The sequence below is a fragment of the Agrobacterium sp. 22-221-1 genome, from assembly GCF_053522445.1.
The window spans coordinates 112722-225188 of sequence record NZ_JBNWCL010000001.1 but is presented as its reverse complement, the minus strand read 5'-3'; the positions used below and the strand labels follow the sequence as shown (position 1 = coordinate 225188).

Genomic DNA, 112467 nt, shown 5'->3' with positions numbered 1-112467 from the left:
TCGCGGCGGGCGCGGCGGCCTGTTCGCTGCCGTTTCTGCCTTTCCTGCCATTTCCCGCGCCGGTCGCCATTCCTTTCCTGATCGCTTCGGCCGTTCTGCAATTCGCCTATTTCCGGCTTGTCGCCGCCGCCTATACGATCGGCGACATCGGTCTTGTTTATCCCGTCATGCGCGGCGTGGCGCCCCTGATCGTCGCGGCGACGAGCAGCCTGTTCCTCAGCGAGATTTTAAGCCCGCTGGCCCTTGCCGGCATCGCCGTCATCTCCGGCGGCATCCTAACGCTCGCTTTCGAGGCGCGGCGCGGTGGCGGAAAGGCGATCATGGTCGCCCTGCTCAACGCCTTCGTGATCGCATCCTACACCTTCGTCGACGGTGTCGGCGCAAGGCTTTCCGGCAACGCCATCTCCTATACACTGTGGATGTCGCTTCTGCCGCCCGTGCTGCTTTTCGGCTTCGCCTTCTACCAGCGCGGTGTGGGCCCGGTCGCGGACCATGTCCGGCGCAACTGGTGGCGCGGCCTGATCGGCGGCGGCGGCTCCATTCTCTCCTATGGGCTGGCGCTCTACGCCATGACCAAGGCACCCGTCGCCGTCGTCGCGGCACTCCGGGAAACCTCCATTCTCTTTGCGCTGGTGATCTCCGTTGTGATCCTGAAAGAACGCGCCAGCATCTGGCGTTATCTTGCCGGAGGCATCATTGCAGCGGGCGTTCTCGTGATGCGACTGGGGTAAAACAGGGTTCCTCGATGAGGTAAAATAATACCCCATTATCAAGCCATTGTTTTTACTATATTATTTTTACGACCTCCAGAATCCGTCATATTGACGCTTTCGCTCGCGCACCGTATAAGCGCGCCAGATCGGATTCCAGCCGGAATAGGGTCATTTGCGGTTGCCTTTGACGGCAACCAAACCAAGCAACAAGAAACGCCCGTATGCTCTTATTTAAAAGAGGATGACGGGTCCACGTTAGAAAGTGAAATCCATGTCTACTTTCGTTCAGAAGCCTGCTGAGGTGGAGAAGAAGTGGGTCATCATCGACGCCGAAGGCCTCGTTGTTGGTCGCCTCGCCACCATCGTTGCAACCCGCCTGCGCGGCAAGCACAAGGCTACCTACACCCCCCACGTTGATGATGGCGACAACGTCATCGTCATCAACGCGGAAAAGGTTGCCTTCACCGGCAACAAGTACTCCGACAAGAAGTACTACTGGCACACCGGTCACCCGGGTGGCATCAAGGAGCGTACGGCTCGCCAGATCATCGAAGGCCGCTTCCCGGAGCGCGTCGTTGAAAAGGCCATCGAGCGCATGATCCCGCGCGGCCCGCTCGGCCGTCGCCAGATGAAGAACCTGCGCGTTTACGCCGGCTCGAACCATCCGCACGAAGCACAGCAGCCCACCGTTCTCGACGTGGCCGCGCTTAACAAGAAGAACGTAAGGAGCGCCTGATAATGGCCGATCTTTCCTCTCTGAAAGACCTCGCCCCGGCATCGGAAGCTTCGGCTCCCGTGCATGTCCGCAAGGTTGACACCCTCGGCCGCTCCTACGCGACCGGCAAGCGCAAGAACGCCGTAGCCCGCGTATGGGTCAAGGCCGGTTCTGGCAAGATCATTATCAACGGCCGCGATTTCACCACGTATTTCGCACGTCCGGTTCTGCAGATGATCCTTCAGCAGCCGATCGTCGCCGCTGCCCGCACGGGTCAGTTCGACATCATCGCCACCGTTGCAGGTGGTGGTCTGTCCGGTCAGGCCGGTGCCGTTCGTCACGGTCTGTCCAAGGCCCTCACCTACTTCGAACCGGGCCTGCGCTCCGTTCTGAAGAAGGGTGGCTTCCTGACCCGCGACAGCCGCGTTGTCGAGCGTAAGAAGTACGGTAAGGCCAAGGCCCGCCGTTCGTTCCAGTTCTCGAAGCGCTAATCGCTTCTCAGAACGGTTCGTTCAGAACTTCGAAAGGCGGGGCTTCGGCTCCGCCTTTTTTTCATGGTTTCCTCCCTTGTTTTTTCAGCAGGAAGACAGCAACCTCTGCGCAAATCGCAATGGGGTGACCAATGCCGTCAAAAACCATCGACCATGCCTTCACCGCAACGACGCTGACATCGGCCGCCACCGATCCGACCCATGCGGGTGTGCTCTCCTTCATGCGGCGCAAATATACCAAGAGCCTCAAGGGCGTATCCACGGCCATCTGGGGTATTCCCTTCGATGCGGCCACCTCCAACCGGCCGGGCGCCCGTTTCGGGCCGCAGGCGATCCGCCGCGCCTCGGCGATCTTCGACAACGATCCGCAATATCCTTTCGCGCGTGATCTCTTCGCCCATATGCCGACCATCGACTATGGCGACTGTCTGCTGGACTATGGCAACCACTGGAAAACGCCTGATACGATCGAAAAGGAAGCGCGCCGGATCATTTCCAAGACGGATTACCTGCTGACGCTCGGCGGCGATCACTTCATTACCTGGCCGCTTTTGAAGGCGCATGTGGCCAAGCATGGGCCGCTGGCGCTGGTGCAGTTCGATGCGCATCAGGACACCTGGTTCGACGACGGCAAGCGCATCGACCACGGCTCCTTCGTGGCGCGCGCCGTGCGCGATGGCCTGATCGACCCCGACCGCTCCATCCAGATCGGCATCCGCACCCACGCGCCTGACGATTTCGGCATTCGCATTCTCCACGGTTACGAAGTTGAGGAAATGCGGGCGGGCGACATCGCCTCGCTCATCGTCAAGCACACGGCCGGCATGCCCACCTATCTGACCTTCGATATCGATTGCCTCGATCCCGCCTTCGCGCCAGGAACGGGCACGCCGGTGGCCGGCGGGCCGACCAGTGCTAAAATTCTCTCCGTTCTGCGCGGGCTTGGCCAGCTCGATATTCGCGGCTCGGACGTGGTGGAGGTCGCGCCCGCATATGACCATGCCGACATTACCGCCATTGCCGGAGCCACCGTTGCAATGTATATGCTTGGCCTGCGTGCCGAACGGCTGGCCAAGGCCGGCTGACAACACGGCCACAACTTAGAAAACTGATTCCGATTACCCTCGCAACCCTTTGAAAAGTCAGGACAAGGACATGACAGCGAAGATCTTCATCGATGGCGAACACGGCACCACGGGTCTGCAGATCCGCACGCGCCTTGCCGGTCGCCGCGATATCGAGCTGCTGTCCATACCCGAGGCCGAGCGCCGCAATGCCGCGATGCGCGAGGATATGCTCAACAATGCCGACATTTCGATCCTCTGCCTGCCGGACGATGCTTCCCGGGAAGCGGTCTCGATGGTGGCCGGCAATAACAATGTCCGTATCATCGATACCTCGACCGCCTATCGCGTCCATCAGGACTGGGCCTATGGCTTTGCCGAAATGAATAAGGAACAGGGCGAGAAGGTTCGTTCCGCCCGTCTCGTCGCCAATCCGGGCTGCTACCCGACCGGCGCGATCGCGCTTCTGCGCCCGCTGCGCGCCGCAGGCTTATTGCCGGACGGTTATCCGGTCAGCGTCAATGCGGTTTCCGGCTACACCGGCGGCGGCAAGCAGATGATCGCCCAGATGGAAGACCAGAGCCGCGATGACGCGATCAGCGCCAATAATTTCCTTTATGGCCTGACGCTCAAGCACAAGCATGTGCCGGAAATGACCATTCATGGCCAGCTCGACCGCGCACCGCTGTTTTCGCCTTCCGTCGGTCGTTTCCCGCAGGGCATGATCGTGCAGGTGCCGCTGTTTGCCGCCGACCTCAAGGAAGGCGCGACCGTCGAAGCGATCCATGCGGCGCTGACCGCCCACTATGCGGGACAGGACATCGTCAATGTGGTGCCGCTTGCCGAAAGCAAGGGGCTCGCGCGCATCGACGCCGAGGAATTGGCGGGCAAGGACACGATGAAGCTCTTCGTCTTCGGTACGCCGGGCGGCGAACACATCAACCTCGTCGCGCTGCTCGACAATCTCGGTAAGGGCGCATCCGGTGCTGCTGTGCAGAACATGGAGCTGATGCTCTCCGCATGAGACTTTTCTCATGAAGATTGCCCCACCCTCTTTTCCGGCCTCGTGGAATATCGAGGCCGCGAAGCCTATTGCCGATACGCCGGCCGGGGTGGTTTACGAGCTTACGCGCGGCGACGGCTCCCTTGCCGTCGCCAAGGTTCTGAAAAAGAAAGTACTGAAAGACAGTCTTCGCGGCGCGGATTTCATTAAATGGCGCGCCGGCGTCGGCTGCGTGGAGCTGCTCGACCGCTCCGACGATATTCTGCTGATGGAACATGCCGGCACGGAAACCCTGCGCGACGTGCTGTTTCGCGACGGCAACGACGACGCCACCACGGAAATCGCCGCCGATGTCCTGCTCAAATATCATCAGCCATCGCCGCAGTCGCCGCCTTCAAGCCTGCTGACGCTGCCGCTCTATTTCGAGAGCCTGTTCCGCAAGGCCGAACAGGACCGTACCGACGGCGTGGACAGCCCCTATATCGAGGCGGCCACGCTGGCGCAGGCACTGATCGACCGGCAGCGGGATGTGAAGCCGCTGCACGGCGATCTGCATCATGAGAATATCATGCGCAGTGAACGCGGCTGGATCATCATCGATCCGGCCGGCCTGATCGGCGATGCGGCGCTCGATGTCGCCAACATGTTCTCCAATCCGCTTGACCGTTTCGATCTCACCCGCAGCGAGGCGCGCATCGCCTCCATGGCGGCGATCTTTGCGAAGGCGCTGCAACGGGACGAACGGCTGTTGCTGCAATATGCCTTTGCCTATGGCTGCCTTTCTGCCGCGTGGCATGAAGAGGACGGCAATGCGGAGGAACGCGACAACGAACTCGCCGTCGCGGCCACCATCAAAACGGTGCTTGGGCAGTTCTAAACCGCTTCAGTCCCTGACTTCGACCGCAACGGGCGCCGGATATTCGCCGATGAAACCGCGCCAGTGGGCGACGGCGAAACCGAGCACGATCAGCGCCATGCCCTGATGGGCGAGCGCGACGTGAATATCCACATGCATCAAAAGCGTGGTGATGCCGAGCGCCGCCTGAATGGAGACGAGCACGAAGAACAGCACCGCGCGGCGAGCGTGTGGTGTGCCGGGCAAGGCGCGCGCCATCGACACCATATGCCACAGCGTGGCGGCAAACAGCGTATAGGCGCCGAGGCGGTGGACGAATTGCACCGTCTTGGGATTCTCGAAGAGGTTGATCCACCAGGGCTGTTGCAGGAAGAGATCGCCCGGCACCAGCGAGCCATCCATCAGCGGCCAGGTATTATAGGAAAGGCCGGCATTCAGCCCCGCCACCAATGCGCCGAGATAAATCTGGAAGAGACAGAGCACCGTCAGCAGCGCGGCAAAACCCCTGCCCGTCTTTTCGTCGGCGGCCTCGGGGGAATGATGCGACAGTCCGCGCAAAATCCACATGCAGCCCGCAAAGATGAGGCAGGCGATGGTCAGATGCGTGGCAAGACGATATTGCGAGACATCCGTGCGGTTGACGAGGCCTGAGGATACCATCCACCAGCCGATGAAGCCCTGAAAGCCGCCAAGCGCCAGAAGACCTACCAGTGGCAGGCGCAGGCGCTTTTCGACGCGGCCGGTGAGCCAGAAGAAGGCGAGCGGCAAAGCAAAGATGACGCCGATGGTGCGGGCAAGCAGGCGATGCGCCCATTCCCACCAGAAAATCGTCTTGAACTCGTTGAGCGACATGCCCTTGTTGATTTCCTGATATTGGGGAATGCGCTTGTAAAGCTGGAACTCCTCTTCCCATTCCGCAACGGAAAGCGGCGGAATGGCGCCGTGGATCGGCTTCCATTCGGTAATCGACAGGCCGGATTCGGTAAGCCGCGTGGCGCCGCCGACGAGGACCAGACAGAAGAGCGTGAAGAGCACGACGCGCAGCCAGATGCGCAGCAGGCGGCGGTCCTTTTCCTGTTTCTGCAGGGCAGCCTCCACCACCATTTCCGCAGAACCATTTGCCATCGTCATGCCGCTCGAACGCATCTTTCAGGTCTCCATCATACAGTCATGTTGATTAGCCCCAACCGGCACCACAAAACAAGGCCTCAGGGTTTGCGGCATGCGGTCGCGGCGCTATAGTCCCGCGCAGATACTCAATGACGGAAGACTTCATGCACCCTCGCCTCAGATCGCTTATCGGCACCATCGTCATCATCTGCCTCGTCGTCGTTTACGCCGTGGTGGCGACGGCCATCGCATCGGCGGCGCTGGCGCAATCGCCCTGGTGGGTGCATCTCGCTTATTTCGTCCTGACCGGAATCCTGTGGGTTCTGCCGGCGATGCTGATCATCAAATGGATGGCCGGACCCAAAAAGCAGGGTTAAGCGCCGACCACTGCATGACACCCTGAGGTCGCAATTTTATAAACCGATTGTTTGCCGCTCAGCGATATAGTCCGACCGAAGCAACCGGAGAGAGTGGATGGCGGCTGAGGGGCCGGTCTTTATCAGTGATGAGCAAGCGCCGACCGCCGTGCAAAACGAGCGGCGGGGTGCTGATCGTCTGTTGATCGATCTGGTCGATGACGCCTCCACCATCCGTGCCGACTGGGAGCGGCTGGAAAACGACCCGCTCAATTCACTGCATCAGGGTTTCGGCTGGTGCTCCATCTGGGCGCAGACGCAGAATAGCGCGCTCCTGACGCTTCGCGGCCGGCAGGGCGGCAAGACGATCTTTCTGCTGCCGCTCGAAATCGTACTGGAAGGCGGCATCCGCAAAGCGCGTTTTCCCGGCGGCCGTTTCAACAATATCAATACGGGGCTTTTCGACCCCTCCTTTGCCGAACAGGCCGGACAGGAAATCGCAGCGGCGATTGCCCGCGAAGCGCGGAAGCTGCTGCATGGCCGAGCCGATATTCTGGCCTTGCAGAACATACCGCTGACGTGGCGCGACAGGACCAATCCCCTCTCGCATCTGGCTTCCGTCGAAAACCAGAATCCGGCCTTCCAGCTTCCCCTGTTCGAAAGTTTCGAGGCCACCCTTCGGCAGGTCAATGCCAAGAGGCGACGGAAGAAATTCCGCATCCAGAGCCGAAGGGCCGAGGAAATGGGCGGTTACAGCCATGTGATCGCACGGTCGCCACAGGAAAAATGCGAATTGTTGCAGGCATTTTTCCGCCAGAAGGCTGCCCGTTTCGCCTCGCAGGGCATTCCGGATGTGTTTCGGGATCAATCGGTGCGGGATTTCTTCTACGATCTGGCCAATTTTCCCGAGACGGGCACGGATAGTCTGCTGGAGCTGCATGCCATTCGCCTGCATGGCGAAAACGAGGGCGTCATCGCCGCGATAGCCGGCCTTTCTCGCAAGCAGGATCACATCATCTGCCAGTTCGGTTCGATCGATGAATCCGTTTCGGAACTCAGCCCCGGTGAATTGCTGTTCTGGCTGATGATCGAAAGGGCATGTCGCGAAAAGGCGGCGATCTTCGATTTCGGCGTCGGCGACCAGCTCTACAAACGCAGCTGGTGCCCGCTTTTCACCGTGCAGCACGATATATTCCTGCCGGTGACGTTGAAGGGTCGTGTTGCGGCCTCGGCCTATGTCGCCATCGCCCGGACGAAGAGCCTGATCAAATCCAATCCGGCGCTTTATGCGCTCATTCAGCGTTTTCGCGCCGGACGCTCGAAGATGGACACCGCCATCGACTGAGCAGGGTTTTGCCGCACCTCAGGCCGCGCTCAGATGGTCCGGCTTGCGCATGCCGGTCATCGGCAATGCCTGTTCATAGCCCTCAGCAACCAGTTCACCGAGCGTCTTTTCCAACAATTCGCTATCCTTGCCGGGAACCGAGACGATGATTTCCGCCGGCAGGTTGCGCAGCATTTTCCCGAGGCTCGAAATCTGCACCGCGCCGCATTCGACGAGGACGGTATCATAAGCGTCGGAGAGTGCGCCGAGGATCATCGTCAGACGGTCTATCGCGCGCATGGCCTCACGCGGCTGCGCATTGCCGCGCGGCACGATATGGGCGTCGGACAGGCGGTCGCCGTGAATGGTTTCACCGAAGGCGGCCGCGCCCGCCAGAAGGTCCATGACACCGGGAAGCCCGGCTTCCGGCGCCATCAACCGCGTCGGACAGGCTGACGCCGTCATGTCGACGAGAACGACCGAACGGCCCATTTCGGACAAAGCGCGCGCCAGCATGACGGACGTGGTCGAGCCGCTATCGCCGGCCGGAGACACGATTGCGGCGACCGGTTTGGCAAGGCGGGTGGCGAGGAAACCTGCAACGGCGTCGATGGAGAAATCGTCATCGGTGTCGACTTCCTCTTCCACTGCCTCCTCTTTCGCAGCCGCGACATCCTCCACCGGCAAGGCCGGCATAGCAGCAGCAGCGACGGCCGGTACATGCCGTTCTTCCTCTTCGGCAACGGGCTGGTATGCCGCGACCGGCATGGCCCGCGCAGCAGGCTGCGTGGTTTCATGGCGCGCGGCTACAGGCTGTTCCGGCACGTCCGTAGTCTTGTCCGGATCGGCTGGAGCACGCGAAGGAGAAGGCGGATCGGAGAGCGGCGGAACCTGATTCCTGCCCATCGGTTTCAAAGCCCGGCCGGTGAAAAGCTCCACCAGCATGACGACGATGCAGGACAGCAGAAACGCCGCCAGCGTCACGACGATGGTGATGGCGCCGGTCTTCGGGAAATAGGGTTCGCGCGGCTCCACCGCCGTTGAGATGACGCGTGCATCGGCCGGCGTGGAATCCACCGAGCCGGCGCGCGACGTCGCTTCGCGGTAACGGGCAAGATAGGTTTCCAGAAGCTGCCTTTGCGCCGAGGCTTCCCGCTCCAGATCGTTGAGACCGACCTGCTGTTCGCCCGCACGCACGCTTTCCGATTTCAGCATGTTTAGCTGCTGGACCAGTTGCCGTTCCCGCAGGCGCGAAACATTGGCCTCGTTTTCGAGACTTGCCAGCACCTTGCGGGTCTCTTCCTGAATCTGCCGCTGTATGCCGTCGAGCTGGTTGCGCAGCGCGCGGATACGCGGATGGCCTTCCAGCAGCGAGGACGAGAGATCGGAAATCTGGCTGCGGATCGTCGTTTCGTTTTCCTTCAGCCTCTGGATCGTCGGGGAACCGACGACATCGGGAAAAGTATCGAGCGGGCGGCCGCTTGCAAGCGCGCTGCGCACGCCTTCCGCCCGCGCCTCCGCATTGGCGCGCTCTCCGCGGATACGGCCGAGTTCGGTGGAGATATCGCCGAGCTGGCGGGTGGCGAGCGTTTCGCCCTGCCCCGCCGAGAGAAGATCGGAGGAGGCGCGGTAATCCGCGACCTTCCTGTCGGCCTCGCGCACCTTTTCGCGCAGATTGGCGATTTCCGGCTCCAGCCAGCGCGCCGCTTCCGTGCTTGTATCCAGCTTCGCGCCGCTTTGCAGGGCGATATAGGCCTTCATCATCTCATTGGGGATGGCGGCGGCAAGCTTGGGGTCCTGCGAGGAAAATTCGACCGTGATGACGCGCGAGCTTTCGACCTGATAGACCTGCAGCTTTTCCCGGAAGGCCTTCAGCACCCGCTCTTCGGGCAGTACCTGAAGCGGGTCCTTCTTGACGCCGACGGCGACCAGGAGCTGCGAGATGAGCGAAGGATGGGCCTCCGGATCGAACTCATCCAGCTCGTAGAGCTTCATGTCTTTGGCGACCTGCTTGATGAGGTCGACCGATTGCAGGATCTGCACCTGGCTGGAAACGGTCAATTCATCGAGCACGGGTTCGGCCGGCGCATTGGACTGCTGCGAGGCGCCGAAGGAGGCCGCGCGGGATTCGATCAGCACGCGCGCCTCGCCCTTGTAGGCGGGCGACATCATGCTTGAGATCACGAAGGCGGCGCCCCCGGCCAGAAGCGTGATCGCCGCGATCCGGCCCTTGCGCTGCCATATGGCCGCGACAAGCTGCGCAAGATCGATATCCACATCCCTGTCGTCAATGCGATCGCCGTTCATGCGGGCTCCGTAACCGAGACAAACCTCGGGCGCTCAAATATAGATGGTCAATTTTCGCGAAGTTTAAGTCTTGCCGGTAACACAACAGTTAATCCCGGCGAATCCGACGAAATAAAGCCGATATTACCACCGCTCGCGCTGCTCGTTTACCGCACATTAACCCTAACAGAACGATAAGAATGATCAAAGTTCGACTCGGAGCCAGATGAGATGCCGCTCGCCGGATCACGACATGTCACCGCACTGACGCTCGCCGTTCTGACGGCCCTTTCCGGCTGCGCGGCATATCAACCCGCTCCGAGGTCCTTCAACGAGGCCGCCCTGCAACCCTATCATGTCGATAGCGGCGACAGGCTGCGCATCAACGTGTTCGAGCAGACCGGGCTGACCAATACCTATACGGTCGATCAGGCCGGCTATGTCGCCTTCCCGCTCGTCGGCCAGGTTCCGGCACGCGGCAAGACCCTGCCGCAGCTCGAAGCCGCCATCGCCGCCAAACTGCGCCAGGGTTATCTTCGCGATCCGGACGTGACGATCGAGATCGACCGTTATCGCCCGGTCTTCATCATGGGCGAAGTCGGCCGTCCCGGCCAATATTCCTATGTGCCGGGCATGACCGTGCAAAACGCCATCGCTATTGCCGGCGGCTTCACCCCGCGCGCCAATCAGGCCGATGTCGACATCACCCGCAAGATCAATGCCGAGGTGATGACCGGCCGGATCGGGATCACCGCGCCCATTCTGGCCGGCGATACCGTCTATGTGCGTGAACGCTTCTTCTGAAAACGGAGTGGCGAACGTGTCGGATGACGGCCCTCCCCTGCGCATCATTCACTGCTTCCGCTCCCCGGTGGGCGGTGTCTTCCGCCATGTGCGCGACCTCATCGAAGAACATGTGAAACAGGGCCACAAGGTCGGCATCGTCTGCGACAGCTCCACCGGCGGCGCGCATGAGGAACGGCTTTTCGCACAGATCACGCCGATGCTGGAGCTTGGCCTCACCCGCCTGCCCATCCGGCGGTCCATCAGCCCCGGCGACCTCATGGCGCTGTGGAAATCCTACAAGCACATCAAAAGTTTGCGGCCGGACATTCTGCACGGGCACAGCGCCAAGGGTGGCGCTCTTGCCCGGCTGATCGGCTCACTCCTGCGGGCAAACAGGTATCGCGTAGCCCGCCTCTATTCACCGCATGGCGGCAGCCTGCATTACGCCAGAAACAGCCTCAAGGGGCAGCTTTTCCTGCGGCTGGAGCGGTTTCAGGAGCATTTCACCGATGCGCTCTGTTTCGTCTGCAATTTCGAGCAGGCGACTTACGAGGCCAAGGTTGGCAGGCCGCGCACTCGAACCGCGATGATCTATAACGGCGTGCAGGAAAGCGAGTTCGAAACCGTACCCGCCCGCGAAGATGCGGCCCGTTTTCTCTATATCGGCATGTTGCGCGACCTCAAGGGACCGGATGTCTTCATCAGGGCATTTGCAAAAATGGAACGCAGCATCGGCCAGCCGATGACCGGTGTGATCGTCGGCGACGGACCGGACAGGGACAAATATGCGGCGATGATCGACAAGGCTGGGCTTTCCCGACGGATTTCTATGCATGCGGCAATGCCCGCCAGGCAGGCCTTCGAATTGGCAACGACAGTGGTGGTGCCGTCGCGCGCCGAAGCCATGCCCTATATCGTGCTCGAAGCGCTTGCGGCGGGAAAAACGGTCATTGCCTCGCATGTCGGCGGCATTCCCGAAGTCCTTGGAGAAGACAGCGAGGCGCTCGTACCGGCTGGCGACGCCGATGCGCTGGCGCGGATCATGGTCAAGGATGCCGAGGATGCCGGCTGGGCGCAGCGGATCATGCCTCGCCCGGACAGCTTCAAGGCGAAATTTTCAACCCCGGTCATGGCGGATGAGATGATGAAACTCTATCGCGACCTGTTATCGACCTAATAGCCATTTCAAAAACACGATTTTTAATTGTATATTCCGGCCGTCCTGTAGAAACTCATCATAAACGTTTCTTAGCATGTTTCGGCTAGTTTTCTGCTCGTAGAGCGCGCGTGTCCATTCGGATGCACAAAGGGCGCTCTACCACTTTGAGGTTGCGCATCGTTCCGGTCGAAAATCCAATGCGATTTTAAGGCCGATGCGCTGGAGGGTGCGGACCAAGGCAATGACCAAGACTGACAAGGACAGGCTGCAATTCGATCTGGCGTCATTGCGCAAGAAACTCTCCGACCATGAAGCCGGCGGGGCTTCGGCCTCCGAAACCGTCGTTCTCAATCCGCTTGCACGGCAGATCGCCAACCAGCTTCGCGCCGGCAACCATTCACCCAACATGGTGATCGGGCAATTGCGGCTTCTGGAATTCACGATGCTCGTCGTCATCGCCGCCATCGTCAACGGCATCGCAGCCGATCGCGGTCTCGAAACCTTTCTGTCGGTTTTCGGCGGCGGCGTGCTGGGGGCGGCGCTCTGCGTGTTTCTGTTGCAGGCCGGTGATTGCTATCAGCTTCCGACGCTGCGCACGCCGCTGAAGATGTTCGCCCGCATTCAGGGCGCAGTGTGCCTTTCCTTCGTGGGAATTGCCTGTTTCCTTCTCCTCTTCTTTCCCGATGCGCTGCATTCCTGGCAGGCCTTCGGCATCTGGTATGCAACGGGTGCGGTCGCAATCTTCGCCGGGCGGCTGATCCTCGGCTTCGCCATTCGCCACTGGGGCCGCAACGGCGTCATGGAACGCCGTGCCGTCATCGTCGGCGGCGGCGATACCGCCAAGGACCTTATCCGCTCGCTGGAGCAGCAGTCCGATAACGATATCCGCATCTGCGGTATCTTCGATGACCGGAAAAGCGCCCGTTCTCCCGAGGTTGTCGCCGGCTATCCCAAGCTCGGAACCTTTGCGGAGCTGGTGGAATTTGCCCGGCTGACGAAGCTGGACATGCTGATCATCGCCCTGCCGCTCAGCGCCGAGGCGCGCATTCTCCAGCTTCTGCGCAAGCTGTGGGTGCTGCCGGTCGATATCCGCATCGCGGCGCATGCCAATAAATTGCGTTTCCGCCCCCGCGCCTATTCCCATGTCGGCAAGGTGCCGATGCTCGATGTGTTCGACAAGCCGATCCGCGACTGGGATTCGGTGGCGAAACGGGTGTTCGACATCACCTTCAGCCTCATCGGCATCGCCCTTTTATGGCCGGTGATGGTGGGCGCGGGAATTGCCGTGAAAACAACCTCGAAAGGCCCGGTCCTTTTCAAGCAGAAGCGCCACGGCTTCAACAATGAGACGATCAACGTCTGGAAGTTCCGATCCATGTATACGGAACTCAGCGATCCGACCGCGAAAAAGGCCGTGACGAAGAACGACCCGCGCGTCACGCCCGTCGGCCGCTTCCTGCGCAAATCCTCGATGGACGAGCTGCCGCAGCTTTTCAACGTTCTTTACGGCGACCTTTCGCTCGTCGGACCGCGCCCGCATGCCGTTCATGCCCAGACGGGCGACCTGAAATATACCGAGGTGGTGGAGCACTATTTCGCGCGCCACAAGGTCAAGCCCGGTGTTACCGGCTGGGCGCAGATCAACGGCTGGCGCGGCGAGATCGACCATGGCGACAAGATCAAGTTCCGCACCGAATACGATCTCTATTACATCGAGAACTGGTCGTTGTTCCTCGATCTGAAAATCCTGTTCCTCACGCCGATACGGCTGCTGAAATCGGAAAACGCCTATTGACCCACACCGGCTACCAGCACGCACCGGATTTCGACGCGCCGCTGGCCGCCATGCGGCTCGTCGGTTCGTTCTTCATCGCATTCGGCGTGTTCCTTTCCGGTTTCGTCATTTCCGAGCCGGCGCCCTATGAGCTGATGATGGTGGGACAGGTGGCCCTGTGGTTCCTGCTCGGCCTTCGCCTTTCGCGCACCGTCATCCTGCTTCTGTGCCTGCTGCTTGCCTTCAATGTCGGCGGTTATCTTTCGCTCACCACCATGGCCGATCTGGATGAGGGACCGCTTTATCTCGCCGTCTCGACCTTTCTGGCGCTGACCTCGGTTTTCTATGCAGCGATCATAGAGGACAAATACCAGCGGCTGCTTTTGATTTTCCGGGCCTGGCTTGCGGCGGCGCTGATCACCGCCCTGCTCGGCATCATCGGATATTTCCACGCCATTCCGGGTTTCGAGGTCTTCACCCTTTACGACCGCGCCAAGGGCGCCTTTCAGGACCCGAACGTTTTCGGTCCCTTTCTGGTGACGCCCTCGCTCTACCTCATTTACGGCCTTCTCACCGGCAAGGCGATGCATGCACCCTGGCGGATCGCCGGGCTGCTCATCCTGTCGCTTGCTGTGTTCCTGTCGTTCTCGCGCGCGGCCTGGGGCCTGTTTCTGTTCGCCACCATCCTCCTCGTCTTCGTGATGCTGCTGAAGGAGCGGACGGCCGCGTTTCGCCTGAAAATCCTCGTGCTGTTTCTCGTCGCCGCCGGGCTGATGGTCGCGGCGGTCATCATCGCGCTGCAGTTCAAGCAGGTGGCGGATCTGTTCTCCAGCCGCGCTTCGGCGGTACAATCTTATGACGGCGGCCATCTCGGACGTTTTGCCCGCCACTATCTCGGCTTCCTGCTCGCCATGGAACACCCGCTCGGTATCGGCCCCATGGTGTTCGACAATATCTTTCCCGCCGCCGAACATAATATCTGGCTGAAGAGCCTGACGACGCATGGCTGGTTCGGTTTCGTGATCTATCTGGTTCTGATCTGCTGGACCATTGCCGCCGGGTTCAGGTACCTGCTGCGGCCACGGCCCTGGCAGCCGTTCCTCATCATTTCCTGGGTAACTTTCGTGGGACATGTGATGATCGGCGCCGTCATCGATACCGACCACTGGCGACACTTCTTCCTGCTGCTCGGCATATTGTGGGGATGCATGGCGCTTGAAAAACGCGAAAGCCTGCGCCGCCGCACGCGTGCCGCCTAAAACGCTTGCCCTTACGGAACCTTACGCCATTTCATGCGTTTAGCCCCGGATTCTGATTGTCAAACGGGGAGACATCTTAATGACGCAGACCAATAATCTCTATCTCATCATCGGCGCGCTCATCGTGGTCATCGCAGGCCTCGGCATCTATGTCTGGCACGAGGAAAGCAAGCCGAAGGGGATCGAGATGAATATCGGCCCGAACGGCGTCTCCGTTCAGGAGAACTGATCCGCAAGCGTCGCGCAAAGTCCGACCATTAAGACCGGGTGCATCCCAAGCCGAACACGGCAGGGATTCGCCCGGTCTTCTTATGAGAGGAGACGAAAGGCGGGATCGATGCCCGCCGAGCCGGTTCGGTACGAATGATGCGTATCGCCCGATCAAGGAAACAGCTAGCGCAATGGTCTTCTCCATCGACCTGTCCACACGCCTCACCGCCACCAGACTGGCCCTCAAGGCCATCAAGGAGCAGGAAGACAATTCCGCCGCCACATCCTCCTCCTCGACGCGGACGTCTCTCCTCGATTCCTACGGGCTGGACACCTCCTCCTCGTCTTCCACCAACACGCGGCTCACGCAGCTTCTGGCGCAATATGCCCAGACCTCGAACGAGGATGCGCAGACCGACGACACGGACACCCAGCTTTCTTCCGGCGATATTACCAAGGCCGATTTCATGAAGGAGCTGAAGGAGACGCTGGAAGAACTGACCGCGGATCCGGACAAGGCTTCGCAGGCCAAGGCCATGCTGGAGGCTTTGACGGCCGGCACGCTGACCGTCTCCGATCCCGCCGAGGGTGCGCAAATCAAGGCCTGGGATGTGGCCTCCGATACAGAAACCACCTCCAGACCGGCCACGGATATCGCCATGACGGGGTGGAGCGACTTTCTAAAAGACCATCTCAAGCGCGACGGCTCGGCCTATGCGAGAAGCGAAACCGGCGCCTATGTCGATACCGTTTCCGGCGACAACGCGTTTTTCGGCAGCGTCGGCAGCCGCTATTATTATCTCACCTGGCCGCAGGCGAAAAACGGCACTTTGACCGTATAAGCCGAATTCCCCGATGCCCGAACGGATGGCTGCGACATGGAACCTGCCGCAGCCTCACTTTCATCGTCTGCTCAGACGGCAGGCGCGGCAGCCGGTTCGGCTCCGCCGGAAAGCGCCTTTTGCAACTGCGCTTCCTGCGCCGGCGACAGCGACGTCTTGATGACCCGCCCGCGCAGGCCTTCGAATTCCGCCAGCACCTTTTCCGGCTGCACCTTACGGATCAGCACGAACAGCGCCGAAGAACCGTTGGGGATGGTCTCGCCGAGCGATTTGATGAAATCGTCATCGATACCGAAATCCGTCAGCGAGCCCGCAAGAGCGCCCGTGCCGGCACCGATGGCGCCGCCGATGGCAAATCCCGCCAGCGGATTGAGGAACAGCAGGCCGACGAGGCCGCCCCAGAGACCGCCGGACAGGAAACCGGAGCTTGCGCCGATCGCCGTCAGATTGACGCTCTGTTTCAGATGCACCTTGCCATCTTCATCGCAAATGACAATTGAACACTTATTAAGAAATAATTCCAATGGTTTAGATCAAAATATATTTCATATACCCCGTTGCGTACCCCGCAGTATCGACCCATTATGTGCGCATGATGAAAGGCGCGCACGATGTCGATACCTGCACCACCTCCCCCTCCGCCGATCCCCTTGGCACTCAAAAGGGCCTTGCGTGGATTCACGGCTGAGCAAGTCAAGGAGGCTCGGGCAACATTGACGACGCTGGCGAAGTCCTGCCCTGACTACAGAACTCGCAAGGAGGCTGCGGAGTATATTGACAAGGCCGCACGCGTGGACGACGCCGAGCTATTCAGCGGTGATCCTGATGCTCTCAAGCAGTTGGCAGAACTCCCGCTTGAGCAACAGACGGCAGCGGGAATGCAGCTTTACGCGCAGCAGCTAATCACGCGGCCCGACCTCGATATGGTTCTTAAGGCTGTCGCGGCGGATCAATCGGCGAAACTTCTCGACATGGAACGCGCCCGCATCGCCCTTGAGCGCGAGAACAAGGACCTTGTTCACCAGTTACAGCATGGGCGGAGAATTGATGGGGCAGTCAACACATGAACGTTGCCGATGCCGTCATTGATCGAATCCAACAGCGCCGTACAAAGCTCGAACGTGCTGGCATCTTCACGCCGGATGCTAAGGTCGCAACAAACTCAGCGCTGAGTATTTGGCAGATTGGCGAGTACGGTGACGCCTTCCGGTGTTTCGATACACCCCCTGTGGAACAGGCATCCCAAACCGTTCTCGTCATACCGGCAGCCAAATTCCTCCCGGAAAGACCTGACTGGATCGAACAAATTCCGGACGACATGTGGATTGCAGGTTTCGCGCATCTGGACGTCCTGCCTGAACAACAACCGCGCATTCCCGTGCTGGTCGATGCGCCCGCGAACCCTGAGCAGCCCACCCGCGAGAACGCAGACACTGCAAGTATCACAGGGGTCACACACGTTGATGCCCCTGCCCCGAAGGCTACGCGTCCCGATGAAATAGACAGGAACGCCGTTCTAGTCGATCTCCAGAAATACAAGGAAGCGAACCGTGACAGGACACGGGCGCGTAAAGCCGAAATTGCAGCGGAGCTTAATGCAGAAATAGACGAGATTCTTGCCTCTCTGCGTGACGACAAAAAACCGAACATTGCACGGCCGATAGGCCTTTCAGCCGCAGGAAGAGAACATGCGAGCGATATTACGACCAGTTAAGCCCGGAGAACGTACCTATGCAGATGCCATGCACGAGAACGCGCTAAGGCGCATTGCGCAGCGTGAGATGTCGCGTCGGGATCGCGTCATTGCGGATGCCGAATATGAGCGGGCGCTCCGACGCCGTACCAACATAGTACGAGATGCCTCCCCTTACGAGCAGGCCGCACAGGGTATCCGGCAACGCGTGTGGTACGGGCATGAGGGTTTGCTTTCCCGCGTCAAGAACTGGTTCGTAAAGGTGGCATAACATGCGACAGGAACAGGCAATAAAACCGAATGGTATCGAGCGACGCGGAAACAAGACACTCATAACGCTCGATGGCGACACCATGACAGCAACCGAATGGGCTGTGGAGTTGGATATCCCAGTGTCCCTTATATATGCCCGCCGCAGCGCAGGCGTCACGAATGTATACGATCTACTCAGCCGGCATCGATTAAATAATAGACAAATATAATCGCAAAAGCATCGATTAACTAAAAGTATAGTTGTGAACATTTTCAACAAAATAACATCGTTCCAAAAGTAATACTTGACAATACTTCACATTTCCGCGCATCGTTGCATCAAACGAGGCAAAATCTCTTGCAGATTCATGTGCTTTTCCGGATGGCTCATGTAGCCTTAGTATAGTCCGACTCGCACGCCTCTCCCACCATGCGGAGAGTGAGACATGAAACAATCCGAACTTGAAAAGCTGCTGATTAGCCGGGACTATGTAAAGTCCCGCAACGACGCCAACGCGGTCAGCAACATCATCAAACACGCAGCGACTCCGGACGGCGCGATCAGCATGCTGAAGCGCGCAGGCTATGCGAACGCCGAAACACTCGTGCGCGCATCGGCCACATACGACGGCTGGTTGCACAAGCGCGTCGTCAAGTGGGACGGCACGGGCGAGAAGGTGCGGCCCCCTGTGGCACTTGAGGACAACCACGACCCTTTTGACGTTGCCGCGACCATTGCGAAGGTTTCCTTGATGGCAAAGGTTGCGGCGCTCGAATGCCACGCAATTTCCCTGTCCACCGAAACCATCGGCTCGCTTGTCAAATCGTTCGCAATGTCAAGTGCCGGTGCAGTGTTCAAGTTCGCACCGTCCGAGACAGGCGCTATCAAGGGCTATGCATCAACTCCCGCGATGGACCTGTCCCGCCACGTCGTCATGAATGGCGCTTTTACGGAGTCCATCAAGAAGCGTGGCCTGACCGGTCCGGAAGGCATTAAGCTCCTGCTCGATCACGATGCCAGCAAGCCGGCGGGCGCCATCACGTCACTGCGATACGATGCAACTGGTCTCGCAATCGGCGCGCAACTGGCTCTGGACATTGGTTACGTCACGGATCGGTACGCGGCGATCCTCGCAGCAGGGGGGCTATCCTTTAGTGTCGGGTTCTTCCTACAGGACTCCGAATGGAAGGAGGACGCGAATAAGCGCGAATATCTCCAGATCAACAGGGGTGACCTTTTCGAGGTGTCAGTTGTGACCTTCCCGGCCAATCCCGCGGCACAGATGAGGTAATCATGTCAGCGAAGATGACAGAGACCGGCAACAAGTGGGTTGCTGAGACGCGTGCGAATTTCGCAAAGGTTGCCAATGGGCAGTACCTGTCGCGCACGACCAACAAACCAACGCAGACGGTTGCCGTGCCCCCCATACAGCCCTCGGAAGGTGACGACAAATGAGTTGCCTCTATATCATGCTGCGAGTGCTCGCCATGATGAGCAATCTTCAAACCCCTCGCGGCGTCAATACACTCTCCGCGCTACGGACTATCCTACTTACCCTCGCAGACAGTGGTAGCTTTTGCTCAAGAAGCAACTGGCGAGTTCCGGGCACTCGACCTGCCACAAGGGGTGTCAACTGATGGCGCAGATTGTGCTTCACATTTACCCGACCGGCAATGAGTGGACATTGGACGCGAACACCATTGCAGCATGCCGGGAATACCGGACAATCATTGCACAGCGCAAGAAGTATCTTATTGACCTTGATGAGCAAAAAGCCGCTGACAGGCTGGTTGTTCCTGAGGATGAGCTTCGCCGTGCTATCGTGTACTTGTTCAGCGTTGCCTGCCAATGCATGAGCCAACACCACACCCGCGTTATGGAGACACCTGACGAGGTGCGCGCCTTGATTTCCGCGGCAAACCTTGCACATGACGCATGTGTTACCGCCGCACGCAATGCCGCTATCAGTGCCATCAATGAGATTCACGCGGCAGTTTTTCCTGCGAGCCCCGAAGAGCAGGCACTCTACGTTAACGCACTAGCCGACATCGAACGGACTTACACACAGGCTTTAAGTGCAGGCACAGCTTGCGCGGGGGACGTGACCTGCACCACCGCGACGGAATCCTTTACGCAGCGCGTTGACAAATACGAGGAGGACGTGGCGCACCTTCCCGCGCCCCTAAGCATGGTCTATCGGACGGACTACTGGGGTGGTTATGCGAGCTTCATGACTTTCCCTACCGGCACTCTGGAAGGCGATCTCGCGGTCATAGTCAATCACGTCTACAACCAAACTGGAAATGCTGCCGCCGTCGCAGTACCGGATGGCTGGAATCTCGCGATGTCCGGAAGCTCCGCTGATCTTCGTTATGCCGTTCAGATGGTCTACAAGGTTCTTACAGCGCAGGACATTGTGACCAATCGTGTTCCGCTTAGTGTCGGACAAACGACCGCAAATGGTTGCATGATCTTCAGACCGTCTCGCGCTATCAAGGCGGTGGTAATTGCCGACTCAGGTTTCGGCGTTGCCGGTCCTAACACCGAACCCCCGGCTTTCACGCTCGACGCCCCTGTGGCATCCACAAGCTCAGTAGCAATGCCCGTGTTGAGCACATTCTGCGCAGGTGAGGCTTATCCGTATACGGTAACGGAACCGAACATCTTTAATAACAGCACCCCAACCAGCGAGTATGCGTGGGACTACTATTACCATGGCCGTTACGATAACGCTGAGTTTGACATCGTGGTTATAAACAATCGGGTAGCTATGTCCTTCTCGGTCAGGAACAGCGGTGAGGACGGGATTTTGTCAGCACTCCCCAATGGGAATGCCAGCCTTGGGGCTTGCCTCGTCGTCAGTTGACCAACTCAACCCTGGCAACTGGGTGGCAGGGTGAGCGATATTTCCAGAACATGAACGCCAACCAATACATAGAGGTCTAGTTGTCATGCACAGAGGACCGCAGAATGCGCAAAATGATAAGAGGGTAATCAACGTGCGACACAAAGCAGTTGCCGCGTCACTGACGAAATATGCAGGGATTTTGACGTGTTTGGTTGCAGTCACGTACCTGACGACAATGAAGGCAGCATCCAATGCTGTTGATAGCGCCATGGCAGACCATAGGCAGCAGATAATCGCCGCCGTGGACAAACCGATTAGCCAACTCGAAGCCAAGCTGGCACAGCTCGAAAGCAGGCTGAATAACATGCATGCGCGGGATCTGGCAGCCTCCCGCTAAACGAATAGCCCCGCGACAGTTTGACTATCGCAGGGCTTTCCTTGTGTTTCTGCTCACTACCGAAGGATTAGCGCCGGAACATCGCGCCAGTCGGATCATTCGGTCCCGAGTAAACGGATTCACCTTCCCCGGATACGGCGTTGATGCGAGCCATCCGTTCCTGAATAGTGCGAGGCTCTGCCGCGAGGACCACAGGGGGGCTTACCAGAACTTCGTCGTCATCGTGAGAGTTGTAGACGTCGCCAACACCCTCAATGGGGATATCCGGCTGTTTGTGGATAATGAGCGCCAAGGAATCGTCACCGGCTACATATCTTACGTTTCCATCAAAGGCGCGGGCGACGATGGCTTCTAGATGATCCGCAGGAATCCCGGAACCGGTGCTTTCCGCGTACTTCGCGAGACGCGCCGCGCCGATACCTGTCACCTCGGCAAGGCTGATGACCTCGAATGCCGACATCGAATTGAGTTTCGCAACAACCTGCTTCCTGCCCTCACCGGGGATGGTATGCACTGCCATTTTTCATTTCCTTTCTGATTGATGGGTGGGGCTACACATCACGGAGAAAGCGACGCGTAGCCCCTACAGCATGGCACCCTGCTGCGCATGCTGATTGTGTTCAGTGATGCCAGTCGGGCAGTTCTCGCCTCTTGAGGCCGAGCGATCTGTCGGCATCGACAAATACCGGCGTGCTGTGTCCACGCTCGTAGTCATCGGGATGTTCAATTCGCATCCGCTCGTAGAAGTCATTCTGATGCCGTGACGAAATGTCATTGAACTGAAGCAGCGTTTGCATGTGCACCCGCAGCTTGCGCTCAACAGCCACGCCGATGGTTCCTTCCTCGTTGAGAATGATTTGGGGGAGCACATGCACCCGCGATTCCCACTCATGCGCAAGGAACTGAACGATGTCGGATTGCAATCCGCGAACCTGCTTGCCATCTTGTCGTAGAATTTGAAAGGCATGCCGTGCTTACATTCGATGTACTGGACGTGGTACTCGAACGGATGGTGATAAAGGTTCTCCTTGGTGACGCGTTCGAGCGCGTACTGCCAGAGACGTTGCAGGAACCAGAGTTCCGGCGGGAGCGGATAGAACGGGCCTTCCAGCGTGATGCCGTGACGCTTCACCATGACGTCTTGAAGGGGAATGGTCCCATGCACGAAGCATGCCATTGCAATTTCCCTTGGCATGCGGATAGGGCCAAAATGGATACCGATATGCGTGCCGTCCCATTCACGTTCCTGACCGAGTTTGGTTCTCATCGTGCACCCCCTGTGGTGTATGCCGCGAACATCGCAATTATCCTCGCTCAGAGCTTGACCAGCTTGACGTCGACTGCGTCATTGGCTGATGCGACATGCTGCACCGTCTCGTGTGCCACGACTGACACCTTGATGCCGAAGTGATCACAGAGCTTTTGCAGCGTCTCAATCGACGGCATGCGCCTATCAGCAATGATTGCGTACAGGGTCGGCACGGAAACGTCCGCGTCCACCGCGAGCTTCTCGAAGCCCTTGCGCGGTGCTGCCTTGATCTTGCGCTTTACACCCTCGACAAGCATGTAGAGGTTCATCGGGATAGCTGTACCTTCCGGTGTAAGTTCAGACACAGTATTGATTTCTCCATTATTCGTTATTTACAATGTAATAATGAATTATCATTTCCGTAAATAGAATTATCGTTTCCGATAACAAATATACTGACGCCAAACAATAAACCCTCCGAATCTACACTCGGAGGGCACCAATATTATTACAGGTAGATTCTCAGGGTATTTTTCTTTTGTCGTTCTTCAGACGAAAAATTCCAGTATCAAGGAAGGTTATTGATTGCGCTACGCATAATTTTTCAACCTCTGCTGCAACCCACGCTTCCGAGTTAAGACTACCCATAACAACATCGAAAGACGCGGCCACACTTTCATACCCATGCTCGTATAGCGCAGTCTCCTGCTTAGTCCTCGCTTGAGATATTTCATAATCCCACTCTGCGTACTTCTCGCCCATCTCAATCAAGGTCGAACAGTGATCGTATATCGCCTGAATTACACCCATTTCCACATGTTTTGATGCGGTTAGTTTTTCGGCCTGTGCAGGGGTTGCGGAAATAATTGCTGCAAGGGCGACCGCGAAGATTCTCATTTCTTGCTCCATGTTTTGTCAAAGATTCGTGCGAGCTTTTCAGCCCGAGATTCACGGCCTTCCGGCACCTGTGATTGTGTGGTTACAGGAGAGCTGCGGATCATGCGGTAGGCCGTGGATGCTGGACACCCCACTTTCCGAAGCTCCTTGATAAGATAATAGACGGCGCTGTTGTAGGCACGACATCCGGGCTCGACAGGGGTACTGAGGAACTTGTGAAAGATCATGCCAACATTGGCTGTCGCCAGATTGTAGGCCTCCTCATAAGTCATGTTCGGATCGAGGCACACACCCTGTGGAAGTCCCTCCGTCCGCCTGTCGATACCTTCGGAAACGAGAAGTTTGTGAACGACCTCCGTAATGTCGAGTAGCGGCAGATCGCGGCAAACGTCACCTGTCACTGTGACGAAGCCGTGATTGCAGAACAGATCAACGCAGCCCCGCAAATCGACACCGTTACCGATGCGATCTTCGATCTCGTCACCGAGGTCACCGTGATATGTCCCCATGATGTGACATCCCCTGCCCGATGGCGATGTTTCCGCATACGTGTGCGTAGAATTGTAGATGTCGAGCATCCAGCCGAACCGTGGGTCTTTCGGCCCACCAACCTTTTTCGCGTCAATGTCTATGGTCAGGACATTCGTTTTACGCGAATGGACGAACCCGACACCCCGCACGAGTGATTTAGGGTCATACCCCGGGGTTACCTTGCGTTCCGCGTCAGCGAGGGTGACCACGCGTGCGGCGCATTGGGGGTACGTTGACCACGTTTGATCGTCATCGGTCTTTGCCCAGCGCCCGTTAGGTTGAAGAGGTCGTTTCCGCGTGTCCGCGAACTCCCAATTAACCCACGTCCGGTGCTCGAATAGTGGTGACAGCGCCACAGGGGTCGTGTGCGTCATGATTGAGATGTCCACGCCGTGAATCTAAGAACCATAGTATTTCCCTTCGCGTTTCATGTGACAACACGATAATATGCAATGAAATAGATTTTCAATACAGTAAAAAATAAATAAAAAATCGTATAAACTCAAAAGTAATTTACGATACGATGTGTTATCGTCTCATAGTCTTATGCATTTACTTGAAAGGAAATGGAAGTGAAGCCTTCGGAATTCATTAACGCTATTCGCGTCCGGGCAAATGATGAGAGGTCCCTTGCGGCTATTTCGCGGGAACTCGATGTCGATTACCAGATATTTCAACGCTTCGTGGCAGGTAGCAAGCACTACTCTCGGGTATCCGACATCCTCGACAAGTTGGCCGCGCGTTATGGTTTCGAGATTTGCGAAGATGCGACGAAAGATCATAATGCGCCTTCCGCGCTGTAACGTGCGTGCGTCACATATTGAGGCAACCTTGTGCCTCCCGGTTGATCAAACCCGAAATGGTCCAAAAAAAACCCTCCGAGGGCGTAACTCGAAGGGTTTAAATGATCAACTACAATGCAAGGATTCCTTGTATTGCACAATATTGCAGTTAATGCAAGGAGTATTATTATGACAGACTTCAAACTAACCTTTAACGCAGAGAGCTATACTGCAAATGTAGTTCCGCTTGCACCACCTGTTACGCCTACTCCGGTAAGCCCAGAGTATGATACGACTCCAAGATTCGTCACAACGTTTCCTCCTGGGCCTGTCGGGGAACTCGCTCGCGAATATCTGGAAATGATGCCGTACCCCAATGAAACCATGGCAATCGGATGGGCGCTCACCGCCATCGCAGGTCTCACTCAGCGCTCGTACCACGCGAACGGTCTTGCCACGACGATCCATTTAATGACCCTCGCCGAGACTGGATCGGGTAAAGACATGACAACGAAAGGTCAGGCCACATTCATAGATCAAATTGGCATCGCAATTCAGCTTCCGGCACTAAGTGAAACCCTGATCGGCCCTGCCAATTTTGCGAGTGGCCCGGCAATCAAAAAACACATGGCAACGCATCCTCGTCAGTGGTCAGTGTTCAACGAGGCATCATTTCTGTTTCAAGAGATGCAAAATGACCGCGACACCCATGGGGCGAGCAAGAAGGCGGCACTGCTCGATATCAGATTTAAAAGCGACCTCGGCAAGCGGCAGGACGCGTATATCAACGCGTCCAAAGGGGACTCGGCAGTCAACGTATGTTACAGTCCGAGCCTGACTCTTCTGTGCGAGGGACAAGCTGACAGGTTCTACGCTTCGATTGACGAACAGTCTGCACGTGACGGCCTGATAAACAGATTCACAATCCTCGACTGCACTCGCAATCATCGCGGACTGCGGAACAAGCGGATGCGTCATGAATTCTCCGCCCCTGTGATAATGAAGTTTCTTCCTCTCGGTTCTAAGGTTGCGCGGGTCGTGGATGCGAACATTCGCCCGGACATGATCGAAGTCATGCTAGACCGGCACGCGGAAGCCTTATTGAACCAATATGAAGGGACAGTTGTTGATAAGCTGTCCCACGAGCGCGACCGCATAGAGTACGAAATTTTCAACCGATCACTTGCGCAGGCATGGTCAATCGCTGCCAGCCTCGCCATCCCGAATAATCCTGATGCCCCAGTAATTACCTATGCCGAGATGAACTGGGCTTTGGAATTCACGTATCGTGAACGCAAATGGATTCTCGACAAATACCGCGCGAATGAGACAGGTACGGGTGCCATTCAAAGAGTCGCCGCCTTGCGGAAGTGCCTGCTAGAATCCTTTCCGCGAAGCCAAAGTTCTCGCCTGTCCACGATTGCAAAGAAAAACGGCATTGTTCCTTACGCATGGATTCTCGATACTCTCGGAGGTTACGCAGCATTCAGAGCTATCGGAACAAAGGAACCTACTGATCTTTTGCGCGAGGCTATCGCAACACTCCTTGCCACAGGGGCATTAACCGATGTCGCACAGGAGAGCGCAAAGGAGCACGGGTTGTCTGGAAAATGCTACCAGATCGATTGGGATTTGTGCAAAAACAAGAAGTAAATCCATAGTCATCAAAAGAAGGTTGTTGGGTAAAAAGGGTGAAAAGGGGAGTCCACCCACCCTCACAAACAACCATAAAACCACTTGTATATTAGTAATCAATAGGATTAGACACACTACATTGAATTAACATACACAATCCCCAATAATTATTTTAATATGTTGTTTTTATTTAATTTTATCGTAGGGTAATGTGGCACCTAAAATAACCCTTGTCGCCCAACGCCCTGATCTAGACGCAGTTCGCGCCTTCTTGCGCTATTGTGAACACTCCAAAGCCACGCATTTTCGTTAGGAATACCATCCATGCGCTGTGTAGCTAACTTCGAAGTTGCTTCTGATCTATCGGTGGTAGCTGATGGTCAGGTGCTGAATATCAGTGACCCTCGCAGTGCCTTCAAAGCGCGTATCAGGAATATCCCACGTACAGAGTACACAACACCGTTCTTACTTTCGGTCCATATCTATTTTGACGCCGAGGCATTGGGTAAGGCCGCTGACGTGGCAGGAGACCATTTGGCCACCTGTCTCAATATGCTTGCATTTACGACTGGCTCTAGTTTCCGAAAGCACAGGATACGGCAAATTGTCGATGCCGAACCATCGCTTAAAGGCGCAATGAGAGATGTCCGCATGTGGGGCGATCGGATCGAATACGATGATCCGCAACCGTTCCTAGATCATGCGCACGCTAAGACAATCGAACGTCTGCTGGAGTTTGACATTCCGCCGGCTATCAGACGTGCTCTGCGATGGTATCGATTGGGAGTAGACTCCTCTGCGCCAGACGACCAATTCACCTACTTCTGGTTTGCACTAGAGATCGTGGCCGAGTTTCAGAAGCCAACTACGAAGGTGAATGACAAATGCCCACACTGTCATTCCGCCCTCTATTGCGAAAAGTGCGAAACCCATCCGCAGCATAAGCCTTATGCAAAACAGGCTATCCGTGCCTTGCTGATGGATGCGGATGAGGATTGCGACGACGCAACGGTGGCTCTTCTCGACAAGACCCGCAACAGCCTCATGCATGGCGCAACGCTCAAGGAAATAGAAGGTTCGCTGCCCGATCCGCATGAAAGTGTGGTCGACACGCTCGGGCGACTATTGTGGAAGGCCCTAGTCAGGCAGTTCCTCAAAGAAATGTCCGATGATTCCTTGGTGATGGGGGTACCGTCTACGTATGTGCACTACAAGGCCACACCAGTAGCTCACATCCAAACTATTGTCCCGGTAGACTCTGACGGTCATTTCGACCTTAATTTCTCAGGCACGGCTGTAAAGATGGAACCGTTTGGGCCGCCACAAAGTGCCTTACCGTCTGCGGTGAGAATAACGAGCGAGCAATTAGAACAACTTCGTAAGCTCAGCTATCAAAATGGCGATCAGCAGAAAATGCTGGAACGTATTCGGCAACAAGTAAAAGAAAAGGGTGGTCACATCTATGCGCTGATCCTTTCCACGGACATGGCAACGATCCACAAAGCAATGGAAAGGGGTGAGGTGGGCGAGTGGCAGGACCTGTTCCGCCAGTTCATTGATACCGCACAGATTGTTTACTGAGCGCATCCGCCATCCATCGAGCGGCGCGTCTCTCGCGTAAGGGCTGACAGGCTAGACGCCTATTCAAGCTCCCGCAGATGTGCCGAATTCTTCATGCGTTCCGCAAGACCATTTGCCTCATGCCATTCCGCGACCGTGATATGCTCAAACCCCGGAGCGACTTTGAAACCCGCATCGATCGCCAGTTGCTTTTTGGGATCAGGCTTCGGATCAACAGCGGGTTCAACCTGCACCCCCTGTGGCACGGCAAGCGCCAGAACATCCTCGCGCCGATACAGTGGCCTTGTATCACGGGACCAAGGAACGCGTTCGAGCTTGAACTCCTTCCGAAGTTGCCAGAATCTTGTACGCCCCACCCCGAGTAATTCCGCGGCTGCGGTTGCTGACAGGAGGGCAGATTGCGGGGTATTTCGTGGGGTACGTTTAATCCTGCTCATGCTGCATTACCCTCAACAACCTGCAATGCAGGGGTTTCATCATCCGTGTTGACGTTTTTGTTCGAAACGCCGTCAAGAAAATCGTTCCAATATTGAAGGGCTGCGAGTCGCTTCGCAATACCCGACGCACGCCGGTAAGCCTTTGCCGTCGAGTCACCGACCTTGTGGCCAAGAACCTCCTCAGCGGTGTTCCACGACACAGATGTTTCATCCCCCAGGAACTCGCGAAGAGATGATCTGAACCCGTGCACGGTAGCGCCTTTGGTTTCAAGATGATCGAAAGCGCTACTCGATATCGTTTGATACCGATTATCAGCCCAAACATGGGCAGGGATCGACGCAGGGTCTCGGACACTCGCGTTTGCCCCTGTAGGCGCCTGATTGTATATCGCGGTCACTATCGCGTGTTGTTCCCTCAATATCTCAAGCACTCTGTGCGTCAGTGGGACAACGTGTTCACGGCGTTGCTTGGTGCGTTCCTCAGGTATCGTCCATATGCCCTTGGCGAAGTCGATCTCATCCCACCTCGCGTCTGTCGCCTCACCTTTGCGAACACCGGTGCGGATGATCAACTCAAGGCACCGCGCTGCGCGGCTTCCATGACCTTGTAGTGACTTAACGAAGGCCGGGACCTCGGTATACGGCATTGCTGCGTTATGCCCCTTCTGCCAGTCAAGCGACGTCAGGCGCGATATGCGGGCAGGTATTGCGGGGTTGTCGATACGAATCTCTGCCGCGACAGCCGTGTCCATCGTGCGCTTGATGATGGACAGCACGACGGCTTTCCTCGCAGGTCGGTCATCGTACACGGACAGTGCATTCGCAACGTCAACGGAACGGATGTCCTTAGCGAGCATCTTCACGAGCTTGGGTAGCTCCTTTATGGCGCGGTCCCACGAGTTAGCGACAGACTCCGATGTCCAACGCTTGCTCAGGACGGCACGAGTATCTTTCGCAAGATCGCCAAACGTCACAGATGCACGTCGGGCCTCCGCGGAAACAACGTCGCGCTCAATCAGTGGGTCCTTTCCGTCAGCAATGAGTGCTCGACATTCCGATGCCCGATCCCGCGCAAAAGCGAGCGTTACTCCCCCTGTGGTGTAAGAACCAAAACCCATCTCGCGACGTTTCGAGGTGACAGGTGAGGTGTATCCGAACAACCAGCGAGCACCGAAGCGATCGATGACAAGGGACAGGCCCCCACCATCGCGGAGAACACCATTATCTCCCGCCTTCAATGCGGCATCAATTCCTCGTGCTGTTAGCTTATGCAGTTGTCGCGCCATTCGGGCGTCTCCTAATTGTGTCGTGATCGTATCCCAACCGTACCCCCATTCTACCCCACATTTGCAAACCGCACATGCGCGAAGGAATGTGAACACTCACGAACACATTAGGAAAATAATTCTTTAGAATCAATATCCTTTGCGAACACAGGTAAACGGTACAAAACGCAGAAAAACACTAATTGTTATTGTCATCGCGAACGACAACCACGGCATCTTCCAGATCGACCAGATATTCCTTTTTAAGGCCTGCAAGCTTCAGAAGCACCCTGTCGGCCACTTCCGTTCCGTCAAAACCAACAACGACGAGTTCGGACATAGTTCGTCTCCCTGAGTTTCAATTCCGCTGCGATTGAACGCCGAAGCGGGCGGCTTGTTCCGGCAATGATGGAAAGAGGATGTGTCATGCGTTTGACGGCCGCCCATCCGGTGTAAGCATCGGGCTGCTTAGTCCCCTTCTGCGCCATCCACACCCTTTGCTCCTTTTTTTATGAAAAGACCATTTTCCGCTTGCGCCCTAACAGGCTTATATATAAACGGCTTTCAGGTTCGGAGCGTAGCGCAGCCCGGTAGCGCACTTGACTGGGGGTCAAGGGGTCGTGGGTTCGAATCCCGCCGCTCCGACCATTAAAATCAGATAGATAGCCAGTTCCCCCAGAGCTGGCTATATTTGTTTCAGCTATCTGGTAACCCGCGCCATGCGCGAATTTAAAAGACCGGATTCGGCTATACGTTTGTCCAGGCCTGAGAATGAGGTGTGCCGAGATGGCCAAAAAAACGAAAATAGAACACTCAGAATTCTCGGGCGAGTTTGAAGACGACGGCATCACGGTTCTGGTTGATATCTACCGGCCCGCTGGCACCCAGCAGGATTGGACGCTCGAGGTCATCAGCGAGCATGACGATGTCACCACCTGGGACGAACCCTTCGCAACCGACAAAGACGCCTGGGAAGAATTCCTGGCCACGTGTGAGAAGGACGGGATTCGCAGCTTTCTGGATGGCGAGGATCCGTCGGTCCATTAACGTTCAATTCCGCAGTACCGGACTGTAAAGGGCGACGCCCATTGCCTTGTTGACTCTCTGCTAAAATTAGAACATTTAGTGAACAAAAGAGAGGTCATCCACTATGTCCGACGCTGAAAAAATCACCCCCATACGGCCTGAAGACATAGCCGGATATGTCATCCAGTGTCATGACGGCGATGCGAAGGCGGCTGTCGAAGCCCTTCTCGGCGAAATCGAGCATCTGCAGGAACAGCTTTCCCTGGCGGTCGCCATCATGGGAAAGGGATATACGCGTGGATGGACGCCGGATATCGGACGCGATTGAGCCGACGGCCTCCACTCCACAAGCCGTGTTCGATGCAGCTTGTGGAGCGTAAGAAAACCGGCGCAGCAATCAGCCCTTGTCCGCCAGCTGACCGATTTCGCGGTCGATCAGGTAAAGCGCATTGGGGCCGTCGCCGATCAACTCGATCTTGCCGAGTATGGTGCGGCAAAGGCTGTCTTCCTCATGCTGCTCATCCACGAACCATTGCAGGAATGAGGTTGTGGCGTGGTCTTTTTCCACGTGGGCAAGATCGACTGCCGCGTTGATGGCGGCGGTGACGCGGGACTCGTGCTCCGTCACGATGGTGAACAGCCCCTTGATGTCGTTTGCCGTGACCTGCGGCGCCGGCAGTTCGGAAAAGGTGACGCGTGCGCCAAGATCGTTCAGAAAGCCGAAGATGCGGTGCATGTGCTCCAGCTCTTCCGCCGCGTGGCCGAGCAGGAATTTATAGCAACCGTCGAGATTGCGTTCCGCCGCCCATGCGGCCGCCTGAAGATAGGCGTGATGGGCGCGCAGCTCGCCATTGAGGAGATCGTTCAACGTCGTTTCGATCACTTTGTTTGCCATGGTTTCATCCTTGGTTTCGGGGTTGAAGAAGCGGGTTTGCGGTGCGGATTGGCGCGGCCTGAAAGGCGGGGCGTTATTGTGCGGGCGTCACCTGCCCCAGCGCCGCCTCCAGCCTTTCGCCCTTCATGACGAGCTTGGGCCGCAGCTTCTCGGCCTTTTGTCTGACGGCTTCGAGATTGACGGGCTTGCCGACCTGAATGACGCCGATCATCGCCATCATCAGATGCGGCGGGCAATAATAGAGATAGACGCCCTCCTTCTCGACGGTGACGGTGAAAGCCTCATCGAGCTTGCTTTTCCACGGGCTAACGCCGTCCGGAACAGCATAGGACTGCACATAGTGGCTGGAATTTTGCGGCACGAAGGTAATGGTGTCGCCCGGCTCCGCCTTCACATAGGCAGGCTCGAACACCATGCCGCCATCCCTGCCGTAATTGAGCATCAGGATCTTGTGTTCGGCGGAAAGGGATGGCGTGACGGGCAGGATTACGGCCAAAGCCGTGGCAAGCGTCATCAAAAATCGTTTCATGCAATTATTCCTTCAAGGGTTTTGAAATGTTCGAGCGGCGGGCCACCCGCCGGCTGGATGACCGGATTGCCGCGCCGGTCGCGCAACACCTCCACGGCAACGCCATAGGTCTCGGAAATGAGCTTCGGCGTGACGATATCGCCCGGTGCGCCGGTCGCCTTCAGCGCGCCATCCGAAATCACCAGCAGGTTGTCGGCATATTGGCAGGCGAGGTTGAGATCATGCAGCACAACAAGCGTCACCCGGCCATTAGCGCGGGTTTCCTGCCGCACCAGATTGAGAAGCGCCACCTGATGCTTGAGGTCCAGCGCGCTGACCGGCTCATCGAGCAGCATCGCCTGCGGCTCCCGCATCAGAACCTGCGCAAAAAGCGCCATCTGCCGTTGCCCGCCGCTGAGCGAGGCGATCTCCCTGCCCGCCAGATGGGCTATTCCGGCCTGATGCAGGCGTGTCATGGCCAGATCGAGCGTTTCGTCGTCGATATGAAGCGAAAGCCGGCCGAAGCGGCCGAGCGCCACCACCTCCAGCACGCTGAGCGCAATATCGGCGGCCGTATCCTGCGGCATATAGGCGAAGCGATCCCGCCAGTCCCTTGTGTGCCGCCCTGCCCTCTCGCCAGCCTGAAGGCGACGATCGCCGAGGCTGATCGCGCCGGCGGCGAGCGGCAGGTCACCGAAGATCGCTCTGAGAAGCGTCGTCTTGCCTGTGCCGTTGGGGCCGATGACGGCATGGATGTATCCGGGTTCCAGACGTGCCGAGAGGTCTCTCACAACGGTCTGCCCGCCCCGTTCGACGGAAATATTATCCAGAACCATCATCGGCCGCGCCTCTTCGGAGCGAAAATCAGCCACAGGAGAAACGGCACGCCGACAATGGCGGTGACGATGCCGACCGGAAACAGAGCGCCGGGAATGATCGATTTGGAGAGAATCGAGGCTGCCGAAAGCATCAGCGCGCCGCTCAGTACCGACATCGGCAAAAAGAAGCGCTGATCCTCGCCCACCGTCATGCGGGCGATATGCGGCGCGACCAGCCCGATGAAACCGATGACCCCGACAAAACTCGTGGCCGTCGCTGTCATGATGGCGACGATGATGAGAACCTTCATGCGCAGCCGGCGCACATTGATGCCGAGGCTCGCCGCCCGCATTTCCCCCATTCTGAGCGCCGTCAGTTTCCAGCAATCCGCCATAAGCAGGGCGCAGCAGAAGGCGGTGACGGCGGCCGTCAGGCCGAGCGTTGGCCAGGTCGCCTTGGTCAGGCTGCCGAACAGCCAGAAAAGAATCTGCTGCGACAGTTCCGGCGAGGACAGGAACTGAATGAGCGACAGCAGCGACTGAAACAGGAAAAGAAGCGCGATGCCGCCGAGAATGATGGTTTCGGCTGTCGTTTGCCGCATGGAGGCCAGCATGAAAAGGAAAAGCGCGGCGAGCATTGAAAAGACGAAAGCGCCGAGCGGAACGGCAATCATCGCATCCAGCCCGAGACCGCCGAGCGCAAGCACCAGCGCGGCGCCAAAGCCCGCCGCAGCCGCCATGCCGAGCGTATAGGGGCTTGCCATGGGATTATTAAGCAAGGTCTGCATCTGCGCGCCGCCGGCGCCGAGCGCCGCCCCGACGGCGAGCGCCATCAGCGCCATGGGCAGGCGAAGGCCGCGCACGATGGAATCGGTCATCGCCGCCCGTTCGCCAAGGCCGGTCAGCGACTTCACCACTTCGGCGGGCGACAGCAGCGAGGGACCGGTGGCGATATCGAGAACGAGGCTTACCGCCATCAGCACGAAAAAGACCAAGACGACGCGCCAGCGACGACGTTCACGCAGCCGGTGCGCACCGATGGCTTCGGCATTGCGGGCGGCAATTGTCATGGAAAACCTGTTTGAAAAAGACGCTGAAAAGCGGACGCCGTGCAGTGGCGTCCGCAGAATTTAACCTTCAGCGGCAAGCAAATGTGCTTTTCCGCCGCCGGCAACAGAACCATCAATCCTTGATGGCGATGGCAAAGGTGCCTTCAGGCGTGACCGGCAGGTACTTCCTGTAATAGCCGAGATAGTTGGCGATCGGGTCGACATCCTTGAACTGCTCGGGATAAAGCTGCTTGGCGATATATTGCACCATGGCGAAATCGGAGAGCGTGCGCGAAGCGCCCTGATAGACACCGAACAGCTGCCCGTTCTTGATGGCCGGCAATTCGCTCCAGCCCTGACGGGTTTCGAAGGCCTTGAGCTTTTCGCGGGCATCCGCGGCCTTCACCGCCTGCCCCATCGGCAGCGCCGCGGGGTTCTTGTTGTTTTCACGGCCGGAAATGAAGATGGCGTCGGGCTTCGAAGCCAGAACCTGCTCGGGATTGATCGGTCCCCACCACTCGACGAAGGGTGCTGCGATATTGTCGCCGCCAGCGGCGGTGGACATGGCGCCCCACATGTTCTTGCCATAGGTGAAGGAATATTCGGCCGGTCCCTTATTGCCGAATTCGACATAGACCTTCGGTTTCGGCTGACCGGATTTCGCCACCCGTTCGGCGACGTCCTTCAACGAACCGGCGTAGAATTCGGCAATTTCCTTGCCGCGCTGTTGCTGGCCGGTGAGTTCGCCGAAAAGCCGGGTGGAGGCGACGTGGCGCTCGACCGTCTGGGCGTTGTAGTCGACGACAACGACGGGAATGCCCTCTTCTTCCAGACGGTCGGCATCGAGACCGAGCGCCTTGTATTGCCAATCCGCCAAAATCACCAGATCGGGATTGAGGCTCAGCACTTTTTCGACCGAGAAGGTCTGGGCTTCGACTTCGCCGACATCGGCAATATCTGCAAGCGAAGCGCGGTGAGCGAGATGCATTTTCCAGTTGGCGGGAACCCAGCCTTCCCACGCTTCGCGGGAAATGCCGACGACGGAATCATAGGCCTTTTCGCCACCGACCGCCATGTAGTCCTCGAAATAGAAACCGAGAACGACGCGTTTTGCAGGAAGATCAACCTTCACCTCGCGTCCGATGACGTCGGTGATGGTCTTCTCTGCGGCGGTGGCGAAAGGTGCGATAAAGAAAACGGATAAGAACGATGCGGCAAGGCCGCCGATAAATGTTTTGCGGGTCATGATGCGATCCAGAAGTTGAAACAATGCCGCTGTATAAAAGGTGAAACCGTTAGTCAACTTAAATCGCAAGATCACATAAGTTACTAATATAAAAATGAAAATTGTCATTTCCGGTAAAATGCGCACCGGGAAATATCCCGCTGGGCGGCGGCGATAGATGCTGCGCCGCCGCGCCCTCAGCCGGCCGCGAACTGTGGGTTGCGCCCGTCCCGATAACCTCCGTCATCGAGACAGGACGCAAGATCCCGTTCAGATCATTGAAGTGTGCCCTGTGGGAAATGCGCCCAAGCCGACTTCAGAACTCGTTGGAGGCGATGGCGAAATCGTCGACGACGGGCATCTTTTCCGCGTTTTCCCAGGTCCGGTCCATGGCGTAGGTTTCTGAGAGATAGGGAATGCCGATATGGCCGAAGCGGAAGGAAAGCTGGCTTTCCGCCTGTTCCTCATCAAGCTTTGCCACGCGGCTGAGATAGAGCGCGGTGGCGAGGCCTGTCCTGTCCGCACCGGCCTTGCAATGAATGAGAATGGGCTTCGGCGCATCGCGCATGATGGCGACAAGTTCGTTGACCCTGTTCATGTCAAGCTCCTGGCTTGCCGACATGCCGAAATCGATATGATTAAGTCCCAGCTCGCGGGCGGTTTCGACCTCATCGCGATACCAGGCCTTGGATTCGTTCGCGCCGCGCAGATTGATGACCGTCCTGATACCGTGGTCTTTGGTATAGCGGACGAGCTGCTCATCGCTCGGCTGGTTGGAGCGATAGAGCTGCCCCGCGACAACCTCGTGAAAATTGCCCAGGAGCTGAATGGCGTAGAGATAACCGCCTGCGGCAAGCACAGCAATACCCATGCCCCCAAAGGAGCACTTCCAGAATCTTCGCATAATAAAACGGTTCCCTCATTCGACGAGAGAACCGATACAGGCGGATTCTGACAGTAAGCTGAAAGTTATGCGACAGTATTGTAAGAGTAGAAAATTTGCGCTTGATCAACGCACGAAAACGTAAACCGCATAGACCGCGATGAGTGCGGCGGCCGCCGCCGCGGTGATGGCGCCGAGGCGTTTTTCGATGAAATGGCGCACCGATTCCCCGTATTTCTGCAGCAATCCGGCAAGGATGAAAAAGCGTGCGCCGCGCGTGACGACCGCCGAAAGAATGAACAGGCCAAGGCTGATATTGGCCGCGCCGGAAAGGATAGTCACGACCTTGATCGGCGGCAGATGCGCGAGCCCCGATGTCACCAGCAGGAGAACGATGGTTTCGTAGTCAACCGAGTTCTTCAGATGCTCGAAGCTGTCGAGCTTGCCGTAAAATTCGAGAATGGGTCGAGCGATGCTTTCAAAGGCATAATGACCGAGGAACCAGCCGGCGATGCCGCCGAGAACCGAGGCGACAGTTGCCACGAGCGCATAAAACATCGCCTTTTTCGGCCTGGCCAGCACCATGGGCAGGAAAAGCACATCGGCAGGCACGACGAAGATGGAGCTTTCCACGAAAGCCACGATTGCCAGCCACCACACGGCGGTTTTGCGCGCGGCGAGCGCCATCGTCCAGGCATAGATGTTTTTCAGCATGTCGTGTCCCCGGGGAAGAGTGTTGCGGAGTGAAGGCAGGCGGGAGCCAAGGCATATCGGCGGTGATTCATGCGGTTGCCGGCGGGCCGGAGAGACCGGCCCCGAATGAGGATTAGAGACAACGCAAGAGAATGGCAAATGTTGGAAAATTTATTTTTGCATCGCAAAAAATCATAAAGACGAGCATTTCCAGCCCTCACCGCAGATTGGTTGTTGCAATGCGAAATTTCACCCTGCGGTAGATGAGCTCGCCTTTTTGCTGTAGAATAAGAGGTGGAGGAATGAGGAGGAAGTTATCATGGACTATGTAAACTTCGTTACATCGATCAATCCGGTCATACTTGTCATTCTGCTGGTGGTTCTTCTTGCAGGCGCCTACAGCAACTGGGTTTCGCACTGATCCAGACGAACCGCCCGACCGAATGTGATGAGGCCCTTTTCTATCGGCGATAGGCATCGGGCCGGATGGATGTTATCAATCCCGGAGTTAAACAACTTCCGGGAAGCCGCATGACGAACGAATTCGCATTCACTGATACGTCTGAAAAGCTCAGCACGACGCTTGAGAAGCTGATAGGAAAGCTGCAGGGCCAGACGATCACGTTGCGCGAGTTGATGGAAGCGATCGGCGAACAGGGCCTTTTGCTTATCTGCGCAATCGCCTCCCTGCCCTTTCTCATCCCGGTTTCCATTCCCGGCGTCAGCACGGTCTTCGGTGCGGCGATCATCCTTGTCAGCCTGGCAATCACCCTCAACCGCCTGCCATGGCTGCCGGCAAAAATCCTCGACCGGCAGATGGAGACGGCAAAGCTCGTTCCAGCCCTTCAAAAAGGCGTCGCCATCGTCTCCAAGCTCGACGGTTTCATTCGCCCGCGCATTCCCGCGCTGACGACCGGCATCATCGCCAACCGCATAAACGGGCTTGCGCTGATGACGGCGGGCGTATTGCTGATGATGCCGCTGGGTTTCATTCCCTTCTCCAACACCCTTCCAGGCGTTGCGATCCTGCTTTTTTCAGCCGGGATGATTCAGAGGGATGGTGTCACCGTGCTCGGCGGCTACCTGTTTCTGGGGCTGACGGCGATTTATTTCGCAGCGCTCGCCTATGCGGCCTTCTGGGCCGGCCAGGGCATCAGCAGTTCCATCGGCGCATAAGACCTATTGCCGGCCGCCATTGCGGGTATCGCGGCGGTTCTGCCGCGATGCCCACCAGACCGCCAGCCGTCGCCGCTGGCGGCGAACCGCCGGCAGATCGTGGGAAAGCACGACGAGACCGAGCGGAATCATCCAGAAGCCGAGCACGGGCAGGAAACCCAGCGTTCCGCCCACCACGAGCGCCGAGCCGGTCGCAATCCTGCCGACGCGCGAACGCGGCATGGCAAAGCTCCATTTTCCGACATGGAGGCGGTGCGTTCTGTGGTCGATACCGAATTTCATTCCATCCTGCCCTTTTGCATCTGACCTGTGGATAATTTTTTCACCGGCGATAAGCCCGGAAAATCGGGACTCTGGAGGGATAAAACAAGAGGAATGCGTTTTTTTTGAAAAAACCGCTTGGCAAATCGGAAAAGCATTTGTATTACCCCGCTCACACCGCGCCAAGCGGTGGACGTTCCCTGGTAGCTCAGCGGTAGAGCATTCGACTGTTAATCGACAGGTCGCCGGTTCGAATCCGGCCCGGGGAGCCATTTTTTTCGCAGCCGCTTGCGTTAAAAGAAAGCTCTACATCTTTGATGTTTTCCATACATTCCGATGTGGGCGTGATATTCTCTTGTTGATAACTCAGTTCTATCAACTGCATCGTGTCTTCTATCGTTCCCTTAGCTTATAATGCCTCAAGTCTCTTGAGCGCGATGGTGGAATGAAACCGGATAAATTCCAGAATATTTTACGCGAGATGGACGCGCGATTGCGCCGAAGTGAAAGCGAACTGCAATCAGCGTCGTCGCACACGGAAAGTATTCGTGGGATGATCGCTCGGTTTTCTCACCTTAAAGCGAATATCCGAAGGCTCTCTTCCAAACCCGATTCCATAAATTTTGATGAAGTGCAGGCACTAGATCTACAAATTGATCAGCTGTCTGATGCAGCGGCTCGCGCGCGAGTGAATTTTCTCACGACGCACCCGTTGCACACGGTGCTCGGTAATATCGCTGATGACAGTGCTGGCCTGTCGCGGCTTACGTCGGGTATGAAAATCGGCCTCAGTCAAGTCACGCCAGAGAACGTATTGGAATCAACGCCGGGCCAAAAAACTGCGGCATTTCAGTTTGAGTATCAGAATGACGTCTTAGTGGTAGTCGATAGGCCGCTGCAATCGAGTGAACGCGAACGAAATTTTGCTGAAGCTGCAATCTCATCAGCGGCGGATCACGGTGCCTATGTGCTGACTGACTTAGAAGGCACTAACGTTTCACCCAGACTTCGAGACGCGTTTAAATCGCTTCAGACGACCTTAGGATCACACAACAATATCGTGCAAATAGGCCAGAAAGCGCAACTTTGTGCGCGGATGGTGAACTCAGAAATCGACGAACTCTCATCAACCTTGGCAGCGCTATTGCTTGGCCACATTGAAATGGTGTCGGACGCCCTCTCACAATTCGAAGACTGGCGCATATATTGCGAAAATGCTGCGGCGTTGAAAGTGGCGCAGGGAACGGTGGACGCGATGATCGATGGCGCCCGTGAGCTAGTTGTAGGATTGCGAGACAATCAAGCAGTCGCGCCGGAGGTTGGCGACGCTTTGAAGACAGTATCGTTTTGGGCAGACGGCCAAAATCCAGATAAACGTGACGTCCTTTCGCTCGCTAGGACAATTGAGAATTTTTTCTCTGCCGTGGTGCGATCCTCCCTACGCTTCGTAAAGGACGTAGGCACCGACGTAAGAAAGCAGGCAGTCGCCGGGGTAGCGTTTCTTATTGTAAGCACCGTGACTGTTAGTCTTGTACCAGCCCTGTCTAAAATACCCGGCGCAGAATGGGTACAACCAGCCGTTAGTTATCTCAAGTCACTCACAACGAACGCACCAGCTCCGTAAACGGATAAAAGGCCTGTCGACGACTGAGGTAAGGAGCCTCCACGCCCTAGCCGCGAAAAGATAAAACTCCCTCTAAGTCGCTGAATTTATAAAAACACACCCCATAGGAAAGTTTATTTTTCTCAAATCTCTCCGGCCCGGGGAGCCATTTCTCTCAAAACATATGATGAAGAGCGTAAGACGGCTTTCTTCCCGGCCGGATTGACGTATCGCGCTTTCTGCGCCTGAAGGCTTCAGGCTTTCTTCGGTGCGCGTTTCGTTGCCCGTGTTGTATTGGTGAGCGCCGGTGGATCGCTTGCGGGGAAACTTTCTTCAAGGCTCTCGGTCAAATCGTCATCCTTCTCGGGATGAGATGCCTTCTGCTCTTTCTGAAGCGATTTTACGGCTGGTGACTTCGGTTTTTTGGCCGGTGCTTTGGTCGCAGGGGATTTTTTTGTGCCGCTTTTGCTGGCCGATTTCGTCTTGCCTGCGTTACTGGAGACTTCCTGCTCCGCTTCCATCCAGTGCCGTTCGTGGTGTCCCTCCGGTCTTCCTTCCTTCTCCCATATTGCGCGGGCTCTTTCCCGGATTTTGGCTTCGCGATCGTGGTCCATAACGGCCTCCCTCTATTCGTGGCACCGGCTTTATTCTGCCCATGGAAAACCCGAAAAAGCCAGAGTTTGTTCCGCCTTCGACAGCCGTAAATGCGGATTTCGCGAGGAGCGAAGGAACCGCCCCTGCCGGCCGATCGTTTGCTCCCCGACAACAGCAGGAGAATTCCGATGACCGGCACCAGGCACAGAAGTCCCGAACCTCTCGATATTCAACAAAAAGACGTGACGGATTTTGAAACCGACAGCGCGCTGAAGTCCAAAGACAGTGAAATCTATCCGGATGAATCGATCAGCCTTCGTGCCCGCAGGCAAGCGGCGCGGCAGCATGAGGATGCCTTTATCGTGGCAACCGATCTGGAAGACGACGATCAGCGCGACGCAGCGCCCGGCACCAGAGAGCAGCCCTAGGCCCGAAAATGGAAAAGGCGGGTCAAAGCCCGCCTTTATCGAAAAATGCCGTCAAAAATGTCAGGAGATTTATCGGCGGACCGAAACGATGGCCTTGCGGTTGAAGTTCGACACCTGCACCCGGCCGGACTGGTTGCCGCCGAGGATTTGGGCGGTCTTGCCGCTCATGCTCTTCAAAATGCCGGCATGGTAACCACGGCCGTTGCGAATGACGACGACATCGCCGGGCTTCGCCTGACTGACGGGCACGGCATAACCGAAGGATGTCCAGGACTTCGCAAATCCATAGGATTTGGGAGATTGCCGGCCGGCCTTGCTGGCGACCGCATGCAGGAAAAGGCCGCACCATGGGGTGCTGCGGGGATTTGCGCCAAGAATGTTCTTGAGGCTCTTGTTGTTCTTGGACTCGTGCAGCCCGGTGTATTTTTCTGCCTGGTTCAGCATGCCGGCGGAGGCCGATGCAACGACTGTAAAAGACAAGGCAACCGATAGAATTAACGCGGATACTCTCAAACGTCTCGCCCTTATGTTAGAGGGCGCCCGTGTATTGTGACAATTTAGCGACAATTTGACGAGAAATGGGCAGAAATCAGACGCCTATTCATGTGCGCTGATCTGTCATTGCTTCAAAACAGGCTGCCCTGCGCCTCGTCAGTGCGGCTGCGGCCGGCATTTTCGAGATCCAGCATACGCAATTTGGTGGTGGTTCCGCCCGGTGCGGAGAAGCCGCCAAGCCTGCCGCCGGCGGCGAGAACCCGGTGGCAGGGAATGATCAACGGCACCGGATTTTTCGCCATGGCCTGACCGACATCGCGGGCCTTTTCCATGCCGAGACCAAGCGTTTTTACGATGCCGCCATAGGTCGTCGTATCGCCCCAGCCGATCTGCCGCGCAACGGCGTAAACATCGAGGAAAAAGCGCTCCTGTCCGGCGAGATCGAGTTCGACGGCGGTAAAGTCGATCTCCTCGCCGCCGAAATAACGGGTGATCATCGCAATCACCTCACGCGTGCGTGTTTCGGGAACGGCGATTGAGGCGGATGGCAGGCGCTTCTGGAGGAGTTTTTCGGTCTCGCCGGCATCAGAGCCGGGCAACTGCAAACGCACGATGCCCCGCCCCGCCCATGCGAGACCGCAATGGCCGAGGGCTGTGGGAAAAACAATATAGCCGTAGTGGTTGCTCATTGCCGTCGCTCATCTGCTTTTTCGCATGCACGATGCCATATCCCGCATTCGAAACAACCCGTTTCCTGCTCCTCAACAAACAAGGCCACCCGTTTTTGACGGGTGGCCTTATACGCATCAGTTCCGAAAATCCGTTCAGGACGCGATTTTGCCCGGCTCTTCCACAAGGCACTGCGCCTGCCGGCTGGCGGCAACGAAGGCCGTGCGGGCAATTTCCCCCGCCACGTCGCCCATCAGCGAGGCGCGGCACAGACGCAGCGCCTGTTCATGCACCTTGTCGCCACGCTCAGGCCATTCGTGCTGGAGAAAATCGAAGGCTTCGTAAACGCCATTGAAAATCCTGGGAGCACCGTTTTCAAGGGAGATGGTAACGGGCTTTTCCCACTTAACGTCATTCAGCAACATTGATTGCACTTCCATGCTCTATTAACCCGCGACAAACGCCGGCTCCTCCAGTTGGTTCCCTTTATCAGCGGTTTCAAGGGCGAAAAAATAACCCTCGAAAAACCATGCGCCTCCATCTTTCCATTCTAGCCGATTTGCGGAACAAAGCGTTTCAACACTCGTTCAAGCGGAAGTGAACCGGGTCCTTTCATGCCGACAACAGCCTCCCCCGCCATCGTCTGGTTCCGCAAGGACCTGCGCCTTTCGGACAACCTCGCCCTGCTTGCCGCCGTGGAGCATGGCGGCCCCGTCATCCCCGTCTATATCAGGGAAAAATCATGTGGCCCGCTGGGCGGCGCACAGGAATGGTGGCTTCATCACTCCCTAACGTCCCTCACCGCCGCACTGGAAAAAATCGGCAGTCGCCTCGTGCTTCTCAGCGGCGATGCCGGCAAGACATTGCGCCATCTAATATCCGAAACCGGTGCGGAGGCGGTATTCTGGAACCGCCGATACGATCCGGCCGGCATGGCGACGGACAAGGCGCTGAAACAGACGCTTCGGGATGACGGCCTGACCGTCCGCAGCTTTTCCGGCCATCTGCTGCATGAGCCATCGAGGCTGCAGACGAAATCCGGCGGTCCCTACCGGGTCTATACGCCCTTCTGGCGGGCGCTGGAGGGCGGCGAGGAGCCGCACGCGCCGGCGGATGCGCCGAAGGGTCTGAAGGCGCCGAAGACGTGGCCGAAATCGGAAAAGCCTGGCGATTGGAAACTGTTACCCACCAAGCCGGACTGGGCGAAACACTTCAGCGACATATGGTCTCCCGGCGAAAGCGGGGCGCGGGAGAAACTCGACGATTTCATCGATGGCGCTTTGAAGGGCTATGAAGAAGGCCGCGACTTTCCGGCAAAGGACGCCACCTCTCTGCTTTCGCCGCATCTGGCGTCCGGCGAAATATCGCCTTCTACCGTCTGGCATGCGACGAAGGGGCTTTCCCGCCACATCGCCTCAAACGATATCAGCCGTTTTCGCAAGGAAATCGTCTGGCGGGAATTCTGCTATCACCTGCTGTTTCATTTTCCCGAACTCGACGAAAAGAACTGGAACGACAGTTTCGACGCCTTCCGCTGGCGAGACGATGAAAAATCCTTCACGGCGTGGACGCGCGGCATGACAGGATACCCCATCATCGATGCCGGCATGCGGCAATTGTGGAAACACGGCACCATGCACAACCGGGTGCGCATGATCGTGGCCTCCTTCCTCATCAAACATCTGCTGATCGACTGGCGGAAGGGCGAGAAATGGTTCCGCGACACGCTTGTGGATGCGGACCCGGCCTCCAACGCCGCCAACTGGCAATGGGTGGCGGGTTCAGGCGCGGACGCCTCGCCGTTTTTCCGCATCTTCAACCCCATATTGCAGGGCGAAAAATTCGACGCCGATGGCGATTATGTGCGCCGTTTCGTGCCGGAGCTTGAAAAGCTCGAGCGAAAATACATCCACAAGCCGTTCGAAGCGCCGAAAGAGACGCTGAAGAAAGCGGGCATCGAACTTGGCAAGATCTATCCGCTGCCGATTGTCGAGCATGGAAAAGCGCGGGAAAGAGCGCTTGCGGCCTATGCCGACGTCAGGAAGAACGCATAAAATTGGGTATCGGCAAAATTTTGCGTGGCTAAGCCAAAGCCGGGAAGATAATTTCTTGCCTTGAGGCGGTTGTAACGGGACATAACGGCACCTAATTTCCGCTCAGACAAGAAGGCTCAATCATGACCATTCACTCCTCTGCGCTCAGTGCTATCGGCAACACGCCGCTCATCCGTCTGAAAGCCGCCTCTGAAGCGACGGGGTGCGAAATCCTCGGCAAGGCGGAATTCCTCAATCCCGGTCAATCGGTGAAGGATCGCGCGGCGCTCTATATCATCCGCGATGCCGAGCGGCGCGGTCAGTTGCGACCCGGCGGCACCATTGTGGAGGGTACTGCGGGCAATACCGGCATCGGTCTTTCGCTGGTCGCCAATGCGCTGGGCTACAAAACGGTCATCGTCATTCCCGAGACGCAGAGCCAGGAAAAGAAGGACGCGCTGAAGCTTCTCGGTGCCAAGCTGGTCGAGGTTCCGGCAGCCCCCTATTCCAACCCGAACAATTACGTGAAGGTCTCCGGCCGGCTGGCAAAACAGCTTGCAGCGACGGATGAGAACGGCGCGATCTGGGCCAACCAGTTCGACAATATCGCCAACCGTCAGGCCCATATCGAAACGACGGCCCCCGAAATCTGGGACCAGACGGACGGTAAGGTGGACGGCTTCATATGCTCGGTCGGTTCCGGCGGGACGCTTGCGGGCGTGGCCGACGGCCTGCGCGATTTCAACCCCGACATCAAGATCGGCCTTGCCGATCCCGAGGGTGCGGCTCTCTATGAATTTTACAAGCACGGCGTGCTGAAATCCGAAGGCTCGTCCATCACCGAGGGCATCGGACAGGGGCGCATCACCGCCAATCTGGAAGGTTTTACGCCTGACTTTTCCTACCGCGTTTCCGATGCGGAAGCGCTGCCGGTGCTGTTCGATCTGGTGACGAAGGAAGGGCTTTGCCTTGGCGGCTCCTCCGGCATCAACATTGCCGGCGCAATCCGCCTTGCCCGCGAGCTCGGTCCGGGGCATACAATCGTGACGATACTGTGCGACTACGGCAATCGTTATCAGTCAAAGCTTTTCAATCCGGATTTCCTGCGCTCCAAGGGACTTCCGATCCCGCAGTGGCTGGCGACGAAAAGCGAGATTGCGGTTCCGTACGAAACCGTTTGAGGACATGCCGAAATGCCTGTGAATGCCCTGTTCCGTGACGATTTTTATCTTTCCACCGCAGAAGCGATCGTCACGGCGGTGCATGAGGATGGCGGCATAGAACTAGACCAGACCTGCTTTTACGCCACCTCCGGCGGCCAGCCGGGCGATAGCGGCTTTCTCGAGCGGGCCGATGGTTCGCGCATCGAACTCGGCATCACCAAAAACGGTGCCGACAAGAGCGTGATCGTCCATGTGCCGCTCGAAGGCCAGCCTTCCCCCGATATCGGCGAAAAACTCACCCTGCATGTGGACTGGCCGCGTCGTTACAAGCTGATGCGGATGCACACCGCCTGCCATCTGCTCTCCGTCGTCTGCCAGTGGCCGATCACCGGAGCCGCCGTCGGCGAGGATGAATCGCGTGTCGATTTCGACATGTCGGAAACCATCGACAAGGACGAGGTGACGGCAAAGCTGATGGAGCTGGTGAAAGCCAACCATCCCGTCTTCCTGCAATGGATCACCGACGAGGAGCTGCAGGCCAATCCGGGCATCATCAAATCCAAGAATGTGCGCCCGCCAATGGGCCTTGGCCGCGTCAGCCTCGTCTGCATCGGCGAAAATTCCAGCATCGACAGCCAGCCCTGCGGCGGCACCCATGTTTCCGAAACGCAGGAAGTGGGCGATATTCACATTGCCAAGATAGAAAAGAAGGGCAAGGAGAACAGGCGGTTCCGCATTCGTTTCGGCGCGCCTGAAGCTGTTGCCTGAGATTGGGAGAAACATCGTGAGCACGGATAAGAGCCGTTTCGTCGTTTCGGCGGACTGGGTGGAAAAACAGCTCGGCACGGCCGGGTTTCGTGTCGTTGATGCCTCCTGGTATCTGCCGGCGCACAAGCGCAACGGTGCGGAAGAATATGCGGCCGGCCATCTGCCCGGCGCCGTGTTCTTCGATCAGGACAAAATCGCCGATCATACCACCGGCCTGCCGCATTCCCTGCCCTCGCCGGAATTCTTCGCGGAACAGGCCGGTGCGCTCGGCCTCAGCGACACCGATACGATCGTGGTTTATGACGGCCCCGGCTTCTTTTCCGCGCCGCGCGTGTGGTGGATGCTGCGGGTGATGGGCGTGCGCAAGGCCTATGTGCTGGATGGCGGCCTCGATGGCTGGAAACACGAAGGCCGGCCGCTTGAAACCGGCACGCCGGAAATCGAGCCGGCAACCTTTACGCCTGATTTCAACGAAAAGCGCGTAACCTCGCTTGGCGCCATGCGCGGCATCGTCGACAGCGGTGAAAAGCAGATTGCCGACGCCCGTGGCGCCGGACGCTTTACCGGCGACGAGGCCGAACCGCGTGCCGGCATGCGTTCCGGCCACATGCCCGGCGCGCGCAGCCTGCCCGCGACAGCCTTTTCCGAAAACGGCCACTTCAAGGACCTCACCGCCATCCGCAAGATGGTGACCGATGCCGGTATCGATCTTTCTAAGCCCGTCGTCACCAGTTGCGGCTCGGGCGTCACTGCCGCCGTCATTACGCTGGCGCTGGAATCGCTCGGTCACAAGGATAATTCGCTTTACGACGGCTCATGGTCGGAATGGGGCGGATTGCAGGATACGCCGGTGGTTACCGGTCCGGCGGATGCAATCCCCACATTGTCGCACGGACCGCTGAAGGCGCATGTGACGCAGCTGGAAATGACGGCGCCGCCGAAGGTCAGCCTGCCGATCCCCGTGAACATCCAGACGGCGCTGATGCGGGTCAACAATATTCCCCTGCATTTCTACCGCTATCTTTACTGGCGGGTGGGGAAACGCTGGCACTGGCAAAAGCGCATGCGCATGAGCGATGCAGAGCTTTCCGCCATTCTGCGCGATCCGAAAAACAGCGTTACGGTTCTTTATATGAACGGCGCGCCCGCCGGTTTCTTCGAACTGAACAAGGCGAGCGACGAGGTGACCGAGCTGTCCTATTTCGGGCTGCTCGAAGAAGCGATCGGCGCAGGCGTCGGCAAGTGGTTCCTGTTGCAGGCGCTTTACGCCGCCTGGCAGGACAATCCGCAACGGGTGACGGTGACCACCAACACGCTCGACCATCCGCGCGCGCTGCAGCTTTACCAGATGATGGGCTTTTCGCCCGTCGGCACCTATGAGGCCTGGGTGGAGCCGCTTGCCGATACCGAGCTTCTGGAGATATCGCTGCGCAACTGAGTAGCGCCATCGAGAGCAACGCGTGCCATTCTCCGATAAGGAGTGTCTGGTCCCCACTCCCTCATTCCTGTGCTCGTCACAGGAATCCAGTCAGCCCAAGTCCTTGGGCTGAAAAGGACTCTCGCCGATATTTTCGAAGCTCTTTTCGGAAAAATCCTCGTCCGTCCCGGTCGAGCCGCCTTACTTGCCGAACATGCGATGAAAGGTGCGGGTCTTGAAGGCCCATTGGTGCAGCTCTTCGCCGTTCACACCCAGCGGGTTCTGCAGGCTCTGGTCTGGCCCTGCGCCGTATCCGTCAAGCGAGATGGCGAAATTGCGAACGACAACCTTCGGCATGGCACTCTCCTCCCATATCGGGAAGCCAGATTGCCAGCGTCCGGCAATCCGGCCTCAGATTTCCCGTTCCAGATTAGCGGCGGCGGTCGGGATTTGCCCGCCGGCAGCGCCCTTGTCTTCCGTGACGGTGTTCAGCAGGTGATCGGCAATCAGTTCCGCCTGGAACTTGCCGAGTTCATAGCAATAGGTGATCTCGCGCTTTTCCGCCGACCAGTAGACATCGGGACGGCCGCAGGACTTGGCCGTCAACTTGACGTCCCCCTTCAGACCATAGCTGCTAAAACTGCGGCTGATGAGATCGAGAACCTTCGATTCCCTGATCATGATGGCGTAGGGCTCAAGGTCCGGGTCGCGCGGCGGCACGTAGCTGACGGAGAATCTGGAAGGCGTCTGGCTGCGGTGGGGCGCGAGAAAATTCTCCCAGGCCGAAGCGACGCCCGGATAGGCGGCCGCGCATTTGTCGAATTCGGCATTGTTGAGCCCCATCATGGCGGCCAGATCGCCATAACCGTCCTTGTCACGGCCGACCATCAGGCAGGCCATGTTGCGATCGCGGCTCCTGTCGGGCACCAGCGCGGAGAAGACCGGGGCTTCGTGCTCAGGCAAGGTCTCCGCCTCACGCGCCAGATACCAGCTGTCGGTGGCATTGACGAGCGCGGTGTCGAGCCATTCCTCGTTGGCCTGGAGGATGAGCGTGCCAGCCAGTTGATCGGCCGGCGCCTGCACACTTGCCGTCTCCGCCGTTCCGAAATCCGAGATCAGCATGCGCGCGCCCTCGTGATATAGCGAGAAGATCGCATTGCCGATGACGAAATTGACCGCCTGCTGAAGCTGTTCGTCGGACAGGCCATCGAGACCGGAGGCGACCTGCGCCTCGGCCTCAAGCGGAGCCGTCAACGAAACGAAAGCCAGCGGAACGGCGGCCAGAAAACGACGGAACATAAAATCAGACCTTCCGGGAACGAGGAGCGTCACTGATTCCCGAAGCTAACGAGTCACGCAATGGGCTGGTTGCATCGCCTGTCAAGAATCGGGTGGATAGTGATCCGTTTCGGGACCATAGCTGCAAAGAAGCAACGCCGATCCCAACCAAGGAGGTCTCCGCCATGACCGATCTCGTTTTCACTGCAATGCCGGCTAAGGAAGCCGAAGCCTACCGGTCTGGAGCCGCCGACGCCTATGGCAATCCGCCGGAGAAAGCCGTTTCTCCGGGCGGCATGCCCTGCCGCCACTGCCTTTCCCAGATCGGGGAAGGCGAAGGGATGTTGATCCTCGCCTACCGGCCCTTTCCCTCGCTGCAGCCCTATGCGGAAACGGGCCCGGTGTTTCTGCATGCCGACGCCTGTGAGCGCTACCCGCAGACGCAGGCCATTCCGCCGATGCTGGACAGCCCCGATTATATCGTGCGCGGTTATGGAGCCGATGACCGCATCGTCTACGGCACCGGCGCTGTGACGGCGACAGGCGAGATCGTTTCGCGCGCGCGGCACCTTCTGGAGCGCGCGGATGTCGCTTATGTGCATGTGCGCTCCGCCCGCAATAATTGCTATCAGTGCCGTATCGACACAGCATAATCGGCAATTACATGCAATTTTAAGAGAAGAACTAAACGGCTCTCAAGTTTTCCGCGCCATGATGCAGGTATCGGAAACAATTGATTTGAGCAGCAAAATGACAAACAACCTCAATATGGCGACCCGGACCGCGCCCCGCAGCAAGACCAGGATTTTTGCGACCGTGCATTATTTCAGCCAGTCTACCAGAGGGCGTGTGGTCGATCTTTCCGCCACCGGAATGGCGCTCGAGCTGGACGGGCCTTTCGCCGCCGCCAAGGGCAGCCGGGTCAAGGTGCAGAGTGAGGATCTGGGCTTCATCGAGGGCGTCGTGCAATGGCAGCACATGAACCGCCTCGGCCTGCAGCTCAAGCTTTCCACCAACACGCTGGCGCAGCTTTCCTCCTATTTCCGCTTCTTCCACGAAGAAGTGAAACCGACCCTCGCCCGCTGATCCTGAGCACGGCAATGCACAGAACGGAGGGTGCGCATTCTCCGGTGCGGCGACACCTGCGCCGCACTCCCGTGATAAAAAATTTATCAAACGGTTGAAAACCGGCCCATCTGTCACGGGCCTGTCATTTTGGTGATGGACTCCTCTGCGATTGCTTCTACCCTGTCATTTTCAAGACAGAGCAAGCTTCATCCGAAGGAGTTCCCATGTCGTCGCTTCTCGCTCTCCATCCCATTACCCGGCGTTCGCTTCTGGGCGGCATCGCAGCCTCCTCGGCGCTGGTGATGCTGCACCCTTTTGCTGCGCGTGCGGCGGCCAACCAGGCGCATCTGCGCATCATGGAAACGACCGATATCCATGTTCACGTCTTTCCCTATGATTATTATGCCGACAAGCCGAACGACACGATGGGACTGGCGCGCACCGCCTCGATCATAGACACCATCCGCGCCGAAGCCGGAAATTCGATGCTGGTGGACAATGGCGACTTCCTGCAGGGCAACCCGCTCGGCGACTATATCGCCTATGAGCGCGGCATGAAGGCCGGCGACAAGCACCCCGTGATCAACGCCATGAACGTGCTGGGTTACGATTGCGGCACGCTCGGCAACCACGAATTCAATTACGGTCTCGACTATATGTCGAACACGCTGGCGGGTGCGGGTTTCCCTTACGTCTGCGCCAATCTCACCAAGGGCCAGCTTGCTTCCGATCCGAAGAACGACGAGCTGTTCTTCAAGCCCTATGTCATTCTGGAAAAGCAGATCCGCGACGGCGGCGGCGTGACGAGCCCGGTCAAGGTCGGCATCATCGGCTTCGTGCCGCCGCAGATCATGATGTGGGATTCCAAGAACCTCGAGGGTAAGGCGCAGACGCGCGATATCGTCGAGGCGGCGAAAGCCTGGGTTCCGGTCATGAAGGAGGAAGGTGCGGATATCGTCATCGCCCTTTCCCATTCCGGTATCGACGGCAAGGGCCAGACCGAGCGCATGGAAAACGCCTCGCTTTATCTGGCGGGTGTGGAAGGCATCGACGCGATCTTCACCGGGCACCAGCATCTGGTCTTCCCCGGTCCGAAGGCCTGGGACGGCATCGAGGGTGCGGATGCCGTCAAGGGCACGCTGATGGGCAAGCCGGCGGTAATGGCCGGTTTCTGGGGCTCGCATATGGGCCTCATCGACCTGCTGCTCGAAAAGGACGGCAAGAGCTGGAAGATCGTCGACTTCACCTCCGAAGCCCGGCCGATCTACCACCGCGACGAAAACCGCAAGGTCGTCGCCGATTTCACAGACAAGGCGGAAGTCCTCGCCGCCGCCAAGACCGATCACGAGGCGGCCCTTGCCTATGTGCGCCGTCCCGTCGGCAAGACCTCCGCACCGCTCTATTCCTATTTCGCGCTGGTGGCCGACGACCCTTCCGTGCAGATCGTCTCCAATGCCCAGACCTGGTACATCAAGGACATGCTGAAGGAAGGGCAATATAAGGATCTGCCCGTGCTTTCGGCAGCAGCCCCCTTCAAGTCCGGCGGTCGCGGCGGTGCGGATTATTATACCGATGTCCCCGCCGGTGACATCGCCATCAAGAACGTCGCCGATCTTTACCTCTACCCCAACACGGTGCAGGCGGTGCTGATCAACGGCGCGCAGGTGAAGAACTGGCTGGAAATGTCGGCCGGCATGTTCAATACGGTCGAGGCCGGCGCCAAGGATGCGCCGCTGCTGAATGCGGACTTCCCGTCCTATAATTTCGATGTCATCGACGGCGTGACCTATCAGATCGACATTTCCAAACCGGCGAAATTCGACAAGGACGGCAAGGCGGTCAACCCGGACAGCAACCGCATCGTCAACCTGCAATTTGAAGGCAAGCCGATCGATCCCGAGCAGAAATTCGTGGTGGCGACCAATAATTACCGGGCGAGCGGCGGCGGCAAATTCCCCGATATCGCCGGCGACAAGGTGATCTTCGTGGCCCCCGATACCAACCGCGACGTGATCGTGCGCTATATCATCGATCAGGGCACCATCAACCCGTCTGCGGATGCCAACTGGTCCTTCGCGCCGGTGGCCGATACCACGGCGATCTTCGAGACCGGCCCCAAGGGCCGCCACTATGCGGCCGATATCAAGGGCGCAAAGATCGAGGATGCCGGCGACGGCGCGGAAGGTTTCGCGAAGTTCCGTCTGGTTCTTTGAGGGCTGCGGCCTTTCGGCTGTTGGCGGCAGGGTGAAGCTCTGCCGTCATCCTTGGGCTTGTCCCAAGGATCTAACCACGTCAACAAAATCAATTCGTAGCAGATCCTCGGGACGAGCCCGAGGATGACGTCGAGTTTGATGGAAACTATCGGCGATACCGAGGGCTATCACCTCAATCGCGCCCACCGAGCGCTCGCAGCAGAAGCGGCAGTTCCAATGGCGGTTTCTGCTCGATACGCCGATAATCGCTGCCGTCACGGTTACGGCGGATGAGCCTCAGGCCGACCATGTCGCGCCTCAGCATGGCCGCATCCCCGAACAGGTGCAGACTATCCAGAACGCTGCTGAATTCGCGCTCTGAAAAGCTCCGCCCGGCGGGAATTCTCGCCCATAGATACCAGAGGCACAGTTCCTGCTGGGAGCGGCGGGCCGGCCATTGCATCAGCCGGCCGGCGGCGTCGAAGACACGAACGGTCTTCAGCACCCTGCCCTCATTAGCTGCCGGCAGCATCTCTGGCCGGGATGGTCCGCTGTCATCGGATGGCTCGCGTGAGGCTCGCAGATGCTGGAAATTTCGGAACCCGGCAGCGCGGCTCAGAAGATTGAGCATCTCCACATGGCTTGGCTTTCGGTCCAGCCTGCCGATCTGTTCGCGGACGGATTTGGCGAAAGTCGAGAGGTCGGCGATATCAATGGAAAGAATCGAACGTGGCATGACTTACCCTCAAGTGCCATTCCGAAAAGGTGTCGCTGATCGCCGGCTTCCGACATGGCACGGGATAAGTGCTGTCAAACTTTAAAAATGCAGGTTTAGCTTCCCTTGCGGGACGGCGATGCCTCGGTGAACTGCTGACCGTGATTTAGGTATAGGCAGGCGACCCGCCCACGTCAATTGGCCTTGCTGGCATAGCGCCGAGGTTGCCGCGCGTTTCTTCTCCCCACCGGGGAGAAGGTGGCCACGCTCGGTCCAGATATAATTTGACAATGTCACTCAGCGGCGACAGAAATGCTCCTCTGCTTGTGCGCCGCAAGCATCCCGTTGAAATCCTTGTGGTTCGGGCAGGCAGAGAGGCGTTGCTGAAATGCTTCGGCAAGCCATTGGCCGGCAGGGCCAGCAGGTGAATCGACCCGCCGCAGCGCAAAGAGCGGATATTCGCCCTGTTCATAGGCCTCGAGTTCAAGCGCCTTGAGGCTGCCATTGGTGATGTCGTTACGAACGATCGATGCGGGCAGACCGCCCCAACCCAGACCGCCCTTGATGAGCTGGTATTTCGTGGCGATGTCGCTGACCCGCCATGTCTTGTAGGAAAGCACATTGAAATCGCGGCCCTTGGTCAGGCCGGATGCATCGGTGACGACAAGCTGAACCTCCTCCCGCACATCGGCAAGGCCCAGCGGCCGCTCGATCTGCGCCAGCGGGTGATCCGACGCAACGACCGGCAACATGAAGGAATGGCCGACCTTTTCGACGACGAGTTCATCGTCCTGGCGCAGCATCGCCCCGCCAATGCCGATACCTGCCTTGCGGGAGAGCACCATCTCCATGACCATGCCCAGCTCGCCGACATTGAGGCTGAGGGTGACGGTTGGGAACTGCTGGCGAAAATCCCGCAACACGGCCACCATGGCCTCCGCCGGCACCATGGTGCTGATGGCGACCGAGAGTTCCGCCTCAAGCCCCTGCTTCAGGCCCTTGGCGCGGGCGCGCATCTCCTGCAGGCCGGCGACGATGCGCCTTGCATCCTCCAGCATGGCGCGGCCTTCATCCGTCAGCTTCGGCTGGCGCACGCCGCTGCGCTCGAACAGCGTCACTTCAAGCTGCGCCTCGAGATTGGCGATGGTGTAGCTGACCACCGACTGGGCGCGATTGAGCGCCCGTGACGCGGCGGAAAAACTGCCGGTCTCGGCAACCGTCAAAAACACCTGCAATTGATCCAGTGTTGGGTTCGCGTCCATGTCCCATCCATTTCATCGATAGATTGCTTCCACATTATCACAGTTTTCTTGATGGCAGTAATTTTTCATATAGAGCGCAAAGGAAGGGCATCGTGCTCTCCCGCCCTCCCAAGGCGCCCGTCAATTCATCGCATATGCAAGGAAAGACCATGTCCAACATTCTTCTCATCACCTCCAGCCCGCGTGGCGACGAATCGGTTTCGAACAAGTTTGCCGGTGAACTCGCCAGCAAGCTGAAGGCCAAGTCGGCTTCCAACACCCTTGTCCACCGCGATCTCGCTGCTGACCCGATCCCGCATCTCGACACCGTCAAGACCGCCGCCATCCGCAAGGCGCCCGACCAGCGCACCGCCGAAGAAGCGGTTGCCGCCGATTATTCCGACAAGCTGGTAACCGAGCTTCTGGCCGCCGATACCGTCGTCATCGGCACCGGCCTCATCAATTTCAACATTTATTCCGGCCTGAAGTCGTGGATCGACAATGTCGCCCGCGCCGGCCAGACCTTCAAATACACCGAAACCGGCCCAGTCGGCCTCGCCACCGGCAAGAAGGTCTACATCGTTCTGGCCGCTGCCGGCGTTTACTCCGAAGGCCCAGCCGTATCGATGAACCATGCCGTTCCTTACCTGAAGACCGTTCTCGGCTTCATGGGCATGACCGATGTGGAAGTCATCTATGTCGAAGGCCTGGCATTCGGTCCGGAAGCCGTCGAAAAGGCTGTGGCCGCCGCTGAAGCCAAGGTTGCCGAGCTGGCGCAGGCCGCCTGAGGCACATCGAATGTCTGGGCGATGCCGGCCAGGATTGCCGGTATCAGCCGACCCACATTCCGTAACGGCCGTGGACCTGGTCCCGGCCGTTATTTTTTGCCGCATAGAGCCGCGCATCGGCCTCCGATAGGAGCGCGCGGAAAAGCTGTCCATCCTCGAAAGCGGTGGCGACGCCGATACTGACGGTCAGCGGCGAACCGTCCGGCCGCTGCAGGTCCGCAAGGATCGCGGCCCGGAGACTGTCCGAAAATGCCAGCGCCGTTTCATGCGTCATCGCCGGCAGGAGCGCCACGAATTCCTCGCCGCCGAAGCGGTAGAGATGCCCCAGCGGCTGCACGGCGCGCTTCAGGACGGCGGCGAATTCCCGCAAGATCTCATCGCCCTGCAGGTGCCCGAACGTATCGTTGACGGTCTTGAAATGATCGATATCGACAATCAGCACGCTCACCGGCCGCTTTTTCTCCAGGCATTCCACGACGACGGAGGGCGCATCGAGCTCCATGCGGGCGCGGTCCGACACGCCGGTCAGCATATCGCGTCCGGAGCGGGACAGAAGCTCCTCGTAACGTTCCCTGAAAGTGAGATCGTTGAAGACATCGGCAACGCTGCGGCGTGTCAGAAAGCGGCCCTTGGCCGATGTCAGCCAGAGATAGGTGGCAAACAGCAGCGAATAGATGCCGACTGCCGCCATCTTCGCCTTCCAACCATCGTAAAAGACATCGAGAGGTGCGTTGAACAGCAATCGCAGCGCCCCATAAAAACCCGCCTGATCGAAGCTCAGGATAACGACGCCGCAGATCGCGAAGCGCAGCACGATATGGCGCTGCAGATAACGCCCCAGCTTTTCGTAAAACAGGATGATGGCGATGGCGTCGATATAAAGCAGGCTGGTTCCCCAGACCATCAGCACGCCCATCTCATCCAGAAATGCGGTGCTGACCGACTGCCCGGGAACGATCGCCACCGTCTGGTGGAAACGGATGATCTGCGCCATGGCGACCGTCACTATATTGCCGAGAAACAGGCCGTAGATCGGCTGTCGAACGACCGCCGCGTCCTCCCGCATATAGAGCATGAGGATCATCATCAGCTTGCCGGCAAAAAGGATCGAGGAGCCGGGCGACGCCACACCGAAAGGCAGCTGCACGTAAAAGACGGCCGCCAGATAGGTCTCCAGAAAATGCATGACGCCCAGCGCGGTGAGAAAAACACCGATGCCGAGAATATGCCGGTAATGAAGGAATGCCGTCATTACCGAAAAATAGACGATGGCCTCCGTCAGAAAGAGGGCCAGATTTGCCCATTGCATCGGCACATGCCCTATCGATCCATATCGCGCGGGTTGATTGGCGCGACTCCATGCTCTCTAGAGACGATAGGCCGAAGCAAACAATGGAATCTTAATATCCGCGGCAAGAATGCGTCATCATTTTCCTGGGAAAAGCGATGCGCCGTTCTGGTCGATGATGAGCTTTGCCTTGCGGATCGTGAACTCAACCGCATCGTCCATGCTGGTGAAGACGTCGGCGCGCACGAATTCATGCACCAGCACTTCATCGCCGGCCTTTTTTTCGATGCGGCCCGCCAGGCGGAACTGGCCGCCTTCCTTGATCGGCGTCGCATAGATCAGATAGTCGCCATGCGCATGCGGCTCCGCCTGGGCCGTCTTCTGCGGCGCGTCGGAGGACGGCTGGCCGGAGCCGAAGGCCGAGAGGATTTTGGAAAAAAACGATGCCATGGCTTTCACTCCCTCAATCTATGTCACGTTTGAAGGGCGGAGGTGATCCGCCCTTCCCTGCCTCTTCCGATCAGATGATCAGGTTCGACAGGATGTCATTTTCGGTGATGTCCTCATAACCGAGACCGGCGGCTTCGAAGCGTTCCAGCAGGCCGGCGAAGTTCTCCTTCGCGCTGGTTTCGATGCCGATCAGGATCGAACCGAAATTGCGGGCCGATTTCTTCAGATATTCGAAACGGGCGATATCGTCATCCGGGCCGAGCAGGTTGAGGAAATCGCGCAGCGCGCCAGGGCGCTGCGGCAGGCGCAGAATGAAGTATTTCTTCACGCCCGTATAACGCATGGCGCGTTCCTTCACATCCGGAAGGCGCTCGAAATCGAAATTGCCGCCGGAAACCACGGCAATGACCGTCTTGCCTTCCAGCCTCTCGCGGCCGAGCTTCTCCAGCGCGGCAATCGCCAGCGCGCCGGCTGGCTCCAGCACCACGCCTTCGAGATTCAGCATCTCGATGATCGTCACGCAGATGGCATTTTCCGGGATGAGCATGACCTGCTCGGCCGGAAAATCCTTCAGGGCCTTGAAGTTCAGGTCGCCGATGCGGGCAACGGCGGCGCCGTCGACGAAATTGTCGACCTTGGTAAGCGTCACCGGTTCGCCGCGTTCGAGGCTTTTCTTCAAGCTCGGCGCCCCTTCCGGCTCGCAGAACACGAAGTTCTCCTTGCGGACCGTGCCGGCGAGAAAGCCCGAAAGACCGGCAGAAAGACCGCCGCCGCCAACCGGCATGACGACGATATCCAGCTTCGTGCCTTCCGGAAGCTGATCCATGATTTCGGCAGCGACGGTCGCCTGGCCTTCGATGATGTCCTCATGATCGAAGGGCGGCACCATGTAGCCGTCATTGTCCTCAACATATTTGCGGGCGGCGGCGTAACACTGGTCGAATATATCGCCCACCAGACGGATGCTGATGAATTCGCCGCCGAAGATGCGGGTCTTTTCGATCTTCTGCTGCGGTGTCGTCACCGGCATGAAAACAACGCCGTGAACACCGAAATGACGGCAGGCGAAAGCAAAGCCCTGCGCATGGTTGCCGGCCGAAGCACAGACGAAGACCTTGCCCTTGCCGGCCTTGGCCACCGCCTTGCGCAGGAAGTTGAATGCGCCTCTAATCTTGTAGGAACGAACCGGGGACAGATCCTCACGCTTCAGCCAAATCGACGCGCCATACCGACGGCTGAGATGTTCATTCAACTGCAACGGCGTTTCGGGGAATATTTCCCGCACTTCTCGCCGCGCTGCTTCCACAAGCTGCTTGTCCACAATAGTCAATCCATTGAAATTCATAATGGCACCCGCTATGCCATAGGAAGACGTCCGAGACAAAGACTCATTTCAGCGCGGCAACAAACTCCGGGTTTCATTTCTTGAACAGCAACCTTCTGCGCTCGGTCATATATGTGGCGTCCATCTTTGGGCTTTACATGGCGACGGCCATGTTTGTGCCGGCGCTCACCGATCTATATTACGGCAATGACGACTGGATGGTGTTTGCGCTGTCGGGTTTCATGTGCGGGGGCTTTGCGCTTGCCTGCGCGCTGGCGACGCGCGGGCCGATTGCGGCCTTCAACAAACGTTTCGGCTTTCTGCTCGTCAACCTGCTCTGGCTGGTGTTTTCCATTGTCGGCGCGGTTCCGCTTTACCTGTCCGAACTCAACCTGACGCTCGGCCAGGCGCTGTTCGAATCCGTTTCCGCCATTACGACGACGGGATCGACAGCCATTGCCGGTCTCGACAACGCGCCGCAGGGCATCCTTCTCTGGCGCTCTCTGCTGTGCTGGCTTGGCGGTATCGGTATCGTGGCGCTTGGCCTCTTCATCCTGCCGCTGCTGCGCGTCGGCGGCATGACCTTCTTCCGCATGGAATCTTCCGATACCGGCAACGACCGGCCTTTCGCGCGGCTGGCGAGCTTCACCCGGGCTTTCGTGGCCATTTACATCATCATGACGCTTGCCTGTACGATCGCTTACGATTTTGCCGGCATGTCGCATTTCGATGCGCTGAACCATGCCATGTCGACGGTCGCGACCGGCGGTTTTTCCACCCATGACGCGTCTTTCGCCTATTTCGACAATACGGCGCTCTTGTGGATCGCCACCATCTTCCTGATCTTCGGCAGCCTGCCCTTCTCGGTCATGATCCTGCTTGCGGTGCGCCGCCGGCTGGAAACGCTGCGCGACCCGCAAATCGCCGTCTTCCTCGGTTATCTCTGTGCGATCTCGATTGCGGTTGGCGTCTACCATCATTTTAGGAACGGCGTGCCGCTGGACGATGCGCTCAGCCACTCCTTCTTCAACATGACCTCGATCCTTTCGACCGGCGGCTTTGCCAGCGACGATTATACGCTCTGGGGGCCTTTCGTTGTCGTCGTCGCCTTTTTCGCCACCTTCATGGGCGGCTGTTCCGGCTCGACAGCGGGCGGTATCAAGGCCTATCGTTTTCTCATCATGTTCAACGTGGTGCGCGCCGGGCTGAAGAAGCTGATCTATCCGAACGCGGTCTATTCGGTGCGTTACGGCCAGCAGGTGGTCGATCCCGATACGATACGGACGATCTTCCTGTTCGTCAGCTGCTTCATCGCCCTGTGGATCGCCGGCAGCCTTGCCATGAGCCTGATGGGTTACGATTTCCTGACCGCCACCTCGGCCGTTGCGACCTCGCTCGCCAATGTCGGACCCGGCATCGGCCCGATCATCGGCCCGGCAGGCAATTTCTCCACCATCAGCGATCCCGCGCTTTATCTCCTCTCGGTCCTGATGCTGCTCGGACGTCTGGAAATCCTGACGGTCCTGGTGCTGCTGATGCCGATCTTCTGGCGCAGCTGATGTCGTGGCACACTTGTTGAGCGCCGGCGAATAAAGCGCTTGACCTTCCCACGTTGGAATAGTCCAGGCTGCTCCTGTTAGAATTCCAAACCATGGAGAACCGCCTATGTGCACCGCTCACCAGCATCACGCCGAAACCACCACGGCACCGGTTGATGCAGACCTTTCTTTTCACGTTGAAGACATGACCTGCGGTCACTGCGCCGGAGTGATCAAGGGCGCGATCGAAAAGACCGTTCCCGGCGCTGCCGTGCATGCCGATCCGGCAAGCCGCACGGTCGTGGTTGGCGGCGTCTCCGATGCGGCACGTATTGCCGAAATCATCACCGCTGCAGGCTATACGCCGGAAGCGCGCGCCTGATCCGAAGAGATACCGGCGGCGCTTCATCCCTGCAGCCGCCGGATCGCCCCACCTGCCCCGCTTCACGCTGCATTATGTGACGGGTTTTGGACGGCATCCGTCCCTCTTTCCTCCCCGATGGCGAATGCCCTCTCCCTTTCAATCAGGGATGACGGAGGAGATTTTTCCAGTTTAATAAAGCGAATCATCCACATGCCGTCACACCGGCCTTGTGAACCTGTCTGTTCCTCTCCTCCGTCATTCCGGCCTTGAGCCGGAATCCAGTCGACGTGCGTCTGTACGGCGGGAAGACTCCTTTAAGCCCAAGGACTTGGGCTGGCTGGATTCCGGCTCAAGGCCGGAATGACGGAGGAGAGGTTCAAGGGCCTCATCACAAAAAAGACCCGGCTCTTGCGAGCCGGGTCCCTCTCAATCAGCACCATCACACCAACTTACTTTGTCGCCAGATCCTTGGTCATGACAAAATAGTTCAGCGGATGCGGCTTGTAGTTTTCGAGCTTTGCCGAATAGGCGTCGAACACGGTCTCGTGGATGAGGAAGACGGAGACGGCTTCGTCATAAATCTTCTTCGCCGCTTCGCCGTAAATGGCGTAACGCTTGGCGGGTTCACCCGCCGAATAGGCGGATTTGATCAGCTTGTCCGTCTCCGCATTGCAATAATGCGAAATGTTGTAGCTGCCGCCGCAGGTGTAGTCGGCATTCAGGAAACCGGCCGGTTCGGCGACATCGGTGGCGTAACCGCGAGACAGCAGCGCCATGTCGAAGTTGCCGGCCAGCATATCGGGCTCGATGGCGCTGTAATCGGCAACGCGGACATCGACCTTGATGCCGATTTCCTGCAACTGCGCCTGGATGATCGCCGCGACGTCCTTGAGTTCGGTCTTTGCGGTATAGGCAAGGAGCGTTACCTTCAGGCTGCCGGGTGCAACGCCGGCCTCTTTCAGAAGGTCCTTGGCTTTTTCCACGTCATAAGCGGGTTTGGTTTCCTTTGCAGCCCATGGCTCGCCGGCCGCAAAAGGCATGGTCGCACCCTTGACCACGCCTTCATAGATACTCTCGGCGATACCACCCGTATCGATGGCGGCCTGGATCGCCTGGCGCACCTTGATATTGTTGAAAGGCGGCTTTGAATTGTTCAGCAGCAACTCGGTGATACGCGGCGACGGGATTGGCGCGACCTTGACGCCATCGGTCGATTCGATGGTCTTGACCGTCCATGGCGGCACGAGCCGCGAAACCTGCGCTTCCCCGGTTCGGACCTGGGTGGCGCGTGTGTCGGCATCGGGCACGAAATTGACACGGCCGCCGGAAAGTTTCGGCATGCCGCCCCAATAGTCGTGATTGGCCGTCAGAACCATATGCTGGCTGGGATCGACCTCGGTGATCTTGAAAGGCCCGGTGCAGGTTCCGATCGGATCGACCTTGCCGTCCTTATAGGCGGATGGAGCGAGAATGGAGGTGGCGGGGCTTGCCATCTGCGCCGGCAGCAGCACAGAGGGTTCGATCGTCGTGATCTTCACCACATCATCGCCGCCGGCTTCGACGGCGGCAATCAGCTTCGGAGAGAAGGCACGGGCGGGCACGGGTGCTTTTAAGAGATTGCTCAGTGCATTGACCGCTGCCTTGGCATCGAGCGGTTCGCCGTTCTGGAACTTGACTCCCTTGCGCAGCTTGAATTCCCACACCTTGGGATCAGTCTGCTTCCAGGACTCGGCAAGGCTTGGCTCCAGCTTCATGTCATAACCGACACGCACCAGGCTTTCGAAACAACCCGCACGCGAACCGAGATAGGCGTCGTCAGAAGCCATCTGCCAGCCGGTCTTCACACCGAAATTATCGTCATAGGTAATCGTGGCGGCCTCTGCCGCATGCGTTCCAAACGAAACCACAATGGCGCATGACGCCAAAAGTGCGTGCTTCATCATAGAATATTCCCCTTTTATTTTTGATGACAACGCTCACAATTCGTATATTTTCACGAAATTTCACTCAATCATTACAAAGGCAATAAGAATACCATATGGATATCTCTCGATTATCCATTCGAATATTATCTATTTTACTTTTTATACTCGGAATTTTATTCCGATATTAATCCGCAAACACACAATTCATCTGTTTTTACGGCAACAGAAAACTGTAACTGCGTTGTCCGTCAGCCCCATTCCCGCCAGCGATGGCAGCGCGCGAAATGCTCGCCGGAAACGCCTTCCAGAACGGGTTCCACCTCGCCGCATATCTCGGTCGCATATTTGCAGCGGGTATGGAATTTGCAGCCGTTGGGAGGATTGAGAGGGCTCGGCAGATCGCCGTCCAGAAGCATCTCCGGTGCATATAACCCCGTCTCGTCCAGCATCGACGATGCTATGAGAGCCTTGGTATAGGGGTGCTTCGGCGCCCGGAAAAGTTCCTCCCGGTCGGCGATTTCAACGACGCGTCCGAGATACATCACGGCGATGCGATCACAGAGATAACGCACCACGCGCAGATCGTGGGAAATCATCAGAACCGTCAAACCGTGACGGCGCTTCATGTCCATCAGAAGGTTCAGGATTTGCGTGCGCATCGAGGCGTCGAGCGCCGATGTCGGTTCGTCGCAGACAAGGAAGCTCGGATTGAGAAGCAGCGCGCGGCCGATGACGACGCGCTGCAACTGGCCGCCGGAACACTGGCTCGGATACCGATCGTAAAAAGAGCCGTCGAGGCCGACCTCTTCCAGCATCCGGAAAACCCGGGCCGTGCGCTCCTCGCGCGTGCCGATGCCATGCTGGGCAAGCGGCGCTTCCATGCTCTGGCCGATACGCATGCGCGGATCGAGCGCGGAATAAGGGTCCTGAAACACCAGTTGCACGACCCGGCGCATGCGCCGAAGCGCCTCGCCCTGCATGTGCAGCATATCGTTCTGCCCGATGCTGACCTCGCCTTTCGTTGCATGGGTCAGCCGCGTAATCAGCCCGGCAACCGTGCTTTTGCCGCATCCGGATTCACCGACGAGACCAAGCACTTCCCCCTCGCCGATGGTCAGGGAAACATCGTCGACGGATTTCACCACACGGTGACCGAAGCCCGATATGGGATAATATTTGCAGAGGTTCTTCGCGACCACGAAGGGCCGCTTGCCGTTTTCCGCCGATGGCGGGGTCTGTGTCGTCGCTGTCGCTAGCATCGTCGCCCTCCCTCAGCAGACCGTGTGGCTGGCATGATCGTGACCGGCATGATCATGGCTGGCATGGTCGTGGCCGACCGCCCAGCACCGCGCCTTGCGCCCTTCGGGCAAGGCATTCAGATCCGGTTCCGAGGCCATGCAGCGGCCGCTCATGCCTGCCGAATTGGCAAGTGCGCAGCGCGGATGAAACCGGCAGCCGCAGGACATGTCATGGGCCTGCGCACTGGAGCCGGGGATCGTCAGCAACTGTCCCTCGCTGTCGGTGGTCAACAGCGAACAGCTGATGAGCGCCTTGGTATAGGGGTGCTGCGGCGCCTTGAGGATCGCCTGGGTCGGCCCCTCCTCCACGATGCGGCCGGCATACATGACCGCGATCCGGTCCGCGAAGGCGGCGACGACCGAGAGATCGTGGGTGATGAGCAGCGTGGCAAGCCGGCGCTTGCGGCGCTCGTCGTCGAGCAGGCGCAGGATTTGTGCCTGGACGGTGACATCAAGCGCCGTCGTCGGTTCGTCGGCGATCAGAAGCTGCGGGTTGCCGGAGAGTGCGGCCGCAATCATCACACGTTGCGCCATGCCGCCGGAAAGCTCATGCGCGAAGCACTGAGCCCGCGCCGACGGATCGGGAATGCCGACATCCGACAGAAGGCCGACGACCCGGTTAAGCGCGGCGTGCCGGCTCATTTTACGGTGAATCCAGAGCGGCTCCGCCACCTGCGTCCTCACCCGGCTGGTCGGGTCGAGCATGGCCTGCGGCTGCTGGAACAGCATGCTGATATCGGCGCCGCGCAGCGCATCGAGTTCGGAAGATGAAAGAGCGAGAATATCGCGCCCGGCAAAGGAAATACGGCCGGAATTGATTTCCGCGCCCTGCGGCAAAAGCCGCATCAGCGACAGCGCCGTCATGCTCTTGCCCGACCCGGATTCGCCGACGAGAGCGACGACTTCTCCGGCGTTGACGGAAAGCGTCAGGCCCGAAATAACAAACTTGCGGCCATTTTGCGCCGGCACGGAAACGTGCAGGTCCTCTATCTCCAGAAGCGGTGCGCATTCAGGGGACATGGCCGTATTGGCAAGCGTTTGTCCTTCGATATTCATAAGAGTTCCCCTTATTTTTATTGAATCGGAGGCATTGCGTATTCTTCATGCGGCTTCAGACGATATTACTCTCCTTCCGGTTCCGTTGCGTCATCTATGTTTGACAATCGTCAAATCGACCCATTGCCCGTTGGCAGGCGTCAATGACCGTTGGTTTTCTTCGTTTCCAGGTTCAGGCCATGGCCGATCCACGTCACGCTCAGCGCCGCCAGGAAAATCGCCAGACCGGGTGCAATGACGAGAACGGGCATCCGTTCCGCGTAAGCCTGCGCATCGGCCAGCATCAGCGCCCAGTCGGCGGCCGGCGGCTGTACGCCAAGGCCCAGAAACGACAATCCGCCCACCGTGATCAGCTTGTGGCCAAAGCGCAGGAACGCCACGGCCGCGATGGGCCAGATCGTGTTGGGAATGATATGCCGGAAGATGATGAAGCGCCGTGTGCAGCCGAGCACCTCTGCCGCGCGGATATATTCGCGGGAATTGATCGAGAGCGTCAGCCCCCGCGCCAGCCGCGCAAAAGGTGTCCAGCCAACGATGGTCAGCGACGCGATCAGCGTGCCATATCCCGGACCGAAAATGGCGACGAGGAAAATCGCGATCACCACGTCCGGTATGGCGATGAGCAGGTCCACGATGCGCATCAGCACTTCGTCGAGGATGCCGCGGCTGCGGCCGCTGATGATGCCGATGAAGGTTCCGATCACCACCGACAGAATGACGGTGATGGCGGCAATCGTGACCGTGAAGCGGCCGCCGATCAACAACCGGCTCAAGACATCGCGCCCGAGATGGTCCGTCCCAAGCCAATAGGCGGCGCTCGGCGCATTCAGCCTGAGCCGAAGGCTCTGCTTTGCCGGATCATAGGGCGAAATCCACGGCGCGATCACTAGCAGCAGGATGATGACGAGAAAAATCGCCGATCCCGCATAGAAGGTCCAGTGCCGGCGGCGGATGAAATCCGTGAACCGGGCGAGGTTCGAAGGGCGCTTGGGCGTGGTCATCGGCATGGCGGCGGCAGGCGCGCTCGGGAAGTGGCTAATGGTCATGGTGAGCTCGCATTGCTGGATTGATCAGGACATAAAAGCTGTCGGCCAGGGTATTGATCAGGATGGAGAGCGCCACGATGCAGATGAAACCGCCCTGCAACATCGGAATGTCGCGATTGACCACGGCGTCGTAGAGAAGCCGGCCCATGCCGGGAATGGCGAAGATCACTTCCACGACCACCGATCCGCCAAGCAGGCCGGCAAGCCACAGGGCGAAGAAGGTGACCACCGGCAGCGAGCCGTTGCGGATGCCGTGGCGCATAACGGTGCCATGCATGCCGAGACCGCGGCTGCGGGCCGCCGTGATATAGGGCGCGCGCAGAACCTCGGCCATTGCGGCGCGCGTCACCTGGGTGAAATAGGCGAGCGGCCGCAGCGTCAGGGTAAGTGCGGGAAGCACCAGCGAACGCCAGCTATCCCATCCGGCCGAGGGTAACCAGCCGAGATAGAGCGCGAAGACCAGCGCCGACATGGGCGCAAACCAGTATTCAGGCGTTGCAACGAAGGTCTGGATCATCAGCGTCGCGAAATTGTCCAGCCGACCGCCGGGACGCATCGCCGCCAGGGTGCCGAGCGGCAGGGCGACGGCCACCGCGACCGCCAGCGCCGTCAGCGCCAGTGTCACCGACACCCAGAGCGACCGCAAAAGCTCGGCGGCGACCGGCTGGCTGCTGGTGAAGGAAAATCCGAGATCGCCCCGCAGCGCGCCCGACAACCATGCGAAATATTGCACATAGAGCGGGCGGTCCAGTCCGAGGCTGACCCTGAGCGCCTCGACCGCGTGAGGATCGAGCGCCGTATCGCGCATGCGCGACATGAGAATGGTGCGGGCCGGATCGCCGCCCGCCATATAGGGCAAAAGAAACGCGATGACGGACACGATCGCCAGCATCAGGCACAGAATAAGGAAGCGCTGTATTATCTGTATCCACATGGCTTGGTCTCCTTCACCACTATTGGCGTCTGCACTGCAATCCACGCCCGTTTCCCAAAGGAAAACGGGCGCTTATTTCACCGGGCGCTGTAGATCCATCACCGGACCGGAGGTGCCCTTCAGCATTCCGGTGCGCTTGGGCACGATGGCCACGGTCGTAAAATCGATATCCTCGGCATGGGCGAGATCATGGATGATCGGGCAATCCGGCTCACCGTTGTCAGGGCAATAGGTTGCGAGGTTTCGCAGCGTGTCGGCCATCTCGCGAAGCGTATGCATCTTCGCTTCCAGATCGACGACATGTTCCATGACGATGCGTTTGACATCGCAGGAGGCGCCGCCCGGATCGCGCCAGAGCGTCATCAGCTGCCTGATCTTTTCGATGGAGAAGCCGAGATCGCGTCCGCGCCGGATGAAACGCAGCGTTTCCAGATCATTGGCCGTATAGACCCTGTATCCCGACTCCGTGCGGTTTGCCGATTTGATCAGGCCGATTGTCTCGTAATGCCTGATCATCTTCGCAGAAACACCGGATGCGGTGGCGGCTGTGCCAATATTCATCGATCCTGCTCCTATCTTTCCGGGGTGAAAAACACGTCTGCATGAATGTCGGCGGTGCTCATGCCGCGCGCCAGAAGTTGCGGCACCGTCGCCTCGATCATGGCCGGCGGGCCTGCAATATAGGCTTTCCAGCCATCGAGATCGTCGAAATCATCCGCCACGGCCGCACCGACATAACCGCATCGGATATCGGCATGTTCCTCATGCGAGAGAACCGGAACGAAACTCAGATTGCCATGCCGCGCGGCAAGATCGCCGAAGCGGTCGAGCATATAGAGATCACGCTCGGCGCGCGCGCCGAAATAGACATGAACCGGTCGTTCGCGGCCCGTTGCGAGCGCCGCCTCGACAACCGCCTTGACGGGAGCGAGCCCCGAACCGCCGGCAATACCGAGGATCGGCCCGCAATGTTTTTCCCGCAGGAACGAAGAGCCGAAAGGCCCGACTATCGTGACGGGGTCACCCGCGCTTGCGAGCGAGAAGATGCGGCCGCTCGTCATGCCGCCGGGAACATGCCGGATGTGGAATTCAATCAGTTCCTCATCCACCCTGCTGGCAATGGAATAATCGCGCGGCGAACAGTCAGGATAAAGCAGGCGCACATATTGTCCGGGTTTGAAGGTAAACTGCCCGCGATCGTCAAGCCGGATGCGGATGAGCTTGATATCATGCGTCGCGTCCACCGCCTCCGCAACCACGCCTTCAAAGCGGCCGGTCGGAATATCGGCGATCTCATCCGCCCCGTCGAGCCAGCTGATCGTCATGTCGCTCAACGGCACGGCCCGGCAGGCAAGCGTCAGGCCATCGGCTTTTTCCTCTTCGGTCAAGGAGAAGGGCGTATGCTTGAGAAGATCGATTTCGCCGGAAATGAGATGCGACTTGCAGGCGCCGCAGCGGCCCATGCGACAGCCATGCGGATAAGTAACCCCTGCCGCCAGTGCGGCCTGAAGCACGGTCTCACCCTGCGCCGCCATGATGCTGCGTCCGATCTGCGGCAGATAGATTGTGTTGCCAGGCGTCATCATGTCCGCCTCCTATTCGGCCGCTGCGAGCTGCATGCCGGACGATCTGTCCACCAGCGGCGCGCGGAAGCTTTTCAGGCGTAGCGCGTTCGTCAATACGAAGACGCTGGAAAGCGCCATGGCTCCGGCGGCAAGGACAGGCGACAGCAGAACGCCGTTGACAGGATACAATATTCCGGCCGCCACGGGAACGAGAGCGGCATTGTAAGCGAAGGCCCAGAACAGATTCTGGCCGATATTGCGGATCGTGGCCTTGGAGAGCGCGATGGCGTTGGCCACACCGCGCAGATCGCCGGACATCAGCACCACATCGGCGCTTTCAATGGCGACATCCGTGCCCGTGCCGATGGCGAGGCCGACATCGGCCGCGGCCAGCGCCGGCGCATCGTTGATGCCATCGCCGACAAAGGCGACACGTCGCCCGCCGGCGGCAAGCCTCTTGACGGCCTCCACCTTGCCGTCGGGCAGGACTTCCGCCACCACCTCGTCAATGCCGAGGCGGCGGGCGATGGCTTCAGCGGTACGGCGATTGTCACCCGTGATCATCGTGACCTTGAGGCCGAGCGCATGCAGCGCCGCAATCGCCTCCGGGGTCGTCTGCTTGACCGGATCGGCAACCGCGACGATCGCGGCCAGCCTGCCATCGACGGCGGCATAAAGCGGCGACTGCCCTTCCCTGCCCAGCCGCTCGGCATCGTCTGCGAACATCGCGACATCGTAACCGAGCTTGGTCATGAACCGGTCCGCGCCCGCTTCCACCCTGCGGCCGTCGACCATGGCTGCAACACCAAAACCGGGGGTCGCCTCGAAGCCTTCCGCATCGGCAAGCGTCAGGCCGCCATGTTTCGCAGCCTCGACGATCGCTTCGGCAATCGGATGCTCGGAATGGTTCTCCAGCGAGGCGACGAGGCGCAACACCTCATCCGCATCGAAGCCCTCTGTCGTGGTAAAATGCACCAGTTTCGGTTTGCCGAGCGTCAGCGTGCCGGTCTTGTCGACGGCGATCACATCGGCATCGCGGAGCGTCTGGAGCGCATCGCCGCGGCGGAACAGCACGCCCATTTCGGCGGCGCGGCCGGTGCCGACCATGATCGAGGTCGGCGTGGCAAGGCCCATGGCGCAGGGACAGGCGATGATGAGCACCGCAACCGCATTGACGAGCGCGAAGGTCAAGGCCGGATCGGGCCCGAACATGAACCAGACGATGAAGGTGGCGAGCGCTGCCAGCATCACCGCCGGCACGAACCAGGTGGTCACCTTGTCCACCAGCGCCTGAATGGGCAGCTTGTCGGCCTGCGCCTCCTCGACCATGCGGATGATCTGGGCGATCAGCGTATCGGCGCCGACCTTGGTGGCGCGGAAGGTGAAGGAACCGTTGCGGTTGACCGTGCCGCCGACCACTTCGGAACCCGCCGCCTTGGTGACCGGCACCGGTTCGCCTGTGATCATCGATTCATCGACATAAGAAGAGCCGCTGAGAACCTGCCCATCGACCGGCACTTTCTCGCCGGGGCGAACGACGATCACATCGCCGGTGCGCACATCCTGCAACGGCACATCGATGGTTTCGCCATCGCGCAGCACGCGGGCGGACTTGGCCTGCAGGCCGACGAGCCGCTTTATCGCCTCGCTGGTGCGGCCTTTGGCGCGCGCTTCCAGAAAACGTCCGAGAAGGATGAGCGTGACGATGACCGCCGCCGCCTCGTAATAGACATTGGCCGTGCCGCTCGGCAGGATTTTGGGCATGAAGGTTGCGACAACCGAAAATCCCCAGGCGGCGGCGGTGCCCAGCACGACGAGCGAATTCATGTCCGGCGCCAGCCGCAGAAGTGCGGGTATGCCCTTTTTGAAGAAACGCAGGCCGGGGCCGAAGAGAACCAGTGTCGTCAGCGCAAATTGCAGATACCAGCTTTCCTGCATGCCGACCGTTTCCATCACGAAATCATGGATGGCGGGCACCAGATGCGACCCCATTTCCAGCACGAAAACCGGTAGCGTCAGAACAACGGCGACGGCGAGGCTGATTTTGAGGCTGCGCAGTTCCGCCTCGCGCTTGTCCTGCTCTCCATCCGTGGCTTTGTCGGCGACAACCTCGTTCGCCTTATAGCCCGCCCGTTTGATGGCATCCGAAAGGTTGGCCGCAGATGCGGCGTTGCCGGCGACGCGGACGGTGGCGCGCTCCGTCGCCAGATTGACGCTTGCACCGGAAACACCGGATACGGCCTTCAACGCCTTTTCGACACGTCCAACGCAGGAGGCGCAGGTCATGCCCTCAATATCGAGTTCGATGGTTTTCTCTTCGACGCTGTAACCGGCCTGCCGCACCGCCTCGATAACGGCCGGCACATCCGGCGGCCCGGAAAAGGAAATGTCGGCACGTTCCGTTGCCAGATTGACCGAAGCTTTCAGAACGCCCGGCACCTTGGCAATGGCCTTTTCCACGCGGCCGACACAGGAGGCGCATGTCATGCCATCGATCGCAATCTGATGACTCGCCCGGATCTCCATTTGTGACATGCGTATGACCCCTCTTTTCTTGTGTTAAAAAAAAGATAGGGCTTCCCATCGTGGCAAGGTCAATAGGTTCTTTTTGATGATTTTCAAGTGACGATGCCGTGCACGTGAACGGGCGTTTTACGCCGGCTCACAGACGATTAAGTCAGGGGAAGAAAGTGGTGCGGACGGCGGGACTTGAACCCGCAAGACCAATGGTCGGCAGATTTTAAGTCTGCTGCGTCTACCGATTTCGCCACGTCCGCATTGCCGCGCCGCGTACCGTTTTGGCCGCAGCGCTGCAAAAAATCGTCATGCTTCTGGCGCCCGGCATTGGTGCCGGTCCCAAACACGACTGAGCCTCATCTACACAGGCCGAACCGTTTCGGTCAACGGGGCCTCGGAGCATTTCCAGGAAAAGTCGGACCCGGTTTTCCGTCTGGAAATGCGGCAAACAAAGAGCTGGAGCGTTTTCGCGATTCGAAGAAAAGCGAGAACGCTCTAGCCACACCAGGACTGATTTTTTGCCGATGCCGGATGCGCGAGCCCTTCCCGCACGAGTTGATCGGCGAAGGATACGCCCGAACGTGAAAGCCGTTTGCGTTCCATGGATTGGCCGCCCGCAGCACCGGAGGACGCCACATCGAAGGCGCCGGCATTCAGCATGTCGCGAAGCCTGACCTTCGCGACGAAACCGCGCTGGCGCTCTTCCATGCAGCGCGCCCGGTCGATCTGCGGCACTTCTATGCCGGCAAGCTGCATTTTCACGCCCTTCATCCAGAAGGTGTTGCCATCGGCCACGCAATTGTTGAGGCCGGAACGACCGCAAAAGGCAAAAGTACCGCTTTTTTCACCGAGCGAGATTTTTTCGACCGAAGGGCGCGTTTCCGGCAGGATAGCGGCGACCTGGCTCGGCTGCGAGGCGGACGGCATGGCGATCGGGCGCGGCGGCACCGGGCCATTGCCGGGCAGAGCCGGCGATGCGGGGCGGATGGATGCCACTTTTTCCGGCGTGACGGAATCGCGTTTGGCCGCCGACGCGACTTTCGAAGAACTCGTGGCCGGAGATGTCGCCTTTGCAACATGCCGCTGCGGCAAAAGACTGTCGCGATGTTCGTAAGCCTGAATGCCGCCGGCAACGACGCCCAGCATCAGCACCCATGGCCAAACGCTGCCGCCACCCGATTTCTTCGCCGTGCGGCGTCGTGCTGTCGATTTTCGATTGCTCACGATCGGACTCCTTTTTACGGAGCCGCATTATCGGCCAAAGGAGTTTCCGAAAGGTTGGCATTGCCGGGCGTTTTCGTTTTTCAGAGAATCGGGAAAACGCCCTAACCTCTTGTTTTCTCGATTTCCCGAATGGAAAGCACGCAAATGAGCTGTGGATAAACCCTCAGCGAACCTGATCGAGAAGGCGCTTGCATTCGAGGAGATCGAACAGGGCTTCCTGCAAAAGCGCCTGATCGTCCTTGCCGATGCTCGACTTGCCTACCGATATTTCCGCATCGCCGCCGCCACCGCCGAAGCCGAAAAAACGGCCGCTTGGCTTGGCCTTCGGGCGACCGACGACCTCGTCCCCATCGGTATCGACGACACGCGGTTCGGCGACTTCCTTTTCACCGCTCGCCGCCATGATGGCTTCCATGGTCGCAAGATCACCGGAGGCGATGGCCGCTACAAAGCGATTGCCATTGGCTTTCAGCAGCTTCTGCACGCCCTTGATGGTATAGCCATGGTCATAAAGAAGGTGACGAATGCCCTTCAGGAGATCGATATCGTCAGGGCGGTAATAACGGCGGCCCCCGCCCCGTTTCATCGGCTTGATCTGCGGAAAGCGTGTTTCCCAGAAACGCAGCACATGCTGCGGCAGGTTCAGCTCATCCGCCACTTCACTGATCGTCCGAAACGCGTCGGGGCTTTTATCCAAATTTCCACTCCCATCCGAACCGGAGCGCCATGCATCCGGCCGGACACTGAACGAGAACGCTTTTCACCCGCCGGTCAAACATCGCGCAAAGTCGGTTACGACCCCGCGCCGACGCCATTGCGGCGAGATACAAATCACTAAAATTGATTATGATGTGAGTCGACCGGATTTCAACGGCTTGCACGTTGAAATTCAAGTATGTTCACAAGAAGAATGGGGAAAAAGGCTTGCGATACGGCAAAAAAGGCGTGTCGCTTAGACCTTGAGAGCGGGATTACGTCCCGGCCTTCTGGCCCTTCTGCTTGGCCTTGCGGGCCGTATGGGCCTTCAGAATGCGCTGCTTCAGCACGTTCGAGGCCTTGAAGGTCATGACGCGACGTGGGGAAATCGGAACTTCCTCACCCGTCTTCGGGTTGCGGCCGATACGCTCGTTCTTTTCCCGTATCTGGAATGTCGCGAAGGACGAAAGCTTGACGACTTCGCCACGCGTGATCGCGTTGCATATTTCGTCGATGATCGTTTCGACCAGCTCGGCGGATTCGGTGCGGGACAGCCCGACTTTACGAAACACAGATTCTGCAAGATCTGCGCGTGTCACTGTCTTCCCGGCCATTTTTCCCCGCAAACCGTGTCTGAACTCTTCTCTAGGAGCCGCCGAGATTATTTCCCTTGTGGCGACCGGTCAAGGGATTGTTCCAGATTCATTTGAGGCTTTCGGCAATCAGTGCAAGGGCTTAGAGCGAGTGATACGGTTTTGACACAGCCTCGGGCCGCTCCGGCGCTTCCGATCGGGGCGTGAGCGCAAAAATCACAACCGATTTCGCGCCATCGCCCCGGCAAACGCGGAAATCAGGCCTTTACCAGCGCAGCAGCACAGCGCCCCAGGTGAAGCCGCCGCCCATGGCCTCCAGCATGACCAGATCGCCCTTCTTGATGCGTCCGTCACCGGCGGCAACGGCGAGCGCCAGCGGAATGGAGGCGGCCGAGGTATTGCCGTGCTGATCGACGGTGATCACGACCTTTTCCGCGTCGATGTTGAGCTTCTTCGCGGAACCGTCGATGATGCGCTTGTTGGCCTGATGCGGAACGAGCCAGTCGAGATCGTCGGACGTCGTACCCGTCGCCTCGAAGGCCTGTTCGATGACGTCGGTGATCATGCCGACGGCGTGCTTGAACACTTCCCGGCCTTCCATGCGCAGATGGCCGACCGTGCCTGTGGTGGAAGGTCCGCCATCGACATAGAGCTTTTCCTTGTGCGAGCCGTCGGAGCGAAGCTGCGCCGTCAGAATGCCGCGATCGGCAGAAGTGCCCTCGCCTTCGCCGGCCTCCAGAACCAGCGCGCCGGCGCCGTCGCCGAAGAGAACGCAGGTGGTGCGGTCCTTCCAGTCGAGGATGCGCGAGAAGGTTTCGGAGCCGATCACCAGAACGCGCTTGGCCATGCCGCCGCGAATATAGAGATCGGCGGTCGATACGGCATAAACGAAACCGGAGCAGACGGCCTGCATGTCGAAGGCGAAACCATGGGTCATGCCAAGACGGTTCTGGATATTCACCGCCGTTGCCGGAAAGGTGTTATCCGGGGTCGAGGTGGCCAGAATGATGAGGTCGATATCGTCGGGCGTGAGACCGGCATTGTCGAGCGCGGCGCGCGCCGCCGCTTCGCCGAGCGACGCGGTGGTTTCACCTTCGCCGGCGATATAGCGCTGCTTGATGCCCGTGCGCTGCACGATCCATTCGTCGGAAGTCTCGACGACCCCTTCGATTTCGCTGTTGGTCATGACACGCTTCGGAAGCGCTGCCCCGAAACCACGGACTATAGAGCGGATCATTCCCTTATTCCTCGTCAGCCACGAGAGCTTCGGGCGCCGGGGGCGGAAGCCGTCTTGCGTGGTAAATCTTCAGATCATTTTCAATCTTGGCCGTCAGACCGTTGTGGACCATGTCGTAGCCGACATCGACGGCGGAGGCAAAACCGATGGCATCCGTGCCGCCATGGCTCTTGATGACAATGCCGTTCAGGCCGAGAAACACGCCGCCATTGACCTTGCGCGGGTCCATCTTTTCCCTGAGTACGTCAAAGGCGCTTTTCGCCAGGATATAACCGATCTTGGCGAAGAAGCTGCGGGAGATCGCCTCACGCAGCAGCGTGGTGATCTGGCGGGCGGTGCCTTCGGCGGCCTTGAGCGCAATGTTGCCGGTGAAACCTTCGGTCACCACCACATCCACCGTGCCCTTGCCGATATCGTCGCCTTCGACGAAACCGCGATAATCGATGGTGGCGAGATCGGCCTCGCGGATCAGACGTCCGGCCTCACGCACCTCTTCCTGACCCTTGACCTCCTCGACGCCGACATTGAGCAGGCCTACGGTCGGCCGGTCGATATCGAAAAGCGCACGCGCCATGGCGCCGCCCATCAGGGCGAAATCCAGCAGCTGCTGGGAATCGGCGCCGATGGTCGCGCCGATGTCGAGCACGATGCTTTCGCCCTTCAGCGTCGGCCAGATGCCGGCGATTGCCGGGCGTTCCACCCGCGCCATGGTGCGCAAACAGAATTTCGCCATGGCCATCAGCGCGCCGGTATTGCCGGCGGAAACGGCGACATCCGCCTCGCCGAGCTTCACGGCCTCGATGGCGCGCCACATGCTGGAGACGTAGCGGCCACGGCGCAGCGCCTGGCTCGGCTTCTCGTCCATGCTGACCGAGACTTCACAATCGTGAAAGACCGACTTTTCCCGAAGCGCGGGATATTGTGCCAGAATGGGGTCGCATTTGCTCTTCTGCCCGTAGAGCAGAAAAGTTACATCGTTGTGCCGTTCAAGCGCCTTGGCGGCACCGGGTATGGCAACATCTGGGCCGAAATCGCCACCCATGACGTCAATTGCAATTCTGATCACTCGTCCCTTATCCTTCTTCCCGCCAATCAGCGGTTTTGCGCGAAAATACCTTTTCCGGCCTTCGTTACAATAAAATTATTTCAGCCCAACGGGGCCATTCAGTCTTTTTTCCAATCTTTGAGCACGGCAAAGGGCGACGGGCGCTTTTCTTCTTCAGGCTCTTTTTCGGCCGCTTCGGCAAATTCCGCATCCGGTTTACGCGGATAGGGATCGATCGCGAGCGCCGCAAATTCGGCAACCACAGCGCCGACATCGATACTGTCGCCGGTGAACTGGTCGGGAATATCCGGGCCGTCGGGATCGAGCACGATCTCGCCTTCCTCATTGGTCACCATCCGCGCCAGTTTCGAACCTTCCGGAACGAAAATCTGCTCGACTGGCTCGTCGATCTTGCTCGAGATCGGCTCCAGCGTGACGACGCAGGATTGCGTTACCGCCGCATGCACTTCGCCCTTGATCTTCACGCCATCCTTCTTCCAGCGGGAAACCTGCAGCTCCGCCTTCAGATATTCGACGGAAACCACATTCCAGAATTTCGCCAGCGCCTTCAGTTCCTCGGCACTGGCTTCGAGACCAATCCTGACCGGATTGGCGGAAATATGGCCTACCTTTACGGGATAGGAAAAAGGCAGGTCGTCATTTGCAGGGTGTCGCGCGTTCATCGTGAACCTCATCGTCCAGGCAAGGGCAGCGTCAGGCTTCCGGTTGCTATTGTGTCTTCGGACTGGGTGGCAAGTTGCGTGGATGCGTCCATCATCCAGCCTGCCAGCCCCTCCATCTCGGGCGCCTTCTCATCTACCTGCGGATATATATTGCGCCGGAGCGCCGCGGCAAGGGCAACGCGGTCGGAAGCATCCAGCGCCGCCGCATAGGATTCGAGCCGCCCATAGAACATGCCGGCGAATTTCTTCATGCGCTTCGGCACGCCCTGATCGCCGATTCCCAGTTCGCGGATGGAATGATCGAGGTCCTGAAAAAAGGCGTCGACGATCTCCTGGGCAATTTCCTGCCCGCTGACATCGGAGGATTTGGTGCGGCGGAAATAGAGAATCATGATGACCGACAGCATCTCGAAGCGGCCCATGACCGTATCGGGAACACCGAGATCGAGATAGAAAGCGGGTGTGCGGGCAGCAGCGGTCAAAGTCGCATATTGCCGGTCGACAATGGCGCGATTGTTGTTTTTCTTCTTGAACAGCCCGAATATCATCGTTTTTTTTCCGAACGGGACGGGTGAATTCGCTTACCGCCCATCGCACTTGTTGCATGATCGTCAAAGCTGGTTTACCGAAGCATCCACGAATTGCAATGCTGTCGCGGTCACGTTCGTCTTTCGCCTGAAACAGTCGAAGAGAACCGGAGGAGTTCCAAAAGACCGGGAAAGCATTGAATTTGGGGAGTGACCGGGATTTTCCGTCCCCGGATTGACACAATCATGTGCACAGACACTGTGCACCACGCAATGCCGGAAGGTGCCATTCATGATCGCAGTCGGGGAAAAGCAGTTGAGCAAGCAGAAATCCGCAAGTCACGGCAATGTTCTGAGCAAGACCGCCATCGCAATCGTGCTCGCATCCGGCCTGCTTTCCGCCTGCAGCAGCACGACCGATGTGTTCCATAACGGCTACGTCATGGACGAGCAGTCGCTCCAGCTGATCCCGGAAGGTTCGAGCCGCGAGCAGGTTCTGCTGACCATGGGCACGCCCTCCACCACCGCGACCTTCGGCAACGAGGTTTTCTATTACATCTCGCAGAAGCGCGTGCGCCGCGCGGCCTTCATGAAGCCGGCGCTGGTCGAGCAGAACATTCTCGCGATCTATTTCAACAAGGACGGCGTGATCGAGCGCAAGGCCAACTATACGCTGCAGGACGGCAAGGTCTTCGACACGATTTCGCGCACCACGCCGACGGGCGGCAAGGACCTCACCTTCCTGCAGCAGCTGCTTTCCGGCGGCACCTCGGGCGCCAATATCGCCAAGAGCATTCTGGGTCAGGGCAACAACACCCCCTGACCGGAAGAAGAAACGGAAAATTCAAAGGCCCGGGGATCGCTCCCCGGGCCTTTTTCATTTGTCGGAACCCAAGCCCTCAGTGGGCAAGAACCGCAAGCAGCAAAAGCGCGACGATATTGGTGATCTTGATCGCCGGGTTGACGGCGGGACCGGCGGTATCCTTGTAAGGGTCGCCGACCGTATCGCCCGTCACCGACGCTTTGTGAGCGTCCGAACCCTTGACGTGGCGCACGCCGTCCTTGTCGATGAAACCGTCTTCGAAGCTCTTCTTGGCATTGTCCCATGCGCCGCCACCGGAGGTCATGGAAATCGCCACGAAGAGGCCGTTGATGATGACGCCGAGCAGCGATGCGCCAAGTGCCGCGAAAGCCGACGCCTTGGAGCCGGAAATGGCCAGCACGCCGAAATAAACGACAAGCGGCGCCAGAACCGGCAGGAGCGACGGGATGACCATTTCCTTGATCGCCGCCCGTGTCAGCAGGTCAACGGCCTTGCCGTAATCAGGCTTTTCCGTTCCAGCCATGATGCCCGGCTTCTCGCGGAACTGGCGGCGCACTTCCTCGACGATCGAGCTTGCCGCCTTGCCCACCGCAGTCATGGCGATGCCACCGAAGAGATAGGGGATGAGGCCGCCGAACAGCAGGCCGGCAACCACGTAAGGATTGGCGAGGCTGAAGGAAATCTCGCCAATGTCCTTGAAGTAGGGATAGGTATCGCCATTGGCGGCGAAATAGGAGAGGTCATTGGCATAGGCGGCGAACAGCACCAGCGCACCGAGACCGGCGGAGCCGATGGCATAACCCTTGGTGACGGCCTTGGTGGTGTTGCCGACAGCGTCCAGGGCATCGGTCGCCTTGCGCACGTCAGGATCGAGACCGGCCATTTCGGCGATACCGCCGGCATTGTCCGTGACCGGGCCGAAGGCGTCGAGCGCCACGATCATGCCGGCGAGGCCGAGCATGGCGGTGACCGCGATGCCGGTGCCGAACAGGCCGGCGAGCTGGTAGGTTCCGATGATGCCGCCGACGATGACGATGGCCGGCAGCGCCGTCGATTCCAGCGAGACCGCAAGGCCCTGGATGACGTTGGTGCCATGACCCGTGACCGAGGCCTGGGCGATGGAGTTGACCGGCCGCTTGTTGGTGCCGGTATAATATTCGGTGATGACGACGATCAGCGCCGTCACGACAAGACCGACCAATCCGCAGAAGAAGAGGTTGGTGCCGGTGATTTCCATGCCGGCCACCGTGCCTACCGTGCCCCAGCCGACCGTCGCATGAGTGGCGACCGCAAGACCGGCAACCGAGAAGACACCGGTGGCGATGAGGCCCTTGTAGAGCGCGCCCATGATGGAATTGTTGGTGCCGAGCTTCACGAAGAAGGTGCCGGCAATCGAGGTCAGGATGCAGGCGCCGCAGATCGCCAGCGGATAGACCATGGCGCTTTCCAGTATCGGCGTTCCGGCAAAGAATATCGCGGCGAGAACCATGGTCGCGACGACAGATACGGCATAGGTCTCGAAGAGGTCGGCGGCCATGCCGGCGCAATCGCCGACATTGTCGCCGACATTGTCTGCAATGGTTGCCGGGTTGCGCGGATCGTCCTCGGGAATGCCGGCCTCCACCTTGCCGACGAGATCGCCGCCGACATCCGCACCCTTGGTGAAGATGCCGCCGCCGAGGCGGGCGAAGATGGAGATCAGCGATGCGCCGAAGCCGAGCGACACCAGCGCATCGATCACCTCACGCGATCCGGCCGGATGGCCCATCACCGAGGTCAGGATAAAATAATAGATGGAGACGCCGAGCAGCGCGAGACCGGCCACCAGCATGCCGGTGATAGCGCCTGACTTGAAGGCGATATCGAGACCGGCGGAAAGGCTGTGCGAGGCGGCCTGCGCGGTGCGCAGGTTGGCGCGCACGGAGACATGCATGCCGACGAAGCCGGCGACGCCTGAAAGCACCGCGCCGACGAGGAAGCCGATGGCTGCCATGGATGACAGAAGATACCAGGCCAGAATGGCGACGATCAGTCCGACGATGGCGATGGTGAGATATTGACGGGTGAGATAAGCCTGCGCACCTTCACGGATAAAACCTGCTATTTCACGCATACGCTCGTTGCCCTGATCGGCATCGAGAACGCTTTTGGTGGCCCATACCGCGTAAACGACGGACAGGACACCGCATAAAATTACTATGGGTATTACGGTCATGCGCACTTACCTCCCAAAAGGCCGGGTCTCACTCCCTCCCCGGCGTGGCGAAACCTTGTGCAGGGAGATGCGGACGGCCTGTCCCAAATCCCGTCTTGGGCATTTGTTCCCCTCCCAAGGAAAAATGTCCTCGGAGCGGAGATTGCGTTGGCGCGAGGTGCCGCGTCAAGCCCACAAATTTGCCTGAAACTTGAAAGGAGTAGAGTGCGGCGCGCGACTCAGGCTGCTTTTTTGCGGCTTGTCAGGACGAGCGACAGGACAAGCAGGAGGCAAAGCCCGGCAACCGGCCAGATGACGAGGTTCATCACCGACCAGCCCCAGGCCGTAAACACCTTACCGGAAGAGAAGGATGACAGCGCCACGGTGCCAAACAGCACGATATCGTGGAAACCCTGCACCTTGTCCGCCTCATGCGGGCGGTAACTGGAGGTGATGATGGCGGTTGCGCCGATGAAGCCGAAATTCCAGCCTAGGCCGAGCAGGATGAGCGCCGCCCAGAAATTCCACAGCTCTATGCCCATATGGGCAACGATGGCGCAAGCCATCAGCACGATGAGGCCCGCCGCAACGATTTTTTCCGCACCGAATCGGGAAATCAGCATGCCGGTGAAGAAGCTCGGGCCGAACATGGCGAGAACGTGCCACTGGATGCCGAGCGTGGCGAGTTCGGTGGGGAAACCGCAGCCGACCACCATGGCGAGCGGTGCGCCGGTCATCATGAAGGTCATCAGGGCATAGGAACCGATGCCGCAGATCATGCCGGTGATGAAACGCTGCGTGCGGACGATTTCCGACAGCGGCCTTACCGATTCGACATGGGCGGCGGCGGCCTTGGGGTCGGGCAGTTTCAGAAATGCCAGAATGGCGATCGAGACGAGGCCGAGCGGAACGAGCGCCAGAAAAGCGCCGGCAAAGGTGACCGGCGCAAGCAAATCCTTGCCGAAGATGGCGAGTTGCGGCCCGACGATGGCCGAAATGATGCCGCCCGCCAGAATCCAGGAGATCGCCTTCGGCTTGTAAAAGGATGGAGAGGCGTCGGCTGCTGCGAAGCGGATTTTTTGCGTAAAGCCGCCGGAAATGCCGATCAGCAGGAGGCCGACGGCAAACAGCCAAAAATCCGAACGGAAGAGCGCCACGGCGGCAATGCCGCCGCCGATGGAGCACATCAGCGCGCCGACCATGAAGCCTGCCTTGCGGCCAAGGAAGCGGGATGCAGCCGCCACGCAGATCGCGCCGAGCGCAACGCCGATATTGAAACCGGTGAGAGGCGCGGTCGCCAGCGACTTATCCGCGCCGAGCAGCTGATAGCCGGCAAGAGCGCCGACCGAAAAGCTCAGGGGCGCAGCCGATCCCATGATCGCCTGCGCGATGGTGAGGAGAAAGACGTTGCGCTTCGCCTCGTCCAGTTGAACTTCAAGTCCGGGGACGGAAACGGCGCTCATGTCTTCCTCACCTAAGTTTTTTTAGCGTTTTGCCTCGCCGCGCACCTGCTTGGCAATGCGGTCAAGTACCGCATTCACCAGCTTCGGCTCGTCGTGTTCAAAGAAAGCACGGGCGATTTCGACATATTCCGTGACGATGACGGCGACCGGCACGTCCTTGCGCTCCAGAATCTCGAAAGTGCCTGCACGCAGGATGGCGCGCACGGTAGCATCGAGGCGCGACAGCGGCCAGTCTTCCAGAAGGGCGGAGCGAACCAGCGGGTCGATCTTCGTCTGATCGCGGACGACGCCGGAAACGATGGAACGGAACCAGGACGGGTCGGCCTTCAGATAGGTATCGCCGTCGACTTCCTGCCCGAGACGGTGCGCCTCGTATTCGGCCACGACTTCCATGACGCCGGTTCCGCCGACATCCATCTGGTAGAGCGCCTGCACGGCCGCAAGGCGGGCCGCGCCGCGCTGGTTGGCGGGCTTTACCGAAGGCTGGCGCGGTTCGCCGCCATTTTCAACATTCGACATGCGTTCAGCCACCCAGTTTTTTCTTGAGCTCGATCATCGTCAGCGCCGCACGCGCCGCGAAACCGCCCTTGTCCTTGTCGGAACGGCGCACGCGCGCCCATGCCTGCTCGTCATTCTCGACGGTGAGGATGCCGTTGCCGATCGGCAGCGATTCGCTGACGGCGAGATCCATCAGGGCGCGGGAGGATTCGTTGGAGACGATGTCGAAGTGATAGGTCTCACCGCGAATGACCATGCCGAGCGCGACGAAACCGTCATATTCCGTGCCTTCATTGTCAGCACCGTCAAGCGCCATGGCGATGGCGGCGGGGATTTCCAGCGCGCCGGGAACGGTGATGACGTCATAGGTGGCGCCGGCCTCATCGAGCGCGAATTTCGCGCCTTCGAGAAGGGCATCCGCCATATCGTCGTAAAAACGTGCTTCCACGATAAGAAGATGGGGTTTGGACATGATATTTTCCTGAAAAGCTTAATGCCGGATCATACCGGCTTTTGCGGCGGTCAAACCACGGCTGGCCATTTTTGGCAAGTAATTTCATGTGTCAGCGGCGCAAGAGGCCGCGTTTGCGGGGCATTTGGCCGGGTTTCACGCCTTCCGGCGCGGCTCCGCGACAATCAGGTTTTCTGGAAGGCGAGATGGACGCCAAGCCCCATCAGCACCGTCCCTGCCGCGCGCCGGGCGAGCACCTGCACCGCGCTGGAACGCTTCAAACGCCCAACCATGGCGCCTGCGAGAAGCACGCCGACAAGATCGGCCGAGGAAAAAATGAAATTGACGGCGATGCCGAGGATCAGCAATTGCAGCCAGACTGGAAAGGCCGCTGCAGGGTCCACGAACTGCGGCAGGAAGGCCAGAAAGAACAGCGCCGTCTTCGGATTGAGCACATCGACGATGATGCTGTCGATAAAGGCGCGGCGGGCCGATTTCGGCTCGATGGTCAAATTGACCGCCTCGCCTTCAAGCTTGCTGCGCAGCATCGAGAAGCCGAGCCAGATGAGATACAGCGCACCGCAGAGCTTCACCGCGAGATAAAGCCATGGAACGGCCTGAAACAGCACCGAAAGCCCTGCCGCAGAGGCAAAAATGTGGAAATAGCAGCCGACATGGATTCCAAACACCGCCATCAGCCCGGCAAACCGGCCGCGCGCCATGGTCTGCGCCGCCGCATAAAGCATGGCCGGACCGGGGATATAGGCGAACAAGGCGGTGGTTATGAAAAAGGCTGTCAGCAGTTCGAAGGACGGCATGATGTATTTCCCCTACCCCGTTTGGCTCGCGGTCGATATCAAACGGCCTAAAAAGTCTTATAGCGTTTCCAGCTTCATCGGAAGCGGGGTGCTTGAGAACAATTGCAATATGCCGCGATTTCAGGTGTTTGCCACTCCCCTTTTCCGTCATTCCGGCCTTGAGCCGGAATCCAGTCGACGCGCGTCTGCGCGGCGGGAAAAGTTCTTTCAGCCCAAAGACTTGGGCTGGCTTCCGGCTCAGGGCCGGAATGACGGAGGAGGCGTCGGTGCGTCCTCCTCTCCAAAGCATCGCCACATTACGCTGAGGGAAATTCCGCAAGCCTTGCGGCATAACGCGCCATGGTATCGACTTCGAAATTGACGAAATCGCCCGGCTGGCGTTCGCCCCAGGTGGTGACGGTGAGTGTGTGGCGGATCAACAACACGTCGAAGTCCGTGCCTTCGACGGCGTTGACGGTCAGCGAGGTGCCGTCGAGCGCCACGGAACCCTTGGGCGCCACGAATTTCGCCAGATGCTCCGGCGCGCGCAGGCGAATGCGCACCGCCTCACCTTCCGGCTCCACCGAAAGGATTTCCGCCCTGCCATCGACATGGCCGGAGACGATGTGGCCGCCAAGCTCATCGCCGATCTTCAGCGCCCGCTCCAGATTGACGTGGGTGCCCTTCTGCCAGCCGGCAATCGTCGTCAGGCGCAGCGCCTCTTCCCAGGCCTCGACCTCGTACCAGCGCTCATTGCTGCCGTCTTCCGGCAGTCTCGTCACCGTCAGGCAAACGCCGCCATGGGAGATCGATGCGCCCATATCGATGGTCTTGGGATCGTAATTGGTCGCCACCCGCAGACGCACACCTTCGGCCAGAGCTTCCAGCTCGGAGACGGTTCCGACGTCGGTGACAATTCCGGTAAACATCAAATCGGCCTTTCATAATCGAAGCAACGATCCCGCCCATAGGCGGTCTCGCTGACCAGAGCATAGTCGCCCGGAATATCGGCACGGTTGAGCGGCGTTTCAATGCCGCCCTCACCGATCACGACCGGGCTTTCGAACAGCATGATACGGTCCACCAGCCCGGCTTCAAGGAATGATTTTGCGGCAAAGGCGCCGCCTTCGACCAGAAGTTCCGACATGCCGCTTTCGGCGAGGATGTGGAGGAGGTTTTGCAGCGTTGAGGCTTCGAGGATTTGGACGCCGGCGTCGGTGAGGAGTTGGCGTCGGTGGTCGCGGTTACCCCCCTCTGCCCTGCCGGGCATCTCCCCCTCAAGGGGGGAGATCGATGGGGCGCTGCCTTGCCCGACCTTGAAGGTTGACGAATGAGAGGTGGAGTCGAAATTTGAGCGAGCGGCCAGCCCCTTGCCGATCTCCCCCCTTGAGGGGGAGATGCCTGGCAGGGCAGAGGGGGGTATCGCCGCAACGACCACCGGCACCTCCCGCGCTGTCTTCACCAGCTTCGATGTCAACGGCAACTCAAAATACCGGTCCAGCACGACGCGAACCGGTGAACGATCCTCGAGACCAGCTATTCGCACCGTCAGTTCGGGATCATCCGCAATGGCGGTCCTGATACCAACGAGAATGCAATCGCAACGCGCCCGAAGTTGATGCACGGCATGGCGCGCCTCGGGACCGGTAATCGCCACCTGCCCTTCGCCTTTCCTGCCGATCATGCCATCGGCGGAAACGGCAAGCTTCAGAATCACATGCGGGCGTTTTTTTACCTGACGCGTGAGGTAACCGGCCAGCGCCCTCTTACCCTCATCCCGCAACAGGCCGGTTTCCACGACAATACCGGCATCCCGTAAAATCGTATAGCCGCGGCCGGAAACGCGCTCGTCCGGATCATCCACCGCAACCACGACGCGGGCGACGCCGTATTCCACCAGGGCATTGGCGCAGGGCGGGGTCTTGCCCCAGTGGGAACAGGGTTCGAGCGTCACATAAGCGGTCGCGCCGCGCGCCGCCGCGCCGGCGATTTCCAGCGCCTGCCGTTCGGCATGCGGGCGGCCGCCAACGGCGGTCACGGCTTCGGCGATGATTTGTCCGTCTTTGACGAGAACACAGCCAACCGATGGGTTGGTGAGCGTCTGGCCCTGATGGCGAAGCGAAACCTCGATTGCCCGGGCCATGAATCTTTCGTCATCGGCGCGGGTGGTCACGGTTAGACTCCGGCGTCCGTATCGCGGGCGATCTTGGCGTTGATTTCGGCGATGACGTTTTCGAAATCCTCGGCATGGCTGAAATCGCGATAGACCGAGGCGTAACGCACGAAGGCTACGTCATCGAGGCTTTTCAGCGCTTCGAGAACCTGCAGGCCGATTTCTTCCGAGGGAATTTCCGTCTCGCCCGAACTTTCCAGGCGGCGAACGATGCCGGAGACGGCTCGCTCGATCCGGTCGCGATCGACCGGGCGCTTGCGCAGCGCGATTTCGAAGGATCGCACCAGCTTTTCCCGGTCGAAGGGCAGCTTGCGGCCGCTTTTCTTGATGACCATCAGTTCGCGCAGTTGCACGCGCTCATAGGTCGTGAAGCGGCCGCCGCAATCGGGGCAGATGCGCCGCCGGCGGATGGAGGTGTTGTCCTCCGCCGGACGCGAGTCCTTGACCTGCGTGTCTTCAGAACCGCAAAAAGGGCAGCGCATCTTCGTCCTTTCTCTTACATGTACGGATACATGGGGAAACGGTCCGTCAGGCCGACGACCTTTTCACGCACCGCAGCTTCGACGGCGGCGTTGCCCTCATCCGAATTGGCAACCTTCAGACCATCGAGAACCTCGACAATCAGCTTGCCGATTTCGCGGAATTCCGCTTCCTTGAAACCGCGCGTCGTGCCGGCCGGCGTGCCGAGACGGACACCGGAGGTGACGAAGGGCTTTTCCGGATCGAAAGGAATGCCGTTCTTGTTGCAGGTGATGTAGGCGCGGCCGAGCGCTGCTTCCGCACGCTTGCCGGTGGCGTTCTTCTTGCGAAGATCGACCAGCATCAGGTGGTTGTCGGTGCCGCCGGAGACGACATCCAGACCGCCTTCGACCAGCGTTTCGGCCAGCGCCTTGGCGTTCTTGACGACCTGTGCGGCATAGTCCTTGAACTCGGGCTTCAGCGCTTCGCCGAAGGCGACGGCCTTGGCGGCGATGACGTGCATCAGCGGGCCGCCCTGCAGGCCGGGGAAGACGGCCGAGTTGAACTTCTTGGCCAGATCCTCGTCATTGGTGAGGATCATGCCGCCGCGCGGGCCGCGCAGCGATTTGTGCGTGGTGGTGGTGGCGACATGGCAGTGCGGGAACGGTGACGGATGCTGGCCACCGGCGACGAGGCCAGCGATGTGGGCCATGTCGACCATGAGGTATGCGCCGACTTCATCGGCGATCTCGCGGAAGCGCTTCCAGTCCCAGACGCGCGAATAGGCGGTGCCGCCGGCGAGAATGAGCTTCGGCTTGTGTTCCTTGGCCTTGCGCTCCACCTCGTCCATGTCGAGCAGGTTGTCGCCTTCACGCACGCCGTAGGAGACGACGTTGAACCACTTGCCGGACATGTTGACCGGCGAACCATGCGTCAGGTGGCCTCCCGAGTTCAGATCGAGACCCATGAAGGTATCGCCCGGCTGCAGGAGCGCGAGGAACACGGCCTGGTTCATCTGCGAACCGGAGTTCGGCTGGACGTTCGCGAAGTTGACGCCGAACAGCTTCTTGGCGCGTTCGATGGCGAGTTCTTCAGCGATGTCAACGAACTGGCAGCCGCCGTAATAACGCTTGCCCGGATAACCTTCCGCATATTTGTTGGTCATGATCGAACCCTGCGCTTCGAGCACGGCGCGGGAAACGATGTTTTCCGAGGCGATCAGTTCGATCTCGTGGCGCTGGCGACCCAGTTCCTTCTCGATCGCGCCGAAAATTTCCGGATCGACATCGGCAAGCGGACGGGAGAAGAAAGCATCTGTGTTCGACATGGTGAAGGCTCCTGAAACAGTAATGCGATGGCGTCTTAGCGCCCTGCCCCGACAAGAGCAATACGGGCAGCGAGATTTGCCCGTCAAACTGCGACGTTGCGACAAAAAACGACAGTTGTTTTTTTTAAAGTAGCGGTGAGAGGAGAAAAAGCCGCACGCAGCGGGGAGGATCAGACTTGTGAGGAAGGCGACAAGCTTTCCTCCCGTCATGCCGGACTAAATCAGGCATCCAGCCACGGCGCGTCTGCGCCGTGAAAAGACTCTCTCGCGATCAAGAACTTTGATCGCACTGGAACGGCGTATGAGGGCTACGCCGCACCCGGCGAAGCGCGGCCTTCATTCGCGGTAAGAAACTGACAGCAAAGCTGGATCAGTTGCGCGGCAACAGATCGTCATCCACCGGGCCGGCGGGCTGTTCCATGCCGCTCGTGGTGTTGAGCGCCAGTTCGGCGTTGCCGTCCTTTTCATAGATATCGTCGCGGAACTGCACCACGCCGTCCTTCGCCGACCACGCGGTGATGTAGACGAAATAGACCGGGATTTCCTGCGCCAGCTTGATCGGCGTGTTGACGCGGGTGGCGATGACGCGCTCCATTTCCTGACGCGACCAGCCGGGCGTGTCGCGCAGCAGCCAGCTCGTAAGGTCGCGCACGTTCTGCACGCGCACGCAGCCGGAGGATTCGAAACGCATCAGCTTGTTGAACAGGCCCTGCTGCGGCGTGTCGTGCATATATTCGTTGTTCGGATTGTGGAAGTTGATCTTCGTCGACGACATGGCGTTGATCTTGCCGGGGTCCTGACGGAACATCAGGTTCGGCGCCTTCGGTGCAAACCAGTCGACTGCGGTCGGCGAAACTTCCTGTCCCTTGCCGTCGATGAGGCGGATGTTGTTCCGCTCCAGATAGGTCGGGTCCTTCTGCATCAGCGGCACGATGTCCTTTTCGACGATCGAGCGCGGCGCGGTCCAGTAAGGGTTGAGGATGACTTCGTAAATCTTGGAATTGATCACATGGGTCGGGCGGCTGGCGCGGCCGACGACGGCCGTGTTGCGCAGCACGACGCGTTCATTTTCAACGGCTTCGATGGCGGCGGCCGGGATATTCACCATCAGGTGACGCTGGCCGAGATCGCCGGACATGGACTGGATGCGAACGAGGTTGGTCTGCAGCTGCGCCAGACGGATCTGCGCGGAAACATTGAGCGCCTTCGTGGTGTATTCGCCGCTGACGCCATCGGCCGGAAGGCCATGACGGGCCTGAAAACGCTTCAGCGCGCCATCGACGTAACTATCGAAGGCGCTGGAAATGCCGGCTTCACGCGGCAGGTCGCCGGACACCATCAGTCGCTGGCGCAGCGCCTGTACGGAAGGATCGGAAACGCCGATCTGGAGACGCTGCTGGGACGCCGGCACTTCCGGCCAGCCGCCATTCTGCACGATCTGCTGATATTGCATGATCGCCTGCTGCATGTAGACCGGCGCTTCGCGTCCGAGAACCGGATTGTTGGAAACGACGCCCACGGCCGAGCGCGACGTATTGGCGTCGAACTGATCATCCCAGTTGCCGCGGCGCGAAGAGCCCATGAGATCGTTGAGCGCGTTCTGCGCAAAGGCCGGCGCGGCAAGCGCGGCGGCGCCAACGGAAACGGCCGAACGCAGAAGCGCGCGGCGCGATACGGAATCGGAAACGGATTTCTTTGTCATTCTACCTACCAGCCACTCTCTTCGGCATTCTCAACAATGCCTAAATCAATATGATTAACAAACACGTACAACGTGTCTGCCGGCTGGTAATACTCGACACCCATCCATTGGGCGTCATTGTCTGGCAGAACGGTCGGGACTTGCCGCGACAGCAGGAGAAACAGCCGGCTCCTTCACCCTTGCCGGTCCCATATCAATATGGCCGATTCGTGTCACGGGCCTCATCTCACGAAGCTTTGTTCGCCTGAGAAACAGGGCGAAGGCTCGAAGAAGGGCTAGGCTTGACACGCAAAAACGCCCGACGCGGAATCCACAAGCCGGGAGCAAAAGGATGCCCCCGGCTTAAACAGTGAAACCGTCGCGATATTACAGGCGGTAAGCGATCGAGTCGTTCCAGAAGCGATCGAGGCGCTGCAGCAGCTTGTTCATTTCGGAGAACTCGCCAGTGCCGATGCCGCCGACCTTTTCGATCGAGCCGACGTGGCGTTCATAAAGGCGGGCAACCGTTTCGGCGATTTCCTGGCCCTTTTCGGTCAGGCTGATGCGGACCGAGCGGCGGTCGACACGCGAGCGCTGGTGGTTGATGAGGCCGAGGTCGACCAGCTTCTTGACGTTGTAGGAGACGTTCGAGCCGAGGTAATAACCGCGGGAACGAAGCTCGCCGGCCGTCAGTTCGGAATTGCCGATGTTGAACAGCAGCAGGGCCTGAACGGCGTTGACGTCATCGCGACCCTGACGGTCGAACTCATCCTTGATGACATCGAGGAGGCGGCGGTGGAGACGTTCCACCAGGTGCAGCGATTCCATGTAGAGCGAGCGGATGGTATCTTCATGTGCATCGGCAACAACGGCCTGGGGCTTAACTTTGCTATTGATCATGACTGCCTCACTGTTTTGTTTGGCGGTGTGTTTGTTTGTCTCCCGCCTTGAGTGAGAACCTAATCAATGCGCATAAAATTCTACTTAAAAGCTACGATTAACAAATGGTTACCTGCATTTTCCCCGGAGGGCCCAACTTGTGGCGAAGCGGGAATGGTCCAAGGTCATCTATTACAAATCAATGACTTAGCCATTAAATACGGCCCAAAATCAGGCCGAATTGCTTTATTCTTATGGTAAATCAATTCTTGCGCGTTCTTCATTCTGGCGCTGATCCAGCCAGAAAGCGACCAGGAATAGTATATAAATGGTTGCCACAAGGCCGTGCATGACGGGCACCAGCGTGTTGGCGCCGAAGATATGCGGCCACACCTTATACATGGCGATCTGCGCACCCGCGCCCATGACCCACATGACCGCGCCCCAGGAGGCCCCGAGCCAGAGGCCGAGTGCTGCGACAGGGAAAATAACGGCCAGCGCGCTGCCCGCCACCCGCCAGGGCAGGTTCAGCATATCGAACCGCCCATGGCCCCCAAGCGAATAGCCCGTCAGCATCGCCCAATATTGCAGGCCGAACCAGAAACAGGAAACCGCGACCAGCCTCATGAAGACCAGAAAGAGGATTTCCGTAAGCGGGCGTTTCGGCAGAGGTTGAGAATCAGGTTCCATGGCCGGAAGATACGGTCTCGACGAACGGGCGACCAGCCCATATTGAATCCCGCCGCCTGCCTTGTCAAAGCATCATCGTCATCGCAGGACGCCGATGAGGGAAGATTGTCGCATTCGCATGGGCCAAGCTTCATGCTATGCAGCTTTCCAAATTTGATCGAAGGACATTCTTACATGCAGGATAAAACGCATCTGGTCGACGAGATCACCGGCCATCGTCGCATGCGGCGCAATCGCAAGGCGGATTGGACGCGCCGTCTGGTGCAGGAAAGCCGCCTCACCGTTGACGATCTCATCTGGCCGGTCTTTATCGTGCCGGGCAGCAATATTCTCGATCCCATTCCGGCGATGCCCGGCGTTAACCGGATGAGCGTCGACAAACTGGTCGAAGCCGCAAAAGAGGCCGCCGATCTCGGCATTCCGGCAATTGCTACCTTCCCGAACATCGAAATGGAGCTGCGCGACGAGACCGGTTCTAACGCGCTCGAGGCGAATAATCTCATCAATCAGGCAACCATCGCCGTCAAGAAAGCCGTTCCCAATATCGGCATGATCACCGACGTTGCGCTCGACCCCTTCACCAGCCACGGCCATGACGGCATTCTGCGCGGCGACGAGATCGTCAATGACGAGACCGTGGAACAGATTATCAAGGCGGCGATCCTGCAGGCGGAAGCGGGATCGGACATTATTTCTCCATCGGAGATGATGGATGGCCGGATCGGCGCCATCCGTCGCGGTCTCGATGCCGCCGGACACCAGAATGTCGGCATCATGTCCTATGCGACGAAATTCGCTTCCGGCTATTACGGTCCCTATCGCGAGGCCATCTCCACGGCCGGCCTGCTGAAGGGCGACAAGAACAGCTATTACATCAGCCCTGCCAACGGCATGGAGGCGATCCGCGATGCCGCCCTCGACGTGGAGGAAGGTGCGGATATGCTGATGGTCAAGCCCGGCCTGCCCTATCTCGACATCTGCTGGCGGCTGAAGGAGAATTTCGGCCTGCCGACCTTCGCCTATCAGGTGTCCGGCGAATATACCCAGATCAAGGCGGCCGCGATGAACGGCTGGATCGATGGCGATCGCGTGATGATGGAAACACTTCTCTGTTTCAAGCGTGCCGGTTGCGATGGCGTTCTCACCTATTTCGCCATCGAGGCCGCACGCAAACTGGCAAAGGGCTGAAGCTCGCACTTATTGTATTCGGTCGTTTTCTTCCCATATTGTCTGCTGACACGGCACTCATGCCGCGCTGTCATGCCTTCTCAGGAGAAAACGACCGATGAGCCTCGACCAGAACCCCACCTATGCCGCACCGGATGACTGGCGCGCCTATAGCGGCGTCCTGAGCCGGCGGGTCTTCGCGTTCCTGATCGATTATGCGATCGTTCTCCTGCTGTGCATTCCGGCCGCGGTCATCGTCTTCTTTCTCGGCGTGATTACCCTCGGCCTTGGCTTCTTCCTTTATCCGGCGCTGTTCGTCATCGTTGCGGTGCTTTATTTCGGCATGACGCTCGGCGGCCCCTCGCAGGCCACCCCCGGCATGCGGGCGATGGGGATCGCCATGGCGCGCATGGACGGACGGCGAATCGATTTCCTGCTGTCGACCGTTCACATCGTGCTTTTCTGGGTCATCAACTCGGTTTTGACGCCGCTGATCCTGCTTGCAGGCCTGTTTACGGAGCGCTCGCGCCTCGTTCACGACTTCCTGCTCGGCACCGTCATCGTCAGAACGCGCTGATATTGCGGAAAGCCACGCAAACGTGGCTTTCAAACCCCGCAAATGCCGCATCTCGCAGTTGACGTTTTCCGGCATTTTGCCATTCTGTGACATTATGCATGTCGCTTGAAGCGCCGCCGCCAACCCCGTGAAATCGCGGCGCGCTTTCATAACAGACGCAGGAGGCGATCACGGTTCGATGAACACGCAGGCGACGCCCTCTCCCCAATTCTATCTTACGGCGCCGGCCACCTGCCCCTATCTGCCGAACCAGATGGAGCGGAAGGTCTTCACCCATCTGGTCGGCCCGCGCGCTTCGGAAATGAACGATCTTCTGACGCAGGGCGGTTTCAGGCGCTCGCAGAACATCGCCTATCGCCCGGCCTGCGAAAACTGCCGCGCCTGCGTCTCCGTGCGTATCCTGACTGAACAGTTCCAGCCAACGAAATCGATGCGGCGCGTTCTTGCCGCCAACAGGGATGTCGTCGCCACCGTTCACGCCGCCGAGCCTTCCACCGAACAATTCGCCCTGTTTCGCCGCTATCTCGACCACCGCCACCAGTCGGGCGGCATGTCCGACATGTCGGCGCTGGACTATGCGATCATGGTGGAAGACACGCATGTGAACACCCGCATCATCGAATACCGTGTGCGCGAACCCGGCTCCGGCATCGATTCCAGCAAGCGCGGCGAACTGCTGGCCGTGGCGCTCAGCGATGTGATGAGCGACGGCCTGTCGATGGTCTATTCCTTCTTCAATCCCGATCTTGAAAAGCGCTCGCTCGGCACCTTCATGATCATCGATCACATCACCCGCACCCGCGCGCTTGGCCTGCCGCATGTCTATCTCGGCTACTGGGTCGATGGTTCGGAAAAGATGGGCTACAAGACCCGCTACCATCCGCAGGAGCATCTGACACCGCGCGGGTGGGAGGTTTATACGCCGGAAGAAAAATGAGCTGTCGTCGAAGCCTCAGCGAATGCTGAGCTCTTGTAAGTAAGGCAGGAAAGACATCCCGGCTTTGCCGCCGGGAACGTCATTCACATATTACCCGCCAAATTTCCCGCTGCGCGGAAAGCCCTTCGGCACGGTGCGGCCTGCCGTTGCGCGGTCGGCCAGCCATTCGCGCAGTTCTTCACCCACCTTGTTGAAGAGACGCCCGGCCGTGTCGGACCATGACAAGCCTTCGGCAAGCGCGAAACATTTAACGTCGACAACGCCGCCATCCTTGTAGCGCTGCAGGCGCACGCCCTTGCCGCGCGACATTTCCGGCACCTGCGCCAGCGGGAAGGCCAGGAGCTTGCGGTTTTCGCCGACGACGGCGACATGGTCGCCCGTGACCGGCACCGCGAGCTTGGCTTCATCGGGCATCGAGACATTCATGATCTGCTTGCCCTTGCGGGTATTCGCGACCATTTCGCTCTCGGGTACGATGAAACCGTTGCCGGCCGTGGAGACGAGCAGCAGCTTGCGCGATGGATCGTGCACGAAGGCGGTCAGGATGTCCTGATCGTTTTCCATGTCGACCATGATGCGGATCGGCTCGCCATGGCCACGACCGCCCGGCAGCTTGTCGGCGCCGAGCGTATAGGCCTTGCCGCCTGTCGTCAGCAGCAGCAGCTTGTCGGTCGTCTGCGCAGGGAAAGCGAGTTTCGGGCCGTCGCCTTCCTTGAAGGTGAGCGACGAGGTGTCGGACATGTGCCCCTTCAGCGCCCGGATCCAACCCTTCTGCGAGATGACGATGGTGACCGGTTCTTTCTCGATCATCGCCTGCTGGATGGCTTCGATATCGGCATCCGGCGCATCCGCGAACTGCGTGCGGCGGCGACCGATTTCGGTTGCCTTGGCATATTTCTTTTTGACCTCGCCGATTTCCCAGGCGACGGTCTGCCATTGCTTGTCATCGGAAGCGAGCAGCGCCTCGATCTCGGCCTTTTCGCTGCTGAGTTCATCGAACTCCTTGCGGATTTCAAATTCCTCGAGCTTGCGCAGGTTGCGCAGCCGCATGTTGAGGATGGCTTCGGCCTGATTGTCGGTGAGCGACCACTTGGCCATCATCACCTGTTTCGGCTCATCCTCCTCGCGGATGATGCGGATGACCTCATCGAGATTGAGATAGGCGACGAGCAGGCCGCCGAGAATCTCGAGCCTGCGGTCGATGGCCGCCAGACGGTGGCGGGAACGGCGGACCAGCACATCCTTGCGGTGCGCCAGCCACTCGCTCAGCACCTCGTTCAGCGCCATCACCTTCGGCACCTTGCCGAGCGACAGCACGTTCATGTTGAGCGGCAGGCGGCTTTCGAGGTCGGACAGGCGGAACAGCGATTCCATCAGCAGCGTCGCATCGACGGTACGGCTCTTCGGCACCAGCACGATGCGCACGTCTTCGGCCGATTCGTCGCGAATATCCTCGAGAAGCGGCAGCTTGCGGGCAATCAGCAGCTCGGCGATCTTCTCGATCAGGCGCGATTTCTGCACCTGGAAGGGAATTTCGGTGATGACGATCTGATAACCGCCGCGGCCGAGATCTTCCGTCTCCCATTTGGCGCGCACACGGAAACCGCCACGACCGGTCTTGTAGGCATCGAGAATATTCTCACGGCTCTCAACGATCACACCGCCGGTCGGCAGGTCGGGGCCGGGAATGAATTCCACCAGCTTTTCCACCGTCGCATCGGGATGCTTGATGAGATAAAGCGCCGCGTCGCAGAGTTCGTGGGCGTTGTGCGGCGGGATCGAGGTCGCCATGCCCACCGCGATGCCGGAGGCGCCGTTGGCGAGCAGATTGGGGAATGCGCCCGGCAGGACGACCGGTTCCTCGTCTTCCTCGTTATAGGTGGCGCGGAAATCCACCGCATCCTCGCCGATGCCCTCGAGCAGCAGCGCCGCAACCTCGGTCATGCGCGCTTCGGTGTAACGATAGGCGGCGGCGCCGTCGCCGTCGATGTTGCCGAAATTGCCCTGCCCGTCGACAATCGGATAACGCTGGGAGAAATCCTGCGCGAGACGCACCAGCGCATCATAGACAGACTGGTCGCCATGCGGGTGGAATTTACCGATCACGTCACCGACGATACGGGCGCATTTCTTGAAGGCCGAGTTGGGGCGAATGCCCATTTCGCTCATGGCGTGAATGATGCGGCGGTGAACCGGCTTCAGCCCGTCGCGCACATCCGGCAGCGCACGATGCATGATCGTGGACAAGGCGTAAGCGAGGTAGCGCTCTTCAAGCGCCGCCTTCAAATCGACCGGATGAATGTTATCGTCTCCGCCGGACGGAGGTACAAGATTTTTTCCCATGGTGCTTGACTAGCGGAAATGCCGATTCCCGGCAAGAAATTCGGGGGTCGCGCCTGTGGATGAACGCAACCCTTTCATGCGATTTTTTGTTAACCGCGTTGCAAATGCCGCAATGCCGCCGTCATGGGAATCGATCTAAATCCTATAGACCTTTGAATAATCGCGAATATAAGTATCAGCATTCGAATTCGAACACGGTACACAGCCGTACGTTGAGGGAAGAAACATCATGAGACTGAAATCCACCCGGCAGGTTCTTTTCGCGAGCGCCGCGCTTCTTACGCTTTCGGCGCCGGCTTTTGCGCTGGATGGCGGGGATGTGCTGAAGAAGATCAATGCGGCCTATGCCGCACAGGGCGGCGAGATCGCCGCCGGCTCCGTCGCCGTCAACGGCTCGACGGTGACCCTGAACAGCGTGACCTTCAACGCGGTCGCCGATCCGGCCAAGAAGATCCCGGTCGGTAATGTCACGCTCGAAGGCGTCGAGGAAAACAACGGCGGCTACAAGATCAAGAACGCCCGCTTCGACAATATCGACTACAAGCAGGAAAATGTGGAGATCAAGGCAAGCGACATCTACATGTCCGGTCTCGTCATTCCCGCAGACTCCACCACCGGCACCGTCGATGCGCTGATGTTCTACGACGAAGCACATAGCGGTCCGGTTTCCGTTTCCATCGACGGCAAGCCGGCTTTCTCGCTTGAGGAAACCAGCGCGACAATGTCGGTCAGCGATGACAAGAACTCTATCGGCTTCGAACTCGACGCTTCCGGTTTCAAGGCCGATCTCAGCGAAGTGACCGATCCTGCGACCAAGGACGCGATCGAAAAGCTGAAACTGCAGGCGCTCTCCGGCGACATGACCATGAGCGGCAGCTGGGAAGTGGCCTCCGGTACTATCGATGTTGAAGAATACGCCATCGACCTCGATGATGTCGGCCGCCTGAACATGTCGTTCGGTTTCTCCGGCTACACGCTCGCCTTCATCAAGTCGATGCAGGAGACGGTGAAGGCGCAGGCCGCCAATCCGAACAAGGAACAGGCGGACCAGGCGGCAAGCCTTGCCATGCTCGGCCTGATGCAGCAGCTCTCCTTCATCAACGCTGAAATCAGCTTCGAAGACGCCAGCATCACCAAGCGCGCCATCGACTATGCCGCAAGCCAGCAGGGCATGACGGGCGATCAGCTTGCCCAGACCATCAAGGGCATGGCCCCGATCATGATGGCCTCGCTCAACGTGCCGGAACTGCAGAACATGGTGTCGGCGGCCGTCAACGCCTATGTCGACAATCCGAAAAACTTCTCGATCACGGCGGAGCCGGAAAAGCCGGTTCCGTTCCCAATGATCATGGGCGCTGCGATGGGCGCGCCGAACACCCTGCCGAAAATGCTCGGCGTCACGGTGACGGCAAACGAATAAACAAAAAAGCCCCGGTTTTGCCGGGGCTTTTATTATTGATGCGGTCCATAACACCCTGTGTGTATGGCGAATATGTTTCGTCCGCACCCGTCACCCCGGACTTGATCCGGGGTCCAGCCAGCCCAAGTCCTTGGGCTGAATAGACTCTTCACACAGCGCAGACGCGCCGTGGCTGGATGCCGGATCTAGTCCGGCATGACGGAGGAAAGGTTTCCGTTTGTCAGTCGTTTAAAGCCCCGGTTACGTCGGGACTTTTCATTTATACTCAATGCAGCGGGGCTGCCGCCGCACCCTGTTTATCGTGCAGGGCGAAGCGGTCGATCATGTGGGCGCTCGCCTCATTGACGCCGATCACCTCGACCCGCCTGCCGGCCTTACGAAATTTCAGGACCACCTTGTCCAGAGCGCCGACCGCGGAAATGTCCCACAGATGCGCCTGGGTGACATCGATTGTCACCGCCTCAACCTCCTCGGCGAAATCGAAGGCGGCGATGAAGCTTTCCGTCGAGGCAAAGAAAATCTGGCCATCGACGCGATAGATCCGCTCCCGGCCATCGGCTGAAAGCTCCGGCCGGACATGGAAAAGTTTCGACACCTTGCCTGCGAAAAACACGCCGGAGAGAAGGACGCCGGCCAGCACGCCCTTTGCAAGATCGTGGGTCGCAAGCACCGTGCCGACCGTGACCAGCATGACGATGCTGGAGGATGGCGGGTTGCGGCGCAGATCGAGGATGGAGCGCCACGAGAATGTGCCGATGGAGACCATGATCATCACCGCCACCAGCGCGGCCATGGGAATGATGCGCACGAGATCATCCAGCACCAGTATGAGGAACAGCAGGAACGCGCCCGCGACGAAAGTGGACAAGCGGCCCCGACCGCCCGAACTGACATTGATGACGGACTGGCCGATCATGGCGCAGCCGCCCATGCCGCCGATGAGGGCGGAGGCGATGTTGCTCGTCCCCTGCCCGATGCATTCCCGGCTCTTGTTGCTGCCGGTATCCGTCATATCGTCGACGATCTGGGCCGTCAGCAGCGATTCCAAAAGACCGACGGCGGCGAGCGCGACGGAATAGGGAAAGATGATCTGCAGCGTCTCGAAGGTCAGCGGCACCTGCGGCAGGGCGAATATCGGCAGCGTCGAGGGCAACTCACCGAGATCGCCGACCGTGCGGATATCCATACCGGAGAAGACGGCGACACAGGTGAGAACGATGATGGCGACCAGCGGCGATGGCACGATCTTCGTGACCAGCGGGAAGAGATAAATGATCGCAAGACCGGCCACGATCATGACGTAGGTTTCGACCGGCACGCCGATCAGCTCGGGCAATTGCGCCATGAAGATCAGGATCGCCAGCGCATTGACGAAGCCGGTCATGACCGAACGCGAGACGAAGCGCATCACCCGGCCGAGTTTCACAAGGCCCGCCAGAATTTGCAGCACGCCCATGAGAATGGTGGCGGCGAAGAGATATTGCAGCCCGTGTTCCTTGACGAGCGTGACCATCAGGACGGCGGTGGCGGCGGTGGCCGCCGAGATCATGCCCGGTCTGCCACCGGTAAAGGCGGAAACGCAGGCGATGGCGAAGGAGGCGAACAATCCTACCTTCGGATCGACCCCGGCGATGACGGAAAAGCCGATGGCTTCGGGAATGAGGGCGAGCGCCACGACGATGCCGGAAAGGAGATCGCCGCGAATATTGGAAAACCACTCACGTCTGTAAGTTTGAAATCTGTTCATTTGATTTTTTCGCAAAGAATGACGCACCGGCCGGAGCCGTGTCCGGTAGATTGAAATGAAATGTCGGTGCTTTGCGTTGTCTGGCGGATCGGCGGCCAGAAGAGCCACCCGGAATTTCACCGGGTCCGTGGTGAGTAACTCACCTATAAACAGCAAAAAAGCGGGCCGCAAGTTGCGCGCCCGCTTTCGATGTCTGCGATCGTATGCCTCAGGCCGCTTGGCGCCCGCCATACTCCCGCATTTCTGCATCGCCCAGACGGAACTGATGGACCAGTTGCTTGAGACGCGCCGTCTCGCCCGCCAGCATGGCGCTGGCGGCATTGTTTTCCTCGACCATGGCGGCGTTCTGCTGCGTGCCCTGATCCAGATGGTTGACCGCGGTGTTGATCTCGGAGAGCCCCAGCGACTGCTCTTTCGTCGCGGCGGCGATGGCTTCGATATGGTCGTTGATCGTCTTCACCGAGCCGCCAATGCGCGACAGGGCCGCGCCGGTTTCCCGCACGAAGCGCGCGCCGTCCTTCACCTCTGTACCGGAGGCATGGATAAGCAGCTTGATTTCGGCGGCGGCCTTCGCGGAGCGCTGCGCCAGTTCCCTGACCTCCTGGGCGACGACGGCAAAACCGCGCCCCGCCTCGCCTGCGCGCGCCGCCTCAACGCCGGCATTGAGCGCAAGAAGGTTGGTCTGGAAGGCAATCTCGTCGATGACGCCGATGATATTGCCGATCCGGCCTGACGATTGCTCGATCTTCTCCATAGCCATGATCGTATCGACAACGAGGTCGGCCGTGCGGCTGGCGTCCTCGTCGGTCGAATGGGCGACCGCGCGGGCTTCCACCGCACGTTCCGCCGAAATGCGGATATTCGCCGTCAATTCATCCAGCGCGGCGGCGGTTTCCTCCAGCGAGGCGGCCTGCTGCTCGGTGCGGCGGGCGAGATCGGCGGCACTCTGACTGATTTCCTGACTGCCGCCATCGATGGCCACGCTAGACTGCACGACGCCGGACATGGCGGCATCGAGTTGGCGGATCGTCCGGTTGAGATCGTGACGCAGGGCTTCGAAATCCGGGGCGAAAGGCTCGTTCAGTTCGAAGGAGAGATCGCCGTCGGCAAGGCGGCGAAGTGCGGCCGCAAGGCCGGTCGTCGCCTGCATCAGCCTTGCCTGCGCTTCGGTTTCCGCCTCGCGCTGGAACCGCGCCTTTTCGGCTTCGGCCTGCTGCCGGGCCGCAAGCGCCTGCGTCTCCAGTTCGATTTTTGCGATGGCCGCCTGCCGGAAGATTTCCAATGCGTGGGCCATGGCGCCGAATTCGTCCCGGCGGTGCAGACCGGGAACGGCAAATTCCGTTTCGCCCTCGGCCAGACGGCGCATCGCTCCGGTAATCGCGGTCGCCGGGCGGGTTATCGAACGGCCGATGAGATAGACCCCGGCAAAAAGGCTCACGACGGTGAGCGCGATAAGGGCGACGACAATCGAAACCGTTCTATCCGCCGCGGCGCTGTTCTCGAGAGCGCTTGCTTCCCGCTCCTGCCGGTAAATGGTGAAAATCTCTGCGACCACGGGCAGCAGCGCATTATAGGCGGAGGCGACCGTTTCGCGCGCCTTCTCCTCCTCCAGCACGGCCTGAGCATAAAAGCGGAAGGAGGCGGTATATATTTCCAGTGCATCCATGATGCGCTGACGCTCGGCGCCCGGCCGATATTCCAGCTTCACCAGCGCCTTGAAGGTCTCTACCTCGGCCGCGTGTTTTGCGACATAGGCCTCATCCCGCCGCAGGATGAAATCCTTTTCGTGCCGGCGCATCATCAGCATGCTGGCGCGGATTTCGGCATTGGCGATGACGTCGATCAGTTTTTCGATGGAATGCACGCCATTGCGCATGGCGCCCTCAAGGCCTTCGACAGGCGTGAGGCCCAGTTCCGCATTCTTGGCGACCAGCGCCTTCATACGATCGCCATAGGCCACGACACCCTGCGCCAGCGCGCCGAGTTTCGAACGCGTCTGCGGTGCGGCACCGCCGTCAAGGGAAGCGACGGACTGCTCGACCTTCCCCATCGTCTGGTCGAACTGCGCGACGGAATTCATATCTTTCGACAGCAGAAAATCCTTCTGGTTCAGGCGGCTTTCATGCAGGGCATCCACCAGTGTGGTCAACACGCCGTCCCTCTGGATCAATGCATCTTCAGCGACGCGATAACGCGCCTCCATCTGTCTTTGCCAGAGCAGCATGCCCGCGATGACGGCGATACCGCACAGCGCAGCCAGCGCCAGCATGGACACGCGATGCGCTATTTTGAACGTCGAGACCAGCGAAAACATTCAACCCTCGTTTGTGAAATTTCATGAGGGCGATGAATGATCGACAAGACTTAAGAAGTCCTCTACCGGATTTGTCAGTTTGATTAAGTTTTTGTGACAATCCACAGATCAAATGGAAGAAGCTTACGACACTTGCAAGCAACAGGCCTTCATGAGCAAGATGTCTGCAATAGAAAAGAACGGATAAGAGGTGGGAAAGCAATGCTTTCCCGCCTCGCCCCATGCTCCCCGCTCTTCACGCCGGATGCCAAGCCGGATAAGGAAAAGCCGGCGTTTTGGCTGTCTGGACGGTCCCTTCGAAGCGGACGGAAACTATGCCTTATTGTCCGAGGTATTGCCCGCGCGTGCGGATGCGGTGCCCGACCAGTCGACCTGCCTGGTGGCGTACATGGTTGCTGCAATGGCAATGAAGGAAATCACCGCACCGGCCAGCAGCGCATATTCATCTTCATTCAGAACCAGATACATGACGCCATAGGCGACCGCCAAAACCGTAAACAGCGCTACGCCACTCCTGCGACTACTGGTTGCGCTTCCGAGATAGGATGCGATCAGCGCCGCCGTCGACATCGATGCCGCGGCATAGGCGACCATAAAGCCCGTATGCTCGGAGAGTGCAAGCAGCAGAACATAGAATATGACCAGAGCCAGCCCCGTCAGCACGTATTGTATCCAGTGCACGACATTGCCGCCCTTGAGTTCAACGATGAAGACGGCCAGGAAAACCAGCGAGATAAAACCGATCGAATATTTCAGCGTCCGCGCAATGATCTGGTAGAACTTCACGGGTTCGACGAGATTGATCGTCATCAGGCTGCCCGACAGCGGCAGGCGCGTACCCTCCACCACGCGGTCTATGCCCCTTGCAAGATAGGGAATTGTCCAGCTGGCCTTGAAATCCGTGGCGGTGACAGTCTTTTGCTCGGGCAGGAACAGGCCTTCGAAGCCCGGATGCGGCCAATCGGCGTTTGCTGCAAAACTCGTCGTCTGGCCCGCCGGCGCAACGGCGAAACTGCCGGAGCCATTCAGGGAAAAGGCGATGTCGAAGGCGAAGCCCGTTTCGATGAGGTTTTTCTCAATGGGCCTGTGCACACCGGCGTCGGACCGGATCGATACCTCCGGACCGGCGCGGTTGGTCATGACCGAAATATCCCGCATGCCGGGATCAAAGGGCAGAACCGGGCCGCCATCGATTTTGACGCCGGCGCTGGACCGGATGCCGGTAATATCCTGAATGCTGAGAACGAGAATGGCGTTGTCCAGTCGCGGCATGCCGGAGAAACGCGTAAGGTCCTGCAGGATACCGGAACCGAAGCGGCCTTTCAGCAAGAGGTTGCCGTTATAGACCGGCAGGCTGTAGATCGACAGTTGCTTCTCCTCCGTCTTCAGGTCGGCCGTGACATCAAGCGTTTCCGGCATGACCAGCACCCACTCGGTGATGCGGTCGACGATGCTGCGACCGTCCACCTCCCGGCGGCGCTCCACATCGAAGGGCACGGCAAGATAGGGACCGTTCACCACCTGATCACCGCCCCAGCCATTCGCGATGCGTCCGGAAACCTCTTCCGCCCGCGAGGCACGCTCTTCCGTCAGCCCCCAGACCAGCAGGAGCGGCACGAGCAGAACCATCGATATGAAGCCGATCATCAGGAACTTTGCGCCCGGCGAGCGCAGACTGACAGCGAAATTGCCACGCGGATGGGCTGGAGAAACCTGCCCGCCCGCCGGGGCAATATCTTTTCCCGTTTCATGTACCATTCTGAAATCCTTCTAAATATGATCGCACCGGAACCGAGAACGAAGTTCGGCCGGCGCTGTCCCAAGTTTAAAACCCCTGATAGTCTTGCGTCCCCCAAGTGAACGCGGGACCTATACTGGGATCGGATTTCGGCTGATTATGTGCGGAATTCGGTTCGACTCGCGGTAAAATTGTGGCTTTGCCGCGTTCGTTGTAAAAAACGCAAAGGGCCGGCGTTGCCGCCAGCCCTTTGTTCGAAACCTGAATGGTTCCAGATCAGTCCTTCTTGGACGGAACGACGCGCAGCGCCAGCTCACGAAGCTGGGTCGGCGTTGCCGGCGACGGCGCGTTCATCAGCAAGTCCTGCGCCTGCTGGTTCATCGGGAACAGCGTGATTTCGCGCAGGTTCTTCGCGCCGACCAGCAGCATGACCACGCGGTCGATACCGAAAGCGCAACCGCCATGCGGAGGCGCGCCATACTGGAAGGCACGGTAGAGACCGCCGAAGCGCTCTTCCACGTCGCTCTGCGACAGGCCCACCTTTTCGAAGGCCTTGACCATCAGCTCGGGCGACTGGTTACGGATCGAGCCGGAGGCGATTTCGAAGCCGTTGCAGACCGCGTCATACTGGAACGCCTTGATGGAGAGCGGATCCTGCCCTTCCAGCGCTTCCAGACCGCCCTGCGGCATGGAGAAGGGGTTGTGGGCGAAGTCGATCTTCTTTTCTTCCTCGTTATATTCGAAGAAGGGGAAATCGACGATCCAGCACATTTCGAAACGGTCGCGGTCGATCAGGTTCAGCTCGTCGGCGGCACGGGTGCGCGCCTCGCCGGCAAACTTGTAGAACTTGGCCGGATCGCCGGCGACGAAGAAGCAGGCGTCGCCCGCCTCAAGGCCGAGCTGCTGGCGCAGCGCCTCGGTGCGTTCCTCGCCGATGTTCTTGGCGAGCGGACCGGAACCGCCGACCTTGCCGTCCTCTTCCTTCCAGAAGATGTAGCCGAGGCCGGGCTGGCCCTGAGACTGCGCCCATGCGTTCATGCGGTCACAGAAAGCGCGCGAACCGCCGGTCTTGGCCGGGATGGCCCAGACCTGAACCTTGGGGTTGGAAGCGATCATGTTGGCGAAGACCTTGAAGCCCGAACCATCGAAATGCTCGGTCACGGCTTCCATGACGATCGGGTTGCGCAGGTCCGGCTTGTCGGAACCATATTTGCGGATCGCCTCGTCATAGGGAATGCGCGGCCACTGTTTGGTAACCGGCTTGCCTTCGGCGAACTTCTCGAACACGGCCGTCATCATCGGCTCCATCGTGGTCCAGACATCTTCCTGGGTCACGAAGCTCATTTCGACGTCGAGCTGGTAGAATTCGCCCGGCAGGCGGTCGGCGCGCGGGTCTTCATCGCGGAAGCACGGCGCGATCTGGAAATAACGGTCGAAACCGGCCACCATCAGAAGCTGCTTGTACTGCTGCGGCGCCTGCGGCAGGGCGAAGAACTTGCCTTCATGGATGCGCGACGGCACGAGGAAGTCGCGCGCGCCTTCCGGCGAGGAAGCGGTGAGGATCGGGGTCGTATATTCGGCGAAACCGGCATCGGCCATGCCGGTGCGCATGGCGGAGATGATCTGCGTGCGCTTGACGATGTTCTTGTGCAGTGTTTCGCGGCGAAGATCGAGGAAGCGGTATTTCAGGCGAACGTCTTCAGGATAGTCAGGCTCGCCGAAAACCGGCAGCGGCAGTTCCTTGGCAACGCCGAGAACCTCGATTTCCTGCGCATAAAGCTCGATCTCGCCGGTCGCCATGCCCTTGTTGACGGTGTCTTCCGAGCGCGCCTTGACGAGGCCGTCGATGCGGATGACCCATTCGCCGCGAACCGTCTCGGCAACCTTGAAGGCCGGGCTGTCAGGATCGGCCACCACCTGGGTGATGCCGTAATGGTCGCGAAGGTCGATGAAGAGAACGCCGCCATGATCTCGCACGCGATGAACCCAACCGGAAAGGCGAACGGTTTCGCCGACGTCGGACTTGCGGAGAGCGGCACAGGTGTGGCTGCGGTAACGATGCATTTTTTTATCCTGGAACGTGTCGTGGGCCTGATGGAGGCCAGATGGGCGGCACTGTCGAAATTTGCCGGAAAAGCGCATGGCCAGCCTGATTTGTCAAGGCAAAGCACAACAATGTCGCCTTCAGCCTGTCCTTTCCCCTGCCTTCGCTTTAGATAGGACTAATCCAGCCCGCCAAACCGAGTCGGCCCGCAATGAGCCAGATCAGACCTCTTATCCCGCTTCTCGTCACCGCCGGCATCCTGATCGGCGGCAACGGCCTGCAGGGAACCTATATAGCGCTACGCGGTCTCTCCGAAGGGTTTTCCGCCAGCACCATCGGCCTCATCAGCGCCGCCTACAGCTTCGGTTTCGCGCTTGGCTGCATTTCGGTGACGCGGCTTCTGCGCAAGATCGGCCATATCCGCACCTTCGCCACCATGGCGGCCGTCGCATCCGCCGCAGCGATCGCCATGCCGCTCCTCATCCATCCCCTGTTCTGGATGCTGATGCGCTTCGTCACCGGCATTGCCGTCGCCTGTCTTTTCGCGGCCATCGAAAGCTGGATCAACGCGCAGGTGACGAATTCCAACCGGGCGCGCACGCTCTCCATCTATCGTTTCGTCGATCTCGGCTCCGTGACACTCGCACAATATATGATTCCCGTCGCCGGCATCGACGGACCCGTGGTGTTTTCGCTGATCGCCATGGCGCTGACGCTGTCGCTGGTGCCGATCTCGCTTGCCGACAAATCCAACCCCGCGCCGCCGAAACAGATACCCTTCAATCTCTTCGCGGTCTGGCGCATCTCGCCGCTTGCCGTCGTCGGCTGCGTGGCCGTCGGCCTCAGCATGGCGGCGTTTCGCAATATCGGCCCGATCTATGCCGAACAGATCGGCCTTTCCGTCACCGCCATCGCCACCTTCATGAGCGCCGGCATCATCGGCGGCGTGGTGCTGCAATATCCGCTCGGTGTTTATTCCGACCGTTATGACCGGCGCATCATCATTCTCGCCACCACGGCGGGCTCGGTCGTCGTCGGCCTGTTTCTCGCCTTCTTCGCCGGAACCGATGAATGGAGCAACATCATCGGCGTCTTCATCTTCGGCGCCTTCGCCCTGCCGCTCTATTCGCTGAGTTCCGCCCATGGCAACGACCATGCCAGGGAAGGCGAACACGCGATGATGTCGGCCGGACTGCTGTTCTTCTGGTCGGTGGGCGCAACCGTCGGGCCGCTGCTCGCCTCCGTGCTGATCGACCAGTTCGGCCCGAAGGCGTTGTTCAGCTATACGGCCGCGATCCAGATCGTTTTCATCGCCTATACAATCTACCGGCTGCAGGTGCGCGAAGGTGTGCCCGTGGAGGAGCGGAACTGGCGGTTCAGCTCGCTTTTGCGCACCTCAGCCTATTTCCAGAAGCTCGCCGCGGCTCCGCCACCCAAAAAGGATGAAGCGGAGCCCCATCCGCCCGAGAAAAACGATACTTGAGCCTTCAAAAGCGGGCTTTGTATTGACATGCGCCCGGCAAAGGGAAAGTAAGACGGATAATTTTCACGATTGGCCAATAACAATGATTGAAACGACTGCCGCCCTCGCCGAAGCCTGCACGGAACTGGCGAAATCGGAATTCATCACCATCGACACCGAATTTCTGCGGGAAACGACCTTCTGGCCGGAACTCTGCCTCGTGCAGATGGCGAGCCCGACGCTCGAAGTGCTGGTCGATCCGCTGGCGAAGGGTCTCGACCTGACCCCTCTTTTCGAACTGATGGCCAATCCTGCTGTCGTGAAGGTTTTCCATGCGGCGCGACAGGATATCGAGATCATCTACCATCTCGGCGGGCTTATTCCGCACCCGATCTTCGACACGCAGGTCGCAGCCATGGTCTGCGGTTTCGGCGATTCGATCTCCTACGACCAGCTGGTGCAGAAGATCAAGAATGTCCAGATCGACAAATCCTCGCGCTTCACCGACTGGAGCCGCCGCCCGCTGACCGAAAAACAGCTGGATTACGCGCTGGCCGACGTGACCCATCTGCGCGACGTCTATCTCTCGCTGAAAGCCCAGCTCGAGCGCGAAGGCCGCTCGCTGTGGCTGACCGAAGAGATGGATATTCTCGAGTCTCGCGACACCTATGACATGCATCCCGACGATGCCTGGCTCAGGCTGAAGTCGCGCCTGCGCAAACCGACGGAACTTGCCATCCTCAAATTCATCGCCGCCTGGCGCGAGCGTGAGGCGCGCTCCCGCAACGTGCCGCGGTCACGCGTCCTGAAGGACGATGCGATCTTCGAAATCGCCCAGCAGCAGCCGAAGGACGCCGAGGCGCTGTCGCGGCTTCGTACCATTCCCAAGGGCTGGGAGCGCTCCGCGTCCGGCACCGCCATCGTCGAAACGGTGAATGCGGCGCTGGCGCTGCCGAAAGAGGAAATGCCGAAGGCGCCGCGTCACAGCCACGCACCGGAAGGCTCCGGCGCTGCCGTGGAACTTCTGAAAGTTCTGCTGAAGCTGACGGCGGACAAGCACGGCGTCGCCGCCAAGGTCATCGCCAATAGCGACGATCTGGACAAGATCGCCGCCGAGGGCGAAAAGGCGACGGTGGCGGCGCTGACCGGCTGGCGGCGGGAACTCTTCGGCGATGTGGCGCTGAAACTCATCAATGGCGAAGTGGCGCTGCGCTTTGCCGGCAAGAAGGTCGAGGCGGTGGAGGTTGCGGCAAGCGAGCCGTAACGGCCCGCCGTTTTCCACCCCAACGGCGACGTCGTCGACCGCTATAATCGCGACCCGCAAGGCATGGGTTGCGGCTTGAGCGGCTGGAAGGAGAACATTCCCTTCGATGTCGACGGCCGCATCTGCGCCGCCATCACCTTCGCCCGCAAGGGAGAAACCCTGTTCGACCGGGCCTGGATCGACGGCAACCGGCTGCGTTTTTCCGCCTTCCCCGTCAAATGGTCGAACCGCTCGCCGGATGACCGGCCGCAATCCCCGCTTGAAACCGTCTATTACAGAACATCCTATTAGGCGTATAAGGGCGGCAACGCCGATTTTGCGGCAACAGCGCAACAGCCTTACCAATCCTTCATGCAACCTTACCGATTGCTCACTTTTTGCGGCGCTTTTTCCACATTAATGTCGCATATGACCTGAACAGAAGCTTCGCCCGAAGGGAGCGGCCTGCCCTTCTTTCCCGAGACCAAAGCCTTCCCTTCCCGAGACCAAGAACCGACATGAGAAAATTGCTGCCCATTCTGGATTACGTGGTGCTCTTCGTTGCCGTGGCCGGCAGCGGCGTGGCCTACGCCTTTCTGGAATATGGCGGCGGCGCATTGATCGGCGCGACCTATGCGCTGTTTGCATGCGCACCCATCCTCGCCTTCGAGCGCGGTTACATCATGCCCGGCCTGTCGCGGCAGGTGAGCGCCCTGCCGACGCCGGCCTATATCGCCGTTGGCCTCGTCATCTATGCCATCCTCGTCTTTTGCGGCTTCGGGCTTGGCGGCACGATCCTGTGGTTGAGCGGGATATTTCCCGGCACCTGGAAACGCGCCGTCCATGCCGAGGTGCAGACGCTGATCTTCACCCTCATTGTCTGCGGCATCATCGTCTTCATCATGCGGGTGCGCGAGCTTCTCGGCCGCGATATCTTCATCGACCTCATCCTGGGGCGTTATCGCCGGCCGGTCAGCGAAGACCGCGTTTTCATCTTCATCGATCTCGTCGGCTCCACCTCCTTCGCCGAAACCCATGGCGACCTGAAGGCCCAGGAATTTCTCGGCGAAATCTTTGCAAGCTATGCCGCACCGGTCAGAAAACACGGCGGCGTCATCGATGACTATATCGGCGACGCCGCCATCATCACCTGGCCCTATCACATGGCGATCCGGCGGGCGGCCTGCGTGCGCTGCGTCTTCGATATTCAGGCGACCATTGAAAACACCCGCGACATGTGGCTCGCCCGCTTCGGCGAGGTGCCGCGCCTGCGCTTCGCCATTCATGGCGGGCCGGTCATCACCGCCGAAATCGGTGTCGACCATCACAAGATCACCTATTTCGGCGATACGGTGAACACGACCTCGCGGCTCGAATCGCTGAGCAAGATGCTCGGCCACCCGGTGCTGATTTCCGCCGACCTTGCCCATCAGCTGGTGCTTCCGAAGGGCGTGCGCAGTGAATATCTGGGCGAACATGCGGTGAAGGGCCGCGGACAGACGCTCGGCGTCTGCACGCTCAGCCAATATCAGGCGCCCGCCGCATAAGGGCCATCGACGGAAAAAAGCCGTGCGGCCCATCTGCCGATGATGGCCGTCATCAAAATTCATCAAAGCTTCAAACGGCAATCACCTGCCTGTCATGCGACGACCCTATCGCGTCAATCCTGTCTTCAACAGGTATTGAGAGGGGTCTCCATCATGAAGCACATTCTTTTCGCACCTTTCGCGGTTCTCGCGCTCGCCACAGCGGCGCATGCGGCGGAAAAGGAATTTCCGGCAAAGCTGGTCTCGCACGCCGTTCTGCCTGCCAACACCATGATCGCCGCACCTGCCGATGCGCCGGAGCACCTCAAGTCCTCCGCCAAATTCACCACGGCCGACCGCAAGCGCGCCGAGGGCCTCGGTACCGTGCCCGGCAAGGACGGCGTGCGCCTGACCGGCCTTTCCATGCCGTTCAACGGCCAGCCGATGCAGGGCTTTTCCGGCATCCGGGCGATGCCGGACGGCAGCTTCTGGAGCCTTTCCGACAACGGTTTCGGTTCCAAGCTCAATTCCAGCGATGCCATGCTGATGCTTCACCATCTGAAGTTCGACTGGGACGCCGGCAAGGTCAACGCGCTTGAAACCGTGTTCCTCTCCGATCCCGACATGAAGGCGCCCTTCCCCATCGTTCTGGAAGGCTCGAGCAAGCGTTACCTGACGGGCGCGGATTTCGACGTCGAATCCATTCAGCCGGTCGCTGACGGTTTCTGGGTCGGCGAGGAATTCGGCCCCTACATTCTGAAATTCACCCGCGACGGCAAGCTGACCGACGTGATCTCGACCAAGGCCGGCGACATCGAGGTGAAATCTCCCGACCATCCGGCTCTTGCCCTGCCCGGCAATCCCACGCAGAAAATGCCCGCTTTCAACCTGAAGCGTTCCGGCGGTTATGAGGGCATGGCGCTCTCCAAGGACGGCTCGAAGCTCTACGGCCTGCTGGAAGGTCCGCTCTATATGGCCGACGGCCAGGTGGAAAAAACCGAAGACGGCGCGACCGCGCTGCGCATCATCGAACTCGACACCGCCAAGAAGGCGTGGACCGGCCGCAGCTGGCTTTATCCGCTGGCGGAAGGCGGCGAGGCAATCGGCGACTTCAACATGCTTGATGACACCACCGCCCTCGTCATCGAGCGCGACAACGGCGCCGGCACGGCCGACAAGGCCTGCGCCGACCCCAAGGCTCCGGCTGCGGATTGCTTCGCCCGTGCTGCGAAGCTGAAGCGCATCTACAAGATCGAATTCAACGACGCCAATGTCGGCAAGGCCGCCCGCAAGATCGGCTATATCGACCTGATGAAGATTTCCGATCCGGATAACAAGAAGCGTCAGGGCGGCGGCAACGGCTATTACGACATGCCTTTCGTCACCATCGAGAATGTCGACCGCGTCGATGCCACCCATATCGTCGTCGGCAACGACAACAACCTGCCCTTCTCGGCCGGCCGTGCGCTGGACAAGGCTGACGACAACGAATTCGTTCTGCTGGACGTCAAGGACCTGCTCGAGGCGAAGTAAGACCACGGCTGCTGTCACTTGCTTTGACGGCCGCGAATGATCCGGACGGAGCGCCCGGCAGACACAAATGTCTGCATGGCGCTCCGTTCCGGTTTTCCAGAGCTAGAGCAATTCCGGTGAGCACCGGTTCACCTCCATTGCTCTAACTCTTTGTTTTTACGCATTTCCGGACGCAAAACCGAGCGCACTTTCGCTGGAAATACTTTAACCGAAACATGCTTGCGGAAAAGAAGACGTTTCATGCAGGACCATGCAGAAAGACTTTATTACGCCCTGAAGAAAAGCTGGTCGGGCGAGACGAGCGGCCTCTGGTCGCGCGAAAACCCCGCCAAGGGCCAAGGCAGCGTCACCGCGCTGGTGGTGCAGGATATTTTCGGCGGTGAGCTCGCCAAAACCGCTGTCAGCGGCGCCGACCATTTTTACAATATCGTCGAAGGCACCCGCTGGGATTTCACCTTCAGCCAGTTCGATATTCCGGTCGGCTATCAGGACAGGCTTGCCAGCCGCACGGAGGCCATGGCGACGATAACGCCGCTGCAATATGCCTATCTCAGCGCCTGCATCCGCAAGGCGCTCGGGCACGGCTGAGCCATTTGCAAAGCAGTGCCAGCCCATTGCCGTTTGGATCCGCGCATCGCGGCACGGTGGCCAGCCAGGGTGTTGCGTTTCAGGACCACGATGTCAATCTTTCCCGCAAAGCGGACACAATCCTTGCGATAATATCGCCCGGTGGAATGGTTGCACCGACAGGAGAGATATTCGATGAGTGAGAGTTGCCCGGTCCTGACACCGGCGGAACGGCAGGTACAGGCCATATTGGAGCGCACGGAAGCAGCGATGATGGCCACCATTCACGCAGCGCTCGAACGTGCCAGCAAAGAGGTCACTGAGGCATTCCGGGCCGTCGATTCAGACATGCAGCCACCGCCCCACGACTATTTTGCCGCTGTCGCCCATCAGCAGCTCTTCCTGATGTTATGCGGGGCCGACCCGAAAACCTTCGAGGGCGGAGACCCCGAAATCGCCGGCCACATCATTCGGAACGCGCAAAACATATCCGACCACTACTGGAAGAAAACGCCTGCCGCGGCGGATGTCCCCCGCAAGTGATACATTCCGAGTGAAGACAGGATTTTGCGTCGCGCGGTATCGCGCGTGATCTGCGTTCTAGAAAGGAGGCCCGGCCCGACCTGACTCCTATGGCCATTCCACGTCACAGCACCTTCATCATCGCCGGTTAAGCAGGCGCAAATCCGGAGGCTGGAATGGATTCGACCGCACAGATCAAGCGCCCGAAAATCGCAGAGACCGTCATCCATGCGACGGCGAGCATAAGAGATTCCAATATCGGCGAATGCTGCGAAATTCTGGCTGACACCTCCCTGCACAATGCCGAACTCGGTAATTACTCTTATCTTGGACCCCGTTGCATGGTGGGCGATGCAACGATTGGAAAATTCTGCGCCATCGCCGCAGAGGTCAGGATAGGCGCTCCGAACCATCCGATGGACCGGCCATCCATGCACCGTTTCAGCTATTGCCCTGAATATTATTCTGCGGATGCCGTGCGCGATGACGCCTTTTTCGACCGGCGCAGGGAGGACCGCGCCGTCATCGGTCACGATGTCTGGATCGGTCACGGGGTTATCGTCTTGCCGGGTGTCACGGTTGGAGACGGGGCAGTGCTCGCCGCCGGCGCGGTCGTCACCAAAGATGTGCCGCCCTATACCATCGTCGGCGGCGTTCCCGCAAAGATCATTCGCGAACGATTTTCGCGGACCCTCGCGGAAAAGCTTGCATCAATCGCATGGTGGGACTGGCCATTCGAAACGATCATGGCGCGGCTTTCCGACTTTCAGTCGAGCGACATAGAAGCCTTTTGCGAGCGCTGGTCCTAGCGGACGCAAGAACCGTTCCTGCCACAAAACGGAAACATCGCCGTTCGTTATTCGAACACGAACGCCAGCCGCTTGCCCGTCAGCTTCGCCAGTTGCTGCAAACGCCCGTCCAGCCGCTCGCCGGCGAAATCGCAATAATCATGCGGCACGACAAATTCCAGATCGAGATCGGGATTGCCGGATTTACGGAATTTGAGGTGGTCGACGACACCCGGCATCGAGGCCGAGAAGAGATAGACGACGCGCAGCAGGCCGCCGAGCAATTTACCGAGCTCCTGCAACCGGTCGCCCGCCATGGCGGCGAGCGGCTGCGTGGTGCCGTTGTCGTTCAGACCTTCGAAGCGATAATAATTGGCGAGCGCAATATAGGCGCGGCCGGGATGGGTGATCGCCACGAAAGAAGAGTGGGCGATGATGTTGAGCGCCTGCAATCCGCGATAGTCGGGATGGGCGCGCCAGCTGATATCGGCGAGAAGGCAGGCCGCCTGCCGGTAACGGCTCTCCTCTTCGGTCTCGTCAACGCCGAAGACCGGGAAGGTGCGGCCGCTCCAGTCCGCCAGTTCGCGCGCATGTTCCGGCGAGCGGGCGCGCAGAATGGCAAGTTCATCGGCGGCAACCAGCAGCGGATCGGAATCCCGCTCTTCTTCCGTCAACAGCGAATAGAGATAACCTTCGCGCACGCCCTGCGCCGAGAAGGCGATCCTGGCCGGCTTCATCATTTTCAGAACTTCGCGCATGGCGATGGCGCCGAAGGGCAGAAGCGAGCGGCGGTTCTTGGAGACCGCCTGCCAGGCTGGATCCTTGCTATCCCGGGAGACGATGACCTCCTCGAGAAAATTCAGCATTTCCTCCAGCGGCAATTCGTAGCCCTGCATCATATGCAGCGGATAGCCCGATATCTCCATATGCAGCTTGGCGATGTTTCGCCAGGTGCCGCCCACCGCGTAAAAGGTGCGCCCCTCACCCGCCGCCAGAAGCTTGGCGAAGGATTTGACGTGTTTTCTGGCAATCGTCGCAGCTTTTTCCAGCGAGCCGTCCGACTGCTCCGACAGCCGCAGGCCGCCGAGCGGCAGGGTGATGCCCTCGCCGCAGCTCTTGCCCTTGATGTCGATGAGTTCGAGCGAACCGCCGCCGAGGTCACCGGCGATGCCGTCTGGATCATGGAAACCGCTGATCACGCCATAGGCGGAATAAAGCGCTTCCTTTTCGCCTGACAGCACCTCGATCTCGCAGCCGAGAATGGCTTCGGCCTCGCGGATGAAATCCGGACC

General features: G+C 59.0%; 110 protein-coding genes, 3 tRNA genes, 4 pseudogenes and 1 other annotated feature (2 of these 118 running past the window's edge). Of the genes and pseudogenes, 53 read left to right on the top strand and 64 right to left on the bottom strand.

Annotation, left to right across the window (positions count from 1 at the left end):
• The 6 genes from ACQZ5N_RS01135 to ACQZ5N_RS01110 all read left to right on the top strand — a co-directional run.
• On the top strand, positions 1–731 hold the 3' portion of the coding sequence (locus tag ACQZ5N_RS01135) for an EamA family transporter (RefSeq protein WP_080856254.1). Its footprint begins 106 nt before the window's first position; the window shows 731 of its 837 coding nt (coding positions 107–837); its start codon lies beyond the left edge, outside the window; its stop codon occupies positions 729–731.
• A 253-nt stretch (positions 732–984) separates the two neighbouring features.
• Positions 985–1449, top strand: coding sequence for a 50S ribosomal protein L13 (gene rplM, locus ACQZ5N_RS01130; protein WP_003502335.1), 465 nt, complete (start codon positions 985–987; stop codon positions 1447–1449).
• A gap of 2 nt (positions 1450–1451) precedes the next feature.
• Complete coding sequence (rpsI, locus tag ACQZ5N_RS01125; protein ID WP_003521540.1) at positions 1452–1919, top strand: 30S ribosomal protein S9; 468 nt, start codon at positions 1452–1454, stop codon at positions 1917–1919.
• Positions 1920–2050: 131 nt separating this feature from the next.
• Positions 2051–3004, top strand: coding sequence for an agmatinase (gene speB / locus ACQZ5N_RS01120; RefSeq protein ID WP_448731847.1), 954 nt, complete (start codon positions 2051–2053; stop codon positions 3002–3004).
• Positions 3005–3074: 70 nt separating this feature from the next.
• A complete protein-coding gene (gene argC / locus ACQZ5N_RS01115; protein ID WP_448731846.1) occupies positions 3075–4007 on the top strand; it encodes an N-acetyl-gamma-glutamyl-phosphate reductase in 933 nt (310 codons plus the stop codon).
• A gap of 10 nt (positions 4008–4017) precedes the next feature.
• Entirely contained in the window at positions 4018–4863 is an 846-nt protein-coding gene (locus tag ACQZ5N_RS01110; RefSeq protein WP_448731845.1) for an aminoglycoside phosphotransferase family protein, read from the top strand.
• Positions 4864–4869: 6 nt separating this feature from the next.
• On the opposite strand, the gene ACQZ5N_RS01105 is transcribed toward ACQZ5N_RS01110, so the two are convergent.
• Positions 4870–5973 (bottom strand): COX15/CtaA family protein, encoded by a 1104-nt coding sequence (locus ACQZ5N_RS01105; RefSeq protein ID WP_448732096.1) that lies wholly within the window; start codon positions 5971–5973, stop codon positions 4870–4872.
• Positions 5974–6116: 143 nt separating this feature from the next.
• On the opposite strand from ACQZ5N_RS01105, the gene ACQZ5N_RS01100 reads away from it, so the two are divergent.
• Together ACQZ5N_RS01100 and uppA are read left to right on the top strand one after the other, a co-directional pair.
• The gene (locus ACQZ5N_RS01100) at positions 6117–6329 is read left to right on the top strand and encodes a DUF2842 domain-containing protein (protein WP_020811154.1); all 213 of its coding nucleotides are present in this window, start codon (positions 6117–6119) and stop codon (positions 6327–6329) included.
• A gap of 97 nt (positions 6330–6426) precedes the next feature.
• Positions 6427–7653 (top strand): polysaccharide biosynthesis GNAT family N-acetyltransferase UppA, encoded by a 1227-nt coding sequence (uppA, locus tag ACQZ5N_RS01095; protein ID WP_448731844.1) that lies wholly within the window; start codon positions 6427–6429, stop codon positions 7651–7653.
• 18 nt (positions 7654–7671) lie between these two features.
• Here the strand turns inward: uppA and uppB are convergent, their stop codons facing one another.
• Positions 7672–9939: a polysaccharide biosynthesis protein UppB gene (gene uppB, locus ACQZ5N_RS01090; protein WP_448731843.1), complete on the bottom strand. Its 2268-nt coding sequence runs from the start codon at positions 9937–9939 to the stop codon at positions 7672–7674.
• Between the two features lie 210 nt (positions 9940–10149).
• Between uppB and uppC the strand changes: the two genes are divergently transcribed.
• The 6 genes from uppC to ACQZ5N_RS01060 all read left to right on the top strand — a co-directional run bounded on the left by uppC (position 10150) and on the right by ACQZ5N_RS01060 (position 15948).
• Positions 10150–10722: a polysaccharide export protein UppC gene (gene uppC, locus ACQZ5N_RS01085; protein ID WP_003521548.1), complete on the top strand. Its 573-nt coding sequence runs from the start codon at positions 10150–10152 to the stop codon at positions 10720–10722.
• Positions 10723–10738: 16 nt separating this feature from the next.
• On the top strand, positions 10739–11881 hold the full coding sequence (gene uppD / locus ACQZ5N_RS01080; protein WP_448731842.1) for a polysaccharide biosynthesis type 4 glycosyltransferase UppD: 1143 nt from the start codon (positions 10739–10741) through the stop codon (positions 11879–11881).
• A gap of 223 nt (positions 11882–12104) precedes the next feature.
• The gene (gene uppE, locus ACQZ5N_RS01075; protein ID WP_080852228.1) at positions 12105–13658 is read left to right on the top strand and encodes a polysaccharide biosynthesis glycosyltransferase UppE; all 1554 of its coding nucleotides are present in this window, start codon (positions 12105–12107) and stop codon (positions 13656–13658) included.
• On the top strand, positions 13655–14896 hold the full coding sequence (uppF, locus tag ACQZ5N_RS01070) for a polysaccharide biosynthesis O-antigen ligase family protein UppF (protein WP_448731841.1): 1242 nt from the start codon (positions 13655–13657) through the stop codon (positions 14894–14896). Before uppE ends, uppF begins: the two co-directional genes overlap by 4 nt.
• 79 nt (positions 14897–14975) lie before the next feature.
• A complete protein-coding gene (locus ACQZ5N_RS01065; RefSeq protein ID WP_003521552.1) occupies positions 14976–15125 on the top strand; it encodes a hypothetical protein in 150 nt (49 codons plus the stop codon).
• A 172-nt stretch (positions 15126–15297) separates the two neighbouring features.
• Positions 15298–15948, top strand: coding sequence for a hypothetical protein (locus ACQZ5N_RS01060; RefSeq protein ID WP_448731840.1), 651 nt, complete (start codon positions 15298–15300; stop codon positions 15946–15948).
• A 71-nt stretch (positions 15949–16019) separates the two neighbouring features.
• On the opposite strand, the pseudogene ACQZ5N_RS01055 reads toward ACQZ5N_RS01060, so the two are convergent.
• Positions 16020–16433, bottom strand: a pseudogene (locus ACQZ5N_RS01055) (DUF1269 domain-containing protein); the annotation flags it as partial.
• Positions 16434–16661: 228 nt separating this feature from the next.
• On the opposite strand from ACQZ5N_RS01055, the gene ACQZ5N_RS01050 reads away from it, so the two are divergent.
• The 6 genes from ACQZ5N_RS01050 (at position 16662) to ACQZ5N_RS01025 (ending at position 21139) form a co-directional block, all read left to right on the top strand.
• Positions 16662–17015: a hypothetical protein gene (locus ACQZ5N_RS01050; RefSeq protein WP_448731839.1), complete on the top strand. Its 354-nt coding sequence runs from the start codon at positions 16662–16664 to the stop codon at positions 17013–17015.
• Complete coding sequence (locus ACQZ5N_RS01045) at positions 17012–17662, top strand: hypothetical protein (RefSeq protein WP_448731838.1); 651 nt, start codon at positions 17012–17014, stop codon at positions 17660–17662. The genes ACQZ5N_RS01050 and ACQZ5N_RS01045 overlap by 4 nt, the downstream gene beginning before the upstream one ends.
• 28 nt (positions 17663–17690) lie before the next feature.
• Positions 17691–17912 (top strand): hypothetical protein, encoded by a 222-nt coding sequence (locus tag ACQZ5N_RS01040; protein ID WP_448731837.1) that lies wholly within the window; start codon positions 17691–17693, stop codon positions 17910–17912.
• Positions 17913–18339: 427 nt separating this feature from the next.
• The gene (locus ACQZ5N_RS01035) at positions 18340–19185 is read left to right on the top strand and encodes an HK97 family phage prohead protease (protein ID WP_448731836.1); all 846 of its coding nucleotides are present in this window, start codon (positions 18340–18342) and stop codon (positions 19183–19185) included.
• Between the two features lie 345 nt (positions 19186–19530).
• Complete coding sequence (locus ACQZ5N_RS01030; protein ID WP_448731835.1) at positions 19531–20760, top strand: hypothetical protein; 1230 nt, start codon at positions 19531–19533, stop codon at positions 20758–20760.
• 133 nt (positions 20761–20893) lie between these two features.
• Positions 20894–21139: a hypothetical protein gene (locus ACQZ5N_RS01025; RefSeq protein WP_448731834.1), complete on the top strand. Its 246-nt coding sequence runs from the start codon at positions 20894–20896 to the stop codon at positions 21137–21139.
• A 67-nt stretch (positions 21140–21206) separates the two neighbouring features.
• Here the strand turns inward: ACQZ5N_RS01025 and ACQZ5N_RS01020 are convergent, their stop codons facing one another.
• The 5 genes from ACQZ5N_RS01020 to ACQZ5N_RS01000 all read right to left on the bottom strand — a co-directional run bounded on the left by ACQZ5N_RS01020 (position 21207) and on the right by ACQZ5N_RS01000 (position 24190).
• On the bottom strand, positions 21207–21659 hold the full coding sequence (locus ACQZ5N_RS01020) for a hypothetical protein (protein ID WP_448731833.1): 453 nt from the start codon (positions 21657–21659) through the stop codon (positions 21207–21209).
• A 100-nt stretch (positions 21660–21759) separates the two neighbouring features.
• Positions 21760–22062 (bottom strand): hypothetical protein, encoded by a 303-nt coding sequence (locus tag ACQZ5N_RS01015; RefSeq protein WP_448731832.1) that lies wholly within the window; start codon positions 22060–22062, stop codon positions 21760–21762.
• A 391-nt stretch (positions 22063–22453) separates the two neighbouring features.
• Positions 22454–22753 carry a helix-turn-helix domain-containing protein gene (locus ACQZ5N_RS01010; protein ID WP_448731831.1) on the bottom strand — a complete coding sequence of 100 codons (300 nt, stop codon included), beginning with the start codon at positions 22751–22753 and terminating at the stop codon, positions 22454–22456.
• Positions 22754–22910: 157 nt separating this feature from the next.
• Positions 22911–23285 (bottom strand): hypothetical protein, encoded by a 375-nt coding sequence (locus ACQZ5N_RS01005; RefSeq protein ID WP_448731830.1) that lies wholly within the window; start codon positions 23283–23285, stop codon positions 22911–22913.
• Positions 23282–24190 (bottom strand): hypothetical protein, encoded by a 909-nt coding sequence (locus ACQZ5N_RS01000; protein WP_448731829.1) that lies wholly within the window; start codon positions 24188–24190, stop codon positions 23282–23284. Before ACQZ5N_RS01000 ends, ACQZ5N_RS01005 begins: the two co-directional genes overlap by 4 nt.
• Before the next feature lie 198 nt (positions 24191–24388).
• Between ACQZ5N_RS01000 and ACQZ5N_RS00995 the strand changes: the two genes are divergently transcribed.
• From ACQZ5N_RS00995 to mauJ, 3 genes are all read left to right on the top strand, one after another.
• Positions 24389–24619: a hypothetical protein gene (locus ACQZ5N_RS00995; protein ID WP_448731828.1), complete on the top strand. Its 231-nt coding sequence runs from the start codon at positions 24389–24391 to the stop codon at positions 24617–24619.
• 168 nt (positions 24620–24787) lie between these two features.
• Positions 24788–26251 (top strand): hypothetical protein, encoded by a 1464-nt coding sequence (locus ACQZ5N_RS00990; RefSeq protein WP_448731827.1) that lies wholly within the window; start codon positions 24788–24790, stop codon positions 26249–26251.
• A gap of 306 nt (positions 26252–26557) precedes the next feature.
• Entirely contained in the window at positions 26558–27814 is a 1257-nt protein-coding gene (gene mauJ / locus ACQZ5N_RS00985; RefSeq protein ID WP_448731826.1) for a methylamine utilization protein MauJ, read from the top strand.
• 59 nt (positions 27815–27873) lie between these two features.
• Here mauJ and ACQZ5N_RS00980 read toward each other — a convergent pair whose 3' ends face one another.
• From ACQZ5N_RS00980 to ACQZ5N_RS00970, 3 genes and pseudogenes are all read right to left on the bottom strand, one after another.
• Positions 27874–28251: a hypothetical protein gene (locus ACQZ5N_RS00980; protein ID WP_448731825.1), complete on the bottom strand. Its 378-nt coding sequence runs from the start codon at positions 28249–28251 to the stop codon at positions 27874–27876.
• The gene (locus ACQZ5N_RS00975) at positions 28248–29537 is read right to left on the bottom strand and encodes a tyrosine-type recombinase/integrase (protein WP_448731824.1); all 1290 of its coding nucleotides are present in this window, start codon (positions 29535–29537) and stop codon (positions 28248–28250) included. The genes ACQZ5N_RS00980 and ACQZ5N_RS00975 overlap by 4 nt, the downstream gene beginning before the upstream one ends.
• 193 nt (positions 29538–29730) lie before the next feature.
• A pseudogene (locus ACQZ5N_RS00970) lies at positions 29731–29856 on the bottom strand (DUF1269 domain-containing protein); the annotation flags it as partial.
• Between the two features lie 231 nt (positions 29857–30087).
• Between ACQZ5N_RS00970 and ACQZ5N_RS00965 the strand changes: the two are divergent.
• The 3 genes from ACQZ5N_RS00965 (at position 30088) to ACQZ5N_RS00955 (ending at position 30870) form a co-directional block, all read left to right on the top strand.
• A tRNA-Pro gene (locus ACQZ5N_RS00965) sits at positions 30088–30164 on the top strand.
• A gap of 138 nt (positions 30165–30302) precedes the next feature.
• Positions 30303–30563 (top strand): hypothetical protein, encoded by a 261-nt coding sequence (locus ACQZ5N_RS00960; protein WP_020811146.1) that lies wholly within the window; start codon positions 30303–30305, stop codon positions 30561–30563.
• Positions 30564–30666: 103 nt separating this feature from the next.
• Positions 30667–30870 carry a hypothetical protein gene (locus tag ACQZ5N_RS00955; RefSeq protein WP_448731823.1) on the top strand — a complete coding sequence of 68 codons (204 nt, stop codon included), beginning with the start codon at positions 30667–30669 and terminating at the stop codon, positions 30868–30870.
• A 69-nt stretch (positions 30871–30939) separates the two neighbouring features.
• Here ACQZ5N_RS00955 and ACQZ5N_RS00950 read toward each other — a convergent pair whose 3' ends face one another.
• The 7 genes from ACQZ5N_RS00950 to ACQZ5N_RS00920 all read right to left on the bottom strand — a co-directional run bounded on the left by ACQZ5N_RS00950 (position 30940) and on the right by ACQZ5N_RS00920 (position 36634).
• Positions 30940–31437 carry a ferritin gene (locus ACQZ5N_RS00950; RefSeq protein WP_078054033.1) on the bottom strand — a complete coding sequence of 166 codons (498 nt, stop codon included), beginning with the start codon at positions 31435–31437 and terminating at the stop codon, positions 30940–30942.
• 73 nt (positions 31438–31510) lie between these two features.
• Positions 31511–31966, bottom strand: coding sequence for a pseudoazurin (locus ACQZ5N_RS00945; protein ID WP_448731822.1), 456 nt, complete (start codon positions 31964–31966; stop codon positions 31511–31513).
• Positions 31963–32784: an ABC transporter ATP-binding protein gene (locus tag ACQZ5N_RS00940; RefSeq protein ID WP_448731821.1), complete on the bottom strand. Its 822-nt coding sequence runs from the start codon at positions 32782–32784 to the stop codon at positions 31963–31965. Before ACQZ5N_RS00940 ends, ACQZ5N_RS00945 begins: the two co-directional genes overlap by 4 nt.
• Entirely contained in the window at positions 32781–33833 is a 1053-nt protein-coding gene (locus tag ACQZ5N_RS00935; RefSeq protein WP_448731820.1) for a FecCD family ABC transporter permease, read from the bottom strand. The genes ACQZ5N_RS00940 and ACQZ5N_RS00935 overlap by 4 nt, the downstream gene beginning before the upstream one ends.
• 112 nt (positions 33834–33945) lie before the next feature.
• Positions 33946–35058: an ABC transporter substrate-binding protein gene (locus ACQZ5N_RS00930; RefSeq protein WP_448731819.1), complete on the bottom strand. Its 1113-nt coding sequence runs from the start codon at positions 35056–35058 to the stop codon at positions 33946–33948.
• Between the two features lie 295 nt (positions 35059–35353).
• A complete protein-coding gene (locus ACQZ5N_RS00925; protein WP_448731818.1) occupies positions 35354–35908 on the bottom strand; it encodes a dual specificity protein phosphatase family protein in 555 nt (184 codons plus the stop codon).
• Between the two features lie 138 nt (positions 35909–36046).
• Positions 36047–36634: a YqaA family protein gene (locus ACQZ5N_RS00920; RefSeq protein ID WP_059752579.1), complete on the bottom strand. Its 588-nt coding sequence runs from the start codon at positions 36632–36634 to the stop codon at positions 36047–36049.
• 510 nt (positions 36635–37144) lie between these two features.
• Between ACQZ5N_RS00920 and ACQZ5N_RS00915 the strand changes: the two genes are divergently transcribed.
• On the top strand, positions 37145–37789 hold the full coding sequence (locus ACQZ5N_RS00915) for an exopolysaccharide biosynthesis protein (RefSeq protein WP_003521567.1): 645 nt from the start codon (positions 37145–37147) through the stop codon (positions 37787–37789).
• A 3-nt stretch (positions 37790–37792) separates the two neighbouring features.
• On the opposite strand, the gene ACQZ5N_RS00910 is transcribed toward ACQZ5N_RS00915, so the two are convergent.
• On the bottom strand, positions 37793–38071 hold the full coding sequence (locus ACQZ5N_RS00910; RefSeq protein WP_020811139.1) for a hypothetical protein: 279 nt from the start codon (positions 38069–38071) through the stop codon (positions 37793–37795).
• Between the two features lie 176 nt (positions 38072–38247).
• On the opposite strand from ACQZ5N_RS00910, the gene ACQZ5N_RS00905 reads away from it, so the two are divergent.
• A tRNA-Asn gene (locus ACQZ5N_RS00905) sits at positions 38248–38322 on the top strand.
• A 173-nt stretch (positions 38323–38495) separates the two neighbouring features.
• Entirely contained in the window at positions 38496–39674 is a 1179-nt protein-coding gene (locus ACQZ5N_RS00900) for a hypothetical protein (RefSeq protein ID WP_448731817.1), read from the top strand.
• A gap of 233 nt (positions 39675–39907) precedes the next feature.
• Here the strand turns inward: ACQZ5N_RS00900 and ACQZ5N_RS00895 are convergent, their stop codons facing one another.
• Positions 39908–40267: a DUF2934 domain-containing protein gene (locus ACQZ5N_RS00895; protein WP_059752573.1), complete on the bottom strand. Its 360-nt coding sequence runs from the start codon at positions 40265–40267 to the stop codon at positions 39908–39910.
• 168 nt (positions 40268–40435) lie between these two features.
• Between ACQZ5N_RS00895 and ACQZ5N_RS00890 the strand changes: the two genes are divergently transcribed.
• Positions 40436–40675 (top strand): hypothetical protein, encoded by a 240-nt coding sequence (locus tag ACQZ5N_RS00890; RefSeq protein ID WP_174056649.1) that lies wholly within the window; start codon positions 40436–40438, stop codon positions 40673–40675.
• A gap of 69 nt (positions 40676–40744) precedes the next feature.
• Here ACQZ5N_RS00890 and ACQZ5N_RS00885 read toward each other — a convergent pair whose 3' ends face one another.
• From ACQZ5N_RS00885 to ACQZ5N_RS00875, 3 genes are all read right to left on the bottom strand, one after another.
• The gene (locus tag ACQZ5N_RS00885; RefSeq protein ID WP_080817213.1) at positions 40745–41188 is read right to left on the bottom strand and encodes a TIGR02594 family protein; all 444 of its coding nucleotides are present in this window, start codon (positions 41186–41188) and stop codon (positions 40745–40747) included.
• Positions 41189–41301: 113 nt separating this feature from the next.
• Positions 41302–41859, bottom strand: coding sequence for a methylated-DNA--[protein]-cysteine S-methyltransferase (locus ACQZ5N_RS00880; protein WP_078054041.1), 558 nt, complete (start codon positions 41857–41859; stop codon positions 41302–41304).
• A gap of 135 nt (positions 41860–41994) precedes the next feature.
• Positions 41995–42264 (bottom strand): DUF982 domain-containing protein, encoded by a 270-nt coding sequence (locus tag ACQZ5N_RS00875; protein ID WP_003521573.1) that lies wholly within the window; start codon positions 42262–42264, stop codon positions 41995–41997.
• Positions 42265–42453: 189 nt separating this feature from the next.
• Here ACQZ5N_RS00875 and ACQZ5N_RS00870 point away from each other — a divergent pair, with 189 nt between their 5' ends.
• The 4 genes from ACQZ5N_RS00870 to sseA all read left to right on the top strand — a co-directional run bounded on the left by ACQZ5N_RS00870 (position 42454) and on the right by sseA (position 47241).
• Positions 42454–43893, top strand: a complete 1440-nt coding sequence (locus tag ACQZ5N_RS00870; protein WP_448731816.1) for a cryptochrome/photolyase family protein — start codon at positions 42454–42456, stop codon at positions 43891–43893.
• A gap of 122 nt (positions 43894–44015) precedes the next feature.
• Positions 44016–45053: a cysteine synthase A gene (locus ACQZ5N_RS00865; protein ID WP_020810800.1), complete on the top strand. Its 1038-nt coding sequence runs from the start codon at positions 44016–44018 to the stop codon at positions 45051–45053.
• A 12-nt stretch (positions 45054–45065) separates the two neighbouring features.
• On the top strand, positions 45066–45803 hold the full coding sequence (locus ACQZ5N_RS00860) for an alanyl-tRNA editing protein (RefSeq protein ID WP_448731815.1): 738 nt from the start codon (positions 45066–45068) through the stop codon (positions 45801–45803).
• 16 nt (positions 45804–45819) lie between these two features.
• On the top strand, positions 45820–47241 hold the full coding sequence (gene sseA, locus ACQZ5N_RS00855; RefSeq protein WP_448731814.1) for a 3-mercaptopyruvate sulfurtransferase: 1422 nt from the start codon (positions 45820–45822) through the stop codon (positions 47239–47241).
• 183 nt (positions 47242–47424) lie between these two features.
• Here sseA and ACQZ5N_RS00850 read toward each other — a convergent pair.
• Positions 47425–47577 (bottom strand): annotated as a pseudogene (locus tag ACQZ5N_RS00850) (DNA-binding protein); the annotation flags it as partial.
• A gap of 54 nt (positions 47578–47631) precedes the next feature.
• Positions 47632–48519 (bottom strand): DUF4344 domain-containing metallopeptidase, encoded by an 888-nt coding sequence (locus ACQZ5N_RS00845; RefSeq protein WP_448731813.1) that lies wholly within the window; start codon positions 48517–48519, stop codon positions 47632–47634.
• Positions 48520–48683: 164 nt separating this feature from the next.
• Between ACQZ5N_RS00845 and ACQZ5N_RS00840 the strand changes: the two genes are divergently transcribed.
• From ACQZ5N_RS00840 to ACQZ5N_RS00830, 3 genes are all read left to right on the top strand, one after another.
• Positions 48684–49151 (top strand): DUF1203 domain-containing protein, encoded by a 468-nt coding sequence (locus tag ACQZ5N_RS00840; protein ID WP_003521580.1) that lies wholly within the window; start codon positions 48684–48686, stop codon positions 49149–49151.
• A 97-nt stretch (positions 49152–49248) separates the two neighbouring features.
• The gene (locus tag ACQZ5N_RS00835; protein WP_003502271.1) at positions 49249–49584 is read left to right on the top strand and encodes a PilZ domain-containing protein; all 336 of its coding nucleotides are present in this window, start codon (positions 49249–49251) and stop codon (positions 49582–49584) included.
• Between the two features lie 206 nt (positions 49585–49790).
• Positions 49791–51779, top strand: a complete 1989-nt coding sequence (locus tag ACQZ5N_RS00830; RefSeq protein WP_448731812.1) for a bifunctional 2',3'-cyclic-nucleotide 2'-phosphodiesterase/3'-nucleotidase — start codon at positions 49791–49793, stop codon at positions 51777–51779.
• Positions 51780–51951: 172 nt separating this feature from the next.
• Here ACQZ5N_RS00830 and ACQZ5N_RS00825 read toward each other — a convergent pair whose 3' ends face one another.
• Positions 51952–52494, bottom strand: a complete 543-nt coding sequence (locus ACQZ5N_RS00825) for a DUF2087 domain-containing protein (RefSeq protein WP_448731811.1) — start codon at positions 52492–52494, stop codon at positions 51952–51954.
• Positions 52495–52766: 272 nt separating this feature from the next.
• Positions 52767–53735 carry a LysR family transcriptional regulator gene (locus ACQZ5N_RS00820; RefSeq protein WP_003521584.1) on the bottom strand — a complete coding sequence of 323 codons (969 nt, stop codon included), beginning with the start codon at positions 53733–53735 and terminating at the stop codon, positions 52767–52769.
• A gap of 149 nt (positions 53736–53884) precedes the next feature.
• Between ACQZ5N_RS00820 and ACQZ5N_RS00815 the strand changes: the two genes are divergently transcribed.
• Complete coding sequence (locus ACQZ5N_RS00815; protein WP_080856228.1) at positions 53885–54502, top strand: FMN-dependent NADH-azoreductase; 618 nt, start codon at positions 53885–53887, stop codon at positions 54500–54502.
• Between the two features lie 43 nt (positions 54503–54545).
• On the opposite strand, the gene ACQZ5N_RS00810 is transcribed toward ACQZ5N_RS00815, so the two are convergent.
• The 3 genes from ACQZ5N_RS00810 to ilvA all read right to left on the bottom strand — a co-directional run bounded on the left by ACQZ5N_RS00810 (position 54546) and on the right by ilvA (position 57585).
• On the bottom strand, positions 54546–55811 hold the full coding sequence (locus ACQZ5N_RS00810; RefSeq protein WP_020811124.1) for a GGDEF domain-containing protein: 1266 nt from the start codon (positions 55809–55811) through the stop codon (positions 54546–54548).
• Between the two features lie 117 nt (positions 55812–55928).
• Positions 55929–56240, bottom strand: a complete 312-nt coding sequence (locus tag ACQZ5N_RS00805; protein ID WP_020811123.1) for an HlyU family transcriptional regulator — start codon at positions 56238–56240, stop codon at positions 55929–55931.
• A 70-nt stretch (positions 56241–56310) separates the two neighbouring features.
• Complete coding sequence (ilvA, locus tag ACQZ5N_RS00800; protein ID WP_448731810.1) at positions 56311–57585, bottom strand: threonine ammonia-lyase; 1275 nt, start codon at positions 57583–57585, stop codon at positions 56311–56313.
• Positions 57586–57665: 80 nt separating this feature from the next.
• Here ilvA and ACQZ5N_RS00795 point away from each other — a divergent pair, with 80 nt between their 5' ends.
• The gene (locus ACQZ5N_RS00795) at positions 57666–59123 is read left to right on the top strand and encodes a TrkH family potassium uptake protein (protein WP_448731809.1); all 1458 of its coding nucleotides are present in this window, start codon (positions 57666–57668) and stop codon (positions 59121–59123) included.
• 106 nt (positions 59124–59229) lie between these two features.
• Positions 59230–59484, top strand: coding sequence for a heavy-metal-associated domain-containing protein (locus ACQZ5N_RS00790; protein WP_003521591.1), 255 nt, complete (start codon positions 59230–59232; stop codon positions 59482–59484).
• A 431-nt stretch (positions 59485–59915) separates the two neighbouring features.
• On the opposite strand, the gene ACQZ5N_RS00785 is transcribed toward ACQZ5N_RS00790, so the two are convergent.
• The 16 genes from ACQZ5N_RS00785 to ACQZ5N_RS00710 all read right to left on the bottom strand — a co-directional run bounded on the left by ACQZ5N_RS00785 (position 59916) and on the right by ACQZ5N_RS00710 (position 75833).
• The gene (locus ACQZ5N_RS00785; RefSeq protein WP_269827844.1) at positions 59916–61409 is read right to left on the bottom strand and encodes an ABC transporter substrate-binding protein; all 1494 of its coding nucleotides are present in this window, start codon (positions 61407–61409) and stop codon (positions 59916–59918) included.
• Between the two features lie 230 nt (positions 61410–61639).
• The gene (locus ACQZ5N_RS00780; protein WP_003520823.1) at positions 61640–62650 is read right to left on the bottom strand and encodes an ABC transporter ATP-binding protein; all 1011 of its coding nucleotides are present in this window, start codon (positions 62648–62650) and stop codon (positions 61640–61642) included.
• Positions 62651–62662: 12 nt separating this feature from the next.
• A complete protein-coding gene (locus ACQZ5N_RS00775; protein WP_196377683.1) occupies positions 62663–63745 on the bottom strand; it encodes an ABC transporter ATP-binding protein in 1083 nt (360 codons plus the stop codon).
• Between the two features lie 140 nt (positions 63746–63885).
• On the bottom strand, positions 63886–64791 hold the full coding sequence (locus tag ACQZ5N_RS00770; protein WP_003520821.1) for an ABC transporter permease: 906 nt from the start codon (positions 64789–64791) through the stop codon (positions 63886–63888).
• Positions 64781–65725 (bottom strand): ABC transporter permease, encoded by a 945-nt coding sequence (locus ACQZ5N_RS00765; RefSeq protein WP_020810438.1) that lies wholly within the window; start codon positions 65723–65725, stop codon positions 64781–64783. The genes ACQZ5N_RS00770 and ACQZ5N_RS00765 overlap by 11 nt, the downstream gene beginning before the upstream one ends.
• Positions 65726–65797: 72 nt before the next feature.
• Complete coding sequence (gene cueR / locus ACQZ5N_RS00760) at positions 65798–66286, bottom strand: Cu(I)-responsive transcriptional regulator (RefSeq protein ID WP_003520818.1); 489 nt, start codon at positions 66284–66286, stop codon at positions 65798–65800.
• 11 nt (positions 66287–66297) lie between these two features.
• Positions 66298–67308 carry a 2Fe-2S iron-sulfur cluster-binding protein gene (locus tag ACQZ5N_RS00755; protein WP_448732095.1) on the bottom strand — a complete coding sequence of 337 codons (1011 nt, stop codon included), beginning with the start codon at positions 67306–67308 and terminating at the stop codon, positions 66298–66300.
• 12 nt (positions 67309–67320) lie between these two features.
• A complete protein-coding gene (locus ACQZ5N_RS00750; protein ID WP_448731808.1) occupies positions 67321–69825 on the bottom strand; it encodes a heavy metal translocating P-type ATPase in 2505 nt (834 codons plus the stop codon).
• Between the two features lie 156 nt (positions 69826–69981).
• Positions 69982–70067: transfer RNA gene (locus ACQZ5N_RS00745), tRNA-Leu, on the bottom strand.
• 235 nt (positions 70068–70302) lie between these two features.
• On the bottom strand, positions 70303–71031 hold the full coding sequence (locus ACQZ5N_RS00740) for a nuclease (protein WP_448731807.1): 729 nt from the start codon (positions 71029–71031) through the stop codon (positions 70303–70305).
• Between the two features lie 163 nt (positions 71032–71194).
• On the bottom strand, positions 71195–71728 hold the full coding sequence (locus tag ACQZ5N_RS00735) for a MerR family transcriptional regulator (RefSeq protein ID WP_003520813.1): 534 nt from the start codon (positions 71726–71728) through the stop codon (positions 71195–71197).
• Positions 71729–72002: 274 nt separating this feature from the next.
• Positions 72003–72341, bottom strand: coding sequence for an integration host factor subunit alpha (locus ACQZ5N_RS00730; RefSeq protein WP_035260182.1), 339 nt, complete (start codon positions 72339–72341; stop codon positions 72003–72005).
• A 244-nt stretch (positions 72342–72585) separates the two neighbouring features.
• Positions 72586–73557, bottom strand: coding sequence for a beta-ketoacyl-ACP synthase III (locus tag ACQZ5N_RS00725; protein WP_448731806.1), 972 nt, complete (start codon positions 73555–73557; stop codon positions 72586–72588).
• Positions 73558–73561: 4 nt separating this feature from the next.
• A complete protein-coding gene (gene plsX, locus ACQZ5N_RS00720; RefSeq protein ID WP_035261625.1) occupies positions 73562–74623 on the bottom strand; it encodes a phosphate acyltransferase PlsX in 1062 nt (353 codons plus the stop codon).
• 98 nt (positions 74624–74721) lie between these two features.
• Positions 74722–75285: a YceD family protein gene (locus ACQZ5N_RS00715; protein ID WP_059753164.1), complete on the bottom strand. Its 564-nt coding sequence runs from the start codon at positions 75283–75285 to the stop codon at positions 74722–74724.
• 8 nt (positions 75286–75293) lie between these two features.
• A complete protein-coding gene (locus tag ACQZ5N_RS00710) occupies positions 75294–75833 on the bottom strand; it encodes a ubiquinol-cytochrome C chaperone family protein (RefSeq protein ID WP_269830786.1) in 540 nt (179 codons plus the stop codon).
• A 271-nt stretch (positions 75834–76104) separates the two neighbouring features.
• Here ACQZ5N_RS00710 and ACQZ5N_RS00705 point away from each other — a divergent pair, with 271 nt between their 5' ends.
• Positions 76105–76635: an outer membrane protein assembly factor BamE gene (locus ACQZ5N_RS00705; protein ID WP_003520808.1), complete on the top strand. Its 531-nt coding sequence runs from the start codon at positions 76105–76107 to the stop codon at positions 76633–76635.
• 76 nt (positions 76636–76711) lie between these two features.
• On the opposite strand, the gene ACQZ5N_RS00700 is transcribed toward ACQZ5N_RS00705, so the two are convergent.
• The 12 genes from ACQZ5N_RS00700 to ACQZ5N_RS00645 form a co-directional block, all read right to left on the bottom strand.
• Complete coding sequence (locus ACQZ5N_RS00700) at positions 76712–78850, bottom strand: sodium-translocating pyrophosphatase (protein WP_304982464.1); 2139 nt, start codon at positions 78848–78850, stop codon at positions 76712–76714.
• Between the two features lie 218 nt (positions 78851–79068).
• Entirely contained in the window at positions 79069–80292 is a 1224-nt protein-coding gene (locus tag ACQZ5N_RS00695) for an MFS transporter (protein ID WP_448731805.1), read from the bottom strand.
• Positions 80293–80313: 21 nt separating this feature from the next.
• Positions 80314–80811 (bottom strand): transcription antitermination factor NusB, encoded by a 498-nt coding sequence (gene nusB / locus ACQZ5N_RS00690; RefSeq protein ID WP_004441180.1) that lies wholly within the window; start codon positions 80809–80811, stop codon positions 80314–80316.
• A 4-nt stretch (positions 80812–80815) separates the two neighbouring features.
• On the bottom strand, positions 80816–81262 hold the full coding sequence (locus tag ACQZ5N_RS00685; protein ID WP_448731804.1) for a 6,7-dimethyl-8-ribityllumazine synthase: 447 nt from the start codon (positions 81260–81262) through the stop codon (positions 80816–80818).
• A gap of 164 nt (positions 81263–81426) precedes the next feature.
• The gene (locus tag ACQZ5N_RS00680) at positions 81427–82059 is read right to left on the bottom strand and encodes a LysE family translocator (RefSeq protein ID WP_448731803.1); all 633 of its coding nucleotides are present in this window, start codon (positions 82057–82059) and stop codon (positions 81427–81429) included.
• Between the two features lie 296 nt (positions 82060–82355).
• A complete protein-coding gene (locus tag ACQZ5N_RS00675; RefSeq protein ID WP_059752541.1) occupies positions 82356–82967 on the bottom strand; it encodes a riboflavin synthase in 612 nt (203 codons plus the stop codon).
• Positions 82967–84211: a bifunctional diaminohydroxyphosphoribosylaminopyrimidine deaminase/5-amino-6-(5-phosphoribosylamino)uracil reductase RibD gene (gene ribD, locus ACQZ5N_RS00670; protein WP_448731802.1), complete on the bottom strand. Its 1245-nt coding sequence runs from the start codon at positions 84209–84211 to the stop codon at positions 82967–82969. Before ribD ends, ACQZ5N_RS00675 begins: the two co-directional genes overlap by 1 nt.
• 2 nt (positions 84212–84213) lie before the next feature.
• Complete coding sequence (nrdR, locus tag ACQZ5N_RS00665; RefSeq protein ID WP_003496675.1) at positions 84214–84693, bottom strand: transcriptional regulator NrdR; 480 nt, start codon at positions 84691–84693, stop codon at positions 84214–84216.
• Positions 84694–84707: 14 nt separating this feature from the next.
• Entirely contained in the window at positions 84708–85997 is a 1290-nt protein-coding gene (gene glyA, locus ACQZ5N_RS00660; RefSeq protein WP_020809946.1) for a serine hydroxymethyltransferase, read from the bottom strand.
• A 370-nt stretch (positions 85998–86367) separates the two neighbouring features.
• The gene (locus ACQZ5N_RS00655; protein ID WP_003520799.1) at positions 86368–87699 is read right to left on the bottom strand and encodes a L,D-transpeptidase family protein; all 1332 of its coding nucleotides are present in this window, start codon (positions 87697–87699) and stop codon (positions 86368–86370) included.
• A 366-nt stretch (positions 87700–88065) separates the two neighbouring features.
• A complete protein-coding gene (ldtR, locus tag ACQZ5N_RS00650; RefSeq protein WP_026363448.1) occupies positions 88066–88575 on the bottom strand; it encodes a transcriptional regulator LdtR in 510 nt (169 codons plus the stop codon).
• Positions 88576–88809: 234 nt separating this feature from the next.
• Positions 88810–89247 carry a DUF6163 family protein gene (locus ACQZ5N_RS00645; protein ID WP_003496683.1) on the bottom strand — a complete coding sequence of 146 codons (438 nt, stop codon included), beginning with the start codon at positions 89245–89247 and terminating at the stop codon, positions 88810–88812.
• Between the two features lie 174 nt (positions 89248–89421).
• On the opposite strand from ACQZ5N_RS00645, the gene hemB reads away from it, so the two are divergent.
• The 3 genes from hemB (at position 89422) to ACQZ5N_RS00630 (ending at position 91928) form a co-directional block, all read left to right on the top strand.
• Positions 89422–90435: a porphobilinogen synthase gene (gene hemB, locus ACQZ5N_RS00640; protein WP_448731801.1), complete on the top strand. Its 1014-nt coding sequence runs from the start codon at positions 89422–89424 to the stop codon at positions 90433–90435.
• Positions 90436–90532: 97 nt separating this feature from the next.
• A complete protein-coding gene (locus tag ACQZ5N_RS00635) occupies positions 90533–90991 on the top strand; it encodes an RDD family protein (protein WP_035217820.1) in 459 nt (152 codons plus the stop codon).
• Positions 90992–91169: 178 nt separating this feature from the next.
• Positions 91170–91928: an arginyltransferase gene (locus ACQZ5N_RS00630; RefSeq protein ID WP_003520795.1), complete on the top strand. Its 759-nt coding sequence runs from the start codon at positions 91170–91172 to the stop codon at positions 91926–91928.
• Positions 91929–92018: 90 nt separating this feature from the next.
• On the opposite strand, the gene parC is transcribed toward ACQZ5N_RS00630, so the two are convergent.
• A complete protein-coding gene (gene parC / locus ACQZ5N_RS00625; RefSeq protein WP_448731800.1) occupies positions 92019–94271 on the bottom strand; it encodes a DNA topoisomerase IV subunit A in 2253 nt (750 codons plus the stop codon).
• A 229-nt stretch (positions 94272–94500) separates the two neighbouring features.
• Here parC and ACQZ5N_RS00620 point away from each other — a divergent pair, with 229 nt between their 5' ends.
• Positions 94501–95691 (top strand): hypothetical protein, encoded by a 1191-nt coding sequence (locus tag ACQZ5N_RS00620; protein ID WP_003520791.1) that lies wholly within the window; start codon positions 94501–94503, stop codon positions 95689–95691.
• A gap of 265 nt (positions 95692–95956) precedes the next feature.
• On the opposite strand, the gene ACQZ5N_RS00615 is transcribed toward ACQZ5N_RS00620, so the two are convergent.
• From ACQZ5N_RS00615 to aspS, 4 genes are all read right to left on the bottom strand, one after another.
• On the bottom strand, positions 95957–97438 hold the full coding sequence (locus tag ACQZ5N_RS00615; protein ID WP_448731799.1) for a SulP family inorganic anion transporter: 1482 nt from the start codon (positions 97436–97438) through the stop codon (positions 95957–95959).
• Positions 97439–97512: 74 nt separating this feature from the next.
• Positions 97513–97568: a sequence feature (sul1 is cis-regulatory element that is thought to sense ions involved in sulfur or methionine metabolism; They are found in Alphaproteobacteria), on the bottom strand.
• A 78-nt stretch (positions 97569–97646) separates the two neighbouring features.
• Positions 97647–99752 (bottom strand): methyl-accepting chemotaxis protein, encoded by a 2106-nt coding sequence (locus ACQZ5N_RS00610; RefSeq protein ID WP_448731798.1) that lies wholly within the window; start codon positions 99750–99752, stop codon positions 97647–97649.
• Between the two features lie 312 nt (positions 99753–100064).
• Entirely contained in the window at positions 100065–101510 is a 1446-nt protein-coding gene (creD, locus tag ACQZ5N_RS00605; protein ID WP_448731797.1) for a cell envelope integrity protein CreD, read from the bottom strand.
• Positions 101511–101766: 256 nt separating this feature from the next.
• Positions 101767–103554, bottom strand: coding sequence for an aspartate--tRNA ligase (gene aspS, locus ACQZ5N_RS00600; protein WP_142169892.1), 1788 nt, complete (start codon positions 103552–103554; stop codon positions 101767–101769).
• 191 nt (positions 103555–103745) lie between these two features.
• Between aspS and ACQZ5N_RS00595 the strand changes: the two genes are divergently transcribed.
• From ACQZ5N_RS00595 to ACQZ5N_RS00560, 8 genes and pseudogenes are all read left to right on the top strand, one after another.
• Entirely contained in the window at positions 103746–105017 is a 1272-nt protein-coding gene (locus ACQZ5N_RS00595; RefSeq protein WP_448731796.1) for an MFS transporter, read from the top strand.
• Positions 105018–105099: 82 nt separating this feature from the next.
• Positions 105100–106260: a ribonuclease D gene (rnd, locus tag ACQZ5N_RS00590; protein ID WP_020808974.1), complete on the top strand. Its 1161-nt coding sequence runs from the start codon at positions 105100–105102 to the stop codon at positions 106258–106260.
• A gap of 30 nt (positions 106261–106290) precedes the next feature.
• Positions 106291–106551: pseudogene (locus ACQZ5N_RS00585) on the top strand (hypothetical protein); the annotation flags it as partial.
• 206 nt (positions 106552–106757) lie between these two features.
• Positions 106758–107786 (top strand): adenylate/guanylate cyclase domain-containing protein, encoded by a 1029-nt coding sequence (locus ACQZ5N_RS00580; RefSeq protein WP_125145898.1) that lies wholly within the window; start codon positions 106758–106760, stop codon positions 107784–107786.
• Positions 107787–107939: 153 nt separating this feature from the next.
• Positions 107940–109298, top strand: coding sequence for an esterase-like activity of phytase family protein (locus tag ACQZ5N_RS00575; protein WP_448731795.1), 1359 nt, complete (start codon positions 107940–107942; stop codon positions 109296–109298).
• Between the two features lie 240 nt (positions 109299–109538).
• On the top strand, positions 109539–109886 hold the full coding sequence (locus ACQZ5N_RS00570; protein WP_065654053.1) for a YunG family protein: 348 nt from the start codon (positions 109539–109541) through the stop codon (positions 109884–109886).
• 174 nt (positions 109887–110060) lie between these two features.
• Positions 110061–110408, top strand: coding sequence for a hypothetical protein (locus tag ACQZ5N_RS00565; protein WP_448731794.1), 348 nt, complete (start codon positions 110061–110063; stop codon positions 110406–110408).
• 155 nt (positions 110409–110563) lie between these two features.
• Positions 110564–111196, top strand: a complete 633-nt coding sequence (locus ACQZ5N_RS00560) for a DapH/DapD/GlmU-related protein (protein WP_448731793.1) — start codon at positions 110564–110566, stop codon at positions 111194–111196.
• 47 nt (positions 111197–111243) lie between these two features.
• On the opposite strand, the gene ppx is transcribed toward ACQZ5N_RS00560, so the two are convergent.
• Positions 111244–112467 carry the 3' portion of an exopolyphosphatase gene (ppx, locus tag ACQZ5N_RS00555; RefSeq protein WP_003520777.1) on the bottom strand. Its footprint extends 300 nt past the window's final position, so the window shows 1224 of its 1524 coding nt (coding positions 301–1524); the start codon falls outside the window, past its right edge; its stop codon occupies positions 111244–111246.

Bases quoted from the DNA above. Each gene is read 5' to 3' on its own strand.
- rplM (WP_003502335.1), top strand. From the start codon at position 985: ATGTCTACTTTCGTTCAGAAGCCTGCTGAGGTGGAGAAGAAGTGGGTC.
- rpsI (WP_003521540.1), top strand. From the start codon at position 1,452: ATGGCCGATCTTTCCTCTCTGAAAGACCTCGCCCCGGCATCGGAAGCT.
- speB (WP_448731847.1), top strand. From the start codon at position 2,051: ATGCCGTCAAAAACCATCGACCATGCCTTCACCGCAACGACGCTGACA.
- argC (WP_448731846.1), top strand. From the start codon at position 3,075: ATGACAGCGAAGATCTTCATCGATGGCGAACACGGCACCACGGGTCTG.
- ACQZ5N_RS01110 (WP_448731845.1), top strand. From the start codon at position 4,018: ATGAAGATTGCCCCACCCTCTTTTCCGGCCTCGTGGAATATCGAGGCC.
- ACQZ5N_RS01105 (WP_448732096.1), bottom strand. From the start codon at position 5,973: ATGACGATGGCAAATGGTTCTGCGGAAATGGTGGTGGAGGCTGCCCTG.
- ACQZ5N_RS01100 (WP_020811154.1), top strand. From the start codon at position 6,117: ATGCACCCTCGCCTCAGATCGCTTATCGGCACCATCGTCATCATCTGC.
- uppA (WP_448731844.1), top strand. From the start codon at position 6,427: ATGGCGGCTGAGGGGCCGGTCTTTATCAGTGATGAGCAAGCGCCGACC.
- uppB (WP_448731843.1), bottom strand. From the start codon at position 9,939: ATGAACGGCGATCGCATTGACGACAGGGATGTGGATATCGATCTTGCG.
- uppC (WP_003521548.1), top strand. From the start codon at position 10,150: ATGCCGCTCGCCGGATCACGACATGTCACCGCACTGACGCTCGCCGTT.
- uppE (WP_080852228.1), top strand. From the start codon at position 12,105: ATGACCAAGACTGACAAGGACAGGCTGCAATTCGATCTGGCGTCATTG.
- ACQZ5N_RS01065 (WP_003521552.1), top strand. From the start codon at position 14,976: ATGACGCAGACCAATAATCTCTATCTCATCATCGGCGCGCTCATCGTG.
- ACQZ5N_RS01060 (WP_448731840.1), top strand. From the start codon at position 15,298: ATGGTCTTCTCCATCGACCTGTCCACACGCCTCACCGCCACCAGACTG.
- ACQZ5N_RS01045 (WP_448731838.1), top strand. From the start codon at position 17,012: ATGAACGTTGCCGATGCCGTCATTGATCGAATCCAACAGCGCCGTACA.
- ACQZ5N_RS01040 (WP_448731837.1), top strand. From the start codon at position 17,691: ATGCACGAGAACGCGCTAAGGCGCATTGCGCAGCGTGAGATGTCGCGT.
- ACQZ5N_RS01035 (WP_448731836.1), top strand. From the start codon at position 18,340: ATGAAACAATCCGAACTTGAAAAGCTGCTGATTAGCCGGGACTATGTA.
- ACQZ5N_RS01030 (WP_448731835.1), top strand. From the start codon at position 19,531: ATGGCGCAGATTGTGCTTCACATTTACCCGACCGGCAATGAGTGGACA.
- ACQZ5N_RS01020 (WP_448731833.1), bottom strand. From the start codon at position 21,659: ATGGCAGTGCATACCATCCCCGGTGAGGGCAGGAAGCAGGTTGTTGCG.
- ACQZ5N_RS01005 (WP_448731830.1), bottom strand. From the start codon at position 23,285: ATGAGAATCTTCGCGGTCGCCCTTGCAGCAATTATTTCCGCAACCCCT.
- ACQZ5N_RS01000 (WP_448731829.1), bottom strand. From the start codon at position 24,190: ATGACGCACACGACCCCTGTGGCGCTGTCACCACTATTCGAGCACCGG.
- ACQZ5N_RS00990 (WP_448731827.1), top strand. From the start codon at position 24,788: ATGACAGACTTCAAACTAACCTTTAACGCAGAGAGCTATACTGCAAAT.
- mauJ (WP_448731826.1), top strand. From the start codon at position 26,558: ATGCGCTGTGTAGCTAACTTCGAAGTTGCTTCTGATCTATCGGTGGTA.
- ACQZ5N_RS00980 (WP_448731825.1), bottom strand. From the start codon at position 28,251: ATGAGCAGGATTAAACGTACCCCACGAAATACCCCGCAATCTGCCCTC.
- ACQZ5N_RS00975 (WP_448731824.1), bottom strand. From the start codon at position 29,537: ATGGCGCGACAACTGCATAAGCTAACAGCACGAGGAATTGATGCCGCA.
- ACQZ5N_RS00960 (WP_020811146.1), top strand. From the start codon at position 30,303: ATGGCCAAAAAAACGAAAATAGAACACTCAGAATTCTCGGGCGAGTTT.
- ACQZ5N_RS00955 (WP_448731823.1), top strand. From the start codon at position 30,667: ATGTCCGACGCTGAAAAAATCACCCCCATACGGCCTGAAGACATAGCC.
- ACQZ5N_RS00950 (WP_078054033.1), bottom strand. From the start codon at position 31,437: ATGGCAAACAAAGTGATCGAAACGACGTTGAACGATCTCCTCAATGGC.
- ACQZ5N_RS00945 (WP_448731822.1), bottom strand. From the start codon at position 31,966: ATGAAACGATTTTTGATGACGCTTGCCACGGCTTTGGCCGTAATCCTG.
- ACQZ5N_RS00940 (WP_448731821.1), bottom strand. From the start codon at position 32,784: ATGATGGTTCTGGATAATATTTCCGTCGAACGGGGCGGGCAGACCGTT.
- ACQZ5N_RS00935 (WP_448731820.1), bottom strand. From the start codon at position 33,833: ATGACAATTGCCGCCCGCAATGCCGAAGCCATCGGTGCGCACCGGCTG.
- ACQZ5N_RS00930 (WP_448731819.1), bottom strand. From the start codon at position 35,058: ATGACCCGCAAAACATTTATCGGCGGCCTTGCCGCATCGTTCTTATCC.
- ACQZ5N_RS00925 (WP_448731818.1), bottom strand. From the start codon at position 35,908: ATGGGTATTGCTGTGCTTGCCGCAGGCGGTTATCTCTACGCCATTCAG.
- ACQZ5N_RS00920 (WP_059752579.1), bottom strand. From the start codon at position 36,634: ATGCTGAAAAACATCTATGCCTGGACGATGGCGCTCGCCGCGCGCAAA.
- ACQZ5N_RS00915 (WP_003521567.1), top strand. From the start codon at position 37,145: ATGACGAACGAATTCGCATTCACTGATACGTCTGAAAAGCTCAGCACG.
- ACQZ5N_RS00910 (WP_020811139.1), bottom strand. From the start codon at position 38,071: ATGAAATTCGGTATCGACCACAGAACGCACCGCCTCCATGTCGGAAAA.
- ACQZ5N_RS00900 (WP_448731817.1), top strand. From the start codon at position 38,496: ATGAAACCGGATAAATTCCAGAATATTTTACGCGAGATGGACGCGCGA.
- ACQZ5N_RS00895 (WP_059752573.1), bottom strand. From the start codon at position 40,267: ATGGACCACGATCGCGAAGCCAAAATCCGGGAAAGAGCCCGCGCAATA.
- ACQZ5N_RS00890 (WP_174056649.1), top strand. From the start codon at position 40,436: ATGACCGGCACCAGGCACAGAAGTCCCGAACCTCTCGATATTCAACAA.
- ACQZ5N_RS00880 (WP_078054041.1), bottom strand. From the start codon at position 41,859: ATGAGCAACCACTACGGCTATATTGTTTTTCCCACAGCCCTCGGCCAT.
- ACQZ5N_RS00875 (WP_003521573.1), bottom strand. From the start codon at position 42,264: ATGTTGCTGAATGACGTTAAGTGGGAAAAGCCCGTTACCATCTCCCTT.
- ACQZ5N_RS00870 (WP_448731816.1), top strand. From the start codon at position 42,454: ATGCCGACAACAGCCTCCCCCGCCATCGTCTGGTTCCGCAAGGACCTG.
- ACQZ5N_RS00865 (WP_020810800.1), top strand. From the start codon at position 44,016: ATGACCATTCACTCCTCTGCGCTCAGTGCTATCGGCAACACGCCGCTC.
- ACQZ5N_RS00860 (WP_448731815.1), top strand. From the start codon at position 45,066: ATGCCTGTGAATGCCCTGTTCCGTGACGATTTTTATCTTTCCACCGCA.
- ACQZ5N_RS00845 (WP_448731813.1), bottom strand. From the start codon at position 48,519: ATGTTCCGTCGTTTTCTGGCCGCCGTTCCGCTGGCTTTCGTTTCGTTG.
- ACQZ5N_RS00840 (WP_003521580.1), top strand. From the start codon at position 48,684: ATGACCGATCTCGTTTTCACTGCAATGCCGGCTAAGGAAGCCGAAGCC.
- ACQZ5N_RS00835 (WP_003502271.1), top strand. From the start codon at position 49,249: ATGACAAACAACCTCAATATGGCGACCCGGACCGCGCCCCGCAGCAAG.
- ACQZ5N_RS00830 (WP_448731812.1), top strand. From the start codon at position 49,791: ATGTCGTCGCTTCTCGCTCTCCATCCCATTACCCGGCGTTCGCTTCTG.
- ACQZ5N_RS00825 (WP_448731811.1), bottom strand. From the start codon at position 52,494: ATGCCACGTTCGATTCTTTCCATTGATATCGCCGACCTCTCGACTTTC.
- ACQZ5N_RS00820 (WP_003521584.1), bottom strand. From the start codon at position 53,735: ATGGACGCGAACCCAACACTGGATCAATTGCAGGTGTTTTTGACGGTT.
- ACQZ5N_RS00815 (WP_080856228.1), top strand. From the start codon at position 53,885: ATGTCCAACATTCTTCTCATCACCTCCAGCCCGCGTGGCGACGAATCG.
- ACQZ5N_RS00810 (WP_020811124.1), bottom strand. From the start codon at position 55,811: ATGCAATGGGCAAATCTGGCCCTCTTTCTGACGGAGGCCATCGTCTAT.
- ACQZ5N_RS00805 (WP_020811123.1), bottom strand. From the start codon at position 56,240: ATGGCATCGTTTTTTTCCAAAATCCTCTCGGCCTTCGGCTCCGGCCAG.
- ilvA (WP_448731810.1), bottom strand. From the start codon at position 57,585: ATGAATTTCAATGGATTGACTATTGTGGACAAGCAGCTTGTGGAAGCA.
- ACQZ5N_RS00790 (WP_003521591.1), top strand. From the start codon at position 59,230: ATGTGCACCGCTCACCAGCATCACGCCGAAACCACCACGGCACCGGTT.
- ACQZ5N_RS00785 (WP_269827844.1), bottom strand. From the start codon at position 61,409: ATGATGAAGCACGCACTTTTGGCGTCATGCGCCATTGTGGTTTCGTTT.
- ACQZ5N_RS00780 (WP_003520823.1), bottom strand. From the start codon at position 62,650: ATGCTAGCGACAGCGACGACACAGACCCCGCCATCGGCGGAAAACGGC.
- ACQZ5N_RS00775 (WP_196377683.1), bottom strand. From the start codon at position 63,745: ATGAATATCGAAGGACAAACGCTTGCCAATACGGCCATGTCCCCTGAA.
- ACQZ5N_RS00770 (WP_003520821.1), bottom strand. From the start codon at position 64,791: ATGACCATTAGCCACTTCCCGAGCGCGCCTGCCGCCGCCATGCCGATG.
- ACQZ5N_RS00765 (WP_020810438.1), bottom strand. From the start codon at position 65,725: ATGTGGATACAGATAATACAGCGCTTCCTTATTCTGTGCCTGATGCTG.
- cueR (WP_003520818.1), bottom strand. From the start codon at position 66,286: ATGAATATTGGCACAGCCGCCACCGCATCCGGTGTTTCTGCGAAGATG.
- ACQZ5N_RS00755 (WP_448732095.1), bottom strand. From the start codon at position 67,308: ATGACGCCTGGCAACACAATCTATCTGCCGCAGATCGGACGCAGCATC.
- ACQZ5N_RS00750 (WP_448731808.1), bottom strand. From the start codon at position 69,825: ATGTCACAAATGGAGATCCGGGCGAGTCATCAGATTGCGATCGATGGC.
- ACQZ5N_RS00730 (WP_035260182.1), bottom strand. From the start codon at position 72,341: ATGGCCGGGAAGACAGTGACACGCGCAGATCTTGCAGAATCTGTGTTT.
- ACQZ5N_RS00725 (WP_448731806.1), bottom strand. From the start codon at position 73,557: ATGATCCGCTCTATAGTCCGTGGTTTCGGGGCAGCGCTTCCGAAGCGT.
- ACQZ5N_RS00715 (WP_059753164.1), bottom strand. From the start codon at position 75,285: ATGAACGCGCGACACCCTGCAAATGACGACCTGCCTTTTTCCTATCCC.
- ACQZ5N_RS00710 (WP_269830786.1), bottom strand. From the start codon at position 75,833: ATGATATTCGGGCTGTTCAAGAAGAAAAACAACAATCGCGCCATTGTC.
- ACQZ5N_RS00705 (WP_003520808.1), top strand. From the start codon at position 76,105: ATGATCGCAGTCGGGGAAAAGCAGTTGAGCAAGCAGAAATCCGCAAGT.
- ACQZ5N_RS00700 (WP_304982464.1), bottom strand. From the start codon at position 78,850: ATGACCGTAATACCCATAGTAATTTTATGCGGTGTCCTGTCCGTCGTT.
- ACQZ5N_RS00695 (WP_448731805.1), bottom strand. From the start codon at position 80,292: ATGAGCGCCGTTTCCGTCCCCGGACTTGAAGTTCAACTGGACGAGGCG.
- nusB (WP_004441180.1), bottom strand. From the start codon at position 80,811: ATGTCGAATGTTGAAAATGGCGGCGAACCGCGCCAGCCTTCGGTAAAG.
- ACQZ5N_RS00685 (WP_448731804.1), bottom strand. From the start codon at position 81,262: ATGTCCAAACCCCATCTTCTTATCGTGGAAGCACGTTTTTACGACGAT.
- ACQZ5N_RS00680 (WP_448731803.1), bottom strand. From the start codon at position 82,059: ATGCCGTCCTTCGAACTGCTGACAGCCTTTTTCATAACCACCGCCTTG.
- ACQZ5N_RS00675 (WP_059752541.1), bottom strand. From the start codon at position 82,967: ATGTTTACCGGAATTGTCACCGACGTCGGAACCGTCTCCGAGCTGGAA.
- nrdR (WP_003496675.1), bottom strand. From the start codon at position 84,693: ATGCGCTGCCCTTTTTGCGGTTCTGAAGACACGCAGGTCAAGGACTCG.
- glyA (WP_020809946.1), bottom strand. From the start codon at position 85,997: ATGTCGAACACAGATGCTTTCTTCTCCCGTCCGCTTGCCGATGTCGAT.
- ACQZ5N_RS00655 (WP_003520799.1), bottom strand. From the start codon at position 87,699: ATGACAAAGAAATCCGTTTCCGATTCCGTATCGCGCCGCGCGCTTCTG.
- ACQZ5N_RS00645 (WP_003496683.1), bottom strand. From the start codon at position 89,247: ATGGAACCTGATTCTCAACCTCTGCCGAAACGCCCGCTTACGGAAATC.
- hemB (WP_448731801.1), top strand. From the start codon at position 89,422: ATGCAGGATAAAACGCATCTGGTCGACGAGATCACCGGCCATCGTCGC.
- ACQZ5N_RS00635 (WP_035217820.1), top strand. From the start codon at position 90,533: ATGAGCCTCGACCAGAACCCCACCTATGCCGCACCGGATGACTGGCGC.
- ACQZ5N_RS00630 (WP_003520795.1), top strand. From the start codon at position 91,170: ATGAACACGCAGGCGACGCCCTCTCCCCAATTCTATCTTACGGCGCCG.
- parC (WP_448731800.1), bottom strand. From the start codon at position 94,271: ATGGGAAAAAATCTTGTACCTCCGTCCGGCGGAGACGATAACATTCAT.
- ACQZ5N_RS00620 (WP_003520791.1), top strand. From the start codon at position 94,501: ATGAGACTGAAATCCACCCGGCAGGTTCTTTTCGCGAGCGCCGCGCTT.
- ACQZ5N_RS00615 (WP_448731799.1), bottom strand. From the start codon at position 97,438: ATGAACAGATTTCAAACTTACAGACGTGAGTGGTTTTCCAATATTCGC.
- ACQZ5N_RS00610 (WP_448731798.1), bottom strand. From the start codon at position 99,752: ATGTTTTCGCTGGTCTCGACGTTCAAAATAGCGCATCGCGTGTCCATG.
- creD (WP_448731797.1), bottom strand. From the start codon at position 101,510: ATGGTACATGAAACGGGAAAAGATATTGCCCCGGCGGGCGGGCAGGTT.
- aspS (WP_142169892.1), bottom strand. From the start codon at position 103,554: ATGCATCGTTACCGCAGCCACACCTGTGCCGCTCTCCGCAAGTCCGAC.
- ACQZ5N_RS00595 (WP_448731796.1), top strand. From the start codon at position 103,746: ATGAGCCAGATCAGACCTCTTATCCCGCTTCTCGTCACCGCCGGCATC.
- rnd (WP_020808974.1), top strand. From the start codon at position 105,100: ATGATTGAAACGACTGCCGCCCTCGCCGAAGCCTGCACGGAACTGGCG.
- ACQZ5N_RS00580 (WP_125145898.1), top strand. From the start codon at position 106,758: ATGAGAAAATTGCTGCCCATTCTGGATTACGTGGTGCTCTTCGTTGCC.
- ACQZ5N_RS00575 (WP_448731795.1), top strand. From the start codon at position 107,940: ATGAAGCACATTCTTTTCGCACCTTTCGCGGTTCTCGCGCTCGCCACA.
- ACQZ5N_RS00570 (WP_065654053.1), top strand. From the start codon at position 109,539: ATGCAGGACCATGCAGAAAGACTTTATTACGCCCTGAAGAAAAGCTGG.
- ACQZ5N_RS00565 (WP_448731794.1), top strand. From the start codon at position 110,061: ATGAGTGAGAGTTGCCCGGTCCTGACACCGGCGGAACGGCAGGTACAG.
- ACQZ5N_RS00560 (WP_448731793.1), top strand. From the start codon at position 110,564: ATGGATTCGACCGCACAGATCAAGCGCCCGAAAATCGCAGAGACCGTC.